The organism is Saccharopolyspora sp. NPDC000995 (genome assembly GCF_053599315.1).
Genome location: NZ_JBSFLZ010000005.1, coordinates 1 through 114,236, shown reverse-complemented (window position 1 = coordinate 114,236; position 114,236 = coordinate 1). Strand labels below are relative to the sequence as shown.

At 68.2% G+C, this 114,236-nt stretch carries 111 protein-coding genes, 4 tRNA genes and 1 rRNA gene (1 of these 116 running past the window's edge); 19 read left to right on the top strand and 97 right to left on the bottom strand.

The window, feature by feature from the left end:
• The 3 genes from ACWDKQ_RS03840 to eccB all read right to left on the bottom strand — a co-directional run.
• Positions 1-267: the start of a WXG100 family type VII secretion target gene (locus tag ACWDKQ_RS03840; RefSeq protein WP_450137223.1), read on the bottom strand. 984 nt of this gene lie to the left of the window's left edge; only the first 267 of its 1,251 coding nucleotides appear in the window; it begins with the start codon at positions 265-267; its stop codon lies beyond the left edge, outside the window.
• Complete coding sequence (locus tag ACWDKQ_RS03835; protein WP_450137222.1) at positions 264-575, bottom strand: hypothetical protein; 312 nt, start codon at positions 573-575, stop codon at positions 264-266. Before ACWDKQ_RS03835 ends, ACWDKQ_RS03840 begins: the two co-directional genes overlap by 4 nt.
• Positions 576-726: 151 nt before the next feature.
• Positions 727-2,322, bottom strand: a complete 1,596-nt coding sequence (gene eccB, locus ACWDKQ_RS03830) for a type VII secretion protein EccB (RefSeq protein WP_450137221.1) — start codon at positions 2,320-2,322, stop codon at positions 727-729.
• Positions 2,323-2,498: 176 nt separating this feature from the next.
• On the opposite strand from eccB, the gene eccE reads away from it, so the two are divergent.
• Complete coding sequence (gene eccE, locus ACWDKQ_RS03825; RefSeq protein ID WP_450137220.1) at positions 2,499-3,803, top strand: type VII secretion protein EccE; 1,305 nt, start codon at positions 2,499-2,501, stop codon at positions 3,801-3,803.
• Positions 3,800-4,531, top strand: a complete 732-nt coding sequence (locus ACWDKQ_RS03820; protein ID WP_010315349.1) for a hypothetical protein — start codon at positions 3,800-3,802, stop codon at positions 4,529-4,531. Before eccE ends, ACWDKQ_RS03820 begins: the two co-directional genes overlap by 4 nt.
• A 178-nt stretch (positions 4,532-4,709) precedes the next feature.
• Here ACWDKQ_RS03820 and truA read toward each other — a convergent pair whose 3' ends face one another.
• The 8 genes from truA to infA all read right to left on the bottom strand — a co-directional run bounded on the left by truA (position 4,710) and on the right by infA (position 9,439).
• Positions 4,710-5,591, bottom strand: a complete 882-nt coding sequence (gene truA / locus ACWDKQ_RS03815) for a tRNA pseudouridine(38-40) synthase TruA (RefSeq protein ID WP_450137219.1) — start codon at positions 5,589-5,591, stop codon at positions 4,710-4,712.
• Positions 5,592-5,611: 20 nt separating this feature from the next.
• The gene (rplQ, locus tag ACWDKQ_RS03810) at positions 5,612-6,181 is read right to left on the bottom strand and encodes a 50S ribosomal protein L17 (RefSeq protein WP_450137218.1); all 570 of its coding nucleotides are present in this window, start codon (positions 6,179-6,181) and stop codon (positions 5,612-5,614) included.
• A gap of 49 nt (positions 6,182-6,230) precedes the next feature.
• Positions 6,231-7,310 (bottom strand): DNA-directed RNA polymerase subunit alpha, encoded by a 1,080-nt coding sequence (locus ACWDKQ_RS03805; protein ID WP_132493021.1) that lies wholly within the window; start codon positions 7,308-7,310, stop codon positions 6,231-6,233.
• A gap of 150 nt (positions 7,311-7,460) precedes the next feature.
• Positions 7,461-8,066 (bottom strand): 30S ribosomal protein S4, encoded by a 606-nt coding sequence (gene rpsD, locus ACWDKQ_RS03800; RefSeq protein WP_450137217.1) that lies wholly within the window; start codon positions 8,064-8,066, stop codon positions 7,461-7,463.
• A 23-nt stretch (positions 8,067-8,089) separates the two neighbouring features.
• Positions 8,090-8,494 (bottom strand): 30S ribosomal protein S11, encoded by a 405-nt coding sequence (gene rpsK, locus ACWDKQ_RS03795; RefSeq protein WP_009948668.1) that lies wholly within the window; start codon positions 8,492-8,494, stop codon positions 8,090-8,092.
• Positions 8,495-8,519: 25 nt separating this feature from the next.
• The gene (rpsM, locus tag ACWDKQ_RS03790) at positions 8,520-8,900 is read right to left on the bottom strand and encodes a 30S ribosomal protein S13 (RefSeq protein ID WP_010315370.1); all 381 of its coding nucleotides are present in this window, start codon (positions 8,898-8,900) and stop codon (positions 8,520-8,522) included.
• A 151-nt stretch (positions 8,901-9,051) separates the two neighbouring features.
• Positions 9,052-9,165 carry a 50S ribosomal protein L36 gene (gene rpmJ, locus ACWDKQ_RS03785; protein WP_010315372.1) on the bottom strand — a complete coding sequence of 38 codons (114 nt, stop codon included), beginning with the start codon at positions 9,163-9,165 and terminating at the stop codon, positions 9,052-9,054.
• Positions 9,166-9,217: 52 nt separating this feature from the next.
• Entirely contained in the window at positions 9,218-9,439 is a 222-nt protein-coding gene (infA, locus tag ACWDKQ_RS03780; protein ID WP_009948665.1) for a translation initiation factor IF-1, read from the bottom strand.
• Positions 9,440-9,827: 388 nt separating this feature from the next.
• On the opposite strand from infA, the gene ACWDKQ_RS03775 reads away from it, so the two are divergent.
• Together ACWDKQ_RS03775 and ACWDKQ_RS03770 are read left to right on the top strand one after the other, a co-directional pair.
• Positions 9,828-10,499, top strand: a complete 672-nt coding sequence (locus ACWDKQ_RS03775) for a class I SAM-dependent methyltransferase (protein WP_450137216.1) — start codon at positions 9,828-9,830, stop codon at positions 10,497-10,499.
• A 233-nt stretch (positions 10,500-10,732) separates the two neighbouring features.
• The gene (locus tag ACWDKQ_RS03770; RefSeq protein WP_450137215.1) at positions 10,733-11,335 is read left to right on the top strand and encodes a class I SAM-dependent methyltransferase; all 603 of its coding nucleotides are present in this window, start codon (positions 10,733-10,735) and stop codon (positions 11,333-11,335) included.
• Positions 11,336-11,402: 67 nt separating this feature from the next.
• Here the strand turns inward: ACWDKQ_RS03770 and map are convergent, their stop codons facing one another.
• The 28 genes from map to rpsL form a co-directional block, all read right to left on the bottom strand.
• Positions 11,403-12,194, bottom strand: a complete 792-nt coding sequence (gene map / locus ACWDKQ_RS03765; RefSeq protein WP_450137226.1) for a type I methionyl aminopeptidase — start codon at positions 12,192-12,194, stop codon at positions 11,403-11,405.
• Positions 12,195-12,265: 71 nt separating this feature from the next.
• Positions 12,266-12,820 carry an adenylate kinase gene (locus ACWDKQ_RS03760; protein WP_450137214.1) on the bottom strand — a complete coding sequence of 185 codons (555 nt, stop codon included), beginning with the start codon at positions 12,818-12,820 and terminating at the stop codon, positions 12,266-12,268.
• A gap of 175 nt (positions 12,821-12,995) precedes the next feature.
• Positions 12,996-14,309 carry a preprotein translocase subunit SecY gene (gene secY, locus ACWDKQ_RS03755; protein ID WP_450137213.1) on the bottom strand — a complete coding sequence of 438 codons (1,314 nt, stop codon included), beginning with the start codon at positions 14,307-14,309 and terminating at the stop codon, positions 12,996-12,998.
• Between the two features lie 435 nt (positions 14,310-14,744).
• Entirely contained in the window at positions 14,745-15,194 is a 450-nt protein-coding gene (gene rplO, locus ACWDKQ_RS03750; protein WP_450137212.1) for a 50S ribosomal protein L15, read from the bottom strand.
• Position 15,195: 1 nt separating this feature from the next.
• Positions 15,196-15,378 carry a 50S ribosomal protein L30 gene (rpmD, locus tag ACWDKQ_RS03745; RefSeq protein ID WP_010315387.1) on the bottom strand — a complete coding sequence of 61 codons (183 nt, stop codon included), beginning with the start codon at positions 15,376-15,378 and terminating at the stop codon, positions 15,196-15,198.
• Positions 15,379-15,383: 5 nt separating this feature from the next.
• Entirely contained in the window at positions 15,384-15,995 is a 612-nt protein-coding gene (gene rpsE / locus ACWDKQ_RS03740) for a 30S ribosomal protein S5 (RefSeq protein ID WP_010315389.1), read from the bottom strand.
• A 35-nt stretch (positions 15,996-16,030) separates the two neighbouring features.
• On the bottom strand, positions 16,031-16,432 hold the full coding sequence (gene rplR / locus ACWDKQ_RS03735; RefSeq protein WP_450137211.1) for a 50S ribosomal protein L18: 402 nt from the start codon (positions 16,430-16,432) through the stop codon (positions 16,031-16,033).
• 2 nt (positions 16,433-16,434) lie between these two features.
• Complete coding sequence (gene rplF, locus ACWDKQ_RS03730) at positions 16,435-16,974, bottom strand: 50S ribosomal protein L6 (RefSeq protein WP_010315394.1); 540 nt, start codon at positions 16,972-16,974, stop codon at positions 16,435-16,437.
• Positions 16,975-16,990: 16 nt separating this feature from the next.
• Positions 16,991-17,389, bottom strand: a complete 399-nt coding sequence (rpsH, locus tag ACWDKQ_RS03725; protein ID WP_450137210.1) for a 30S ribosomal protein S8 — start codon at positions 17,387-17,389, stop codon at positions 16,991-16,993.
• Positions 17,390-17,621: 232 nt separating this feature from the next.
• Entirely contained in the window at positions 17,622-17,807 is a 186-nt protein-coding gene (locus ACWDKQ_RS03720) for a type Z 30S ribosomal protein S14 (RefSeq protein WP_010315398.1), read from the bottom strand.
• 3 nt (positions 17,808-17,810) lie between these two features.
• Complete coding sequence (gene rplE / locus ACWDKQ_RS03715) at positions 17,811-18,374, bottom strand: 50S ribosomal protein L5 (protein WP_010315400.1); 564 nt, start codon at positions 18,372-18,374, stop codon at positions 17,811-17,813.
• Between the two features lie 2 nt (positions 18,375-18,376).
• Complete coding sequence (rplX, locus tag ACWDKQ_RS03710) at positions 18,377-18,691, bottom strand: 50S ribosomal protein L24 (protein ID WP_010315402.1); 315 nt, start codon at positions 18,689-18,691, stop codon at positions 18,377-18,379.
• Positions 18,692-18,767: 76 nt separating this feature from the next.
• Positions 18,768-19,136 (bottom strand): 50S ribosomal protein L14, encoded by a 369-nt coding sequence (rplN, locus tag ACWDKQ_RS03705; protein WP_010315405.1) that lies wholly within the window; start codon positions 19,134-19,136, stop codon positions 18,768-18,770.
• A gap of 177 nt (positions 19,137-19,313) precedes the next feature.
• Positions 19,314-19,589, bottom strand: a complete 276-nt coding sequence (rpsQ, locus tag ACWDKQ_RS03700; RefSeq protein ID WP_450137209.1) for a 30S ribosomal protein S17 — start codon at positions 19,587-19,589, stop codon at positions 19,314-19,316.
• Positions 19,586-19,828 carry a 50S ribosomal protein L29 gene (gene rpmC, locus ACWDKQ_RS03695; protein ID WP_168585501.1) on the bottom strand — a complete coding sequence of 81 codons (243 nt, stop codon included), beginning with the start codon at positions 19,826-19,828 and terminating at the stop codon, positions 19,586-19,588. The genes rpsQ and rpmC overlap by 4 nt, the downstream gene beginning before the upstream one ends.
• Positions 19,828-20,247 (bottom strand): 50S ribosomal protein L16, encoded by a 420-nt coding sequence (gene rplP / locus ACWDKQ_RS03690; protein ID WP_010315411.1) that lies wholly within the window; start codon positions 20,245-20,247, stop codon positions 19,828-19,830. The genes rpmC and rplP overlap by 1 nt, the downstream gene beginning before the upstream one ends.
• A 3-nt stretch (positions 20,248-20,250) precedes the next feature.
• Positions 20,251-21,108: a 30S ribosomal protein S3 gene (gene rpsC / locus ACWDKQ_RS03685; protein WP_450137208.1), complete on the bottom strand. Its 858-nt coding sequence runs from the start codon at positions 21,106-21,108 to the stop codon at positions 20,251-20,253.
• Entirely contained in the window at positions 21,108-21,527 is a 420-nt protein-coding gene (gene rplV, locus ACWDKQ_RS03680; protein WP_450137207.1) for a 50S ribosomal protein L22, read from the bottom strand. The genes rpsC and rplV overlap by 1 nt, the downstream gene beginning before the upstream one ends.
• A gap of 42 nt (positions 21,528-21,569) precedes the next feature.
• Positions 21,570-21,851, bottom strand: coding sequence for a 30S ribosomal protein S19 (gene rpsS / locus ACWDKQ_RS03675; protein ID WP_093265642.1), 282 nt, complete (start codon positions 21,849-21,851; stop codon positions 21,570-21,572).
• Between the two features lie 18 nt (positions 21,852-21,869).
• Positions 21,870-22,703 carry a 50S ribosomal protein L2 gene (rplB, locus tag ACWDKQ_RS03670; protein ID WP_450137206.1) on the bottom strand — a complete coding sequence of 278 codons (834 nt, stop codon included), beginning with the start codon at positions 22,701-22,703 and terminating at the stop codon, positions 21,870-21,872.
• Between the two features lie 32 nt (positions 22,704-22,735).
• Entirely contained in the window at positions 22,736-23,035 is a 300-nt protein-coding gene (rplW, locus tag ACWDKQ_RS03665; RefSeq protein ID WP_450137205.1) for a 50S ribosomal protein L23, read from the bottom strand.
• On the bottom strand, positions 23,032-23,715 hold the full coding sequence (gene rplD, locus ACWDKQ_RS03660; RefSeq protein WP_450137204.1) for a 50S ribosomal protein L4: 684 nt from the start codon (positions 23,713-23,715) through the stop codon (positions 23,032-23,034). The genes rplW and rplD overlap by 4 nt, the downstream gene beginning before the upstream one ends.
• On the bottom strand, positions 23,715-24,365 hold the full coding sequence (gene rplC, locus ACWDKQ_RS03655; RefSeq protein WP_010315426.1) for a 50S ribosomal protein L3: 651 nt from the start codon (positions 24,363-24,365) through the stop codon (positions 23,715-23,717). Before rplC ends, rplD begins: the two co-directional genes overlap by 1 nt.
• Positions 24,366-24,400: 35 nt before the next feature.
• The gene (gene rpsJ, locus ACWDKQ_RS03650; protein WP_450137203.1) at positions 24,401-24,706 is read right to left on the bottom strand and encodes a 30S ribosomal protein S10; all 306 of its coding nucleotides are present in this window, start codon (positions 24,704-24,706) and stop codon (positions 24,401-24,403) included.
• Between the two features lie 594 nt (positions 24,707-25,300).
• Positions 25,301-26,494 (bottom strand): elongation factor Tu, encoded by a 1,194-nt coding sequence (gene tuf / locus ACWDKQ_RS03645; protein WP_450137202.1) that lies wholly within the window; start codon positions 26,492-26,494, stop codon positions 25,301-25,303.
• A 220-nt stretch (positions 26,495-26,714) separates the two neighbouring features.
• On the bottom strand, positions 26,715-28,817 hold the full coding sequence (gene fusA, locus ACWDKQ_RS03640; protein ID WP_450137201.1) for an elongation factor G: 2,103 nt from the start codon (positions 28,815-28,817) through the stop codon (positions 26,715-26,717).
• Positions 28,818-28,915: 98 nt separating this feature from the next.
• The gene (rpsG, locus tag ACWDKQ_RS03635) at positions 28,916-29,386 is read right to left on the bottom strand and encodes a 30S ribosomal protein S7 (protein WP_010315434.1); all 471 of its coding nucleotides are present in this window, start codon (positions 29,384-29,386) and stop codon (positions 28,916-28,918) included.
• Complete coding sequence (gene rpsL, locus ACWDKQ_RS03630) at positions 29,386-29,760, bottom strand: 30S ribosomal protein S12 (RefSeq protein WP_009948619.1); 375 nt, start codon at positions 29,758-29,760, stop codon at positions 29,386-29,388. Before rpsL ends, rpsG begins: the two co-directional genes overlap by 1 nt.
• 549 nt (positions 29,761-30,309) lie before the next feature.
• On the opposite strand from rpsL, the gene ACWDKQ_RS03625 reads away from it, so the two are divergent.
• Entirely contained in the window at positions 30,310-30,495 is a 186-nt protein-coding gene (locus tag ACWDKQ_RS03625) for a hypothetical protein (protein ID WP_450137200.1), read from the top strand.
• A gap of 127 nt (positions 30,496-30,622) precedes the next feature.
• On the opposite strand, the gene ACWDKQ_RS03620 is transcribed toward ACWDKQ_RS03625, so the two are convergent.
• The 8 genes from ACWDKQ_RS03620 to ACWDKQ_RS03585 form a co-directional block, all read right to left on the bottom strand.
• Positions 30,623-32,266: a TNT domain-containing protein gene (locus tag ACWDKQ_RS03620; protein ID WP_450137199.1), complete on the bottom strand. Its 1,644-nt coding sequence runs from the start codon at positions 32,264-32,266 to the stop codon at positions 30,623-30,625.
• Positions 32,263-36,486: an ADP-ribosylglycohydrolase family protein gene (locus ACWDKQ_RS03615; RefSeq protein ID WP_450137198.1), complete on the bottom strand. Its 4,224-nt coding sequence runs from the start codon at positions 36,484-36,486 to the stop codon at positions 32,263-32,265. Before ACWDKQ_RS03615 ends, ACWDKQ_RS03620 begins: the two co-directional genes overlap by 4 nt.
• A 19-nt stretch (positions 36,487-36,505) precedes the next feature.
• Entirely contained in the window at positions 36,506-38,572 is a 2,067-nt protein-coding gene (locus ACWDKQ_RS03610) for a type VII secretion system-associated protein (protein ID WP_450137197.1), read from the bottom strand.
• A gap of 47 nt (positions 38,573-38,619) precedes the next feature.
• Positions 38,620-38,901, bottom strand: coding sequence for a hypothetical protein (locus tag ACWDKQ_RS03605; protein WP_450137196.1), 282 nt, complete (start codon positions 38,899-38,901; stop codon positions 38,620-38,622).
• A gap of 163 nt (positions 38,902-39,064) precedes the next feature.
• A complete protein-coding gene (locus tag ACWDKQ_RS03600; RefSeq protein WP_450137195.1) occupies positions 39,065-40,333 on the bottom strand; it encodes an ADP-ribosylglycohydrolase family protein in 1,269 nt (422 codons plus the stop codon).
• A gap of 1,600 nt (positions 40,334-41,933) precedes the next feature.
• Positions 41,934-43,226: a WXG100 family type VII secretion target gene (locus tag ACWDKQ_RS03595; protein ID WP_450137194.1), complete on the bottom strand. Its 1,293-nt coding sequence runs from the start codon at positions 43,224-43,226 to the stop codon at positions 41,934-41,936.
• Positions 43,223-43,531 (bottom strand): ESX-1 secretion-associated protein, encoded by a 309-nt coding sequence (locus ACWDKQ_RS03590; RefSeq protein WP_450137193.1) that lies wholly within the window; start codon positions 43,529-43,531, stop codon positions 43,223-43,225. The genes ACWDKQ_RS03595 and ACWDKQ_RS03590 overlap by 4 nt, the downstream gene beginning before the upstream one ends.
• A gap of 33 nt (positions 43,532-43,564) precedes the next feature.
• Positions 43,565-44,146: a YbaB/EbfC family nucleoid-associated protein gene (locus ACWDKQ_RS03585; RefSeq protein ID WP_450137192.1), complete on the bottom strand. Its 582-nt coding sequence runs from the start codon at positions 44,144-44,146 to the stop codon at positions 43,565-43,567.
• 354 nt (positions 44,147-44,500) lie between these two features.
• On the opposite strand from ACWDKQ_RS03585, the gene pdxR reads away from it, so the two are divergent.
• The 5 genes from pdxR to ACWDKQ_RS03560 all read left to right on the top strand — a co-directional run bounded on the left by pdxR (position 44,501) and on the right by ACWDKQ_RS03560 (position 48,949).
• Positions 44,501-45,895: a MocR-like pyridoxine biosynthesis transcription factor PdxR gene (gene pdxR / locus ACWDKQ_RS03580; RefSeq protein WP_450137191.1), complete on the top strand. Its 1,395-nt coding sequence runs from the start codon at positions 44,501-44,503 to the stop codon at positions 45,893-45,895.
• Between the two features lie 103 nt (positions 45,896-45,998).
• Positions 45,999-46,445: a DUF6319 family protein gene (locus tag ACWDKQ_RS03575; protein ID WP_450137190.1), complete on the top strand. Its 447-nt coding sequence runs from the start codon at positions 45,999-46,001 to the stop codon at positions 46,443-46,445.
• A gap of 484 nt (positions 46,446-46,929) precedes the next feature.
• Positions 46,930-47,370, top strand: a complete 441-nt coding sequence (locus tag ACWDKQ_RS03570; protein WP_450137189.1) for a YbaB/EbfC family nucleoid-associated protein — start codon at positions 46,930-46,932, stop codon at positions 47,368-47,370.
• A 2-nt stretch (positions 47,371-47,372) separates the two neighbouring features.
• A complete protein-coding gene (locus tag ACWDKQ_RS03565) occupies positions 47,373-47,726 on the top strand; it encodes a WXG100 family type VII secretion target (protein ID WP_450137188.1) in 354 nt (117 codons plus the stop codon).
• Entirely contained in the window at positions 47,723-48,949 is a 1,227-nt protein-coding gene (locus ACWDKQ_RS03560; RefSeq protein WP_450137187.1) for a WXG100 family type VII secretion target, read from the top strand. Before ACWDKQ_RS03565 ends, ACWDKQ_RS03560 begins: the two co-directional genes overlap by 4 nt.
• 82 nt (positions 48,950-49,031) lie before the next feature.
• On the opposite strand, the gene ACWDKQ_RS03555 is transcribed toward ACWDKQ_RS03560, so the two are convergent.
• The 3 genes from ACWDKQ_RS03555 to rpoB all read right to left on the bottom strand — a co-directional run bounded on the left by ACWDKQ_RS03555 (position 49,032) and on the right by rpoB (position 57,916).
• The gene (locus tag ACWDKQ_RS03555) at positions 49,032-49,805 is read right to left on the bottom strand and encodes a hypothetical protein (RefSeq protein WP_450137186.1); all 774 of its coding nucleotides are present in this window, start codon (positions 49,803-49,805) and stop codon (positions 49,032-49,034) included.
• 596 nt (positions 49,806-50,401) lie between these two features.
• A complete protein-coding gene (locus ACWDKQ_RS03550; protein ID WP_450137185.1) occupies positions 50,402-54,313 on the bottom strand; it encodes a DNA-directed RNA polymerase subunit beta' in 3,912 nt (1,303 codons plus the stop codon).
• Between the two features lie 108 nt (positions 54,314-54,421).
• Positions 54,422-57,916, bottom strand: a complete 3,495-nt coding sequence (gene rpoB, locus ACWDKQ_RS03545) for a DNA-directed RNA polymerase subunit beta (protein ID WP_450137184.1) — start codon at positions 57,914-57,916, stop codon at positions 54,422-54,424.
• Between the two features lie 1,272 nt (positions 57,917-59,188).
• Between rpoB and ACWDKQ_RS03540 the strand changes: the two genes are divergently transcribed.
• Positions 59,189-62,326, top strand: a complete 3,138-nt coding sequence (locus ACWDKQ_RS03540; protein WP_450137183.1) for a CHAT domain-containing protein — start codon at positions 59,189-59,191, stop codon at positions 62,324-62,326.
• 81 nt (positions 62,327-62,407) lie between these two features.
• On the opposite strand, the gene ACWDKQ_RS03535 is transcribed toward ACWDKQ_RS03540, so the two are convergent.
• From ACWDKQ_RS03535 to rplJ, 14 genes are all read right to left on the bottom strand, one after another.
• On the bottom strand, positions 62,408-62,719 hold the full coding sequence (locus ACWDKQ_RS03535) for a hypothetical protein (RefSeq protein WP_450137182.1): 312 nt from the start codon (positions 62,717-62,719) through the stop codon (positions 62,408-62,410).
• A 348-nt stretch (positions 62,720-63,067) separates the two neighbouring features.
• Positions 63,068-64,048, bottom strand: coding sequence for a hypothetical protein (locus ACWDKQ_RS03530; protein ID WP_450137181.1), 981 nt, complete (start codon positions 64,046-64,048; stop codon positions 63,068-63,070).
• A gap of 37 nt (positions 64,049-64,085) precedes the next feature.
• Positions 64,086-64,601 (bottom strand): hypothetical protein, encoded by a 516-nt coding sequence (locus tag ACWDKQ_RS03525; protein ID WP_450137180.1) that lies wholly within the window; start codon positions 64,599-64,601, stop codon positions 64,086-64,088.
• Positions 64,591-65,718 carry an MlaD family protein gene (locus ACWDKQ_RS03520; protein ID WP_450137179.1) on the bottom strand — a complete coding sequence of 376 codons (1,128 nt, stop codon included), beginning with the start codon at positions 65,716-65,718 and terminating at the stop codon, positions 64,591-64,593. Before ACWDKQ_RS03520 ends, ACWDKQ_RS03525 begins: the two co-directional genes overlap by 11 nt.
• Positions 65,718-66,848, bottom strand: a complete 1,131-nt coding sequence (locus tag ACWDKQ_RS03515; RefSeq protein WP_450137178.1) for an MCE family protein — start codon at positions 66,846-66,848, stop codon at positions 65,718-65,720. Before ACWDKQ_RS03515 ends, ACWDKQ_RS03520 begins: the two co-directional genes overlap by 1 nt.
• Before the next feature lie 131 nt (positions 66,849-66,979).
• On the bottom strand, positions 66,980-68,170 hold the full coding sequence (locus ACWDKQ_RS03510) for an MCE family protein (protein WP_450137177.1): 1,191 nt from the start codon (positions 68,168-68,170) through the stop codon (positions 66,980-66,982).
• Positions 68,167-69,150, bottom strand: coding sequence for an MCE family protein (locus ACWDKQ_RS03505; protein WP_450137176.1), 984 nt, complete (start codon positions 69,148-69,150; stop codon positions 68,167-68,169). Before ACWDKQ_RS03505 ends, ACWDKQ_RS03510 begins: the two co-directional genes overlap by 4 nt.
• Positions 69,147-70,172, bottom strand: coding sequence for an MCE family protein (locus ACWDKQ_RS03500; protein ID WP_450137175.1), 1,026 nt, complete (start codon positions 70,170-70,172; stop codon positions 69,147-69,149). Before ACWDKQ_RS03500 ends, ACWDKQ_RS03505 begins: the two co-directional genes overlap by 4 nt.
• Entirely contained in the window at positions 70,169-71,554 is a 1,386-nt protein-coding gene (locus ACWDKQ_RS03495; RefSeq protein ID WP_450137174.1) for an MCE family protein, read from the bottom strand. The genes ACWDKQ_RS03500 and ACWDKQ_RS03495 overlap by 4 nt, the downstream gene beginning before the upstream one ends.
• A gap of 34 nt (positions 71,555-71,588) precedes the next feature.
• Positions 71,589-72,428 carry an MlaE family ABC transporter permease gene (locus ACWDKQ_RS03490; protein WP_450137173.1) on the bottom strand — a complete coding sequence of 280 codons (840 nt, stop codon included), beginning with the start codon at positions 72,426-72,428 and terminating at the stop codon, positions 71,589-71,591.
• Between the two features lie 104 nt (positions 72,429-72,532).
• Positions 72,533-73,324: an MlaE family ABC transporter permease gene (locus ACWDKQ_RS03485; RefSeq protein ID WP_450137172.1), complete on the bottom strand. Its 792-nt coding sequence runs from the start codon at positions 73,322-73,324 to the stop codon at positions 72,533-72,535.
• A complete protein-coding gene (locus ACWDKQ_RS03480) occupies positions 73,321-74,529 on the bottom strand; it encodes an ABC transporter ATP-binding protein (protein WP_450137171.1) in 1,209 nt (402 codons plus the stop codon). Before ACWDKQ_RS03480 ends, ACWDKQ_RS03485 begins: the two co-directional genes overlap by 4 nt.
• Before the next feature lie 256 nt (positions 74,530-74,785).
• Positions 74,786-75,169: a 50S ribosomal protein L7/L12 gene (rplL, locus tag ACWDKQ_RS03475; protein WP_450137170.1), complete on the bottom strand. Its 384-nt coding sequence runs from the start codon at positions 75,167-75,169 to the stop codon at positions 74,786-74,788.
• Positions 75,170-75,255: 86 nt separating this feature from the next.
• Positions 75,256-75,783 (bottom strand): 50S ribosomal protein L10, encoded by a 528-nt coding sequence (rplJ, locus tag ACWDKQ_RS03470; RefSeq protein WP_450137169.1) that lies wholly within the window; start codon positions 75,781-75,783, stop codon positions 75,256-75,258.
• A gap of 288 nt (positions 75,784-76,071) precedes the next feature.
• Here rplJ and ACWDKQ_RS03465 point away from each other — a divergent pair, with 288 nt between their 5' ends.
• Positions 76,072-77,022, top strand: coding sequence for a hypothetical protein (locus tag ACWDKQ_RS03465; RefSeq protein ID WP_450137168.1), 951 nt, complete (start codon positions 76,072-76,074; stop codon positions 77,020-77,022).
• A gap of 114 nt (positions 77,023-77,136) precedes the next feature.
• Here the strand turns inward: ACWDKQ_RS03465 and rplA are convergent, their stop codons facing one another.
• From rplA to ACWDKQ_RS03440, 5 genes are all read right to left on the bottom strand, one after another.
• Positions 77,137-77,847 (bottom strand): 50S ribosomal protein L1, encoded by a 711-nt coding sequence (gene rplA / locus ACWDKQ_RS03460; protein WP_450137167.1) that lies wholly within the window; start codon positions 77,845-77,847, stop codon positions 77,137-77,139.
• A 79-nt stretch (positions 77,848-77,926) separates the two neighbouring features.
• Complete coding sequence (gene rplK / locus ACWDKQ_RS03455; protein ID WP_450137166.1) at positions 77,927-78,361, bottom strand: 50S ribosomal protein L11; 435 nt, start codon at positions 78,359-78,361, stop codon at positions 77,927-77,929.
• Positions 78,362-78,518: 157 nt separating this feature from the next.
• Entirely contained in the window at positions 78,519-79,352 is an 834-nt protein-coding gene (nusG, locus tag ACWDKQ_RS03450; protein WP_450137165.1) for a transcription termination/antitermination protein NusG, read from the bottom strand.
• An 82-nt stretch (positions 79,353-79,434) separates the two neighbouring features.
• Entirely contained in the window at positions 79,435-79,845 is a 411-nt protein-coding gene (gene secE, locus ACWDKQ_RS03445) for a preprotein translocase subunit SecE (protein WP_450137164.1), read from the bottom strand.
• A gap of 30 nt (positions 79,846-79,875) precedes the next feature.
• A tRNA-Trp gene (locus ACWDKQ_RS03440) sits at positions 79,876-79,948 on the bottom strand.
• 206 nt (positions 79,949-80,154) lie between these two features.
• Between ACWDKQ_RS03440 and ACWDKQ_RS03435 the strand changes: the two genes are divergently transcribed.
• Complete coding sequence (locus tag ACWDKQ_RS03435) at positions 80,155-81,384, top strand: pyridoxal phosphate-dependent aminotransferase (RefSeq protein ID WP_450137163.1); 1,230 nt, start codon at positions 80,155-80,157, stop codon at positions 81,382-81,384.
• A 130-nt stretch (positions 81,385-81,514) separates the two neighbouring features.
• Here the strand turns inward: ACWDKQ_RS03435 and ACWDKQ_RS03430 are convergent, their stop codons facing one another.
• From ACWDKQ_RS03430 to ACWDKQ_RS03400, 7 genes are all read right to left on the bottom strand, one after another.
• The gene (locus ACWDKQ_RS03430) at positions 81,515-81,940 is read right to left on the bottom strand and encodes a MaoC family dehydratase (RefSeq protein ID WP_450137162.1); all 426 of its coding nucleotides are present in this window, start codon (positions 81,938-81,940) and stop codon (positions 81,515-81,517) included.
• Between the two features lie 136 nt (positions 81,941-82,076).
• A complete protein-coding gene (locus ACWDKQ_RS03425; RefSeq protein ID WP_450137161.1) occupies positions 82,077-82,541 on the bottom strand; it encodes an FAS1-like dehydratase domain-containing protein in 465 nt (154 codons plus the stop codon).
• Between the two features lie 316 nt (positions 82,542-82,857).
• Entirely contained in the window at positions 82,858-83,022 is a 165-nt protein-coding gene (gene rpmG / locus ACWDKQ_RS03420) for a 50S ribosomal protein L33 (RefSeq protein WP_010315521.1), read from the bottom strand.
• A 66-nt stretch (positions 83,023-83,088) separates the two neighbouring features.
• Positions 83,089-83,164: transfer RNA gene (locus ACWDKQ_RS03415), tRNA-Met, on the bottom strand.
• A 105-nt stretch (positions 83,165-83,269) separates the two neighbouring features.
• Positions 83,270-83,342 (bottom strand) — tRNA-Thr (locus ACWDKQ_RS03410).
• Positions 83,343-83,473: 131 nt separating this feature from the next.
• On the bottom strand, positions 83,474-86,104 hold the full coding sequence (locus ACWDKQ_RS03405) for a putative bifunctional diguanylate cyclase/phosphodiesterase (protein WP_450137160.1): 2,631 nt from the start codon (positions 86,102-86,104) through the stop codon (positions 83,474-83,476).
• Between the two features lie 309 nt (positions 86,105-86,413).
• Positions 86,414-87,394, bottom strand: coding sequence for an alpha/beta hydrolase (locus ACWDKQ_RS03400; protein ID WP_450137159.1), 981 nt, complete (start codon positions 87,392-87,394; stop codon positions 86,414-86,416).
• Positions 87,395-87,422: 28 nt separating this feature from the next.
• Between ACWDKQ_RS03400 and ACWDKQ_RS03395 the strand changes: the two genes are divergently transcribed.
• A complete protein-coding gene (locus ACWDKQ_RS03395; RefSeq protein ID WP_450137158.1) occupies positions 87,423-87,842 on the top strand; it encodes a TIGR03668 family PPOX class F420-dependent oxidoreductase in 420 nt (139 codons plus the stop codon).
• A gap of 53 nt (positions 87,843-87,895) precedes the next feature.
• On the opposite strand, the gene ACWDKQ_RS03390 is transcribed toward ACWDKQ_RS03395, so the two are convergent.
• A complete protein-coding gene (locus ACWDKQ_RS03390; protein ID WP_450137157.1) occupies positions 87,896-88,153 on the bottom strand; it encodes a hypothetical protein in 258 nt (85 codons plus the stop codon).
• A gap of 113 nt (positions 88,154-88,266) precedes the next feature.
• Between ACWDKQ_RS03390 and ACWDKQ_RS03385 the strand changes: the two genes are divergently transcribed.
• The 4 genes from ACWDKQ_RS03385 to rfbA all read left to right on the top strand — a co-directional run bounded on the left by ACWDKQ_RS03385 (position 88,267) and on the right by rfbA (position 90,287).
• Positions 88,267-88,575: a hypothetical protein gene (locus tag ACWDKQ_RS03385; protein ID WP_450137156.1), complete on the top strand. Its 309-nt coding sequence runs from the start codon at positions 88,267-88,269 to the stop codon at positions 88,573-88,575.
• A 76-nt stretch (positions 88,576-88,651) separates the two neighbouring features.
• Positions 88,652-88,733: transfer RNA gene (locus tag ACWDKQ_RS03380), tRNA-Tyr, on the top strand.
• A gap of 159 nt (positions 88,734-88,892) precedes the next feature.
• Positions 88,893-89,384, top strand: a complete 492-nt coding sequence (locus ACWDKQ_RS03375; RefSeq protein WP_450137155.1) for a YajQ family cyclic di-GMP-binding protein — start codon at positions 88,893-88,895, stop codon at positions 89,382-89,384.
• A gap of 21 nt (positions 89,385-89,405) precedes the next feature.
• The gene (gene rfbA / locus ACWDKQ_RS03370) at positions 89,406-90,287 is read left to right on the top strand and encodes a glucose-1-phosphate thymidylyltransferase RfbA (RefSeq protein ID WP_450137154.1); all 882 of its coding nucleotides are present in this window, start codon (positions 89,406-89,408) and stop codon (positions 90,285-90,287) included.
• Between the two features lie 229 nt (positions 90,288-90,516).
• Here rfbA and htpX read toward each other — a convergent pair whose 3' ends face one another.
• Positions 90,517-91,389 (bottom strand): zinc metalloprotease HtpX, encoded by an 873-nt coding sequence (htpX, locus tag ACWDKQ_RS03365; RefSeq protein ID WP_450137225.1) that lies wholly within the window; start codon positions 91,387-91,389, stop codon positions 90,517-90,519.
• Positions 91,390-91,980: 591 nt separating this feature from the next.
• Positions 91,981-92,835, bottom strand: coding sequence for a dimethylargininase (ddaH, locus tag ACWDKQ_RS03360; protein ID WP_450137153.1), 855 nt, complete (start codon positions 92,833-92,835; stop codon positions 91,981-91,983).
• Positions 92,836-92,909: 74 nt separating this feature from the next.
• Here ddaH and ACWDKQ_RS03355 point away from each other — a divergent pair, with 74 nt between their 5' ends.
• On the top strand, positions 92,910-93,353 hold the full coding sequence (locus ACWDKQ_RS03355; protein ID WP_450137152.1) for an Lrp/AsnC family transcriptional regulator: 444 nt from the start codon (positions 92,910-92,912) through the stop codon (positions 93,351-93,353).
• A gap of 32 nt (positions 93,354-93,385) precedes the next feature.
• Here the strand turns inward: ACWDKQ_RS03355 and ACWDKQ_RS03350 are convergent, their stop codons facing one another.
• From ACWDKQ_RS03350 to rrf, 18 genes are all read right to left on the bottom strand, one after another.
• Positions 93,386-94,651 (bottom strand): sunset domain-containing protein, encoded by a 1,266-nt coding sequence (locus ACWDKQ_RS03350; protein WP_450137151.1) that lies wholly within the window; start codon positions 94,649-94,651, stop codon positions 93,386-93,388.
• Positions 94,652-94,911: 260 nt separating this feature from the next.
• Entirely contained in the window at positions 94,912-95,940 is a 1,029-nt protein-coding gene (locus ACWDKQ_RS03345; protein WP_450137150.1) for a polyprenyl synthetase family protein, read from the bottom strand.
• Positions 95,941-95,986: 46 nt separating this feature from the next.
• Positions 95,987-97,537: an NADH-quinone oxidoreductase subunit NuoN gene (gene nuoN, locus ACWDKQ_RS03340; RefSeq protein ID WP_450137149.1), complete on the bottom strand. Its 1,551-nt coding sequence runs from the start codon at positions 97,535-97,537 to the stop codon at positions 95,987-95,989.
• A 32-nt stretch (positions 97,538-97,569) separates the two neighbouring features.
• Positions 97,570-99,147: an NADH-quinone oxidoreductase subunit M gene (locus ACWDKQ_RS03335; RefSeq protein WP_450137148.1), complete on the bottom strand. Its 1,578-nt coding sequence runs from the start codon at positions 99,145-99,147 to the stop codon at positions 97,570-97,572.
• A 136-nt stretch (positions 99,148-99,283) separates the two neighbouring features.
• Positions 99,284-101,299: an NADH-quinone oxidoreductase subunit L gene (gene nuoL, locus ACWDKQ_RS03330; protein WP_450137147.1), complete on the bottom strand. Its 2,016-nt coding sequence runs from the start codon at positions 101,297-101,299 to the stop codon at positions 99,284-99,286.
• 38 nt (positions 101,300-101,337) lie between these two features.
• Positions 101,338-101,637: an NADH-quinone oxidoreductase subunit NuoK gene (gene nuoK / locus ACWDKQ_RS03325; protein WP_010315547.1), complete on the bottom strand. Its 300-nt coding sequence runs from the start codon at positions 101,635-101,637 to the stop codon at positions 101,338-101,340.
• On the bottom strand, positions 101,634-102,584 hold the full coding sequence (locus ACWDKQ_RS03320; protein ID WP_450137146.1) for an NADH-quinone oxidoreductase subunit J: 951 nt from the start codon (positions 102,582-102,584) through the stop codon (positions 101,634-101,636). The genes nuoK and ACWDKQ_RS03320 overlap by 4 nt, the downstream gene beginning before the upstream one ends.
• On the bottom strand, positions 102,581-103,147 hold the full coding sequence (nuoI, locus tag ACWDKQ_RS03315; protein WP_450137145.1) for an NADH-quinone oxidoreductase subunit NuoI: 567 nt from the start codon (positions 103,145-103,147) through the stop codon (positions 102,581-102,583). Before nuoI ends, ACWDKQ_RS03320 begins: the two co-directional genes overlap by 4 nt.
• On the bottom strand, positions 103,134-104,435 hold the full coding sequence (gene nuoH / locus ACWDKQ_RS03310) for an NADH-quinone oxidoreductase subunit NuoH (RefSeq protein ID WP_450137144.1): 1,302 nt from the start codon (positions 104,433-104,435) through the stop codon (positions 103,134-103,136). The genes nuoI and nuoH overlap by 14 nt, the downstream gene beginning before the upstream one ends.
• Positions 104,432-106,963: an NADH-quinone oxidoreductase subunit G gene (locus ACWDKQ_RS03305; protein ID WP_450137143.1), complete on the bottom strand. Its 2,532-nt coding sequence runs from the start codon at positions 106,961-106,963 to the stop codon at positions 104,432-104,434. Before ACWDKQ_RS03305 ends, nuoH begins: the two co-directional genes overlap by 4 nt.
• Positions 106,960-108,276, bottom strand: a complete 1,317-nt coding sequence (gene nuoF / locus ACWDKQ_RS03300; protein ID WP_450137142.1) for an NADH-quinone oxidoreductase subunit NuoF — start codon at positions 108,274-108,276, stop codon at positions 106,960-106,962. The genes ACWDKQ_RS03305 and nuoF overlap by 4 nt, the downstream gene beginning before the upstream one ends.
• Positions 108,277-108,284: 8 nt before the next feature.
• Entirely contained in the window at positions 108,285-109,058 is a 774-nt protein-coding gene (nuoE, locus tag ACWDKQ_RS03295) for an NADH-quinone oxidoreductase subunit NuoE (RefSeq protein ID WP_450137141.1), read from the bottom strand.
• On the bottom strand, positions 109,055-110,410 hold the full coding sequence (locus ACWDKQ_RS03290) for an NADH-quinone oxidoreductase subunit D (RefSeq protein WP_450137140.1): 1,356 nt from the start codon (positions 110,408-110,410) through the stop codon (positions 109,055-109,057). The genes nuoE and ACWDKQ_RS03290 overlap by 4 nt, the downstream gene beginning before the upstream one ends.
• Before the next feature lie 106 nt (positions 110,411-110,516).
• Entirely contained in the window at positions 110,517-111,200 is a 684-nt protein-coding gene (locus ACWDKQ_RS03285) for an NADH-quinone oxidoreductase subunit C (RefSeq protein ID WP_450137224.1), read from the bottom strand.
• A 36-nt stretch (positions 111,201-111,236) separates the two neighbouring features.
• Entirely contained in the window at positions 111,237-111,911 is a 675-nt protein-coding gene (locus ACWDKQ_RS03280; protein ID WP_010315557.1) for a NuoB/complex I 20 kDa subunit family protein, read from the bottom strand.
• A gap of 72 nt (positions 111,912-111,983) precedes the next feature.
• The gene (locus ACWDKQ_RS03275; RefSeq protein ID WP_450137139.1) at positions 111,984-112,394 is read right to left on the bottom strand and encodes an NADH-quinone oxidoreductase subunit A; all 411 of its coding nucleotides are present in this window, start codon (positions 112,392-112,394) and stop codon (positions 111,984-111,986) included.
• 113 nt (positions 112,395-112,507) lie between these two features.
• On the bottom strand, positions 112,508-113,806 hold the full coding sequence (locus ACWDKQ_RS03270; RefSeq protein WP_450137138.1) for a geranylgeranyl reductase family protein: 1,299 nt from the start codon (positions 113,804-113,806) through the stop codon (positions 112,508-112,510).
• Positions 113,807-114,151: 345 nt separating this feature from the next.
• Positions 114,152-114,236 (bottom strand): 5S ribosomal RNA (gene rrf / locus ACWDKQ_RS03265); the annotation flags it as partial.

The window sequence follows — 114,236 nt, the reverse complement described above, 5'->3', positions numbered from 1 at the left end:
CTGGACGTGCTCGAGGAACGCGTCGGCGTCCTGGCCCTGCCAGGCCGAATCGAGCCCGCCGAGCCTGCCCTGCACGTTCTCCGCGGCGTTCTCCACCTTCTCCGCGCCCTCGCGCCAAACCCTGGCCGCCTCGCGAAGTTCCTCGTGGCGGCCGACCAGGTCGGCGAGATCCGCGGGGATCGAGTTCGCGACCTCCAGTTCGTCGGCGATGCGGGACAGGTAGTCGAGGTGCTCGGCTACCTCGGAGCTGTTGCGCGCCATGCTCATGCCTCCTGCTTCCGCATTTCGACGGCGCTGTCGTCGTCGCCTCCGGTGTGGAAGTCCACGACCTCGCGCAGCTCGTCCCCGGCTCGGGTCAAGGTTTCCCCGGCACGGCGGTTTTGGTCCAGCAGCAGCGCGCACAGGCGCTGGTAGGCCTCGGCTGCACCGGACTCGCGGCCTAGCGCGCCGAAGGCTTCCGGCGCGAGTTCCGCGGCCGTCAGCGCCGGCTGCGCGGCCGTGATCTCCTCGCCGACGGCAAGCACCTCGCGCGCGCAGCTAGCCAGCCATTCGACGTCGATCCGGATCCCCGACATCCGGTACCTCCCACGTTCGGTCGCTCTTAAGACGATCCGCCCGCAGCTCACCGTGGGCTGCGGGCGGATCGCTTGTTCCTCGGACGTTCGAGCCGACCATTTCGGTTCCCGGTTCCGCGAGCGTTCTCGGCTGCTCGCGGAACCGGAAACGTCAGCTACCTGATTGGGCGGCTCCGGCTTGCTGCTGCTGTTGCGGGTTCTGCGGCGGGCGGTTCACCCCGCCCGGACCGACTGGGACCGAGTCGTAGGTCAGGCTCGCGTTGGCCGGGTCGAGGAAGTCGCCCTTCGGCAACGTCCGCATCAGCCACGACGGCCCCGCCTTGATGTCGCCGACACCACCGATCACGCCGAGTCCCTGCGCGGTCGCGACGTCCTTGATTCCGTACTGCACGCCCTGGTCGGAAACCAGGAAGATCGGGCCGCTGTCCGCACCGGCCTCGTTCGAGGCACCGCGCACCACGGCCGCCTTGCCCGGCGGCATGTAGAAGTAGTCCACGTTCGGGCCTGCAGCGTCGAACTGGGCCAACTTGACCGGCGCCTTGGCCGTCGGCGAGCCCTTGTGCAGGGTCACCGTGATGTTCTGGTCACCGTTGACGTTCTTCCAGCTCAGGCAGGAAGTGTCGGACTGCTGGAAGGTGACCGGCGTGGGCACCGCCATTGGGAAGTTGGAGAGGTTGATCTGCTCGGTGGGGTCGGCCTGCGGAGCGTCGGTGACCGCACCCGTCGCGTTCGGGATGTCTTGGCTGTTCGTCTTCGACGCGTGCAAAACCGCCGCAGCACCCTCGTTGATCTCCTGCTTCCCGTTCTGCAGCAACAGGAAGTACTGGTCCGGCTGGCCCGGCACGGTGCGCTTGACCACATCGCCGACCTTGTAGCGGGTCATGTAGCTCTGCAACTGCTGGCCATCACCCGGGATGGTGGGCGCCTTCAGCGCCGGGACCTCCGGGATCGAGTTCAGCATGTTCGTGCTGATCGTCCGCGGCGTGGCACCCCGCAGACGGAAGATGTCCGTGACGGTGGTTTCCGTCATGCTGATCTTCGACTTCACCGCGTGCGTGTGCTGCCGACCCGGCAGGTCCTTCACGCGGTAGATGAGATATTCCTCCTTGGAGGTCTGGTCCTCGACGTAGAGCGACTGGTTCGGCGCAATCTCGGTGCCGTGGTTGCCGTCACCGCCGATGACCGTCGTTTCCACCTTCGTCGCGGCCTCCACCTTGGTATCGCTAAGGGTGTCCCGGACCTGGCCGACATCGCAGATCGCCCAGGACGGCTCCGCGGGATTCTTGGCGTCCGGCAGGAAGGTCGGCGCGTTGACCATGCCGGTGAGCGCACCGCGCGGGAAGTCCGCCAGAGCGGCCTGCTTCACCCTGGTCGGCTCCACCGGGCCGCCGCCCTGGCCGCCGCCCTGCGCCATGACCAGCAACTTCGCCGAGGCCATGTTCAGCATCGGAATGAGCCGCTTCTGGGCCTGCTGGTCTGAAGTTACGACGAAAACGTTGCCGGTTTCCTGGGCGATGACGATCGAACCTGGCTCCGGGACGTTGCCCTTACCACCGAAAAGGCCCCAAACCAGGAACCCGATCATGCCGACAGCGGCGAGCACCGCACCCGCGACCGTGGCCCGCTTGTGCGAACCCATCGGATCGTGGAGCATCACCGCGTCTTTGCGCACCAGCGCCGACTCCATGCGGCGCAGCACGAACCGATACGCCTGAACCTGTGACTTCGTTGTGGGTGTTGATGCCATTCTTCGCCTACAGCTCTCCCGTCCGAGGTACGGTTTCGCAGGATAGTCGCAGAGATATACCGAATGGGTGCGGTTCGACCGAGTCCGTCAGTATTCTCTTCACGCGCGGCTGACTCCAGAACGCATCCCAGCGCGCCGTGTGCCGCACTTACCTGCGAGGGGGAGAGACCGAACGGATGTCCGTGACCGCACAACATCCGGCCCAGCCGAAAGCTCCCGGGCCCGCCAACCCGCCCCGCGCCCGAATTCGCGCGCGTCGGCGGCGGATCAACGGCGTGACGCTCGGCGGCATCCCTGCGGCCAATATCGTGCTCATCGAGGTCGGCCTCGCCATCGGCCTGATCCTTACCCTGATCAACAACATGCTGCTGCCGGTCGGTGCCGGTGTGGCGGCGCTGGCGATCATCATCGCGCTGCTGCGGCGGCGCGGCCGGTGGTTCACCCAGTGGTTCGGGCTGGTGCTCGAATACCGCGGCCGCAACCACACCCGGGCTTCGCACCCGGCCAACGTCGATGCGATGGAGCCAGCTGAGGACAAGGACGGCGACGGCATCATCGGCCCGGACGAGAACCACCGCGTCGCGCTGCTGCGGCTGGTCGTCGAGGACCTGGTGATCGCCCGCACCCAGGACCACGACCGCAACCCGGTCGGAATGTCCTGGCACAACGGCAAGTGGACCGCGGTGCTGATGGTCGAGCCGGCCCCGTCGCTGCTGAACCCGGTCGACAGCGCGCCGAACCTGCCGCTGGGCGTGCTGGTTCCGTGTCTGGAAGACCGCGGTGTGGTGCTCGACGCGGTACAGGTCATCTGGCACTGCTACCCGGGAAGCGCGGCGCTGCCGTCGAATTCGCCCGCGCTGAACTCCTACCTCGAAGTCCTGGGCCGACTGCCCGCGGCCGCCCGGCGCACCACCTGGATCGCGGTCCGCCTCGACCCGCAGCGCTGCGCCAAGGCCGTCGGCGAGCGCGGCGGCGGCATCATCGGCGCGCAGCGGGCGCTCATCGGGGCCTTGTCCCGAGTCCGCAATGCGCTGGAGCGGCAGGGCGTGCCGACCCGTCCGCTGGACCCCGACGAGCTGCTGCAGGCCGGGATCTCCTCGGCGGAATTGCACGGCGTGCTCGGTTCGCAACGGCCGGTGGGCCTTAAGGAGCGGTGGGACGGCGTGACCGCTGGTGGCGTCGGACACTCCAGCTACGCGATCACCGGTTGGCCGAACCAGATGAACGACAGCCTCAACGCGCTCACCGGGATCCGCGCGCTGTCCACCAGCATCGCGCTGTCCATCTCGCCGGTCGGTGAGGAAGGCGAGGTCGGGCTGCGCGGCCTGGTCCGGGTCAGCGCCCGAACGCCCACCGAGCTGGATGCCGCCGACGAGCGGTTGAAGGCGATCAGCAACCGTCTGGGGTTGACCCTGACTCCGCTGCGCGGCTCGCAACTGGCCGGCTACGCGGCGACCCTGCCGCTGGGAGGTGCGGCATGAGCCGAAGCAGAACGATCGATGTGCCGGGCAGCCGCGGCGCGGCACCGGAATTCCTGGTCACCGCGGAAACCCTGGACGCCATCAGCCCGTCCGGCGACCGCGGCGGTGTGATCATCGGCTCCGACCCGCAGGGCGAGGCGCAGGCCGCGTCGATGCTGCGGCCGCACCCGACCCGCATGGTCACCGTCGGCGGCCTGTACCTCGCCCGGCAGCTCGCGCTGCGCGCGATGGCCACCGGCGCCTGGGTGATCGTCGCCACCGGTCGACCGGCGGCGTGGAAGATGCTGGAGCGCGCGGCCGGCCAGACCCCGGACGGGAAGCCGGTGCCGCTGGCGCAGATCCGGCGGTTGGCGCCGTTCGACCTCCCGAGGTCCACTGAGGACACCCCGTTGCTGGTGATCCACGACGGTGGCGCTGTGCCGCAGGAGCTGTTCCCGCCGCGCGCGCCGTGGCAGACCACCATGTACGTGCTGCCTTATCTGCACCCGCAGGTCAGCAGCGGCACGGCGGCGAACACGGCGGACTTGGTGCTGTTGCAGCGCCTCCCGCTGAACCAGGCGCAGCTCGCCCAGCGCATCTGGAGCCTCCGCGGCCACCAGGTCCAGCAGCTGACCCAACTCAAGGACGACCAGGTGATCGCCCTCGGCAATATGACCTGGACGATGATTCGACTGGTGACGAACCAGAAGGAGAAGGAGATCCTCGGCCCTATCCGCCGCGGCGACTGATTTCTCGCCATAGCGAAAAGCCCCGACACCACCGGTCGGGGCTTTTTTGCGCTGGTATCGACAACTGTCGTTGGTGCGACTATTAGCATTCGCGGCAACAACTCAGCGAGAACTCTCTACGACGCGCGGCGATCAACCCGGAAACCACCGCGATGCCGGGAAATCCGGCTCCGAGCAGTCAGAGGAGGGTGCGCATCGCCCGGGTTTGCGCGGCCCGGGCTTCGAGGTCTTCGTCCACCGGGTAGTCGATGGCTGTCAGGGTCAGGCCGTGGGCCGGGGCGACCGCCGTGGTCCGGCTGGTGGATTCGAGGAGTTCCGCCGGCCAGGGCCGGGCTTTCCGCCCGTCGCCGACCATCAGGAGCGTGCCCACCAGGCTCCGGACCATCGAGTGGCAGAACGCGTCCGCGCTGACGTGCGCGACGATCAGGTGCTCCGCCACCCGCTCCCACTCGAAGCGTTGGAGTTCGCGCACCGTCGTGGCGCCCTCCCGCGGCTTGCAGTACGCCGCGAAGTCGTTGAGCCCCAACAACTCCTGCGCCGCAGCGTTGAGCGCCACCACGTCCAGCGGCCGATTCCAGGCGAGTGTGTCCCGGCGCCGCAGCGGATCCACGCCCCACGGCGCGTCCGACACCTGGTACCGGTAGTGTCGGCGCAGCGCCGAGAACCGCGCGTCGAACGCCGAAGACACCACCCGCGCCCCCAGCACCCGCACGTCCGGCGGGAGGATCCGGTTCCACCGGTGCACCATCCGCCCCACGTCCAAAACCCCCTGCGCGTCAACGGAAATCCGCCCACCGTCGGCCGGGTCGTGGGGCACTACGTCGAAGTGCACGACCTGCCCCGTGGCGTGCACCCCGGAATCCGTCCGCCCGGCGACCACCACCGATCGCGGCACTGACCGCCCCGGCGGCTGCTTCGCCAGCGCGTCCTCCACCAGGCCCTGCACGGTGCGCAGACCCGGCTGCTTCGCCCACCCGCAAAAATCCGTGCCATCGTAGGAAACGTCGAGGCGCACGCGAACGAGCCCGCCGTCCCCATCGGGAGCGGCGGGCTCGTTCACGGCAGCACTACGTGCCGGAATCAGGACTCGTCCTTCTTCTCGGCAGCGGTGTCCGCGACAGCCTCGGTGGCCTCAGCCTTGGGCTCGGTGTCCTCGACGGCCTCGGTGGCCTCAGCCTTGGCTTCGTTGGCCTCCGGAGCCTCGGCGGCTTCGGCCTTCGGGGGCTCCTCGGCCATCGGCTCGTCCTTGGCGAACTTCGTGCCGCGAGCGGCCTCCGCCTCGGTGGTGACAAGCCTCTCGGTCACCAGCGCGATGACGGCCATCTTCGCGTTGTCACCCTTGCGCGGCATCGTCTTGACAATGCGGGTGTAACCGCCGTTGCGTTCCGCGAAGTGCGGGCCGATCTCGGCGAAGAGCTTGTGCACGACGTCCTTGTCGCGGATGGTCTTCATGACCTCGCGACGGTTGTGCAGGTCACCCTTCTTGGCCTTGGTGATGAGCCGCTCGGCGATCGGCCGCAGCCGCTTCGCCTTCGCCTCGGTCGTGGTGATCCGGCCGTGCTCGAACAGCGAGGTGGCCAGGTTGGCCATGATGAGCCGCTCGTGCGCCGGCGACCCGCCGAGACGCGGACCCTTGGTCGGGGTGGGCATCGGTTGCTCCTCTCAGGGCGCGCCGGTGTACCCCGGACGCGCAACACAGCTACAGCTGCTCTGTCTCCGCGTAGTCCTGACCGTCGTCGTAGCCGTTGTCCTCGACGGGCCCAACCGCGCCGACGGTGGTCTCCTCGGAGGACCAGCCTTCAGACGGGTACTCGGCCGCCGCGGCCGACGGGTCGAATCCGGGCGGGCTGTCCTTGAGCGCGAGCCCAAGGCCGGCCAGCTTCATCTTGACCTCGTCGATGGACTTCGCACCGAAGTTGCGGATGTCCAGCAGGTCGGCCTCGCTGCGCGAGACCAGTTCGCCGACGGTGTGGATGCCCTCCCGCTTGAGGCAGTTGTAGGAGCGCACCGTCAGGTCGAGGTCCTCGATCGGCATCGCGTAGGCCGCGATGGTGTCGGCTTCCGCCGGCGACGGGCCGATCTCGATGCCTTCGGCGTCGATGTTGAGCTCACGGGCGAGCCCGAACAGTTCGACGAGAGTGCGTCCCGCCGAAGCCACCGCGTCGCGCGGGGTGATCGACGGCTTGCTCTCCACGTCGAGGATCAGCTTGTCGAAGTCCGTGCGCTGCTCGACACGAGTCGCCTCGACCTTGTAGGTCACCTTCAGCACCGGCGAATAGATCGAGTCCACCGGGATGCGGCCGATCTCTGCACCGGTCTGCTTGTTCTGCATCGCGGGGACATAGCCACGACCACGCTCGACGACGAGCTCGATCTCCAGCTTGCCCTTCGCGTTGAGGGTGGCGATGTGCAGATCGGGGTTGTGCACCGTGACGCCCGCCGGCGGCACGATGTCGGCCGCGGTGACCTCACCCGGACCCTGCTTGCGCAGGTACATCGTCACCGGCTCGTCTTCCTCGGAGCTGACGACCAGCTCCTTGATGTTCAAGATGACGTCGGTGACGTCTTCCTTCACACCCGGAATCGTGGTGAACTCGTGCAGCACACCATCAATGCGCAGGCTGGTGACCGCCGCACCCGGGATCGAGGAGAGCAGGGTACGACGCAGCGAGTTACCGAGGGTGTAGCCGAAGCCCGGCTCCAGCGGCTCGATGACGAACCGGGAGCGCGTCTCCGACACCGCCTCTTCGGACAGTGTGGGTCGCTGGGAGATGAGCACTTCGTTTTCCTTTCCTCACGACGCCCGCTATTTGACGCCGATGGAATGGCGTTGCCCGCGAAGCGCGGGCCGGTGGCGGATTCCTGCACCGCCACCGCTGGCTGCGAGCCGCCGACGGCCGGACCCCGAGGGGGCCGCCGGCGGGACGCGTCACTTCGAGTAGAGCTCGACGATGAGCTGCTCGGTGACTGGAGTGTCGATCTGCGCGCGCTCCGGGCGCTGGTGCACCAGGATCCGCAGGCTCGAGGGCACGACCTGCAGCCAGGCCGGAACCGGACGGTCGCCCAGGGTCTCCTTGGCGATGATGAACGGCGTGGTGGGCACCGACTTCGGCTTGACGTCGATGATGTCCCACTTCGAAACCTGGAAGCTGGGGACGTTCACCTTCTTGCCGTTGACCGTGAAGTGGCCGTGGCTGACCAGCTGCCGCGCCATGCGGCGGGTCCGGGCCAGGCCGGCCCGGTACACGACGTTGTCGAGCCGGGACTCCAGCAGCTGCAGCAGGTTGTCACCCGTCTTGCCGGGGCGCCGGTTGGCGTCCTCGTAGTACGAGCGGAACTGGCGCTCCAGCACACCGTAGGTGAACTTCGCCTTCTGCTTCTCCTGGAGCTGCAGCAGGTACTCGGTTTCCTTGATGCGCGCGCGGCCGTGCTGCCCCGGGGGGTACGGACGGCGCTCGAACGCCTGGTCACCACCGACGAGGTCAACCTTCAGACGGCGGGACTTGCGGGTCGCGGGACCGGTGTAACGTGCCATCTCTGTTTACTCCTTCCCGCGGCTCAGACCCGACGACGCTTCGGCGGGCGGCAGCCGTTGTGCGGCTGCGGGGTGACGTCCTGGATGGTGCCGACCTCAAGACCGGCGGCCTGCAGCGAGCGGATCGCAGTCTCCCGGCCCGAACCCGGACCCTTTACGAAGACGTCGACCTTCTTCATGCCGTGCTCGGCGGCCTTGCGGGCCGCGTTCTCGGCGGCCATCTGCGCGGCGAACGGGGTGGACTTGCGGGAGCCCTTGAACCCGACGTGGCCGGCGGAGGCCCAGCTGATCACCGCACCGGTCGGGTCGGTGATCGAAACGATGGTGTTGTTGAACGTGCTCTTGATGTGCGCCTGGCCGTGAGCGACGTTCTTCTTTTCCTTGCGCCGCACCTTCTTGACGGCACCAGCGCGAGACTTGGGTGGCATGGCTTTAGCTGACTCCTAGCGAGGCTTACTTCTTCCCGGCCTTCTTCTTGCCGGCGACCGTCTTCTTCGGCCCCTTGCGGGTACGGGCGTTGGTCTTCGTCCGCTGCCCGTGAACCGGCAGGTGCCGGCGGTGCCGAAGCCCCGCGTAGCAGCCGATCTCGATCTTCCGGCGGATGTCGGCCTGGACCTCGCGACGGAGGTCACCCTCGACCCGGTAGCTGCTCTCGATGAAGTCGCGCAGCTTGGTGAGCTGCTCGTCATCGAGGTCGCGCGGCCGGGCATCGGGCGAGATTCCGGTCGCGGAGAGAATCTCCTTCGACCGGGTCTTGCCGATCCCGTAGATGTAGGTTAGCGCGATCTCCATGCGCTTCTCGCGCGGGAGATCGACGCCGACGACCCGTGCCATCTGGCCGGTTCTCCTTCGTTCTTCCAGGTCTGCTCCCTCGCCGCCCCCGCAACTGGTGCGGAGCCCCGGCCTGGTCCGAGGGTCAGTCGGCCCGCGTTAGGCCGACAGGTCGAGGGAGTTCCTTCTCAATCCTTGCGACGCTGTGCTGCGCTCAGCCCTGACGCTGCTTGTGACGGGCGTTGTCGCAGATCACCAGCACCCGCCCGTGACGGCGGATGACCTGGCACTTGTCGCAGATTCGCTTAACACTCGGCTGGACCTTCACGGTCGTGCTCTCCTGCTCGGACGCGTGTCCGGTCGCCCGGACACCGTGGAGGTCACTTGTAGCGGTAGACGATGCGCCCACGGGAAAGGTCGTACGGCGAGAGCTCCACCACGACCCGGTCCTCGGGCAGGATGCGGATGTAGTGCTGACGCATCTTGCCACTGATGTGTGCGAGAACCTTGTGGCCGTTCTCCAACTCGACACGGAACATCGCGTTGGGGAGCGGTTCGATCACCCGACCCTCGACCTCAATGGCCCCGTCTTTCTTGCCCATGTCCTCCGCGTTTCGTGACGGTGACGGTTTGCGGACCTAAGTCCCGCCGCTTGCACCGGATGCCCCGGCGCCCGCGACGGGCACACTGCAGCCCGGTCCGGAACACCGATGGACTACCCGATCCGGGAACTCGGAGCGGATTACCAGGCACAACGAACCGGCGCTACGAGTGCGCCGATATTCCACTGTACGCGCCACCGTTTGGGCACTCCACATCGGGGCAGCTCAAGGCGCTGCGGACACGCTGTGCAACGTGGGGGTGACGCACATGACGGTACCCGACCGCGCCTCGCGGCGGCTTGCGCGGTCGCTTCGGATCTCACTACTTTCGATCACACGCTCGACATCGGGGTCGAGGGCCCGGACCGTGGGAGAACCGAGGAGAAGCGTGACACCTCAGCAGGAGCAACGCGGCTGGAGCGCAGCGCCGCAGATCCGCAAGGTCGGCAGCGTCGGGCAGAACGCGGCGAGCAAGCTGAAGGAGTACCGGACCTTCTTCCAGACTGCGGTGCGCAACCCGAAGATGGTCGGCGCGGCGACCCCGACCTCCGCCTCGGTAGCCGCCACGGTGGCCCAGGTCGTGCCGACGACCGGCGCCCCGGTGGTGGTCGAACTCGGCCCGGGCACAGGTTCGTTGAGCAACGGCATCCACCGCAGGCTGCCCGAGGGATCCCGGCACATCGGCATCGAGCTCGGCGAGGGCATGGTCGAGCACCTTCGCGCCCACAAGCCGTGGATGGAGATCGTGCACGGCGACGCCAGCGACCTGCTCGCGCTGCTGGACAAGCACAACATCGGCCGGGTGGACGCGGTCATCAGCAGCATCCCGTGGTCGCTGCTGGCGTCCGACGCGCAGAACCTCATCCTGCGCCAGGCCTCCGAGGCGCTCGCCCCGCAGGGCGCGTTCACGGCGCTGACCTACCTGCCCGCCGACCAGACGCCGGGCGGACGCCGCTTCCGCACCCAGCTGGGGCAGACGTTCGACGAGGTCCTCACCCACACCACGTGGCGCAACCTCCCGCCGATCCTGCACTACATCTGCCGCCGCCCGCTGCGGTAGGCCGCGTAACTCTCAAGAGTGGAACTGGGGTCGTGCTCGGGTGACCCCGAATCACACTCCGTTACTTGCGCACCAGGCTTGGCTCATGACCAACCCCACACCAGTCCAGGCGGACGCGCCGCAAACTCGTGAAGACCACATCGCTACGTGCTGCGACCTGCACAGATCCGCTGCACGCTGCGATGGAAGCACCAGCTACCGTCGCCGCGTTCGCCGATTTGGCAGGAGTAGCCGTGAGCAAGCGAAGGAAGCTGCGCGAGTACTGGACGTTCCTCAACCGCGCGGCCCGCCGACCATCGAGGGTCGGTGCCGTGCTGCCGACCTCCCGGCACGTCGCGGCCGCGGTGGCCAACGTGGTGCCCAGCTACGGCACCCCGACCGTGCTGGAGCTCGGCCCGGGCACGGGCGCGCTCAGCGGCCCCATCCAGCGCCGGCTGTCCGAGGGCGCGCGGCACCTGGCCGTGGAGATCGACCCGGAGATGGTCCGCTACCTGCGCAACACCAAGCCGTGGCTGGAAGTAATCGAGGGCGACGCCACTCACCTGCGCAAACTGCTGGACGACGCCGGGGCCGACCAGGTCGACGCGGTCATCAGCAGCATCCCGTGGACCCTGCTGGCGCCCGACAAGCAGCGCGAGCTGCTCCTGCAGGCTGCCTCGGTGATGGCGCCGAACGGGGTGTTCACCACGGTGACGTACCTGACCACCCTGTGGCGACCGCCCACCCGGCAGTTCGTCGAGGCGCTGCACGACACCTTCGAGGAAGTGCTCCCGCGGACCGCGATCTGGCGCAACGTCCCCCCGGCCCGCATCTACGCCTGCCGCCGCCCGAAGTGACTCCACCCGGCGCAATTTCCATTGAAATCAGACATCCGATTTCCGTTGAAATCGCATCGGGAACTGGTCAGTCCTCGGCGGCGGTGAGAACCCAGGGGCCGTCTTCGGTGATCGCGACCGTGTGCTCCCAGTGCGCGGCGCGGGAGCCGTCCTCCGTCACCACGGTCCAGGCGTCGTCGAGCTCCTCGGTCTCCGCCGAACCGAGCGTCAGCATCGGCTCCACCGCGATCGCCATGCCAACCCGCAGCCGCGGGCCCCTCCCCGGTTTGCCGAGGTTCGGCAGGAACGGCTCCATGTGCATCTGGGTGCCGATGCCGTGACCGCCGTACTCCGCGATGATCCCGTACTCCACGCCATCGGCCTGCGCCGCCGAGCGCGCGGCGGTCTCCACCGCGTGCGAGATGTCGGTCAGCCGGTTCCCGGCCCGGACCTGCTCGATGCCCGCCCACATGCTGGCCTCGGTCGCCGCCGACAAGGCGCGGTTCTTCGCGCTCACCTCGCCGATCGCCAACGTCACGGCGGAGTCGCCGTGCCAGCCCTCCAGGATCGCGCCGCAGTCCACCGACAGCAGGTCGCCCTCGGCTAGGACCTCGGTGCGGGACGGGATCCCGTGCACCACCTTCTCGTTCAACGAAGCGCAGATCGACGCCGGGAAACCGTGGTAGCCCTTGAAGGAAGGCACCGCACCAGCATCCCGGATCACTTGCTCCGCGACCGCGTCCAGCTCCCCGGTGCTCGCCCCCGGCTTCGCGTGCTCAGTCACCGCGGCCAGCGCGCGGGCCACGACCAGACCGGCAGCGCGCATCGCCTCGATCTCGCTTCGCGACTTGAGCTCAATGCCCTTCCCCCGACGCAACAAGGCACTCACCTTCAGGATTCCTTCTCGGACTGCGTTCCCCGCCGGATCACCGCGACGACCGGCCGACCAGCTCACTCGCGGTTGCGCAGCGCTTCCAGCGCACGGGCGGTGATCTCCTCAATCGAGCCAACGGCGTCGATCTTGATGATCCGGTCCCGGTAGTACTCCAGCAGCGGCTCGGTCTCCGACCGGTACACCGCCAGCCGGCGGCGGATGACGTCCTCGGTGTCATCCGAACGCCCGCGGGCCAGCATCCGCTTGACCAGCTCTTCCTCCGGCACGTCGAACTGCAGCACCGCAGTCAGCTCCGCGCCGTGTTCGCTCAGCATCTCCCGCAGCACCTCGGCCTGCGCCGTGTTGCGGGGGTAGCCGTCCAGCAAAAAGCCCTTGGCGGCGTCCTCGTCTGAGAGGCGGTCACGCACCATCTCGTTGGTGACCTCGTCGGGGACCAGCTCGCCAGCGTCCATGTAGCTCTTGGCCTTCTGGCCGAGCGGGGTGGAGTTGCCGATGTTCGCGCGGAACAGATCTCCGGTGGAGATGTGCGGGACATCCAACTGCTCGCTGAGCACGGCCGCCTGGGTGCCCTTGCCCGCACCAGGCGGGCCGACGAGAACCAATCGCACCAAGGGTCTGCCTCCGAATCAATCTGATCGCGCGCCAACTGCTGACGAGCTGCACGGGCGCCCTACCTGCATCCGGGCAACCCCGCTCCAACCCTACGCATGGGCCACGCGCACCAGGCCAGCCCACCCGCAACGGCAGTCCTCGGGCGTGCGCCATCGCGCGCCCGGACCGTCCAGCTTACCGGAGGAAACCCTCGTACCTGCGTTGCGTGAGCTGGCTCTCGATTTGCTTCACGGTGTCCAGGCCGACGTTGACCATGATCAGCACCGCGGTGCCGCCGAACGGGAAGTTCTGGTTCTGGCCCTGACCACCGGTGATTCCGAGGAAGAAGTTCGGCAAGATCGCGATGATGCCCAGGTACAACGAGCCCGGCAGGGTGATCCGGGAGAGCACGAAACTCAGGTATTCCGCGGTCGGTCGACCAGGCCGGATGCCCGGGATGAAACCGCCGAACTTCTTCATGTCGTCGGCGCGTTCTTCGGGGTTGAATGTGATCGACACGTAGAAATACGCGAAGAAGATGATCAACGACATGTACAGCAGGATGTGCACCCAGCTGGACGGCGACACGATGTAAGTCTGGATGAACCGCGCCCACCAGGTGTCCTGGTTGCCGGCCAGTTGGCCGAGCAGCTGCGGCAGGTACAGCAGCGAGGAACCGAAGATGACCGGGATGACACCTGCCTGGTTCACCTTCAGCGGCAGGTAGGTGGAGGTCCCGCCGTACATCCGGCGGCCGATCATGCGCTTGGCGTACTGCACCGGGATCCGGCGCTGCGCCTGCTCGATGAAGACCACGGTCGCGATGATCACGATGGCGAAGGCGCACACCACGGTGAACACCAGCCCGCCGTGCGAGGTGAGGATCGCGCCACCCTCGGCCGGAATCCGGGAGGCGATCGAGACGAAGATCAGCAGCGACATGCCGTTGCCGACGCCGCGCTCGGTGATCAGCTCGCCCATCCACATCAGCACCGCGGCACCGGCGGTCATCACGACGACGATGGTGATCAGGTTCAGCACCGAGTCGTCCGGGATGACTGACACCGAGCAGCCCTGGAAGAGCTGGCCGCGGACCGCGAGCGCCACGATGCCGGTGCCCTGCAGGATCGCCAGCGCGATGGTCAGGTACCGGGTGTATTGGGTCAGCTTCGCCTGGCCGGACTGGCCTTCCTTCTTCAGCTGCTCGAAGCGCGGGATGACCACCTGCAGCAGCTGGATGATGATGCTCGCGGTGATGTAGGGCATGATGCCCAGCGACAACACCGACAGCTGCAGCAGCGCACCGCCGCTGAAGAGGTTAAGCAGCGAGTACACGCTCTGCGAACCGCTGCCCTGGATCTGCTCGATGCACTTCCGGATGTTCGGGTACGACACCCCAGGAGAGGGGATCGTGGCGCCGAGCCGGTAGAGCACGACCATGCCCAGGGTGAACAGGATCTTGCGGCGCAGGTCCGGCGTCGCAAGAGCCGAGCGGAAGGCGCCGAGCACGCGAACCTCCTGTACGCGAGCCGGTCGGAACCGGCCGGGAAAGATGCGGCAATTTCCGCAGCACCCGTTCATTACGGCACTGCCGGGGCGACTCTAGCAGGCCCGAACGAAGCCACGGACGGCGACCGAAGCCTCACAGCTGATCACAGCGTCCGCCATCGGCGAACAATATTCCACAGGTCCCCCGAAAAACGTGAACACCGAAATACTTCTGCCCCCAGGACAAACGAAACCGATTGGCGCCCAAGGAAATTGGACCACACAGCCGACAGGTAACCGCCAATTCCCAGGTACACCGAAACGATCCGGTTGCGAATAGAGTGCGCCTTCGACCGAGTGCATCGGTCGAAGACGCCCTCCAGTCTTCACCCAATCGGGAAAAGACCGAGGGCCGGGCGACTTCCCGTCACCCGGCCCTCGGTTGGAAAACCGTTGTCAGCGGTCCAGTTTTGTGGCCGAACCACCCGCAGCGGTGATCTTCTCCTGGGCGCTGCCGGTGAACGCGTGCGCGGTCACCTCCAGCTTGATGCCCTCCAGATCCCCGTCGCCGAGGATCTTGACCAGCTCGTTCTTCTTGACCAGGCCCTTGGCGATCAGCTCGTCGATGCCGACGGTGCCGCCTTCCGGGAACGCCAGGGCCAGCCGACCGATGTTCACACCCTGGTACTCGGTGCGGAAGCGGTTCTTGAAGCCCTTCAGCTTCGGGAGCCGCATGTGGATCGGCATCTGCCCACCCTCGAAACGGGGGGAGACGTTCTTGCGCGCCTTGGTGCCCTTGGTACCGCGGCCGGCGGTCTTGCCCTTGGAGCCCTCACCGCGGCCGACGCGGACCTTGTCGCGCTTGGCACCGGGGGCCGGACGCAGGTCGTGCAGTTTGATGACCATGTCAGTCGACCTCCTCGACCGTCACCAGGTGACGGACGGCGTTGATCATGCCGCGCACGTTGGAGTCATCCGGACGCACCACGGACTGACGGATCTTGCGCAGCCCGAGGGAGCGCATGGTGTCGCGCTGGTTCTGCTTGGTGCCGACCAGCCCGCGAACCTGGGTGATCTTCAGCTGTGCCATGTCGATCAGGCCCCCTGCTGCGCCGCACGGGCACGCAGGATGAACGCCGGGGCGACGTCCTCCAGGGGCAGGCCGCGACGAGCCGCGACCTCCTCCGGACGCTGCAGCTGCTTCAGCGCGGCGACCGTGGCGTGCACGATGTTGATCGGGTTGTCGCTGCCCAGCGACTTGCTCAGCACGTCGTGGACACCGGCGCACTCCAGCACCGCACGAACCGGGCCACCGGCGATGACACCGGTACCGGCGCTGGCCGGACGCAGCAGCACGACGCCCGCGGCGTCCTCGCCCTGCACCGGGTGGGTGATGGTGCCGCCCAGGCGCGGGACGCGGAAGAAGTTCTTCTTCGCCTCCTCGACGCCCTTGGCGATCGCCGCCGGAACTTCCTTGGCCTTGCCGTAACCGACACCGACCATGCCGTCCCCGTCGCCGACGACGACCAGCGCGGTGAAGCTGAACCGCCGGCCACCCTTGACGACCTTCGCGACGCGGTTGATGGTCACGACGCGTTCGAACTGCGGGGTCTTCTCTTGGGCCGCCCCGCCACGGCCGCCGTCGCGGCGGTCCCGGCGGTCCTTGCCGCCGGACTCCCCGCCCTCACGCCGAGTGCGTCCAGGCATCAGGCGTCCCTTCCGTTCTCGTTCTTACCCACTTGTCAGAACTCCAGTCCGCCGTCACGGGCGGCGTCCGCCAGCGCGGCCACCCGACCGTGGTAGGCGTTACCGCCGCGGTCGAACACGACCTTGCCGATGCCAGCGTCCTTGGCACGGGCCGCAACGAGCTCGCCGACCTTGGTGGCCTTGGCCTTCTTGTCGCCTTCGAAGGCCTGGACGTCGGTTTCCAGGCTGGTAGCCGAGACCAGGGTGCGGCCCTTGGTGTCGTCGATGACCTGCGCGACGATGTTGCGCAGCGACCGGGTCACGACCAGACGCGGGCGCTCGGCGGTTCCGACGATCTTCTTGCGGATGCGCGTGTGCCGCTTGGCGCGGGCAAGCCGACGCTTGGTCGAGAGGTCCTTGCCCACCGGCTTGCGCTTGGTAGCTGTCGTCTCGCTCATGGTCACTTACCCGTCTTCCCGACCTTACGGCGGATGATCTCACCTGCGTAGCGGACACCCTTGCCCTTGTACGGGTCGGGCTTGCGCAGCTTGCGAATCCTGGCCGCGATCTCGCCGACCAACTGCTTGTCGATGCCCTTGACCGACAGCTTGGTCGGACCGTCGACGGCGAACTGGATGCCTTCCGGCGGCTCGATCACGATGGGGTGGCTGTAGCCAAGGGCGAACTCCAGGTTCGACCCCTTCTGCAGCACGCGGTAACCGACGCCGTGGATCTCCAGGTCCTTCTGGTAGCCCTGGCTGACCCCGATCACCATGTTGTTGACCAGAGTCCGGGTGAGCCCGTGCAGCGAACGGCTTTCCCGCTCGTCGTTGGGGCGCTTCACCAGGATCGAACCGTCCTCGTCCCGCTCGACGACGATCGGCTCGGCGACCTGGTGCTGCAGGCTGCCCTTGGGGCCCTTCACGTTCACCGCCGGGCCGTCGATGGTCACCTCGACGCCGGAGGGGACGGTGATCGGCAGCTTTCCGATGCGCGACATTGCCGCTCCTCCTCCCTTACCAGACGTAGGCGAGGACTTCCCCGCCCACGCCCTTCTTCATGGCCTGCCGGTCGGTCAGCAGACCGCCGGAGGTCGAGATGATCGCGACGCCCAGGCCACCCAGCACCTTGGGAAGGTTGGTGGACTTGGCGTAGACCCGCAGGCCGGGCTTCGAGACCCGGCGCAGGCCCGCGATGCTCCGCTCGCGGTTCGGGCCGTACTTGAGCTCGACGACGAGTTGCTTGCAGTTCTCGCCCTCTTCGACGCGGGAGCCGAACACGTAGCCCTCCCGCTTGAGGATCTCGGCGATGTTCGCCTTCAGCTTGGAGTGCGGCATCACGACCTCGTCGTGGTATGCCGAGTTTCCGTTGCGCAGACGCGTCAGCATGTCTGCGATCGGATCGGTCATCGTCATGACCTGCTCAACCTTTCTCGTCTGGTTCCGATGGGCCCCGACCGCGCACCGCCCGGGATCCGGGTGGTCGTCTGGGCCCTGGCCTGGACGAAGTTCGGGGTTTCCCGGCCGAGCAGCCGGGTCCCTTGTCATTTCGCGTGCAAGCACGGCGTTCGCCGCGGAGCGTGGGCATCAGCCCTGGTAGCGCCTGCTGAGGGTACCGGGAGCCGGCATCACCCCAGCAGGCGGGCAGTCACCAGGAGGACTTGCTCACGCCGGGCAGCTCGCCCGCGTGCGCCATCTCGCGGAAGCACACCCGGCACAGCCCGAACTTGCGGAACACCGCACGCGGCCGACCGCAGCGCTGGCAGCGGGTGTAGCCGCGGACGTTGAACTTCGGCTTGCGCGCCGCCTTGATAACCAGCGCCTTCTTGGCCATCGCTCAGTTCTCCTTGAACGGGAAGCCCAGGTGCTTCAGCAGCGCCCGGCCCTCCTCATTGTTGGTGGCCGTGGTAACGACGGTGATGTCCATGCCACGCGGGCGGTCGATGTTGTCCGGGTTGATCTCGTGGAACATCGACTGCTCGTTGAGGCCGAACGTGTAGTTGCCCTTGCCGTCGAACTGCTTCGGCGACAACCCGCGGAAGTCGCGGATTCGCGGCAGCGCGATGGTGACCAGGCGGTCCAGGAACTCCCACATCCGGTCGCCGCGCAGGGTGACCCGCGCACCGATCGGCATGCCCTCGCGGAGCTTGAACTGCGCGATGGACTTGCGGGCCTTGCGGATCTCCGGCTTCTGACCGGTGATGATCGACAGGTCGCGGACCGCTCCCTCGATCAGCTTGCTGTCCCGAGCGGCGTCGCCAACACCCATGTTGACCACGACCTTGACCACGCCGGGCGTCTGCATCACGTTGGAGTAGTTGAACTCCTCGTTGAGCGCCTGGCGGATCTCCTCGCGGTAACGGGTCTTCAGCCGCGGGACGATCTTCTCAGCGGTAGTCATGATCAGATGTCCTTACCGTTACGACGAGAGATGCGAACCTTCTTGCCGTCCTCACCGATGCGGTAGCCGACCCGGGTGGGCTTGCCATCGGAGTCCACGACCATCACGTTACTCACGTGGATCGACGCTTCCTGGGTGACGATGCCGCCGGACTGCGCGCCACGCTCGGTCCGGGAGACCTTGGTGTGCTTCTTGATCCGGTTGACACCCTCGACCAGCACGCGCTGCTCCTGCGGCATGGCCTTGATGACCTTGCCCTTGGCGCCCTTGTCCTTGCCGGAGATGACGACGACCGTGTCGCCCTTCTTGATCTTCATCAGATCGACACCTCCGGGGACAAAGCAGTGTTCAAGTTGGCAAACCCCGTCTCGCGCCGTGTTCCGTGCATTTTCATCACAAAACCTCCGGCGCGAGCGAGATGATCTTCATGAACTTCTTGTCGCGCAGCTCGCGGGCGACCGGCCCGAAGATACGGGTGCCCCGCGGCTCGCCACCGGGCTTGACCAGCACCGCGGCGTTCTCGTCGAACCGGATGTAGGAACCATCCGCCCGACGCTTTTCCTTCTTCTGGCGGACGATGACGGCCTTGACCACATCGCCCTTCTTGACTCCGGCACCGGGGATGGCTTCCTTGACGGTCGCCACGATGATGTCCCCGAGGCCCGCGTACCGCCGACCCGACCCACCGAGGACACGGATCGTGAGGATCTCCTTGGCCCCGGTGTTGTCGGCGACACGCAGTCGCGACTCCTGCTGGATCACGTCTGACTCCTGACCCTAAGTACTCGGACCTGGCCCGAGCACACTCTGGCGCGCCAAATTTCCGACCTGACGCGCGCGGTCAACTTCCGGCACGCGAATCGGCCGACCGCTGGGAGGATTCCCGGCGTTGCTCGGGTGTGGGTGCCCCACAGCGGTCGGCCGGCCGCGCACCTTCGTTTACTTGGCCTTCTCGACGACCTCGACGAGCCGCCAGCGCTTGGTGGCCGACAGCGGTCGGGTCTCCATCAGCAGCACCCGGTCGCCGACACCGGCCGTGTTGGCCTCGTCGTGCGCCTTGACCTTGCTGGTCTGCCGCATGACCTTGCCGTAGAGGGCGTGCTTCTTGCGGTCTTCGAGGGCGACCACGATCGTCTTGTCCATCTTGTCCGAGACGACGTAGCCCTCGCGCACCTTGCGACGGTTGCGCTCCACGCCCTGTCCTTTCTCACTCATGCCGCGCCCTCCTCAGCGCCTTCGGGGGAAACCGTCAGGCCCAATTCGCGCTCGCGCATGATGGTGTAGATCCGGGCGATGTCCTGGCGGACGACGCGCAGCCGCCGGTTGTTCTGCAGCTGACCCGTGGCCATCTGGAAGCGGAGGTTGAACAGCTCCTCCTTCGCTTCCTTCAGCCGCTGGGCGAGCTCCTCCTCGTTGAGCTCGCGGAGCTCGGATGCGGTGACACCCGCTGCCATCAGAAGTCACCACCCTCACGGGACACGATCTTGCACTTCATCGGGAGCTTGTGCGCCGCACGGGTCAGCGCCTCGATCGCCGTCTTCTCGTTCGGGAAGGTCAGCTCGAACATGATGCGTCCGGGCTTGACGTTGGCGACCCAGGACTCCGGCGAACCCTTACCGGAACCCTGACGGGTTTCGGCCGGCTTCTTGGTCAGCGGGCGGTCCGGGAAGATGTTGATCCACACCTTGCCGCCACGCTTGACGTGCCGGGTGATCGCGATACGGGCCGACTCGATCTGCCGGTTGGTCACGTAGCCGTGCTCGATCGCCTGAATGCCGTACTCGCCGAAGTTGATCCGGGTGCCACCCTTGGCGAAGCCCGTACGCTTCGGCGCGTGGCTCTTGCGCCACTTCACCCTGCGTGGGACGAGCACGTCTCAGCCCTCCGTCTTCTCTTCAGCAGCAGCAGCCTGCGGCTGCTCGCCCTCCGCGGCCTTCTCGGCCTTGGCGGACTTGTCAGCTGCAGCGCGGTCCGCGCCACCGGCACCCCGGCGACGACCACCGCGGTCGGAACGGCCACCGCGCTCACCGCGCTCACCGCGGTCGCCGCGGTCGCCACCACCGCGCGGCGGACGGACCTCGGACTGCTCTTGCTTCTGCTTCAGACCACCGACCAGCTCGCCCTTGTAGATCCACACCTTGACGCCGATGCGGCCGAAGGTGGTGCGGGCCTCGAAGAAGCCGTAGTCGATGTCCGCGCGCAGCGTGTGCAGCGGAACCCGGCCCTCGCGGTAGAACTCCGAGCGGGACATCTCCGCGCCGCCCAGGCGACCCGAGCACTGCACCCGGATGCCCTTGACCTGCGACGAGCGCATGGCCGACTGGATGGCCTTGCGCATCGCTCGCCGGAAGGACACGCGGTTGGACAGCTGCTCGGCCACGCCCTGCGCGACCAGTTGAGCGTCCGCCTCGGGATTCTTGACCTCGAGGATGTTGAGCTGAACCTGCTTGCCGGTCAGCTTCTCCAGCGAACCGCGGATGCGGTCCGCCTCGGCACCGCGGCGGCCGATGACGATGCCCGGCCGGGCGGTGTGAATGTCCACCCGCACGCGCTCGCGGGTGCGCTCGATCTCAACCTTCGAGATCCCAGCGCGCTCCATGCCGCGAGACAGCTGCCGGCGAATCTTGACGTCCTCCGCGACGTACTCCGAGTACTGCTTGTCGGCGTACCAGCGAGACTTCCAGTCCGTGGTGATGCCGAGTCGGAAGCCGTGCGGGTTGATCTTCTGACCCACTACCGGGCACTCCCCTTCTGGCTCTTTCGGGACTTGGTCGCCGACTTCGGTCGGGACTCGATCTCGACCGTGATGTGGCTGGTCCGCTTCCGGATCCGGTACGCACGGCCCTGCGCGCGCGGCCGGAACCGCTTCAACGTCGGCCCCTCGTCCACGTACGCGTGGTGCACCCACAGCGTCTCGGGGTCGAGAGAAAGGTTGTTCTCCGCGTTGGCGATCGCACTGGCGAGCACCTTCGACACCGGACCGCTGGCGGTCTGCGGCGCGAACTGAAGCACGGCCAGGGCATCGCTGGCGCTCCGGCCCTTGATGAGCTCGACCACGCGCCGCGCCTTCATCGGCGACACGCGGACGAACCGGGCCCGCGCCACTGCGCGCGGGGTCTCCTCCGCGGCAGTGTCGTCGGAACGGGCTGTCATCCTGCTACCCCTTGCTCTTACTCGTTCGTGTCACAGACCCGCTCAGCGGCGGCGCGACTTCCGGTCGTCCTTGACGTGGCCCTTGAAGGTGCGGGTCGGGGCGAATTCGCCCAGCTTGTGCCCGACCATCGACTCGGTGACGAACACCGGGATGTGCTTGCGGCCGTCGTGCACCGCGAAGGTGTGGCCCAGCATGTCCGGGATGATCGTCGACCGGCGGGACCAGGTCTTGATCACGGTCTTCTTGCCCGACTCGTTAAGCACGTCCACCTTCTTGAGCAGGTGGTCGTCCACGAACGGGCCCTTCTTCAGGCTGCGTGGCATGTTTGCTTACCTCCCTGCTCAGCGCTTCTTGCCGGTACGGCGACGGCGGACGATGAGCTTGTCACTGGGCTTGCGGCGGCGGGTGCGACCCTCCGGCTTGCCCTTCGGGTTGACCGGGTGACGACCACCGGAGGTCTTGCCCTCACCACCACCGTGCGGGTGGTCCACCGGGTTCATCACGACACCGCGGACGGTCGGGCGCTTGCCCTTCCACCGCATGCGGCCGGCCTTGCCCCAGTTGATGTTGGCGTGCTCGGAGTTGCCGACCTCGCCGACGGTGGCCCGGCACCGCGCGTCCACGTTGCGGATTTCACCCGAGGGCATCCGCAGCTGGGCGTACGGGCCATCCTTGGCCACCAGCTGCACCCGGGCACCGGCAGACCGCGCGATCTTGGCGCCGCCACCGGGGCGGAGCTCGATCGCGTGGATCACGGTGCCGGTCGGGATGTTGCGCAGCGGCAGGTTGTTACCCGGCTTGATGTCCGCACGCGCACCGCTCTCGATGGCGTCGCCCTGCTTGATGTTGTTCGGCGCGATGATGTAGCGCTTCTCGCCATCGGCGTAGTGCAGGAGCGCGATCCGAGCGCTGCGGTTCGGGTCGTACTCGATGTGCGCGACCTTGGCCGGCACACCGTCCTTGTCGTTGCGGCGGAAGTCGATCACGCGGTAAGCCCGCTTGTGACCGCCACCCTTGTGCCGCGTGGTGATCTTGCCCTGAGCGTTGCGGCCCGCCTTCTTGTTCAGCGGGCGCACCAACGACTTCTCCGGCTCCGTCCGGGTGATCTCGGCGAAGTCGGACACGCTCGCGCCACGACGGCCCGGCGTCGTCGGCTTGTACTTGCGAATGCCCATTGTTAACGCAACCTCGTCCTAATCAGCACCGGTCAGGCGGCCGGTCCGCCGAAGATCTCGATCGGCTTGCTCTCCGGCGACAGGGTGACGATCGCCCGCTTGGTGTCCTTGCGCTTGCCGAACCCGGCCCGGGAACGCTTGCGCTTGCCATTGCGGTTGATCGTGTTGACGCTGGTCACCTTGACGTCGAAGATCTTCTCGACCGCGATCTTGATCTCGGTCTTGTTCGAGCGCGGGTCCACCAGGAAGGTGTACTGCCCCTGTTCGAGCAGCCCGTAGCTCTTCTCGGAGATCACCGGCGCAAGGATGATGTCTCGCGGGTCGGCGCTCACTGCTGTGCCTCCTCTGCGGAAGACGCGGCGGCCTTGACCGACCGGCCCTTGACGGGGCCCGCGACGAAACGCTCGAACGCGGCCTTGGTGAACACCACGTCATCGCTGTTGAGGACGTCGTAGGTGTTCAGCTGGCCCGGGTCGATCAGGTGCACGTTCTGCAGGTTCCGCAGGCTCAGCCACGAGTTCTCCTCCTCATGGCGGTTGAGCACGACCAGAACCTTCTTGGCCTCGGTCCAGTTGCTCAGCGCGGTCTTCGCCGACTTGGTGGACGGCGTCTCGCCGCCGACCACGCCGGTGACCACGTGCAGCTGGCCGGCGCGAACCCGGTCGGAGAGGGCACCGCGCAGGGCGGCGACCTTCATCTTCTTCGGGGTCCGCTGCGAGTAGTCCCGCGGCTGCGGCCCGTGGACGACGCCACCGCCGGTGAACTGCGGGGCCCGGATGGAGCCCTGCCGGGCGTTGCCGGTGCCCTTCTGGCGGTACGGCTTCTTGCCACCGCCAGACACCATGCCGCGCGTCTTGGTGGAGTGGGTGCCCTGGCGCGCGGCGGCCAGCTGGGCCACCACGACCTGGTGCATCAGGGCCACGTTCGCCTGCACGTCGAAGATCTCGGCGGGCAGGTCGACGGTGCCGTCGGTCTTACCGTCCGGGGTACGGACGTCGAGCGTCAGGCTCATCACGCACCACCCTTCGCGGGACTCTTAACCAGGACCAGGCCGCCCTTGGGACCGGGGACGGCACCCTTGATCAGCAGCAGGCCGGTCTCCGACTCCACCTTGTGAACCTTCAGGTTCTGGGTGGTGACGCGGTCCGAGCCCATCCGCCCGGCCATCCGCATGCCCTTGAACACGCGGCCCGGGGTGGCGCAGCCACCGATGGAGCCCGGCTTGCGGTGCACCGCCTGGGTACCGTGGCTGGCACCCTGGCTGCGGAAACCGTGCCGCTTGATGGTGCCCGCGAAGCCCTTGCCCTTGCTGGTGCCGACCACGTCGACCACCGCGCCCGCCTCGAAGACGTCCGCGCCGATCTCCTGGCCCAGCTCGTACTCACCGGCATCCGCGGTGCGCAGCTCCACGACGTGGCGGCGCGGGGTGACGCCGGCCTTGGTGAAGTGGCCGCTCCGCGGCTTGTTCACCTTGCGCGGGTCGATGGCACCGAACGCCAGCTGCACGGCCGAATAGCCGTCTTTCTCGGGGGTCCGAATCTGGGTGACCACGTTCGGCCCGGCCTGCACGACCGTCACCGGGACAATCCGGTTCTGATCGTCGAAGACCTGGGTCATGCCGAGCTTGGTGCCCAGAATCCCCTTGATCTGCCTGTCAGACATAGGTCTCGTTCTCTCCAGCTACCTCGTCGCCGCGCTTACTGGATGTTCACGTCGACGCTGGCCGGCAGGTCGATGCGCATCAACGCGTCAACCGTCTTCGGCGTCGGTTCGAGGATGTCGATGAGCCGCTTGTGCGTCCGCATCTCGAAGTGCTCCCGCGAGTCCTTGTACTTGTGCGGGGAGCGGATGACGCAGTAGACGTTCTTCTCCGTGGGCAGCGGCACCGGCCCGACGACCTGAGCGCCGGTGCGCGTCACGGTCTCGACGATCTTGCGCGCGGACGCGTCGATCGCCTCGTGGTCGTAGGCCTTGAGCCGGATGCGGATCTTCTGTCCCGCCATAGTGGCTTGCCGTTCCTCTAGTCTCGTGCCGCGGTTTCGTCTTGGGTGCGGGTGCACCGCACCTTCGCGGGCGGTGGTGCCCCACGCGGCCTCAGCCTTGTGTCGTCCCGATGCACGGGAGGCGCCACAGCTCTCAGTCCGCCCCTGTTCAGGTATCTGGTGCCCGGTACCCGCGGTCGGGCGTGTCGCCCGGCTACCGCATACTGGTCCCCGCGAACGTCGCCGACGGGGTGGGCCTTGCGGCCCGTACACCTTCTTGTGCCCTGTTCGGCACACCACCGGGAATCCGGCGGCATCAGCACCGTCTGAGAACAGTCCTGAACCGGAACAAGGGCGCGAGGCCCTCGCAGCAAGGCGGCCGGAGCTTCGAACTTTTCGACTTCGGTCAGTTCAAAACCCGGCCGCCCTGAACGAGCAACCCCTACAGCATGACATACCCATTTATCCAGCCCAAACCGGGGTGGGGTTACGGGGAGAACTGTTGCCGGGCGCACTTCGCTGAGGCGGTTCCGGCGGACGAAACCCTCGGCGGTTGTCATCGAAAAGCAAGAGGACCCGCCCCCGAAGGTGGTTCGGGGGCGGGCCCTCGTCACGTCACTTGAGAATCTTGGTGACGCGACCGGCGCCGACGGTGCGGCCACCCTCGCGGATCGCGAAGCGCAGACCTTCGTCCATCGCGATCGGCTGGATCAGGGCGACCGTCATCTCGGTGTTGTCGCCCGGCATGACCATCTCGGTGCCCTCGGGGAGGGTCACCACACCGGTCACGTCGGTGGTGCGGAAGTAGAACTGCGGCCGGTAGTTGTTGAAGAACGGCGTGTGCCGGCCACCTTCGTCCTTGGACAGGATGTACACCTGAGCCTCGAAGTCGGTGTGCGGGGTGGTGGTGCCGGGCTTCACGACGACCATGCCGCGCTCGACCTCTTCGCGCTTGATACCGCGAATCAGCAGACCGACGTTGTCACCCGCCTGCCCCTCGTCGAGCAGCTTGCGGAACATCTCGACACCGGTGACGGTGGTCTTGATCGGCTTCTCCTTGATGCCGACCATCTCCACCTCCTCGTTCACCTTGACGACACCGCGCTCGATGCGGCCGGTGACCACGGTGCCGCGGCCGGTGATGGAGAAGACGTCCTCGATCGGCATCAGGAACGGCTTCTCGATCTCGCGGACCGGGTCCGGGACGTTCTCGTCCACCGCGTCCATCAGCTCGACGATCTTGGCGCCCCACTCGGCGTCGCCCTCCAGCGCCTTCAGCGCGGAAACGCGGACCACCGGCACGTCGTCACCCGGGAACTCCTGGGCCGACAGCAGCTCGCGGACCTCCATCTCGACGAGCTCGAGGATTTCCTCGTCATCGACCATGTCGGCCTTGTTCAGCGCGACCAGGATGTAGGGCACACCGACCTGGCGGGCCAGCAGCACGTGCTCGCGGGTCTGCGGCATCGGGCCGTCGGTCGCCGCGACCACCAGGATCGCGCCGTCCATCTGCGCGGCACCGGTGATCATGTTCTTCACGTAGTCAGCGTGACCCGGGGCGTCCACGTGGGCGTAGTGGCGCTTCTCGGTCTGGTACTCGACGTGCGCGATCTGGATGGTGATGCCGCGCTCGCGCTCCTCCGGCGCCTTGTCGATCTCGTCGAACGGCGTGAAGGGGTTCAGCTCCGGGTACTTGTCGTGCAGAACCTTGGTGATGGCCGCGGTGAGCGTGGTCTTGCCGTGGTCAACGTGACCAATGGTCCCGATGTTGACGTGCGGCTTGTCCCTCTCGAACTTCGCCTTAGCCACTGGATTGTCCTCCTGGACTTGTTAACTTTCCGCCGTACGACTTGTTGTGCCAGGCGGAGTCCTGTCGGGTAGGTGACGAGCGGGCCCCCGATCCCGGAAGAACACTGTCCTTTCGGGGTGGCGGCCCGTCCGCCGCCGAACTGGAGGGGATTGCTCCCCGGTCGCCTTCGCGAGGCGTTGCCTCCCGCTCGGTCCCGGCTGGCCGCGACCGAGCAGCGGGTCACTCGCCCGTTGCCTTGGCGATGATCTCCTTAGCCACGTTCGCCGGAACCTCGGCGTAGGAGTCGAACACCATCGAGTAGTTGGCACGACCCTGGGTCTTGGACCGCAGGTCGCCGACATACCCGAACATCTCCGACAGCGGCACGAGAGCCTTGACGACGCGGGTACCGCTGCGCTCCTCCATGGCCTGGATCTGGCCACGGCGGGAGTTCAGGTCGCCGATGACATCGCCCATGTAGTCCTCGGGCGTGGTCACCTCGACCGCCATCATCGGTTCGAGCAGCGCCGGGGAGGCCTTCGCAGCGGCCTCCTTCAGCGCCATCGAACCCGCGACCTTGAACGCCATTTCCGACGAGTCGACCTCGTGGTACTGGCCGTCGAGCAAGGTCACCTTCACGCCGACCAGCGGGTAGCCGGCCAGCACGCCGTACTGCATCGCGTCCTGCGCGCCCTGATCCACCGACGGGATGTACTCCCGCGGGATGCGCCCACCGGTGACCTTGTTCGCGAACTCGTAGGTCGCGCTCTCGGACGTCTGCTCGATCGGCGACAGGCCGATGATCACGCGCGCGAACTGACCGGAACCACCGGTCTGCTTCTTGTGCGTGTACTCGTACTTGTCGATCGACTTGCGAATCGTCTCGCGGTAGGCCACCTGCGGCTTGCCGATGTTGGCCTCGACCTTGAAGTCGGTCCTCATCCGGTTGACGAGCACCTCGAGGTGCAGCTCGCCCATGCCCTTGATGATGGTCTGACCAGTTTCCTCGTCCAGCTTGACCTGGAACGTGGGGTCTTCCTCGGCGAGCTTCTGGATCGCCGTGGACAGCTTCTCCTGGTCGGCCTTCGTCTTGGGCTCGATGGCCACCTCGATGACCGGTGCCGGGAAGGTCATCGACTCCAGCACGATCGGGTTCGCCGGGTCGCAGAGCGTGTCACCGGTGGTGGTGTCCTTCAGGCCGATCACCGCGTAGATGTGGCCCGCCTGGATTTCGTCGACCGGGTTCTCCTTGTTGGAGTGCATCTGGAACATCTTCCCGATGCGCTCCTTGCGCTCCTTGGTCGAGTTGATGACCTGGGTGCCCGCGGAGACCTTGCCCGAGTAGACCCGGACGTAGGTGAGCTTGCCGAAGAACGGGTGCACGGCGATCTTGGACACCAGCGCGGCGAACGGCTCGTCGGTGCTGGGCTTGCGCTCGGCCGGGGTCACACCGTCGGGCAGCAGGCCCTGCACCGGCGGGACGTCCAGCGGCGAGGGCAGGTAGTCCACCACCGCGTCCAGCATCGGCTGGACACCCTTGTTCTTGAACGCAGTACCGCAGAGCACCGGGAACGCCTCGCGGCTGTTGGTCAGCTTGCGGATGCCGCTCTTGATCTGCTCCTCGGTCAGCTCCTCGCCACCGAAGTAGGCCTCCATCAGAGCCTCGTCGGACTCCGCGACGGCCTCGATCAGCTTCTCGCGGTATTCCGCGGCCTGCTCGGCGAGGTCGGCCGGGATGTCCTCGACCTCGTAGTCCTCACCCTTCTTGACCTCGCCGCGCCAGGTCAGGGCCTTCATCCGGACCAGGTCGACGACGCCCTGGAAGTCAGACTCGGCGCCGATCGGCAGCTGTAGCACCAGCGGCCGGGCGTGGAGGCGTTCCTCGATCGTCCGAACCGTGTAGTAGAAGTCCGCGCCCAGCTTGTCCATCTTGTTGACGAAGCAGATGCGCGGGACGTCGTACTTGTCCGCCTGACGCCAGACCTGCTCGGACTGCGGTTCGACACCTTCCTTACCGTCGAACACCGCGACCGCGCCGTCCAGGACGCGCAGCGACCGCTCCACCTCGACCGTGAAGTCGACGTGGCCCGGGGTGTCGATGATGTTGATCTGGGTGTCGCCCCAGAAGGTCGTGGTAGCAGCCGAGGTAATGGTGATACCCCGCTTCTGCTCCTCTTCCATCCAGTCCATCGTTGCGGCGCCGTCGTGCACCTCGCCGATCTTGTACGTGATCCCCGTGTAGTAGAGGATCCGCTCGGTCGTGGTGGTCTTGCCCGCATCGATGTGGGCCATGATGCCGATGTTGCGGACCTTGGTCAGGTCTGTCAGCACGTCGCGTGCCACGAGTTTCTTCCCCGTTCCCTATCAGCTGGTGCAACGTCCTTAGACAGGTGCAAAGCTGTCGAATCGGTGCGCCGAGGCGGGCAAGAGCCGACCCGACGTCACCAGCGGTAGTGCGCGAAGGCCTTGTTGGACTCCGCCATCTTGTGCGTGTCTTCACGCTTCTTGACGCTCGCGCCGAGACCGTTGCTCGCGTCCAGCAGCTCGTTCATCAGGCGCTCGACCATGGTCTTCTCGCGGCGCTGCCGGGAGTAACCGACGAGCCAGCGCAGCGCGAGGGTCGTCGAGCGGCCAGCGCGCACCTCGATCGGGACCTGGTAGGTCGCGCCACCAACGCGGCGGCTGCGGACCTCCAGGGTCGGCTTCACATTGTCGAGGGCGCGCTTGAGCGTGACGACCGGGTCGGTGCCGGTCTTCTCCCGGCAGCCTTCCAGCGCCGCGTAAACGATCCGCTCGGCCAGCGAGCGCTTGCCGTCCACGAGGACCTTGTTCACCAGCTGCGTGACCAGCGGCGCACCGTACACGGGGTCGGCGTGCAGCGGCCGCTTCGGGGCCGGACCCTTGCGGGGCATCAGCTCTTCTCCTTCTTCGCGCCGTACCGGCTGCGAGCCTGCTTACGGTTCTTCACACCCTGGGTGTCAGCGGAACCGCGGATGATCTTGTAGCGCACGCCGGGGAGGTCCTTCACACGGCCGCCACGAACGAGCACGATCGAGTGCTCCTGCAGGTTGTGGCCCTCGCCCGGGATGTAGGCCGTGACCTCGATGCCGCTGGTCAGCTTGACACGAGCGACCTTGCGCAGTGCCGAGTTGGGCTTCTTCGGGGTGGTCGTGTACACGCGGGTGCACACGCCACGCCGCTGCGGGCTCCCCTTGAGCGCCGCGGTCTTGGTCTTCGCGACCTTGTCCTGGCGGCCCTTACGGACCAGCTGCTGGATGGTGGGCATGGACCGGCTTTCTGTCAGCGTTCGCGTCTTCTGGTACTCGACCAAGCGGCCGCTCGTTCGAGCTTCGGCGTGCCCTGGCGTCGAGCACCTGTCAGGCACTGTGTTTCCGGACTCCTCCCGCACCACGAGGTCGGGCGTGTCGCCCACTCCCCGGCCTTTCGGCGCCGATGCGCCCCAATGGGAATGACCCCAGAGGGTTGTCGAGAGGAGTTCCACACATCCTCGGCGCTGGCGCGGTCTCAACCAGCGGCTGGCGACCACGTCATGCACGGGCATGCGGATCGACCCGATGGTGTTCGGGTCCGATAAACAAAGATACCTGCCCCGTTCTCAGAGGGTCAAAACGGGGTCCCCCTTGACCTGCTCGATCACCCGGCGCTGCGGTGGCGCCCATCTCCTGGGTGCGAGCTCACGTCTCCCTCGTCTGACACTCTACCCACGGCGACAAGACCTTCCCGCCCGGCGAGATGGATCACATCGGGTGACCCCTGGTGGGCATCACGACGACCCACCGGGCTCGGCCGATCGGCCGCCGGATCCTGGCACAGGATGCGGCCGTGGTCGTGGCGCAACGAGCGGATCAGCGTCCGGCCCACTTCCGCCCCTGCGGCGTTGGCCGAGCCCGGACCGACCAGCGAATCGGAAGCGTCGAATGCGGTGCTCGGCGCACGCTCGCCGGACGCGACCGGTGCTCGCAACGGGCTGGACGCGGAATCCGAGCTCGACGTTTGCTGAGAAGGGCGTCGCACACCTCTGCCAATGCAGTCTGCTGCTGTGCCGCCCCCGAAGATCACGATGCCGGCGCGTACCGGTTCTGCTCCGCGGTGTGACTGGCGTCTCCGGACAACGCGAGTCGGCCGGCTCAGACCTCGGCGAGCACACCCTCCGCGACCAGCGACTGGACATCGGCCGGGAGGACGAAGGCGGTGCCGCCGCCGACCTGCCCGAAGTCCGGCTTAGCCACCCCGGAGACCGCCCGGAGCACGGTGACCACCCGGTACCGGCGGTACTCCCCGGCCGGCTGCTGCGGCGGGGCGGACCGCTGCGGCAGCGTTGTGCCCGCGACGAAGACCGTGTTGCCCGCCGGGTTGCCGAACCGGTCGACCTCGTCGCCCGCGCGCAGTTCGACGAGGAACTTGTCGTCGTAGGCATCCAGCGGCGGCTCGCCGGGCAGCGGCCGGATCGGGCACTCGAAGTCGGCCAGCGGCTCGTCGGGCGCGCGCAGGAACAGGTCGCGGGTCAGCGCCATCGCGCCGACCAGTTGCGCGGCGGCGCCGAACGGCTCCGGGAACCGGGACTTGTTCTTGACCTCGCCGTTGTCGACGCAGAACACCGACCACCAGCCGTCGAGCTCGCGGAGCATGGCCCAGCCGCCCTCGACAGGCTGCTCGAAGCTGTAGAACCGGCGGCTCATGCCCATCGCGCCGATGATCGCCCCGGCCAGCTCGATCGCCTCGGCCGCCGGGACGTTCTCCAGGGTGTCGGCGTCGGCGCCCAGCACCAGCGCCTTCGCCTCCGCCGCGGCGCGCTCGGCCACGGCGTCCGGCGGCCGGTGGCCGGTGCGCCGGATGTGTTCGAGGAAGTCGCGTGGCGGCGCAATGTCGTGCGCCTCCAGGTAGTAGGCCATCGCCAGCGGCCACACCCAGACGCCGTCGGTGTGGAACTGCTTCGGCACCTCCGGCGGACGCTGCGGGTCCACCTCATCCGGCGAGGTGCCGGGGGCCGACAGGAGGATCTCGCCGCCGAAGAGGTAGTCGAGGACCATCTGCTTCTCCGCCCACGGCAGCGCGGGCCGATGCGCCACCGGGCGGTCGTCGGCGTCGCGGCCGTCGAAGACCTGGACCATCCGCACCGGGCCGGGCTGATCGGAGTTGCCTCGGTTGTTCACGTGGTGCTGCCACGCGGCTTCGAGCAGCCAGTCCGGTGCGGTCGTGCAAGGGAAGAAGCGCAACTCGTCGTAGCAAGCGCGGAGGTCCGCGCCTGCGCGGGTCCACTGTGGTGCGTCGTGCCCGGTCCGGTAATCGGCGCCGTCGCCGCTGATGGTGAGGCGCGCGGAGGTCCACGCGCCGGTCTCCGGGCGGTACTCGACGTCGCGCAACCGGCGCAGCACGTCGACGACCTCCTGCGCGGGGATCCACTGGTGTTCTTCGTCGGTGGTCACCGTCGCGGTGATCTCGATCCGGGTGCCCAGGGCCGTGCAGTTCACCCGGACCTCTCGGCAGCCTTCCGGCAGCGCGGCGGCGACCGCGTCCTGCAGCGCACCGACCAGTTCCCGCTGCAGCGCCGACCGATCCGGCACCTGGCCGAAGGCCGCGGGCGCCGGGAACTGCGGCCGCACCGGACGCGCGTCATCCTCCTGGTCGAAGAACACCGCGGTCACCTGCTCGACCGGGATCGGGTCCGGGCTGCCATCGACCCGCACCGCGCCGTCAAGCAACTCGGTCATCAACCGCGACACGCCATCGACCGCGCAGTGCGTGCCCCAGATGTGGGTCCCGAGGATCACTTATCTTCCCCCTCGAACGTTTCGGCGTGGACGGGACCGCTGATGCGCCGGGGCGCGGGCTTGGGCGCCGGGAACTCGGCGACGGGCAGCGCGGGTACTGGCACGGCCGACCACTGCGGACGGACCGGGTAGCGCTCGTTCCAGTCCTCGTCGGACGGCGGCTCGATGGCGGCCGGGCCCGGCTGGAACGCACCCCGGCCGAACTCTGCGGCGCAGTCCAGCGCCATCTGCTCGATGACGTCGCGCAGTTCCAGCTCGGCCAGCCAGTCGACCGGCAGCGCACTGACGCCGAGCAGCGCGCCGACGATGTTCCCGCAGATCGCGCCGGTGGAGTCGCTGTCCCCGTCGTGGTGCACGGCGATCCGCAGCGCGAACTCGACGTCCTCGCCACCGACCAGCGCCGCGCACACGGCGATGGCCAGCGCCTCCTCGCCGACCCAGCCGCCGCCGAGGGTTTCGGCGACCTGCTGCGGCGTCGGCACGCCCGCTTCGGCCAGCGCCACGGCGGCCTTCAGCATCGCGCTGGTCTCCTGATGGTCCTCCCAGGTCTCCAGGACCTGCAGGGCCAGCCACACCCCGTCGTCGAGGCCGCGGCCGAGCAGCGCCTGCTGGACGATCACCGCGAGCGCGCCGGCGGACTGGTAGCCGGCGGGGTGGCTGTGGGTCAGCGCGGCGGTGCGGGCCGCCAGCCGGAACACCTCGGCCGGGTCGGTGGAGCACAGCGCGACCGGGGCGGCGCGCATCACGCCGCCGCAGCCCTTGGAGTCGTTGATCTTCTCGGTGAACGAGCCGGCCGGGTGGCCGTCGCCGAACCGGGCCAGCGCACGCCACACGGTCTTACCGGGGGCGCGGGTCTTGAACAGGCCGGGCACCTCGATCAGCCAGCCGTCCGGCGCGAGGTAGTCGCCAAGGAACCGCCCGGCGGCAGCTTCCCAGTCGACGCCCTGGGTATGCAGCCAGCGCTGGTAGGCGAGTTGCACCTCGGGCAGCGGGTCCTCGGAGCCGAGCATCCGGTTGGCGACGCTGCCGCGGATCACGCCTTCGGCGGTGAACAGCGTCATCTGTGTGTCGTCGGTGATCGCGCCGTGCACCCCGTACGCCTCGCGCAGCCCGCTCGGGCCGTCGGGCCCGAAGCGCTTGGAAATCTCCTCGGCGCTGATGAACTCCAGGTCGGAGCCGAGGGCGTCGCCGAGCGCTCCGCCGAGGAAGCAACCCAGCACCCGCTCGGTGAGGGACGGAGCGCTGTCGTCGGGGCGGTCGGCCTTGGCGTGCCCGCCGCGAACGATCGGCGGCACCGCCGGCACCGCTTCCGGAAACTTCGGCGCTGCGTCGGCGGATTCGCCCTGCTGGAGTTCGGCGTCCGACCGCACGGATCGGGCGACCTCGGTCGGCTCGACCTCCCCCGCTCCAGTCGGCTCGGCTGCCTTTGACGAGGCAATGGCCCCCGACAGGATGTGGTGCCCGACGTCAGCAGCGCCCGTGGGTCCGGCCGCGACGGCCTCGGCTGCCTCCACCGGCTCGGCTTCTTCCGCGACTGCCGCTAGCGGGTCAACGCGGCGAGCGATGTGATCGACGCTCGACGGTCCTGCGCTCCGGGTCCCCGGCTTGGCTTCAACGGTGGCCGACTCTGGCGAGCCGACATCAGCACTCCCCGGCGCGACGCGGTCCGCGACGACGTCGTCATCGACATCCGACAGCCGGGACTCCGCGTCCGCATCCTCCACGCGCTTATCAGCACTCGGTCGCTGGACCGCCGCCGGCTCGATCTCAGCGGCATCCGCAAGCTCGACCGCCGCGTCGATGTCCTCCGGCGCGGTCTCCGCAGTCGGCAGGACCGCTCCGTCCACCTTCGGCAACGCGGCGAGCGCGTCTGCTTCCGGCGGGACCGATCCGGCGGCTTCCGGCCAGTACTCCTCGGCAGTGATGTGTGTCGGTGCGTCGGATACGACCTGGTCCACCGCGGCTTCGAGCTCGTCGGGGGCCGTCTCGAACTCGGTTGATTCGAGGTCGATCGGGGCGCGCGCGGGCGGCTGCATGTCGACCGGCTCTCGCTCCGGCGTCGGCTGCCCAGCGACGGGCGGCTCGGCGTCGAGCGGATCTTCGGCGGCAGGAGCCGGGACGACGTCCTCCGCAACGAGTCCCTGCGGCACAGACATCTCCGGCTCGGCGACCGCCTCTTCGACCGCCCTGCCGGCGACCTCCGGGAACTCCTCGGACGCGGCGTTTCTTGGTTCGTCGGCAGCGCGCTCCGGTTCGGCAGCTTCGGCCGCAGCGCCACCAGCCGCGATCTCCACCGGCTCCGCGGGTTCTGCGATCGCTGCTTCACGCTCTGCGAACTCCTCGGACGCCGCGATCTCGGCCTCACCGGCGACGCGCTCCGCTGAGTCCGGTTCGGCGGCCGAGTCCTCGGGCGCCCCAGTCGCTGCTTCGGCTTCGTCGTCGGCAGGTCGCGACGCGAATGCCGTAGCGGCGGCGATGTCGTCGGCCTCCGGCACGACGATCGGCGTGAAATCGCGCTCAGCCGCTGCGGAAACGGCCTGCGGCCACTCCTCGGAAATCAGCGGCTCGCGCTCTTCGACCAATCCCGAGCGGGCATGGTCCCGAGGCACAACCGGTGTCGGCCGGGCTTCGTCCCGGTGCTTGGCCGGCGCCGTGAATCCCTGGGCCCGAGCCGCGACCTCGTTCGCCGCGCGGGGGGCGGCAAGCGGCGGGAAGGCCGCTATCTGCGGCTCCCGTTCGAACTGCTCCGGGGCGACCGCATCCGCAGGAGCGTCGATCGTCGGGAATAGCGCGGTGGTTTCGACCGGTGCTTCGGCCGACAGCAGGCGCGGCACCGGGATCGGCCCGGTGCTCGACGGGTCGGTCACCGCGAATTCCACCGGATCCGCCGGGGTTTCAACCCGGGCCGCCGGGAACGTCGGTGCCCCGATGTTCTCCGCGCGCGCGCTCTGCGCCGGCATGCCCTGCGGGGGCATGTCGGTAGCATCCGACGATGCCGTGATCGCCGGCATGATCATGGTCTGATCGGCGGAGCCTTCGACGGTGTTCGGCGAGCCGCCGGCGAGTTCTTGGGGGGCGGCGAGCCGCCGCGGGTTCGGCGAGTACCGCTGCGCCCACTGCGGCGGCGGTGGCGGCGCGAAGGCTTCGGTGGCGTCCGCGCAGAGGATCTCGATGATCTCGCGAAGTTCGAGTTCGCCCACCCACTGCGCGGGAATCCCACTCGGCCCGTAGATCGCTCCGGCGAGCTGCCCGGCCAGCGCACCGGTGACGGCGCTGTCGCTGGACTGGTTCACGGCGAGCCGCACCGCGTCGGCGAAGTTCCGGGTGCTGCCCACCGCGGCCAGCGCGATGCCGAGTTCGCCGGGCTTGTCCTCGGTGTCGAATTCGATGTCGATGTCCGATGGGGAGGGTCGGATGCCCCGCTGCCCGACGAACATCGCCGCGTGCACGGTCCGCCGGACATCGGCGGGAACCTCGCGGACCTGGTAGGCGCTGCCGAGCCGGTTGCGGTCGGATGCGGTCACGGCGTCCCACAACGGCACCCCGCGGATCAGCTGCGCCAGCACGTCGCCGTGCATGCCGGCCGCGCTGATCGTGTTCGGGGCGGAGGTGAACAGGTTCGCGGTCGAAGCGCCGGTCGAGTACACGGCCTCCGGCACGTTCGACCACACCATGGCCGGCGCCGCCCAGGCCACGCAGTCCGCCAAACCGTCCGCACCGGTCGGGGGTCGGAGCAGGCCGTCGGCGCCCAGCGGGGACCGCCGGGCCATCCGACCGAGTAGGGCGATCGCCGCCCCGTCCGGGTTGCGGGTCGAGTACAGCTCCGGCCGTTCAAGCAACCAGCTGGTGGGCGCGGGTTCTGCCGACAGGTAGGTCGACATCGCGTAATCCCACGGAACACCCTGGGTGTACAGCCAGCGCAGGTAGTTGGTGAAGACGAACTCCGTGGGCAACCAGCCGCTGCCGCCGGGGTTGGCGGCCTTCGCGCGCAGCAGGGCTTCCAGGGTGAACACGGTGAGCTGGGTCAGATCGGTGACCGCGCCGCGCCGCCCGTACACGGGCAGGTAGTCGACGACGCCTTGCGGCCCGAACCACTGCTGGATCTCGGCGGTGCTCGTGCCCCGCACGCCAGCCCCGAGCGCGTCGCCGACGGCCCCGCCGAGCATGGCGCCACGGAAACGTTTCGCCCACGACAGCTGCGGTGGTTGGGCGTCGGTCATCGCGATGTCTCCCTCGTGGTCACCAGGCGGGGTACCGCCGGGTCCACCCCGGATCGGTCGGCGGCCCGGGGCTGAACTCGACCAGCGCATCCTTGGCCAGCGTCTCGACGAGCTCGCGCAGCTCCAGGGACGCGAGCCACTCCGGTGGAACGGCCCGTGCCCCGTGAAGCGCCCCAGCAATGTTGCCGCACACGATCCCCGTGGAATCGGAGTCCCCCGAGTGGTTCACGGACAGCAACAAGGCGTCCCGAAGGTTATCCGTGGCCAGCACGGCGTAAAGCCCGATCGCGAGAGCTTCTTCCCCGACCCAGCCCTGACCGAGTGTGTCCTTGATCTCCTCGGGAGTGACGGCGCCCTTCTCGGCGAGCTCGACGGCGGCGTCGAGGATCTGCAACTGCTCCTCGTGCCCCCGCCACCTGAGCAGCAGATCCCGCGCCATCCGAACGCTTTCCGGCAACGGCACGTCGCGGATGAGCTGGTGAACGATCACCGCGAGCACTCCGGCGGAGAGGTAGCCGCTGGGGTGGCTGTGCGTCAGTGCAGCGGTGCCGACCGCGGCGTAGAAGACCTCGGCAGGATCGTTGGACCACACCGCGACCGGGGCGGCGCGCATGACAGCGCCGCAGCCCTTGGAGTCGTTGATCTTGAACTGCGGGTTGGCGTGCTGATGCGTCTGCGCGAACTTGGCGAGGGCGGACATGCAGGTGCTACCCGGAGCCCTCAGGCTGAACAGCTCGGGTCGCGTGATCAACCACCCGTCGGGCTGCTGCAGATGCCGCGCATAGGGGCCACCTGCCTGCGCCCACGGCTGGTTCTGCGTGTGGAACCAGCGCTGATAAGCGTGCTGAACCTCGGGAACGGGATCGTTGTCGGTCGGATTGATCCGCCGAGCGACGTGAGCCCGGATGAGGCCCTCAAGGGTGAAGAGCATCATCTGCGTGTCATCGGAGATCTGGGCAACGCCATCCCGAAGCACCGCAGCGGTGAGCCCAGCAGCCCCGTGGTTCTGCCGAATCATCCCGATGTCGTGGAACTCAATGGCATACCCGAGCGCATCCCCCATCGCGCCAGCGAGCATCGACCCGATGAACCGCTCGTGCGGGTCGAGTGGTTTAACCGGCTTGGGGTGCCGCGGCGGGGCCGGAGCTGCATGCGGCTGCGCTTCGGGCTGCCCCTGGTTCTCGCCTGGCTGCTCCGCTTGCGATTCGAGCGCGGTCAGCAGGAGTGTCCCGGAGATGTGCGCTTGGTGGCGCGCACCCAGGTCGATGACGAGGTCGGCTTCGGCGAGCAACGGCTTGATAGCTGCGGTGCTGGCCTTGACGGCACCCTTCGCGAAGTCCGGCAAGTACTTGACGCTGGAGGCCGCGACGACCACCCGCTTCTCGCCGAGGGGGAACAGCGGCGCGGCACCGTCTTCCTCCACCACCAGGGCGAACTCGGACTGATTGACCACCGACACCAGCAACTCGTCCGCGACCTGGCCAGTCGCATGCAGGTGCAGGAACTTCTCGAGGCTGCTCTCGGGCTGCGGGAAGCCCAAGGTCACCGGCGAGGGCCTATACCCGGGGTTCGGCCGGTACCGGCCGGTGACCGTGCCGCTCTCGTCCACCCAGTACTCGCCGACGAAGCCGTACTCGGGGGTTTTATCCCGGGATTGCTCGCGGTACATGCGATCGGGGACGGCCAGCCAGGTGCTGGGCTTCTGCATCCCCTCGGTCCGCAACGCATCGGTGATCCCGGGCGCGGAGTGCTCAATGGCGCGCTCGCCGATCAACGTCAGGTCGTGCGCATCACCGCTGGTGACGATGTGCACGTTCCGCTCCTCGATCAACGGCAAGATCTGATACCCGTTGACGGGCGCAGTGCCGGGCGCGAAGTCCGGCACGGCGTCCTTGCCGGTGCAAACCCAGATCTGCTGCTTGGGCTGGTCCTTGATGTTGAACATCACGGGATCCGGCGAATCCGGCGAGCTGATCAGCAGCAGCCGCGCGACCAGGAACTCCCGGTAGACGTCCTCGATCGGCCCCTGCTGCCCCGCATACCGCTCGATCGCTTGCTCCAGCGCGGACAACTCCGGTCGCCCCATCTTCGCCTCCCCAGCAGAGCCCGATTCACCACTCCCACCCGAGTCTGTCAGTTCGCCACCCTCTCCTGAACTTCCACGCCGAGAGTCACCGCAGGACGCGGCAACCGCTCGCGGCCGTCAAACGGCGTCTCGGCGCTAGCGGGCCATTTCCGCAACACCGCCACGGCGCTGCGGAGGCAGTCGAAGAACGGCACTTCACGGATCTGCTGATGCAGGAGCACGGCCGAAGTCCCGATTGGGAGGTGGTCATCGGCACGGTGCGTCGACATCGCGATTTTGACGGCTGCGGAGAAGACTTCCGACGGGTCGTTGGACCACACGGCGGCCATCGCCGCTCGCGGCACCCCGCCGCCTCCGGCACCGCGGCCTTATGTGCCAGGCTGCGAACCGTTTCCAGCGAACGACTCCAACGCCGCAACGGTCGCCGAATCGGCAGCCCGAATGCCGAACAGGTCGACTCGTCTCCGCTCCGCTCGTCGGCTCTGCCGTACCTCACCACGCCGGATACCGGCGCAACCAGGCTTCGTCGGTCGGGGGACCCGGGCTGAACTCCACGAGCGCATCCTTGGCGAGCGTCTCGATCGCATCGCCGAGTACCAATGGAGCACGCAGGTCCGACGGAATCGCTTGCACACCGAAATCGGCACCGATGAGCATCCCGCTGATCGCCCCGACCACGGATCGGTGCTCCGTGTAGTTCATGGCCAGCAGAAGCGCTTCACGTACGTAGTCACTGGCCATTCCGATGTAGACCGCTATTTGCAGGTTCTCGCCCGACACCGGATCGAACTCGAAGGAATCCTCGCGCTTTCGGCCGAAGAGGTTGCTGAAGAAGCCGCGTTGGTGGGCTGCGTCGGCTTGGTGGCCGAAGCGGGTCCACTCCGGTTCGTGGCCCGGGGGTAGTGGGCTTTCGTGGACCTCCTTCGTGCCGTCCGGGCTGAAGCTGACCCACTCGCCCGGCTCGTCGAAGCGCGGTTGCGGCGTGCCGAAGGCGTCCGGGTGGAACTCCGCTCGGCTTCCGCTCGCGTACATGTTGCCGAAGTTGTCGACCCAGGCGTCCTTGTTGGGCGCGAGGACCTCTACGCCCAGTTCCTTCGACAGCTGTTGGGCGAAGTTCGGGGAGCCGTCTGGCAGGTCGGCGCCTGTTCGACAGGACAGCAGGCGCACCGGTGCGCCTTCCTTGTAGCCTGGGGCACCCTTGATGATCTCGGCGAGTTCCTCGGCCGAAAGCTGCTGGCCGTTGAACGTCACGCCGTCCGGGCTGCCATGCACTTCTACGGTGAACCTCTTCGGGTCCACCGATGGCCGCGGCATGCGCTGGGCGAAGTCCGCGCCGCCGTAGTAGCCCTGCCGCGAATGCCGAATCATTGAGAGGCCGGAACCCGTGTTGCGGATCCCAAGGCCCGTTCCGCCGAGCTTCGTGCGCAGCTCGCCGGAGATGTCCAGCTTCTCGTGCTCCCCGACGCCGTTGTTCCATCGGTGCTCAAACGGGTTTTCCGGCGCCCTTTCGGCGGCCATCGACTCCGGTGTGGAGCGCGGCGGGGATTGCGGGACCGGTTCCGGGGTGTGCGGCCGGTCCGGCTGGTGGTAGCCGAGCGACTCCGCGCGAATCCTGGCGTCCCCGGCCACCCGCTGCTGCCAGCCCGGACCCCAGTGTCGGAAACCCTCGCCCTTGACGTGCGCGAAGTTCTCGTGCTTGACGTCGGCCCACCTGCAACGGTCGGCGTCGGGGTGCCGGACCGCCGCCTGCGGGTGGTTCACCCGCGGCGCATCCACGCGCGGTAGGTCCGGACCGTGCGGCGTGCCGACGCGGGGCACGTCGGGGCCTTGCGGGGTCGTGTGCTGGCGCGAATTGGCCGGATCGTTGAGGCGGGATGGCGTTTCCGACTGCCGCTGGCGTGGCATCTCCGCCCTGTCGGTCCGTCCATTTCGGACAGGGCCGTCGGGGCCGGCCGGGCGATCCGGACCATTCGGCCGGGACGGAGCTTCCGGAGGCATCGGGCCGTCCGGCCGCGCCGGGGAATCGGGGCGCCCGGGGCCATTCGGCCAGGACGGGGCGTCAGGGCGTGCCGCGGCGTGGGGGCCGGTCGGGCGCGATGGAGCGCCTGGGTGCCCGGGGCCATCCGGGCGTGCGGGGCTGTTGGGGCGAGCCGAGCCAGTGGAACTGCCTGCGTGAGCGGGGCTGTTGGGGCGAGCCGGCGTGTCCGGCCGCACCGGCCCAAGTGCTCCGGGGCGGGTCGAACCGTGGGGACCAGCAGGACCGTTCGGCCGTGCCGGGGCATTCGGTCGCATCGAGGCGCTAGGGGAATCCGGCTGCATCGGGCCATTCGGGCCGTTCGGGTGTGCCGGAGCGTTCGGCCGCATCGGGGCGTCGGGACGTACGGGACCGTTCGGGCCCGCCGAACCGCTGGGATGCCCCGGCCCCTGCGGCCCTGCCAGGCCGCCCGGGCGGGCCGGTCCTCCCTGCCCTGCCGGGCCGTCGGCCCTCGCCGGCCCTTCGGGCCGTGCACCGCTTGGGCGGCTCGGTGCGTCCGGCTTCGTTGGTCCGCGGCTCGCCCGGGTGCCCTCCGGACCGCGTGGCCGCGGCGCCTCGGGGCTGCGCCCGCTGCGCATGCTCCGCCCGGCTGCGCCGGGGCTACCGGAGGTACCCGTCCATCCGCCGCCCGATCCCGGGCGTCGGCTTCCCGGTGCGGATGCCCCACCGGTTCCGCCTGGCGCACCCGAGCCTGCGCCGCCGACGGCTCCGCCGCCGGACCCGGGCTGATCGGGCCGTGCCGAGGGGACGTTGGGGGGCGAGGCGAGGAAGCCCGCTTCCGTCGGTCGAGGCGGCGCGTCGACGCTGGCCGTCGACGTGTTCGCCGGAGTGCTCGGCGGGCGGTTGGCAACATCCGGGCCGTGCGAACCCGAAGCGCCGAATCCGCCGCTGGTAGGCGCCGGTCCGCCGCCTTGGCCGAAGTCACCACTGCCGGGGGCCGGTCCGCTGCCCGGACCGAAGCCACCTCCAGCGTGAGGCGGCCCGCCGCCGTAACCGAAGTCCGTGCCGTTGCCGGTCGGGGCCGGCCCGCCTCCCGGGTGCGAGCCGCCCGCCGGAGCGCTGTCGGGAGCCGATGCGGCGCGCGGGCCGTCCGCTGAATCGGCGGGGCCGTGGGAGCCGCCCGAGCCGCCGTGCTGCGAGCCGCCAGCCGAACAACTGTCCACTGAGGACGAACTATGCGCCGTATCTGCCGAGCGCGCGTCGGAGGTGGAGGACGATTCCGGGTCGTGCGAACTGGATTCGGCCCTGGCCCGTGGGGAATCGGAACCACTCGGAGAATTAGAACCGTCGCCGGAACCGGAGTCACCGTGCCCAGATCCGCCAGCGTCAGAGCCACCGTGCGACCCCGATCCACTCTGCGAGCCAGCACCACCGGAACCAGCGTCGCTGTGCGAACCCGAAACTCCGGGGCCGGAGTCTCCAGAGCCGTGCCGCTGTTCGACGCGGAACCCGAGCCAGTCGAGCCGCTGCCCGCAGAACCCGGGTTCGAGCCGTTGCCCGACGAGCCCGCACCGTCAACCGACGGGCCGGCCCCTTGTCCCGCACCATCACCGGACGATCCCGAACCGGAGCCGGTCCCGGAAGAACCGGAACCCGACCGGCCGCCGGAGGAGCCGGAATCACTACCGGTCCCGCTCCCCGAGCCGCCGTCGCCGTCCGGCCGCCTCCGGGCGCGTCCGGGCCGCCAAACTTGGCGTTGTGCTTGCCGACCACGTCGGTGCCGAAGACGTCGTCGACCTTCTTCCAGGTCTTATCCGCCAGCTTGTCGCCCAGCTTGCCCGCGACGTCCAGCTTGTCCGCGACCTTGCCGACGCCTTCGGCAGCTCGCTTCCCCATCTTGCCGAGGGCCTTCATGATGTCGCCGAAGACCTCGACCAGCTTCGTCAGCTTCGGTGCCACGTTGCTGATCGTCTTGATCAGCTTGGTGACGACCTTGGTGATCTTGGAAACAGTCTTGGCGATGAACGACACCGCCTGCGGCACCACCCAGGCCAGCGAAACCCCCGGCGGGGCCAGCGCTTCCAGGGCGTAGGTGATCAGGCGCGAGATGCAGTCTGCGACCAGGTCGCGGACGAACTCGCGGACGAACGAGACGACCTCGCCCATCACCGTCACCACGGTGCTGATGGTGTTGGCGAGCTCGGAGGCGCCGGCGATGGCTTCGCCCTTCTCCGCGGCGTGCTGCCGGTATGCGTCGCCTGCCGCGCCGGTCCACTGGGCCGTGTCCGCCTTGACCGCGTCGTTGTACTGGGCGGCGGCCTCGCCTACCGCCTTGGAGACGTTCGCCCAGGTCTCCCCGTACGCCTTGACGCCGTCCGGGTCGCCGGCGAACCAGTCCAGCGCCTCCTTCAGCGGCTCGACGTGCTCGATCAGCCACGACAGGCCGTAGGCCAGCAGGGTGCCGATGGGGTCGGTGGCGATGCTGACCGCTTCCATCACCAGGCCGCCGTAGGCCAGGCCGGACTCGACCCAGCTCGAACCGTCGTTCAGCGACGCGACGTCGTTGATGGACTCGGCGATGCCGATACCGGTGCCCCACCCGGCGTCACCGGTGCCCGCGGTCAGCGGACCGGGCCCGTCCAGATTCTCCTTCCGTTGCGCGACGAGCGGGTTGCTCATACCTCGATCGCGCCGATCACGTCGCTGCCTGAGTCGTCGGCCGCCTGGTAGTCCTCGGCTGCACCGCGCACGTTCTCGGCGACCTCCCGCATGGCCTCGACGGCCTTCTGCAGGGTCTCGACGCCGTGCTGCTCCACCGGGTCGAGCGTCCAGGCGAAGGGACGGCACAGGATGCCGTACGCGTCGTTGTCCAACGAGACCTGCTGCGACGCGTCCACCGCGACGTTCAGCTGGTCCACCACACCGTCCACTTTGGATGCGTGGATGCGCAGGTTCTCAATGACGACGTTCATCTCGTCCGGCATCGCGAAGGGCCCCTCAGGTCAGGCACGGCACGGTCAGCGCAGGAAGGAACCGCTGCCGAAGTCGTCGTCGAATTCGTCCGGGCCGCGCCGCGACGGCGGCCGCTGCGGCGGAGTCGGGGGCTTCGGGGGCGCCGGGGGCTGGCGTCGCTGCTGCGGTTCCTCGTAGTCGTCCTCGACCTCGTACCGCATCTCTTGCAGGCCGGACCCGCGCTGCTGCGTCTCGTCGTCGTGCTCCGGCGGCTCCGGGAAGTACTTCCGGGCCTGCCCCAGCACGTGCTGTGCGGCGGAATCCTCGAGGCCGACGGTGCCGGCGACCGCCTGCTGCATCAGCTCGGGAACCTTCGCCTGCGCGGTCTGCACGGCGCGCATGATCTCGGTGGCCAGCTTCGCCATCGGACGGTTGCTGGCGCTCTCGGAGAGCTGGAGGTTCTGCAGGATGCCGGCGGAATTGATCGTCACCTCGATCGCGCCGTCCCGGGAGGTCTCGGTGACCGAGATCCGCTCGATCTCCTGCTGCATCCGGCCGAACTTCTCGGCCTTCTCGGCGGCCCGCTCTTGCCACTCGCGAACCATCCGCTCAGCCGCGCCGATGTCGCGTCCGACGTCCTCAGGCAACCCATCCCCCGACCCGCTGGCGCCGCGCACCGGCGGGAATGCCGCGACATCATCCGGCGACTGCGCGCGATCCCCAGCTCTGGCACAGCTTTCCTTATCGATCTCGTCCTGCGGCGGGAACCGTATCAACCGGAAGCGCGAGGTCGGGCTGGATCTGCCGGAATTCCCGTGTCGCAACGATCACGACCGGGCAGCACCGGTCGCACGTGTCCGGAAAGCACGGGGCCGGCGCTCAGCGCTTCGGGAAGCTAGCACGCGCCGCGCCGGTTGCACGTGTTGCCGCGCACTGCACCCGGTGCCCCGACCACCCGAAGGTCGGCGCCGCAATCCCGTGCTTCGGTAGGGTCGGGTGCTGTGACAGCCGGATGGTCCACATCGCTGGATCTGCACCTGGATCGGGTGGGCCGCCCCGACAGCCGCAAACTGGCCGAGGCGCTGCGCACCGCGATCCGCGACGGCCGCCTCCCGGCCGGCAGCCGCGTCCCCTCCACCCGCACCTTGGCCACCGATCTCGGCGTCGCCCGCGGCACCGTCACCCGCGCCTACGACCAACTGGTCACCGAGGGCTTCCTGCTGTCCCGCCAGGGCGCGCCCACCACCGTCGCCGAACGGCTGGCGAGCCCGGAAGACCCGGTCGCCGCCCCACCCCGCCCGGCAACCCCCGCGCCGCGCTGGGATTTCCGCCCCGGCCGACCGAACCTCAGCTCCTTCCCTCGCCGGGACTGGCTGGCCGCCAGCCGCCGCGCCCTGCAGACCACCCCCGCCGGTGACCTCGACTACGGCGACCCGCAGGGCCATCCGGCGCTGCGCGAGGCCCTCACCGACTACCTCGCCCGGGTGCGCGCGGTGGCCACCACGCCGGACCGGATCATCATCTGCAACGGCTACTCCCAGGCGTTGTCACTGCTCAGCAAGGCCCTCAACGACCAGGGGCTGGACTCGATCGACTTCGAGGACCCGTCCCTGCCGCAGCTGCGCGCGATCCCGGCCGGCCTCGGCATGGCGGTGCGCGGCGTGCCGGTCGACAACGATGGCATCGACGTCGCGCAGCAGCTCAGCCGGGCCGTCGTGGTCACCCCGGCGCACCAGTTCCCGCTCGGCACCGCCATGAGCTCGGCCCGGCGGACGGAGCTCGTGCAACTCGCCAAGACCGATGACCGGCTGATCATCGAGGACGACTACGACGGCGAGTTCCGCTTCGACCGCCAGCCGATCGGATCGCTGCAGGGCATGGCACCCAACCACGTCGCCTACGCGGGCACGGCCAGCAAGACCCTCGCCCCCGCCCTACGGCTCGCGTGGTTAGCGCTGCCGCCGCAGCTGGTGAGGCCGGTGCGCGCGCTCAAGGAGCACAGCGGGCTGCACGCCCCGCTGTTCGAACAGCTGGCCATGGCGGAACTGATCCGGTCGGGAGCCTACGATCAGCATGTCCGCCGATCACGCGCCGTGTACCGGAGGCGACGGGAGCAGCTCCTCGATGCGCTGAGCGGTATGCGCGCGAACCACCGGCCTTACCCGGCCGGGATCTCGGCCGGACTGCACATCACCTTGCAGCTTGACCCGGAGGGACCGACGGAGCGAGAAGTCCTGATTCGGGCGCGGAAGCATTCGGTGGACCTCGAAGTGCTCGGGCCGCACTGGGTCGCGCCCGGCGAGCACCCACCGGGCGCGGTCATCGGCTACGCCGCCCCCGCGGAACACGCCTTCCGCCCCGCGCTGCAAGCATTGGTCGCCGTTCTGCAACGGTGATCCGATCGGGCGCCACCGCCGCGTCGCCCGACATGTCCGCACACCCGATGGGGAACACCTGTTCTATTCTGGTTCCCCCCGCCGCGACACACAGGAGACAGAGTTGACCGAAGAGCAGACCAGCACCGAGCAGACCGAGCCGGCACAGCCCGAGCAGGCCCAGGCCGAGTCGACGCAGCCCGAGTCGGCCCAGCCCGAGGCCCAGTCGCAGCCCGAGGCCGCGCCCGCTGAGCAGGCGCCGAAGAAGCCGCGCGCCCGCAAGCAGAGCACCGTCAAGAAGACCCGCACGGTCGAGCTCACGCTGACGGTCACCGGTACCGCCGATGGCGAGTGGCAGGCCGACCTGATTCACGCGGGCAAGCGCATCGTTGGGGGCCTGCCGGTCGCGGCGGCCGCGGTGTCCAAGGCGGCCGCCGAGCTGCACCAGGACATCTCCGACACGATCGAGAGCGTGCTCAACGAGGCGCGCCAGCAGCACGAGGCGAAGCTCGCCGAGCTCGAGGCCGAGGTCGAGCGGGTCCGCAAGGCCCTCGCCGAGCTCGAATCCTGATCGCTTGCAAAAGCGGGGCATGCCGTGCCGGCCCCTCGACGACACGGCATGCCCCGCTGCAGCCCTGACCTGGCCGGCTCCCTCGCCGACCGAACTACCACGGGGTAACCCGCGCGGTGGAGACTCGCAGACGCGGTAGAAGCGCCGCAACTCCATCTCCGACCGGTCGATCAGGCCAACAATGCTACGCCGCGCGACCGGTGCCTTTCCGGACGCGAACGCCCGCCCGCGGGCCGTCGCAGCGAAATACGGTGCCGTTGGCCGAGAACTGCGCGCAGCAGTTCGGAAAACGGCAGCCGCAACGCTAGTAAGTAGATTTCACATATCAGGCACTGATCTTCAGCCTCGATAACCAGCCGATACGACTGGATCGAAAAAAGGCCGAGCCAACTCCGGGGTTTTTTCGGATACTCGCCCCGCCTCGCCCACTGATCGACCAAGATAGCCGATCAGAACCAATCATCACTGGGCCGAGGAGGCGAAAATGGCGGCGGATCTGGACGATCTGCAACGCAAGCTTGACGCGCTGAAGGAAGCTGGACGCCGAGCCGAAGAGCAGATGGGCGACTTCAGCCGCATGCGCGAGCAGATCAGCGAGCTCCAGGCTGGTGCCACTTCCGCGGACCGGTCGGTCACCGTCACCGCCAGCCCCGGCGGCGTCACCGACATCCAGTTCACCCAGGACGCCTTGCGCCTGTCCCCCGCGCAGCTGTCCAGCACCGTCATGAGCACCCTGCAGCTCGCGGTCGCCGAAGCCGCCCGCAAGCAGGCCGAGGTCGTGCAGGAGTACGTGCCGGACAGCGATGTGCTCGAACGCGTGATGCGCACTCAGGACGAGCTGTTCGGCAGCCACGCCGAGCAGCCGCAGCAGGCACCAGTGGACGACGACGAGGTGCCGGACTCCTTCCTCGACGGCGGGCGGTGACCATGCCCGGGTACAACGCTCCCGCCGACGCGATCATGCGCTGCGGCGGCAATGTCGGCGGGATGAACGCCGACGCCAGGTCCATCAAGGACAAGGCCGCCGGGGCGGAGGTCCCGGAGGTCTCCTGGGGCCTGCTCGGCCTGGCCACCACCTACAGCTCCTACCGCGAGCTTCTGGACAAGTTCAAGCAGCACCTCGACGAGATGGCCGAAGGGCTGACCAAGGCAGGCGAGGACTTGACCGAGTGCGGCAAGGATTACCAGACCACCGACCGTTCGATGGCGGAGATGCTCGGCAAGATCATCGGTGACATCGGAAAGACCGCTGGCGGCGGTGGCGGAGGTGGCTCCTGGTGACCAGCAACGCGGAAGCGATCAGCGAGAACAGCGCGCTCAACCCGACCGCCTCGCCGGTCGACGCCTCGGCGTTCGGGAAACTGCCGTTCGTCAAGGACATCATCAAGGCCAATGACGACGCCGGCAAGGGCGACGTCGAGGCGCTCAAGGGCGACATCGAGAGCTACCTGTCCAGCGCGACCAGCTTCGCGCTGGACCCGATGGGCTTCCTCATCGGCACCGGCGTCGAGTTCGTGATCAACTTCGTGGCCCCGGTGCGGGACGCGATCCAGCTCGTCACCGGCGACAGCGAAGCCCTGGCCAAAGGCGCGGAAGCATTCGCCGGCGTGCAGGGCGACATCGACAAGCTCGCAGAGAACCTGACGAACAAGCTGGACGGCGAACTCGCCGACTGGGACGGCGAAGCCGCCGACGCCCTGCGCAAGAAGATGGCCAAGTTCATCGAGGGCGTGAAGGCCACCGGCGGCCAGGCCAACAACCTTTCGCAGCTGCTCCAGATGAGCGCCACGATGATGGAAGCGGCCGAGGGAGTCATCAAGGGCATCCTCGCCGACTTCCTTACGTGGGCGATCACTACATGGATCACGGCAACGGCCTCGGCGGGCCCGACCTTCGGCGGCTCCATCGCCGCGGCCACCGCGGTCACCACGGCCGAAGCGGGCATCACCTGCGCCCGAGCCGCCCAGCAGATCCAGAAGATCACCAAGATCATCGGCCACATCATGGACGTGATCACGGCGATCAAGGCGATCCTCGACGCGATCCGCATCTACGAGAGCATCCAGCAGATCACCGACGGGAAGCCGGGCGGAGACGGCGGCAAGAGCCCGGCCGACATCGGCAGCCAAATCCTCGGCGGCGTGACGAAGGAAACCGCCGACGAACGGAAGGTCGTGGACCAGCTCGGCAAGGGCTACCAATCCGAAGCCGAGGACCGCGGCTACACCGTCGACGGCGACGGCGACGTGGCATCTGTCGGGGAGGATGGAACACGCACGAAGCTCAACGAGAACGGCAGGCGTGTTCTCGACACCGACGGAAACCCGGTCACGTCGGAGAAACCCACACCGAGCTACGGCGCGAAGGACTTCGCCAAGTCCGGCTTCAACCAGGTGGCCGGCGGCCTCGGCTCCGCCGCTGATGCCTTGGAGAAGCAGGCCCAAGGAGGCGGTTTCACCGACGTCCCGCCGGACGAAACGATCAGCGGCGACCTAAACTGGTGAAACCGCCTGATCAAGTGACGAGTGAAGGGCACCTTTGACCGGCATAATCCTCGGATCCGAGGTGCCCTTCACTCGGAAAAGATCAGCCGAACGGGAGTTGTAGCTGTGGCAAGGGGATGTGTTGGCGGTCGGCCACTGCGCCTGCGGGATCCTGGAAAGCAGCAGGCGGAATCCAACGTTGGATTTCCTGGGCGATTCCGAAGAGATCGTCGAGCACAGCAGCGTCCTTGAAGTTGCGGCCGCACCAAACGATGATCTTCCGGCCCGACAGCCGGAAGTGCACTTTGCCCAGCGCCGTGTTCGGCCCCGGACCGCGCCCCTCGTTGTACAGCCAACGCGTGCGATCCATCGTCACCACAGAGCGCACGTAGTCCGGCGGGACCCCGGAGGCGTGGTAGACGTTCAACGCAGCCGGCCCGATGTCGACGCCGTCGCCCTGGATGACGTTCTTGGAGCGGTTGAAGCTGAACAGATCGGCGATATCGGAGAGTTTGTCCCGCTTCTCGTCAAGCACCAGTTCCGGCACCGGTGACGGCAGCTCCAGGACGACCACGCCGCAGGTCAACACCCGCTTGGTCGTCTTCGACGCCGTAGTCAGGTGCATGCCCGCGCCCGGCGAATAGTAGGAATCGCCGGGACTGGAATTCTTCCGGGTGTAGTCGATGTGCACCGCCAATGCGGGCATCCCCTGGTACAGCCCGGCCATCAGCAGTGGCAAGGCCCTGCGTCGATACTTGTGAAAAGGCTCGCCTGGCAACTGGTTCAACACGTTGTCCGGCACGTTCCAAGCAACCCGCCAGCCGAGCCGTTGTGCCCACTCCACGACCGGCACTACCGGTCGTCCCGGATGATTCATCCCCGCCTCCGATCACCGCTGCACACCGTAGTCGCCGAGGTCCCACCAACCAACAACGCCTGATCAGTGATGGGTGAGGGGCACCCTTGGGCGGCATAGTCGCTTCTTCAGTCTCAGTTGTTGATGTGTCACGGTTTGTGTGGCGGCATAGTCGTTCAAGGGCGCCCCTCGCCTCGAAAAGCCGCAGGGATGCCGAAGGGAACTGGGCCTACTCCCACATGCGCCGAACTGGTGAGTATTGACGCCGCGCTACCAGATTCTGCTAACGCACGAACAGGATCGTCTGGAGGCTCCTCGCGGAGATGCTGTCCCGGCAAGACCGGCGGGACGGGCTGCGCTGCCGGATTCGAGGCCTCACATACCCGCCGCACAAGGATCGAGGTAGTCAATGTGTACACATAGGATCGATTACCTGATCAGGCGACTCCAATGTGCACACTTGTCAGCAGGATGTGGAACAAACGAAGAATTCGCGTTACCAGCCCAACTCCAGGCGTTCCTGACCAACGTCAAGGCCGGCCAGCTCGACCTCTGACATGGGGAAGGGCCCCTGTCCGGAGGAGTCGGACAGGGGCCCTTTGGTCAACCAGCTAACTTCAGCGGTAGTCGCGGCCGAAGTCGTAGTCATCCAGCGGAACCGCCGCACCCGTGCCGGTGCCGAACACATCCGGGGTGTAGTAGCTGTCGTCGTAGGACGGGATCGCGTACGCCGCGGCCCGCGCCTCCTCCGTCGGCTGCACCTGGATGTTGCGGTACCGGTTGATGCCCGTACCAGCCGGGATCAACTTACCGATGATCACGTTCTCCTTCAGACCGACCAGCTTGTCACTCGCGCCCTCGATAGCGGCGTTCGTGAGGATGCGGGTCGTCTCCTGGAAGGATGCCGCCGACAGCCACGAATCAGTGGCCAGCGACGCCTTGGTGATACCCATCAGCACCGGACGGCCGGACGCCGGGTCGCCACCCTCGGAGACGACGCGACGGTTCTCCGCCTCGAACTGCGAGCGCTCAACCGGCGAACCGGGCAGGAACTCGGTGGCACCCGAGTCGATGATGATGACCCGGCGCAGCATCTGGCGGACGATGACCTCGACGTGCTTGTCGTGGATGCCCACACCCTGCGACCGGTACACCTCCTGCACCTCGCGCACCAGGTGCAGCTGGGCCTCGCGCGGGCCCATCACGCGCAGCACCTCGTGCGGGTCGACCGCACCTTCCAGCAGCTGCTGGCCGACCTCGATGTGGTCGCCGTCGGCGACCTGCCGCTCGGTGCCGTCGACCGAGATCGCCGCGAGCCGCTGCCGCTTGGACAGCTTGTCGTAGACGATCTCCTCGCCGCCGTCGTCCGGAATGATCGTGATCTTCCAGTAGCGGTCGTTGTCCTCCAGCCGGATCCGGCCCGAGGTGTCGGCGATCGGCGCCTTGCCCTTCGGGACCCGGGCCTCGAACAGCTCCTGGACACGCGGCAGACCGGTGGTGATGTCGTCACCGGCGACACCGCCCTGGTGGAACGTACGCATCGTCAGCTGCGTACCGGGCTCACCAATCGACTGGGCAGCGACGATGCCGACGGCCTCGCCGACGTCCACCAGCTTGCCGGTGGCCATCGAACGGCCGTAACAGACCGCGCAGACACCGACGCCGGACTGGCAGGTCAGCACGCTGCGGACCTTGACCTTGGTGACGTTGGCGGCGAGCAGCTTCTCGATCGCCGGGTCACCCAGGTCCGAACCGCGGGCAAGCACGATGTTGCCGTCAGAGTCGGTGACGTCGTCGGCCGTGGTACGGGCGTAGACGCTGGTCTCCACGTGCGGGTCGCGCAGGAGCTTGCCATCGTCGAGCAGCTCCGCGATCGGCATCCGGATACCGCGCTCGGTGCCGCAGTCGGTCTCGCGGACGATGACGTCCTGCGAGACGTCCACCAGACGACGGGTCAGGTAACCCGAGTCGGCGGTCCGCAGCGCGGTGTCGGCGAGACCCTTGCGGGCACCGTGGTTGGAGATGAAGTACTCCAGCACGGACAGGCCCTCACGGAAGTTCGCCTTGATCGGGCGCGGGATGTACTCACCCTTCGGGTTCGACACCAGACCACGCATACCGGCCAGCTGAACGACCTGGGTCATGTTACCGGCGGCCCCGGACTTCACGATCACGCTGATCGAGTTGTCCTCCGGGAAGTTCGCCTCCATGGCCTCGGCGACCTCGTCCTTGGCGGCCGTCCAGACCTTGACCAGCTCCGCGTTGCGCTCCTGGTAGGACAGCGCACCGCGGCGGTACCGCTTCTCGACCTGGTCGGCCTTGGCCTCGTAGTTGTCCAGGATCTCGGTCTTGGCCGGTGGCACCACCACGTCGGTGATCGACACCGTCACCCCGGAACGGGTTGCCCAGTGGAAACCAGCGTCCTTGAGCTTGTCCAGGGTCTGCGCCACGGTGACCATCGGGTAACGCTCGGCCAGGTCGTTGACGATCGCAGCCTGCTTCTTCTTCGGCAGCAGGTCGTCGACGAACGGGTAGTCCTCGGGCAGCAGCTCGTTGAACCAGACCCGGCCGAGGGTGGTCTCGGCCAGCCACGGCTGACCGGGCTCCCAGCCTTCCGGTAGCTGGGCCTTGTTCGGCACCACGTCGCGCAGCCGGATCTTGATCTTGGCCTGCAGGTCCAGCGCCCCGCGGTCGAAGGCCATGATGGCCTCGCCGACCGAGGAGAACGCCAGGCCCTCGCCCTTGGCACCGTCCACCTGACGGGTCAGGTGGTACAGGCCGGTGACCATGTCCAGACGCGGCATCGCCAACGGCCGACCGGAGGCCGGCGACAGGATGTTGTTGCTGGAGAGCATCAGGATCCGGGCCTCGGCCTGGGCCTCGGCCGACAGCGGCAGGTGCACCGCCATCTGGTCACCGTCGAAGTCTGCGTTGAATGCCTCGCAGACCAGCGGGTGCAGCTGGATGGCCTTGCCTTCCACCAGCTGCGGCTCGAAGGCCTGGATGCCGAGGCGGTGCAGCGTGGGAGCACGGTTGAGCAGCACCGGGTGCTCGGCGATGACCTCTTCCAGCACGTCCCACACCTGCGGGCGCTGGCGCTCCACCATCCGCTTCGCTGACTTGATGTTCTGCGCGTGGTTGAGGTCGACCAGCCGCTTCATGACGAACGGCTTGAACAGCTCGACCGCCATTTCCTTCGGCAGACCGCACTGGTGCAGCTTCAGCTGCGGGCCGACCACGATGACCGAACGGCCGGAGTAGTCGACGCGCTTGCCGAGCAGGTTCTGGCGGAACCGGCCCTGCTTGCCTTTGAGCAGGTCGGACAGCGACTTCAGCGGCCGGTTGCCCGGGCCGGTGACCGGACGCCCGCGACGGCCGTTGTCGAACAGCGCGTCCACGGACTCCTGCAGCATCCGCTTCTCGTTATTGACGATGATCTCGGGAGCCCCGAGGTCGATCAGTCGCTTGAGGCGGTTATTGCGGTTGATCACCCGGCGGTACAGGTCGTTGAGGTCGGAGGTGGCGAAGCGGCCACCGTCGAGCTGCACCATCGGACGCAGGTCCGGCGGGATGACCGGCACGCAGTTGAGCACCATGCCGCTCGGGTCGTTGCCGGTGACCTGGAAGGCCGCCACGACCTTGAGCCGCTTGAGGGCGCGCAGCTTCTTCTGGCCCTTGCCACTGCGGATGGTCTCGCGCAACAGCTCGGCCTCGGCACCGATGTCGAAGGTCGACAGCAGCGACTGGATGGCCTCGGCACCCATGCCACCGGTGAAGTACTCGCCGTACCGGTCGTAGAGCTCGCGGTACAGCATCTCGTCGGCGATGAGCTGGCGGGGCTCCAGCTTGGTGAAGGTATCCCAGATCTCGTCGAGCTTGTCGAGCTCGCGCTGCGCGCGGTCGCGCAGCTGCTTCATCTCGCGCTCGGCGCCTTCCTTGACCTTGCGGCGCTGGTCGCTCTTGGCGCCTTCGGCCTCGAGCGCGGCCAGGTCGGCTTCGAGCTTCTGGGCCCGGGCCTCCAGGTCGGCGTCGCGCTGGTCGGCGACGCGCTTGCGCTCGACGCTGATCTCGCTCTCCAGCGTCGACAGGTCGTTGTGCCGCATCTCCGTGTTCACCGCGGTGATCACGTAGGCGGCGAAATAGATGATCTTCTCGAGGTCCTTGGGGGCCAAGTCGAGCAGGTAGCCCAGCCGGGACGGGACGCCCTTGAAGTACCAGATGTGGGTCACGGCGGCAGCGAGCTCGATGTGGCCCATCCGCTCACGACGCACCTTGGCGCGGGTGACCTCGACGCCGCAGCGCTCGCAGATGATGCCCTTGAAGCGGACCCGCTTGTACTTGCCGCAGTAGCACTCCCAGTCCCGGGTCGGACCGAAGATCTTCTCGCAGAAGAGCCCGTCCTTCTCCGGCTTCAGGGTGCGGTAGTTGATGGTCTCGGGCTTCTTGACCTCGCCGTACGACCACTGGCGGATGTCGTCGGCCGTGGCGAGGCCGATGCGGAGTTCATCGAAGAAGTTGACGTCAAGCACGTCGGGTCTTCTCCCTTGATCGAAAGGTTCTGCCGGTTGCCGGCAGCGGTGCCAGGTTGGGTCGGACGCCGGTCCGCGAGATTTCCCCTCGCGGACCGGCGGCGAGGTTCAGTGCGCGAGGTCGTCGACCGAGGCCGACTCGTTGCGGGACAGGTTGATGCCGAGGTTGGCCGCGGCACGCTCCAAGTCCTCGTCCTCGCTGTCGCGCATCTCGATGGCCGCACCGTCGCTGGAGAGCACCTCGACGTTCAGGCACAGCGACTGGAGCTCCTTCAGCAACACCTTGAAGGACTCCGGGATGCCCGGCTCGGGGATGTTCTCGCCCTTGACGATCGCCTCGTAGACCTTGACGCGGCCGACCACGTCGTCGGACTTGATGGTCAACAGCTCCTGCAGTGTGTAGGCGGCGCCGTAGGCCTGCATGGCCCAGCACTCCATCTCGCCGAAGCGCTGGCCACCGAACTGCGCCTTACCGCCCAGCGGCTGCTGGGTGATCATTGAGTACGGGCCGGTCGACCGGGCGTGGATCTTGTCGTCCACCAGGTGCGACAGCTTGAGGATGTACATGTACCCGACGGCAATCGGGTACGGGTACGGCTCCCCGCTGCGGCCGTCGAACAGCTGCGCTTTGCCGTCGGCGCCCACCATGCGCTCACCGTCGCGGTTCGGCCTGGTGGAAGCGAGCAGACCGGTGATCTCCTCCTCCCGCGCACCGTCGAAGACGGGGCTGGCGGTGTTGGTGCCCGGGTCCACTTCGTAGAGGTCGTCGGGCAGGCGCTTGGCCCACTCGGCGTCCCCGTCGATGGACCAGCCCTGCGAGGCGATCCAGCCGAGGTGCGTCTCCAGCACCTGGCCGATGTTCATCCGTCGCGGCACACCGTGCGTGTTCAGGATGATGTCGACCGGGGTGCCATCGGAGAGGAACGGCATGTCCTCGGCGGGCAGGATCTTGCCGATGACGCCCTTGTTGCCGTGGCGGCCGGCAAGCTTGTCGCCGTCCTGGATCTTGCGCTTCTGCGCGACGTAGACCCGCACCAGCTGGTTGACGCCCGGGGGCAGCTCGTCGTCGTCCTCGCGGTTGAACACGCGGACGCCGATGACCTTGCCGGTCTCGCCGTGCGGCACCTTCAGCGAGGTGTCGCGGACCTCGCGGGCCTTCTCGCCGAAGATCGCGCGCAGCAGCCGCTCCTCCGGGGTCAGCTCGGTCTCGCCCTTCGGGGTGACCTTGCCGACCAGGATGTCGCCGCCCTGCACCTCAGCACCGATGCGGATGATGCCGCGCTCGTCGAGGTCGGCCAGCACGTCGTCGGAGACGTTCGGGATGTCCCGGGTGATCTCCTCGGCACCGAGCTTGGTGTCGCGCGCGTCGACCTCGTGCTCCTCGATGTGGATCGAGGTGAGCACGTCGTCCTGCACCAGGCGCTGGGACAGGATGATCGCGTCCTCGTAGTTGTGCCCCTCCCACGGCATGATCGCGACGAGCAGGTTCTTGCCCAGCGCCATCTCGCCGTCTTCGGTGCACGGCCCGTCCGCGATGACCTGCCCGACCTCGACCCGGTCGCCCTCGTTGACGATCGGCTTCTGGTTGATGCAGGTGCCGTGGTTGGACCGGGAGAACTTCTGCATCCGGTACGACCGGCGAGTGCCGTCATCGGCCATCACCGTGATGTAGTCGGCGCACAGCTCCTCGACCACACCGGCCTTCTCGGCGGTGATCACGTCACCGGCGTCGACCGCGGCGCGCAGCTCCATGCCGGTGCCGACCAGCGGCGACTCGCTGCGCAGCAGCGGCACCGCCTGGCGCTGCATGTTCGCACCCATCAGGGCGCGGTTGGCGTCGTCGTGCTCCAGGAACGGGATCATCGCGGTCGCGGCGGAGACCATCTGCCGCGGCGAGACGTCCATGTAGTCGATCTCGGTCGGTGCGAGCAGCTCGACCTCGCCGCCCTTGCGTCGACCCAGCACGCGCTCGTCGATGAAGTTGCCGTCCTCGTCGATCGGCGCGTTGGCCTGCGCCTTGACGTAGCGGTCCTCTTCGTCAGCGGTCAGGTAGTCGATCTGGTCGGTGACCCGGCCGTCGACGACCTTGCGGTACGGCGTCTCGATGAAGCCGAACGGGTTGATCCGCGCGAAGGTGGCCAGTGAGCCGATCAGACCGATGTTCGGGCCTTCGGGCGTCTCGATCGGGCACATCCGGCCGTAGTGCGACGGGTGCACGTCGCGGACCTCCATGCCCGCGCGCTCACGGGACAGACCGCCCGGACCGAGCGCGTTCAGCCGCCGCTTGTGCGTCAGGCCGGCGATCGGGTTGGTCTGGTCCATGAACTGCGAGAGCTGCGAGGTGCCGAAGAACTCCCGGATCGCCGCCGTGATCGGGCGGATGTTGATCAGGGTCTGCGGGGTGATCGCCTCGACGTCCTGGGTGGTCATCCGCTCCCGGACGACCCGCTCCATGCGGGACAGGCCGACCCGGACCTGGTTCTGGATCAGCTCGCCCACGGTGCGGATGCGCCGGTTGCCGAAGTGGTCGATGTCGTCGACCTCGACCGGCACGGTCGCGCCTTCACCCTGACCACGCGCGGGCATCTCGGTCTCGACCGCGTGCAGCCGGACCAGGTACTCGATCGTGGTGACGATGTCTTCCTCGGTGAGCACGCCGACCTCGTACGGCTCGCCCATACCGAGTTTCTTGTTGACCTTGTAGCGGCCGACGCGGGCGAGGTCGTAGCGCTTCTCCTTGAAGAACAGGTTCTCCAGGAGCGTCTGCGCGCTCTCCTTCGTTGGCGGTTCGCCCGGGCGCAGCTTGCGGTAGATGTCCAGCAGCGCTTCGTCCGTACCGGCGGTGTGGTCCTTCTCCAAGGTCGCCATCAGGGTCTCGGAGAAGCCGAACCGTTCGCGGATCGCCTCGGCCGACCAGCCCAGCGCCTTCAGCAGCACGGTGACTGGCTGGCGGCGCTTGCGGTCGATGCGGACGCCGACGGTGTCGCGCTTGTCGACGTCGAACTCCAGCCAGGCACCGCGGCTGGGGATGATCTTGACGCTGAAGACGTCCTTGTCCGTGGTCTTGTCCACGGACTGGTCGAAGTAGACACCGGGGGAACGGACGAGCTGAGAGACCACGACCCGCTCGGTGCCGTTGATGATGAAGGTGCCCTTGTTGCTCATCATCGGGAAGTCACCCATGAACACCGTCTGGCTCTTGATCTCGCCAGTGGTGTGGTTGGTGAACTCCGCGGTGACGAACAGCGGGGCCGCATACGTCATGTCCTTGTCCTTGCACTCCTCGACGGAGGCCTTGACCTCGTCGAAGCGTGGATCGGAGAAAGACAGCGACATCGATCCGGAGAAGTCCTCGATCGGGGAGATCTCGTTCAGGACCTCCTCAAGACCGCCAACCGGATTCTCCTCGCCGGCGTCGACCCGGCGCTGGAACCAGGCCTCGTTACCGACAAGCCATTCGAAGGACTGGATCTGCAGGTCTAGCAGGTTCGGCACGTTCAACGGCTCGCGGATGTTCGCGAACGAGACCCGCTTGGGTGCCCCAGGGATCCCCGACGTGTAGTTGGAAGCTGCAGAGACCTTGGTCGCGCGGGAGACTGCCAAGATGCGTCCTTCCGGGACTCTGAACTGGCTACAGCCGCATCAGCGAAAGGTGTCCGGCGAATGCGACCGACGGGGTCCGTATCCGCTGTCACACTCCGCTAACACAGCTGTCAAGGGTGCAATGGCGCCCACGATCCTACGGTCCGGTGCAGGACAGACGGAAAGAGGGCAGCGCAAAGTAGCAGTCTAGCCGGAATCACGCCAGCTGTCGAGGGGGCCCGCCGACGGCGGCCCAGCCCCGCGTTGAGGACTAGAGTGAACCCGCGCGCGCCGCCAGTCAAGAGATCACGCTTCGATCACCCTCGTGGCGCAAAACACGATCACCGGCCGTGATCCCCAATGACATGATCTTGCCTGGTCAGCAGGGTACCTCCAGGTAACTTCCGGCACTGCGCAGCCACACTCGCGACACCCCTGCGAACAGCCCTTGACAGACCTCCCGGGCAACGGCCTGCGGGTGACGAACGCCTCAACATGCGGGATCGACGTCTCTATTCCTGGGACGACTGAGCCAAACGGAGGCAGTCCCGCGACGCCTCTTCCGATCATTAACGCCTTGTACTCACGCCGACACCACCGGTCATCGGAACCGGTGCATTCGATCTTCGAATTCTCGATCTCGACCGCGAGGCCGATTTGCACTCAGGCACCCGTCGTGGCAAGAACGGCGCTCGCCACGACCGACACCGATTACCCGGCTTGCTGGCTAATTCCACCGCTTTCGCCGCAGTGATCGTTTTCACCCCGCCTGAGCAACCGACGCTAATCCCGCCCCAGGCGTCCGTGGTTGCGCCTGCGGTCGAGACCCAGGCACGGGGACGACGCCGGGCTGGCGCGGGTCGACGCGCCGGTGGGCATCGTCGCGCCCGTCACCGCGCTCGTCCTACCTGGACACGCGGACGTGCACGGACCGCGCAGGGGCCCGCACAGCGAGGCACACCGACCAACGAAAACGGCGACCACGACGACGTCCGCGGCGGGGACTACGGCGTCAGCCGACTCGCACCGCAGCCGGCCGATCTCGAGGCCGTCGTTGCCACGGCGTGCCAGTCGTGAGTATTAATGGGTGCAACAACCACTGCTCCTCCCGGGTCGAGCACTTTCTCCTGTCGCGACGATGCGACGCACGGCGCCGGTGGGCACGACTGCCCATCGGCACGATCTCAGGTGACGCACGTGGGCTACTCGACGACCGCATCCGCCGGTAGCGTGATATGCCCCACCGCGTCCCGACGCATACCCCGGGTGGGCAGGCCACAGGAGAACGTACCGATGACAGACGATGCAAGCCGCGCGAACGAGCGGTTCCGCGGGCTGCAGCGTTGGACGGGGGAGCCGGACCGCAGCGGCTCCAACTCCAGCTGGTTCTCCGGCGAACAGGACGCCGTCGCGCACCAGCCCCGGCAGCCCCCGCAAAACCCGGAAGCGGCAACGCGGGAACCCCGGCGCAGCGCCGAGCAGCGCTACGCCGACGCCATCGCGGCGATGAACAAGATCGTCACCACCCTGGACTTCGACCAGCTGCCCTGGGTCACCGAGGTGCTCCGCGACACCGCCTGCGTGCTACACGAAACCGACCCGGCGCGCGCGGGCGTGCTTAACAACCTGGGCAGCGCGGCACAGCTGACGCACCTGCGCAGCGGCGAGCTGGCCGACCTCGAAGAAGCGATCTCCTACTACCGGTCGGCGACGGCTGTGGCGCACAGCAGCGACAACGACCGGATGCTCTACCAGTGCAACCTCGCGCTGGCGCTCACCGACCTGGCGGGCAACACCGGCAGCGCAACCGCCGCCGCGGAGAGCGCGCAGGTCGCGCGGGAGGCCGTCGAGCAGACTCCGCGCCGCGACCAGCGGCGGGCGATGGCACTGGTCCGGCTCGCCAACGCGTTGAAGCTGCACGCCCGGCTGGCCGACGCGCCGGAGTCCGACGACGAGTCGATCGAGGTGTTCCGGGAGGCCGCCCGGATCTCCCCGGCGAACGACCCGACGACCTCCGAGCTGCTGGTCAACCTCGGGGCGGCGCTGCTGCGCCGGTTCGAGCGGGGCGGGTCGTCCGAAGACCTGGACGAGGGCATCAAGCACCTCGGGTCGGGCGCGGGAGCCCTCGCCGACGGCGAACCCCGGCGCGCCGCCCTTTGCCACCTGGCGAACGCGCTGCGGCTGCGGTTCCAGCTCAACGGGGACCTGGCCGAGCTCAACTCGGCGATCAGCGAGCTGATTGGCGTGCTCGGGGTGCTCGACAGCGGGAATCCGCTGCTCGGCACGGCGGTGTGGCACCTCGCCGCGGCCACCGTGGAGCACGTGGACGCCACCGGCGAGGCCAGCCAGCTGCGCCGCGTGCTGCGGCCGATCGCCCCGGCGGTGCGCGCGATGTCGCCCGACGACCAGAGCCGCGCGGTCGCCCTCACCGGTTACGCGGCCCTGCTGCGCAGGCACTTCCTGCACGGCGCGGAGGCCAAGGTGCTGGACACCGCGGTCACCGCAGGGGAGGCCGCGGTGGAGGCGGCGACCGGCGAGCAGCGCGCCGCGGTGTCGAACTCGCTGATCAGCACGCTGATCAGCCGCTTCGAGCACCACGGCGACAGCGCCGACCTGGACCGGGCCGCCGAACTCGCGCGCGAGGCATTGAAGGGCGACGCGGCCGCGCAGGCCTCGGCCTGGACGCAGCTCGGCATCGTGTCGGCGCACCGGTTCCGGACGAGCGCCAAGATACGGTACATCGAGGCCGCGATCGAACTGTTCGACCAGGCGCTCATCGCGATACCGCAGAACGCGCCCACCCGCGCGGGAGTGGCAATCCACCTCGGTCGCGCGCTGCAGACGCTCTACCAGCGCAGCGCCCGCCGCCGGTACTACCGGTGGGCGCGCAAGGTGCTGATGGAGGCGGCTGAGCAACCCAACGCCCCAGCCGACCAGCGGCTTCGGGCGGCAGGACTGGCGGGCCGGATCTGCGCGCAGGCGCACCGTTGGCCGGAGGCGCTGGAGTCGTTCGAGCTCGCGGTCGACCTGCTGCCGCTGGTCACGCGCGGCAAGCGGGTCGTCGCGTCGCCGACCGCGCAGCAGCGGTGGGCGTCGATGACGGCGGACGCCGCGGCGTGCGCGTTGGAAAGCGGCGAGCCCGAGCGGGCCGTGGAACTGCTGGAGCACGGGCAGACGGCGATCCTGGCGGACTTCCTGCCGACCGGCAGCGAACTAGGCGCGCTGCACCGCTCCCACCCGGACCTCGCAGACGAGGTGGTCCGGTTGCGGAGGCTGCTGGACCGCCCGGTGGACGAACCGGTGCTCACCGGGTCCGACGATCGGATGCGGCTGGCGCGCACGTGGGACGAACTGGTCGCGGAGATCCGCGCCGTGCAGCCGCGGCACCTGCTGCGCACGCCGTTCGCGGAGCTGGCCACCGCGGCGCAGGACGGTTCCGCGGTGCTGGTCAACCTCAGCCGCTACCGGTCCGACGCGCTGGTGATCATCGCGGGCCGGGTGCTGACCGTGCCGCTGCAGAACGCCAATCCGGAAACCGCGGCCGAGCGCGCGGCCGAGCTGCTGGCCGCCGCGCAGGAGGACGACCACGGGACGCTGTCCGACGCCCTCGACTGGACCTGGGACCGCATCGCGCGGCCGGTCCTGGATCGGATGGGCTACCTGCGCGAGCCAGAGCCCGGCGCCCGGTGGCCCAGGGTGTGGTGGAGCGCCCTCGGCGCGATGGCGTTCCTGCCGGTGCACGCGGCGACCGCACGAACCGGCGAGTCCACTTTGGACCGTGTTGTGTCGTCGTACACCCCGACGTTGGCCTGCCTGCTCCGGGCGGGCAAGCGACCGGTGCCGACGGGCGGCACGGCCCTGGTCGCGGCCGGGTCGGCGCTGCAGGTCGGGCGGGAACTGCCGCCGCAGAACCAGGTCCTGGCGCAGCACTGGCCGTCGGCGAAGATCCTCTCGGTGGAGAGCGCCGGCGCGACGGAGGTACTGCAGATGCTGCCGCAGCACCCGTGGCTGCACGTGTGCGAGCCGAGCTCCCAGTTCCCGGCGCAGCCGGCGGCGGGCCTGCTGCTGGACCGGGAGTCTCCGCAGCGGCCGCTGAGCCTGGTCGAACTGGGCCAGGTGGCGCTAGACGAGGCGGAGTTCGGCTACCTCGGCCAGTGTGCGACGGCGGCGGATCCGCCGTGCAGGGCGGCTGTGTCGCTGCCGGGAGCACTCGGCTTCGCGGGCTTCACGCACGTCATCGGCACTCTGTGGGAGATCGACGAGGAAAGCGCGGTGCAGGTGCACGCGGAGGTCTACGCGGCGGTGTTCGGCGGCGAGGAGTACGACACGGACCGCTCGGCCTACGCCCTGCACAACGCGGCCCGCAACCTCCGCGCCCGTTACCCGGAAGAGCACTGCCTCTGGTCGGCCCACGTCCACATCGGACCATGACCACCCAGATCCTAGGCGCTGATTCCCATCGAAACTGTGGTGACCCGGCGGCTCCGCCGAGGAGGTGCCGGGTTTTCATTGTCAGGTACGAGGTTTCAGCTGCCTGAGGGTGTAGCCGTCGCCGGTCGGGTCCAGTGCTGCGATGGCTCGTTTGAAGAGGTACTCGGCTCGTTCGTAGGACAGTCGGCTGCGGCCAGTCTCCGGGCACATCTCGCCCTCGGGAGGCGTTCGGGACGGCCCCGGCCTGCGATCGGTCAGGAACAGCAGGCCCCTGGTCCGGCCCGCCTCGAACCGGATGCGCGCGCAATGGCGAGCGTCAAGCTCCGCACCCCGGAAGACATCGACGCCGAGCTGTTCACAACTGGCTGCGCGCGGCCCGAGACGAGAACCCAACCGGCTGACCGGCGAACACGGGCAGAAACGCCGGTCATCCGTCCGGCGTTTTCCCCATTGCTCGCAACGATTTCCGACGAACTCACCTAGCGCGGCTTTAGCCTGTTTTGCAGTGATCGTTCGAGGCGCGGTGGGGCGGGCTTGGACCTTCGAAGCGGCGAAACCCACCCCCGCAACTCGCGCCGCCGCGGGTTGCGCAGAAGTCTTCTGGGCAGGACAGTCCCAGCGTGGCGTTCTGGATGCCGGGGCTGCCGGAAACCAGACGGCGTCTGGGGTTCCGCCCCGCACCGCCACGCAAAACGCGTAGGAATCTGCAGCGCCAAAACGATCACGGGGTTTTGTGCTGGGTCAGCGGAGGGTGATCTGGGTGATCTTCCACCGATCGCCATGCTTCTGGGCGCTCACCGAGATCTGGGCCGGGCCAACATTGCTCTCGCCGGTGTTGGCGCGCATCGCGTGCTGGTCGACGAACAGCAACAGCTCGGCGCGGTCGCCCTGCAGCCGCGTCACCGCGCTGGTCTTCACCGTCGTGGTGACGATCAGCTGCTGCTGCGGAGCCTGCTCCCGGACCACCTTGAACAGTTCGTCGTAGCGCTGCACGGCCGACCCGACGAGCAAGTCCCGCGCGGCCGTCTCGGTCTTGGTCGTGTCGTTGAAGTCGTAGGAGAACACCTTCTCCACGGCATCGCTGATCTGTCCGTTGACCTCGCTGGTCGCCCCGGCCGAAACCAACGCCTCGTTGGCCGCTGCCCCGGAAACCCGCGCGGAGTAGGCCTCGATGCCGAACCACACGGCCAAGCCGGTGAATACCGCGACGGCCAACCCGGTGAACACGGCGACGGCGCCGAACACCCCCGCCCCGCTTCTCGGCACCGTCCGGCCGCGCTTCGCACCTGCGGTGCTCGAGCCCTCTGCGGCCTGCTCACGCTCCGCAGCGGCGGCGGGCCGAACAGCCTCGGTATCCGCCTGCACAACATCAGGCTCCGCCGTCTCCTGCTCCGGTTCGGCGGGAGCCGAAAGCACGGCTTCGCCGCTGGGGCGCGCCGCCGGATCAGTCTCCGCTACGGACGTTTCGTCTTGCTCCGCAACAACTTTCCCCACGGAAGCGGACTCCGCGACGTCCGTTCCTCTAAGCTCCGCTGCAGAACTGCGCTGCGCGTCCGCTTTTCCGCGCTCCGCGACGGAGGCTCGCTGCTCGCTTCCGTTTCGCCGGGCTTCCCGCGCCTGGTCCTGGGGGGTCTCGCCGTGGAGGGTTGCGCGGTTTCGCAGGCCCGCCACCTTCGGGCGGCGGGCTGGCGGCTGGCGGTCGTTGCGGCGGTTGCTTCGCACTGACTGCGCTCCTCGAATTGTTTGCGCGGCTCGCTGATCAGCCGACCGGCACGGTGCCGAGCCCGCTGAGCTTCCACGTCTCGCCTTCGCGCGTGAGCTCGGCCTGGTAGCGGTCCTGCTTGTTGGCCGGCTGCTGGCCGTCGATGGTGACCCTCACCTGCACGACGGCGATCATCCGGGCCTTGCCTGCGCCCTCGTCGAGCTCGACGATCCCCGCGTCGAGGACTCTGGCCGTCGTGCTGCTCTTAGCCTGCCCGATCTGGGTCGCGTAGTTCTGCCGTCCCTGCCGGACCTCGTCGCGCAGCGGGCCTGTCGAGTTGTCTTCCCAGCGCTGCAGGCCGCGATCCACGTCCCGGTAGTCCAGGGTGTTGAAGTTGATGATCGCGCTCTGCCCGTCGCGCAGCGCCGCGTCGCGCACCTCGGCGCGGGACACCGAGGAGTTGTTGGCGGCCAGCGCCCAGGTGACGCCAAGGCCCACGCAGGCCACCAGGCTGATCGCCAGCGCCACCAGGGCCACGACCAGGCGCCCCCGCCCCGTTGCTTCAGCGGGCATGTCCGCCTCCTTCCTGCTGTCCCGGTGCATTCTGCGCACCGCGCACCGACGTGTCACTGCCCGGCGGCTCCAAGCATTGCGCGTTGGTGTTCAGCGGCATCGGGCGGAAGTCCGTCCCGTTGCGCCGCTCGGTCTGCTCGTAACCCTTGGTGCAGGGCAGTGGGTCGAATACGTTGAGCGCCAGGCCGAAGTGCGCCGTGCCGTCGCCGGGGACCACTGTGTTGCTGACGGTGACGATGGCCGGGTACAGCGTCATGATTTGCTCGATGCCGTCGACGCGGGCCGCCATCACCTGGGAGGTCGTGGTGAGGTTCGCCAGCAGCGGGCCCAGCTGGGGGTTCTCGCGCAGGAAATCGCTGACCTGGCGGGCGGCTGGCGGAGCGCGCTCGATCACGGCCCGCAGGTCGCCGTCGGAGTTCTTCAGCGACTCCGACAGCAGCCGCAGGTCCTTGCCGAACGACTTGATCGCCGAGCCCTGCTCGTTCTGCGTGGCCAGCACGGTCGTGCCGTCCTCCAGCAGCTGCACGGTCTGCGGCAGGTGCTGTTGCGCGGCGTTGGTGAACTCCCGGCTGGTGTCCAGGATGGTCTGCAGGTGGCCGCCGTTATCGCGGAACGCGGTGCCCAGTTCGCTGACCGCGGTGCGCAGCGAGTCCTCCGGCACCGAGTTCGCGAACGAGTCCAGGTTCATCATCAGCTGTTCCACTGGCAGCGGGGTGGTCGCGGAGTGCTGCGCGATCACCGAGCCGTCCTGCAGGAACGGGCCATCGTCGCGCTTGGGGCGCAGGTCAACGTACTGCTCGCCGACCGCGGAACGGTTGGTCACCACCGCCTGTACTTCGGTGGGAATCCGCGGCGCGCTGGATTCGATGTCCAGCGGCACCTCCACCCCGGTACTGGTCAGCCGCAGGTCGCCGACCCGGCCCACCGGGACTCCGCGGTAGGTGACCTCGGCGTTGTCGAAGACACCGCCGGTGTCTGCGAGTTGCAGGGTCACCACGTAGCCGCGCGGGCCGAACAGCCGATCCAGCCCCGCGTAGCGGGCTCCGGCGTAGCTGACGCCGACCAGGGCGATCGCGATGAACGCGGTGATCTGCATGCGCACTCGACGGGTGAGCATCAACGACCCCCTCCCAGCAAGGAACCCAGCAGGCCGCCGGGCTTGTGCTCCGGTTCTGCCGGTGGCGGCGGGGCCTGTTCCGGCGGTGGTTGCGGCGACAGCGGCAGCGGGATGGACTTCAGCGCGTCCGGCAGCGGGATCAGCGGCTGCGGGCTGCGCCCCAGGTTCTCCAGCACGCGGGTGAGGTCCAGGTCCGCGTTGATGTAGAGGTTCGTGAAGTCACTGTTGCCGATGCCCTCGACCGCGTTGTCCGGGAACGGGAAGGAGACCAGCACCTCCAGCGACTTCGGCAAGCTCTCGCCAGCGGCGGCCAGCTGGTTCAGGGCCGGGGCGAGCTGGTTTAGGTTGTGCACCAGGTCGTCGCGGGAGTGGTTGACCACGTCGGTGGCGACGCCGGAGAGCTGGTCGAGCGACCGCAGCATGGTGACCAGCTGGGTGCGCTGCTCGTTGAGCACTCGCAGCCCCGGCTCCAGGTCGCGCAGCGCGACGTCGATGCTGCCGCGCTGGTCGCCCAGCCGTGCGCTGAGCCGGTTGATGCTGTCCAGCGCACGGGTGATGTCGTCGCGCTGCGCGTCCAGCCCGGCGACCAGTTCGTCCAAATTGGACAGAAGGTCGCGGACGTCAGACTCGCGACCCTCCAGCGCGGCGTTGAGCTCCTTGGTGATGTTTTGCAGCTGCGCGACGCCGCCGCCGTTGAGCAGCAAGGACAGCGCCCCGAGCACCTCTTCCACCTCGGGGTTGCGGCCGGTGCGCTCGATGCCGATCAGGTCGCCGTCGGCGAGCCGGCCGACCGCGGGCCTGCCCTGCGGCGGGCTGGCGAGCTCGACGTACTTCTCGCCTAGCAGGCTGGACTGCCGCAGCCTGGCGGTGGCGTTGGCCGGGAGGTTCACGTCGCCGTTGACCAGTACGGTCACCTCTGCCTGCCAGGAATCCGGGGCGAGGTCGATGGCCGAGACCCGGCCGACCGGCACGTCGTTGACCCGGACGCCGGAGTTGGGCACCAGGTCCAGCACGTCGGTGAATCGCACCTTCACCTGGTACGGGTGGCTGCCGATGTCCGCGCCGCCGGGCAACGGCATGTCGTAGACGCCGCGCGAGCTGCACCCGCCCAGCACCACCAGAGCCAGCACGGCGGCCCCGGCCTTGCAACCTCTAGGCGACGGCGACCGTGCCCACCCTGAGGGGTTCCGTGATTTCAATGGAAATCGGACGTTCGATTTCAATGGAAATTGCGTCGGGCGGAGACCGAGGAACAATCCCTTCACCGGGTACCTCCCGCGGTTTGGGAGCTGCTCGCGTCGGCCAGCGGAAGCGGCAGCGGCGGAAGCTTGCCCTTCTGCAGGGCGTTGATGGTTTCCGCCGGGGTCGGCAGCTTCACCACGCCGTCGAGGATCGGCTGCAGCGACGCGCACGCGTCGCTGACGTCCTTCGGCACGTCTCCCGGGTTGTGCTGCTGCAGCAGCTTGCACACCGCCACCAGAGGCGGCTGGTTGAGCTCGTTGATGTTCGCGCGGAAGTCCAGCGTGCCCGCCGCGCCGTCGTAGGCGTTGTTGAGGTTGCTCAGCGCCAGCGGCGCGTTGTTCAGCGATTCGCGCAGCGCCGCCTTCTGCTCGACCAGCACGTTCGCCACCGCGTTCAGTTGGTCCACATTGGACTTGAGCAGTTCCCGGTTGTCCCGCACGAAGGACTCGACCTTGCCCAGCGCCATGGCCAGCTCCGCCATCGCCGCGCTCATGTCCTGGCGCTGGTCTGCCAGCAGCGAGCTGACCTGCTGCATCTGGGTGTTGAACCGGCGCACCTGGTCGTCGTTCTTGGCCAGCATCGAGGTGAACCGCTGCAGGTTGTCGACGGTGGCGAACAGCTCGTCGCTGCTGCCGGACAACGTGGTCCCGACCTCGCCGAGGTTGCGAATGGTCTCCGACAGCGCCTTCCCGTTGCCGTCGAGGTTCGCCGCGCTGGTGTTGAGCAGATCGGTCAGCGCGCCGTCGGCATTGGCTCCGTTCGGCCCCAAGGCCGTGGTGAGGTCGTTGAGGCTGCGGTAGATCTGGTCCAGCTCCACCGGCGTCGCGGTGCGATCCTTCGGGATCACCGCGCCGTCGGCCATCTCCGGCCCGCCCTTGTAGACCGGGGTGAGCTGCACGTACCGGTCGCTGACCACGCTCGGAGAAACCGACACCGCGGCGGCATCGGCGGGCACCTTCACGTCGCGGTCCACGCTCATCACTACGCGCACCACCTGTCCCTGCGGCACCACTTCGTCGACGGTGCCCACCGGCACCCCGAGGATCCGCACGTCGCCACCCGGGTAGATGCCCACGGCGGCGCTGAAGTACGCGGTGACCTTCCGCTCGGCGGCCCCGAAGAACAGCCACCACACCCCGACGGTCGCGGCGAGCACGACCACCACAGTGATCGACAGAACCCGGGTCAGCGATGGGCGTGCGCGGGTCATGGCTGGCAGCCCTTCTGGTTGATGGGCCCGACGGCCGGCGGCAGCAGGCCGCAGACGTAGGTGTCGAACCAACGGCCGTTGCCCAGCACGTTGGCGAACAACCTGGTGAACGGGGCGAACAGCTCAAGGCTCCGGTTCAGGTTGTCTTGGTTGCGTTGCAGCATCTTGGTGACCCGGTCCAGCTGCTGCAGGGTCGGGCCGATCTGCGCGGCGTTGTCGTCGACCAACCCACTGAGCTGAGCGGACAACTTGCGGGTGCCCTCCAGCAGTCCGCTGATCGAGTCCCGCCGGGTCCGGATCTCCTGCAGCAGCAGGTTGCCGTCGGCCAGCAGCTTCTCGAAGTCGCCGTTGCGGTCGGCGATCGTCTTCGACGCCTGCGCGGTGTTGTTCAGCAGGTGCTCCAGCTGCTCGTCGCGCGCGGAGATGGTCTGCGAAAGCTGCGACAACCCGTTGAGCGCGCCGCTGACGTCCTCCGGCGTGCCCTTGAAGGTGCCGGAAAGCGTGCGGAAGCTCTCCGCGAGCTGCTTGGTGTCGATCTGGTCCACTGTGGACGAAAGGTCGCTGAACGCCTCGACGACATCGTAGGGCGACATGGTGCGCTGCAGCGGGATCGGGTCGGACGGCGAGAGCTCCTCGCCGCCCTGCGGATCCAGCGCCAGGTACTTCTGACCGAGCAGCGTCTTGATCCGGATGGCAGCGGTGGTGTGGTCGCCCAACCACGCGTCGCCGACCCGGAAGCTGACCAGCACGTGGTCGTCATCGATCTCCACGTCGGAGACGGTGCCGACCTTCACCCCGGCGATGCGCACCTCGCTATCCGGGCGCAGCCCGGCGGCCTCGGTGAACTGCGCGGTGTAGGTGGTGGTGCCGCCGACCAGCGGCAGGCGCTCGAAGTTCAGCGCGAGCAGGAACATCAGCACCAGCACCAGCAGTCCGGCGATGCCGATTCTGAGCGGGGCGCGCTGTGAGAACGCGGTCATCGCTGGCACCTCGGCTGGGTCACCGGCATCAGCGGCAGCGGCAGGTTCAGCTTGCCGACGCCGACCGTGCCGCTCGCCTTGCACATGTAGAAGTTGAACCAGGAGCCGTGGCTGGCGGTGCGGCCGATCGTCTCCAGCTTGCCCGGCATGTTCCGCAGGACCTGGTCGGTGAGCGCCTCGTGGTCGTTGAGGTTCTTCGACAGGTCACCGAGTCCCGCGATGTCCTGCTGTAGCCCCGGCCGCGCTTCGGTCAGCAGGCCCGCTGTGCTGTTGGTCAGCCCGTCCATCGCGGTGATCGCGTCGCCGATCGAGTCCCGGTCCGCGGACAGCCCGGACACCAACTGCTGCAGTTGGCCGATTAGCTCCGACAGCTGCTGGTCGCGGACGTTGACGGTGTCGAGCACACCGTTGAGGTTGTCGATGACCTGCCCGATCACCTGGTCCCGGGAGGCGATCGTGGACGTCAGCGAGGCGGTGTGGGCCAGCAGGCTCTCCACCGTGCCGCCCTCGCCCTGCAGCACCTGGATGATCTCGTAGGAGAGCTTGTTGACGTCCTCCGGCGAAAGCGCCTGGAACAGCGGCTTGAACCCGCCCAGCAGCACGGTCAGGTCCAGCGCTGGCTTCGTGCGCTCCAGGGGGATCTGGCCGCCCGAGGGCAGGAAACCGCCGGTGTTGTCGGAGCCCTGCTCCAACGCGATGTAGCGCTGGCCCACCAGGTTCCGGTACTTGATGGTGGCTGTCACCGAGCTCGGCAGCCGCCGGTCGGCGACGTTGAACCGCACCTCGGCCAGCCGCTTGTCGACCACCTCGATGCTCTCGACCTGGCCGGCCTTCACCCCGGAGATGCGCACCTCGTCGCCCTCGTTGAGGTTCGTGACGTCGGTGAACCGCGCCGTGTAGGACTCCGACGGGCGCAGGTCCCGGTTGGCGATCGTCAGCACCAGCAACCCGGTGGCCAGCACCGTGACAAGCACGAAGATCAGGAACTTCACCAGCGGCGCGGTGATGCTGCGTCCGTTCACCGGTAGCCCACCTCCGCTCCTCGGAGCACGGGCCCGACCAGCAGCGAACCCCAGTCCGGCACTTCACTCGCGGGCCGCCCCAGCGCGGGCGCCAGCAGCACTGACACCATGTCCCGCTCCGCCGGGGAGTTCACCCAGGCCGTGGACTGCGACGAGGTACTCGCCGGCAAGTAGCCCTGGCCCATCGACGCCGGGTTTAGGCCACCGTCGGCCGGCCGCGAGGCGGGCGGCGGCACCGAGCCGTCCTTGAACGGCACGCCCTGCGGGTACTCCGGCACCGGGTTCGGCAGCGACATGAAGTTGTAGCAGCGCGGACCACGCTTGTCGGCGAACTCCGGCTCGTCCTGGTTCGGCAAGTACTTGCCGCGGGTGACGACGACCTCCATGGTGACGTGCAGGCCCGGTTCGGCGGTGCCTTCGCCGAACGCCTGCCGCATCCGCGGCACGAACTCCGCCATCTCCTGCAGGAGGCACGGGTACTCGGGCGCATACTTGGCCAGCACGTCCAGCGTCGGCCGCTGCGACTCGCCGAGCCGGATGATGTTGTGCCGGTTGTCCCGCAGGAACCCGGTCAGGTCACCGGAGCTGGTGGTCAGCTGCCCGGTCAGCGCGGTCAGGTTCTCCCGCTGCGCCACCAGGGTTCGGGCGGTGGTGCTGAAGTTGTCCAGCGCCTCCAGCACCTCCGGCGCGGCCTGCTCGTAGGTCTGTGCGACGCCGACCAGTTCCTTCAGATTCTCCCGCAGGACCGGGACCGACGGGTTGAGCCCGTCCAGGTAGGTGTTCAGCTGCGACAGCGTCTCGCCCAGCGGCTTGCCGCGCCCGGACAACGCCTGGTCCAGCGCGTTCAGCGTGACGGCCAGGTCGTCCGGGTGGATGGCCTGCAGCACCGGCATCGTGTCGGCCAGCACCTGCTCCAGCTCGATGCCCGCGCGGGTGCGGTCCGGCTCGATCACGTCACCGGAGGCCAGCGGCCGGGTCGAGGCCTGCTCCGGCAGCTCCAGCGCGACGTACCGCTCGCCGAACAGCGTCCGCGGCAGCAGTCGAGCCGACACGTTCGACGGCAGTTGCGCCGCCCGCGCCGGGTCCAGCGCCAGCCGTAGCTCGGCACCGTCCCCTGTGGACGTCACGCTCACCACCCGGCCGACGATCACGCCGCGCACCTTCACGTCCGAATCGGGCAACAGCTGGTTCCCGGTGGACGAGGCCTTCAGCACGATGTCCACACTGGACGCGAAGGCCTTCTGGTAGATCGCCACTGTCAGGCTGACGAACAGCACCATGCACAGCAGCAGCGCGAGGCCCAGGGCGCGGCGCCGCAATGCTTTGCGAGACACCCGTACCCGGTCGGCTTTCATGAGCGGGCGGCGAAGATTGTCGCTCATGACGCCTCCGTTGTGGCCAACGCACTTCGGGCACTCATCCGGTGATCCGAACCGTCGTCGTGGTGCCCCAGATCGCGAGGCTGAGGAAGAAGTCGAGCAGTGCCGTGGTCACGATCGCGGTCCGCACGGCGCGGCCCACCGCGACCCCGACCCCGGCCGGGCCGCCGCTGGCGCGGTAGCCGTAGTAGCAGTGCGTCATGATCACCACCACGCTGAAGACAAGCACCTTGGCGAAGGACCACAGCACGTCCTCGGGCGGCAGGAACAGGTTGAAGTAGTGGTCGTAGGTGCCCGCGGACTGGCCGTAGACGTAGATCGTGACGGCGCGGGCGGCGATGTAGGACGTCAGCAGGCCCAGCACGTACAACGGGATGACCGCGATAAACCCGGCCATCACCCGCGTGGTCACCAGGTACGGCAAGCTGGGCACGCCCATGACTTCCAGCGCGTCGATCTCGTCGGAGATCCGCATCGCGCCCAGCTGCGCGGTGAAGCCGGAACCGACCGTCGCCGACAGCGCCAACCCCGCCACCAGCGGAGCGATCTCGCGGGTGTTGAAGTACGCGGAGACGAACCCGGCGAACGCCGAGGTGCCAATCTGGTCCAGCGCCGCGAAGCCCTGCAGGCCCACCACCGTGCCGGTGAACAGCGTCAGCCCGATCATCACGCCGACCGTGCCGCCGATCACCGCCAACGCGCCGCTGCCGAAGCTCACCTCGGCCAGTAGCCGCAGCGTCTCCTTGGTATAGCGGGTGATCACCCGCGGGATCCACGCCAACGACCGCAGGTAGAACGACATCTGGTCGCCCAGGTCGTCCAGCATCTCCAGCGGCCGCCGGGCCGCGCGCTTCGCGCGCTGCGAAACCGTCACCATGTCAGGCCCGCCTGGCGTGCTTTCGAAGCGGCGTCTGCAACTCCCGCAGGGGGGCCGCTACCCGCACCGCCACGCATGAGTCTGGAACCAGGCGTTTGTGCATGTCACATTCCCTTTGGTGGCACGAGTTGCAGGTAGAGCGTGGTCAGGACGAAGTTGACCGCGAACAGCAGCAGGAAGGTGATCACCACCGACTGGTTCACCGCGTCGCCGACCCCCTTCGCGCCGGGCGGCGGGTGCAGGCCGCGGTACGCCGCCACGACTCCCGCCAGGAATCCGAAGATCACCGCCTTCAACTCGCCGATCCACAGGTCCGGCAGCTGCGCCAGCGCGTTGAAGCTCGCCATGTACGCGCCGGGCGTGCCGCCCTGCATGATCACGTTGAACGTGTAACCGCCGACCACGCCGACCACGCTGACCATGCCGTTGAGCAGCAGCGCGACCAACATCGCGGCCAGCACCCTCGGCACCACCAGCCGCTGGATCGGCGAGATGCCGAGGACCTCCATCGCGTCGATCTCGTCCCGGATCTTCCGGGACCCCAGGTCCGCGCAGATCGCCGGACCACCGGCCCCGGCGATCAGCAGCGCGGTCACGATCGGGCTGGCCTGCTGGATGATCGCCAGCACGCTCGTCGCACCGGTGAACGACTGCGCACCGATCTGCCTGGTCAGCGAGCCGAGCTGGAGCGCGATCACGGCACCGAACGGGATGGACACCAGCGCGGTCGGCAGGATCGTCACGCTGGCGATGAACCAGCACTGCTGGATGAACTCGCGGACCTGGAACGGCCGGCGGGGCATCGCCCGGACCACGTCCAGCGCGAGTGCGAACAGCCGCCCGGTCTCCCGCAGTCCGCCCGCGCCGGGGAACCGCACCTGGGACGGCGTGCTCACTGCTCACCCCGCTTGCGGCCGAACCAGCGGCGCCGCGGCGTCTCGACCGGTTCCTCCGGCTGGGACCTGGCGGCCCACGGCTGCGGCTGCGGTTCCGGCTCCTGCGGCTGCCGTGGGTACGGCGTGGGGCGCGGCTTCTGCAGCACGTCCGCGACCTCCACTGGCGGCAACCGGTCCGGCTGGGCCTGCACCGGCTCGGTACGCTGCGGCCACGATCCCGTCGCGGGCGCCGAGAACCCGTAGAGCGCCAGCTCGTTCGGGGCGAGGGTCTTCAGGATCTCCTGCTGCGCCGACGGGGACAACGTCCGCAGCTGGCGCAGCACGCGGTCCTTGCGGCGGCGCACCGCGGACCGCTCCGGCAGGCCGGGCGAGACGTCCAACTGCGGCATCATCGGCGGCACGCTGACCTCGCTCAGCCGCGCTAGTTCGGTCTCCCCGACGTCCTTCTCCTCGCTCATCCCGATCGGGCCGTCCGGGCGACCGTTGAGGAACTGCACCACCGCCGGCTCCGCCGAGGTCAGCAGCACCTCGCGCGGGCCGAACATCACCAGGTTTCGGCGGTAGAGCATGCCGATGTTGTCCGGCACCGTCCGGGCGGTGTTGATGTCGTGGGTGACGATCAGGATCGTGGCGTCGATCTGCGCGTTCAGGTCGACGATCAGCTGGTTCAGCAGTACGGTGCGAACCGGGTCGAGACCGGAGTCGGGCTCGTCGACCAGGATGATCTGGGGATCCAGCACCAGCGCCCGCGCCAGCCCAGCCCGCTTGCGCATACCACCGGAGATCTCGCCGGGCAGCTTCTCCTCGGCGCCGATGAGACCGACCATCTCCATCTTCTCGAGCACCACTTCGCGGATCTCGGATTCGCTCCTGCGGGTGTGCTCTCGAAGGGGGAAAGCGATGTTGTCGTACAGGTTCATCGAACCGAACAGCGCGCCATCCTGGAACAGCACGCCGAAAAGCTTCCGGATCTCGAACAGGTCGTGTTCCGGGCAGGTGCAGATGTCCACCCCGTTGATGACCACCTTGCCGTGCTCCGGCTTCAGCAAACCAACCAGGGATTTCAGGAAAACCGACTTCCCGGTTCCGGAAGGACCCAGCAGGACGCTTATCTCACCGGGAGGAAGCGTCAGCGTGACATCCCGCCAGATGGTCTGCGCGCCGAAGGACTTCGACAGTCCGTCGACAACCACCTCGACGCCCATCCGAACCTCCGCCTCCTCGGTTTCACCCCACCGGTATTTCCCGGAAAGGCAGCGTGGCACATGTGACGCGCTTAACGAAGGTCGTCGGCGTCACACCTGTGCAACGAGCCCGACGCGAAAGGGTTACTCGCGAGTTCACTCGGATTCGAACGGACACAACATTTGTCCGGTAGAAGCAATTCCGCAATTCCACGAAGCAAAAGAAGGCGGGCACCCGCAACAGCGAGTGCCCGCCTTCTTGCAGCGAGTCAAATGCTCACTTGAGGGAGACCGAAGCACCGGCCTCTTCCAGCTTGGCCTTGGCCTCGTTGGCCTTCTCCTTGTCGACCTTCTCCAGGATCGGCTTCGGGGCGCCCTCGACGAGCTCCTTGGCCTCCTTCAGGCCCAGACCCGAGACGATCTCGCGGACGACCTTGATGACCTGGATCTTCTTTTCGCCAGCACCCTCGAGGACGACGTCGAACTCGTCCTGCTCCTCAGCGGCCGGAGCAGCGCCGGCGGCCGGGCCGGCCACAACCGCGGCCGGGGCGGCGGCGGTGACGTCGAAGGTCTCCTCGAACTGCTTCACGAACCCCGACAGCTCCAGGAGGGTCATCTCCTTGAAGACGTCCAACAGCTCTTCGTTGCTCAGCTTCGCCATGGCGGCGTTCCTTTCCGTTCCGGGCCCAGGCACCGGAGGTGTCCGGGCGGGAGTTCCAGCGATCGACGACCGAGTCCACTGAGGACTCAGGCGTCGGCTTCGCCGCCCTTCTTCTCCTGCAGGGCGGCGGCCAACCGGGCAACCTGGGTCGCCGGCGCGGCGAACAGCGCGGCGGCCTGGCCCATCTTGGCCTTCATGGCACCGGCCAACTTGGACAGGGTGACCTCGCGGGAGTCGAGGTCGGCAATGCTCTCGACCTCGTTCACGGACAGCGCGCGGCCGTCCATGTAACCGCCCTTGATCACCAGGGCCTTGTTGTCCTTGGCGAATTCACGCAGAGCCTTGGCCGCGTCGACCGGCTCGCCCTCCACGAAGGCGATCGCGGTCGGGCCGACGAACAGGTCGTCGAGACCCTCGACGCCGGACTGCTCGGCGGCACGCTTGACCAGCGTGTTCTTCGCGACACGGTACGTCGCGCCCGCACCGAGGGCACGGCGCAGCTCAGACAGCTGCGCCATGGACAGCCCGCGGTACTCGGTCACGACTGCAGCGGTCGCGGTGTTGAACCGCTCCGCGATCTCGCTGACCGCATCAACCTTGTCGGGCTTCGCCATGTCGCCTCCTCTCTATTTCCGACTGTGATCCGCATCCAGCCGGTCCTGAGACGACAAAACGCCCCGGCGCAGCAAGCACGGGGCGTCAAGATCATGGGCGCGCTGAGCACGCAACGATAGCCTCGTCCCTCCTGCGCGGGCCGCCCGCATCTCACGGGACCTTAGTTCTCCCCGCCCCTCGCGGGGCACGGAGAAGACCAGCGGTCTTGGGTGGAACCTCGACCAGGATACGCGACCCGATTCCACCGCCGCCAGGCACCCCGGTTCCGCCGGTTGCAGACCGTCCCGATGAAGTTCGCAGTTCGCGGCGCGGACCCGAGGGATACCGGATCACCGGTCGTGACCTCGGCGCCACGGGCGGGCATCATGTGGGGCGTGGCTGATCAGAACGAGTCGCACCGTCCGGAGCGCGGCGCCAACCTGCCGGCGAAACCGCGCTCGGCTGAGGTCGTCGACGCCGAAGTCGTGGAAAGCGCGGTCGTGGAAAGCGCGGTCGCCGAAAGCGACGTCGTGGCAGCCAATGGTCCCGCGACCGCTGCATCTGCCCGCCCGCAGCAGCCCGACGACGAGGAGCTCCGCCAGTACCAGCAGTTCCTGGAATTCCAGAAGTTCCGCGAATGGCAGCAGTCGCGAGGCGGCGACGCCGCGACCCCACCTCCCACCGCGTCCCCAACGGCGACGCCGAAGAAGCCCTGGTGGAAGCGGGCGCTGGGACTGCTGCGCTACAAGCTGGTCCGCCGCCTCATCTACTTGCTGTTGGCGCTGCTGCTGCTCAACTACCTGTACAACAGCCTGACCACCTCCTTCTTCGGCGGCTCCGGCGACAACACCGGCACCGGCAGCAACGGCGTGCCGATCGACTCGGTGCCGGTGAAGTCGGAGAACCCGCAGCAGGTGGTGCGCGGCGTCTACAACTGGCTGCGCGGGCCGAGCCCGGAGCGGACCTGCGGCCTGTTCGACGCCACCGGCAAGTCCGGCTTCGCCGCCGCCCACCAGGCCCCGGACTGCACCACCGCGGCGCGCCAATTGCACGCCCAGATCACCGACCCGAACGCCTACGCCAACCCGAAGTTCGACCACAACGCGGTGACGATCGTCGGCCCGGAGGCCCAGGTCCTCGGCTGCCGGATGCAGGTCAACGGCGGTCCCCGGCTCGGCAGCTTCAAACTCACCCAACAACCCGACGGCGGCTGGGCGATCAGCGCCTACGCCCTCCAAACCTCCAGCTGCGGCGGCTGATCGACGAGGATTGCACAGCTTCGCGCGAAATCGCCCGCTGCGGTCGGCACCCGAAAAGCGAGAATGGCGGGTCGCTCCGGGGAGCGGCCCGCCCTTCTCGGCGGAACTTGGGTATCAGGCCGAGGCCGTGACGCCGCGAGTCGCGTTTGGGTCGACCGGGATGCCCGGGCCCATCGTCGTGGTGAAGGTGACCTTCTTCAGGTACCGGCCCTTCGACACCGACGGCTTGGCGCGCAGGATCTCGTCCAGCGCCGCCGCGTAGTTCTCCACCAGCTTCTGGGTGTCGAAGGACACCTTGCCGATGATGAAGTGCAGGTTGGCCTGCTTGTCGACGCGGAAGTTGATCTTACCGCCCTTGATGTCCGCGACCGCCTTGGTGACGTTCGGGGTGACGGTGCCGGTCTTCGGGTTCGGCATCAGGCCGCGCGGGCCGAGCACCCTAGCGATCTTGCCGACCTTGGCCATCTGGTCCGGGGTGGCGATCGCCGCGTCGAAATCGAGCCAGCCGCCCTGAATGCGCTCGATCAGGTCCTCGGAACCAACCACGTCCGCCCCGGCGGCCTCGGCCTCGGCGGCCTTGTCCCCGACGGCGAACACGATGACGCGGGCAGTCTTACCAGTGCCGTGCGGCAGGTTCACGGTGCCGCGGACCATCTGGTCTGCCTTGCGGGGGTCGACGCCCAGCCGCAGCGCCACCTCGACGGTGGCGTCGTAGTTGACCTTGGCGGTCTTCTTCGCCAGCTCGGCCGCTTCCGTCGGCGCGTACAGCCGCGCGCGATCGATCAGCTCGGCCGCCTGCTGGTATGCCTTGCTGCGCTTTGCCATTTCTGTCCTATCCCAGGTGGATCAGTTGTGGTTGGTCGGGCTGCGCTGGAGCCCTCCCACACGCCGTTTCCGGCTTCGGTCAGCCCTCGACCGTCAGGCCCATCGACCGGGCGGTGCCAGCGATGATCTTGGCGGCCTGGTCGAGGTCGTTGGCGTTGAGGTCCGCCATCTTGGTCTGCGCGATCTCGCGGACCTGGTCCATGGAGACCTTGCCGACCTTGGTCTTGTGCGGCTCGCCGCTGCCCTTGGGCACACCCGCCGCCTTGAGCAGCAGCTTGGCCGCTGGCGGGGTCTTCAGCGCGAAGCTGAAGGAGCGGTCTTCGAACACGGAGATCTCGACCGGCACGACGTTGCCACGCTGGTTCTCCGTGGCGGCGTTGTAGGCCTTGCAGAACTCCATGATGTTGACGCCGTGCTGACCCAGCGCCGGGCCGACGGGCGGGGCCGGGTTGGCCTGGCCGGCCTGGATCTGCAGCTTGATGATCGCTGCGAGCTTCTTCTTCTTGGGCGGCATGTTTGCTTCCTGTGTCTTCGCTATCCGGTTGCCCGGCCCCACCTAGTGGCGGGGCCGAATCTGGCGAGACCACGAAACGGTGGCTTCGCCCGGTTCTGCGCGCGGGTCCTGCCAGATCCGCGCGCAGCCGCCGCGCTCCCGCACCGCGGGAAGGCGGTCAGATCTTGGAGACCTGGTTGAACGACAGCTCAACCGGGGTTTCGCGGCCGAAGATCGACACCAGCACCTTGAGCTTCTGGGCGTCCGGGTTGACCTCGTTGATCGTCGCGGGCAGCGTCGCGAACGGCCCGTCCATGACGGTCACGGACTCGCCGACCTCGAAGTCGACCTCGACCGCGGGCTTGGCGGCCTGCGCGGCCTTCTTGCCCGGCTCGGCCTTCTTCTCCTCGACCTGCGGCGCGAGGAACTTCAGCACCTCGTCGATGGTCAACGGAGACGGCTTGGAGGTGGCACCGACGAAGCCGGTGACGCCCGGCGTGTTGCGCACCGCGCTCCAGGACGCATCGTTGAGTTCCATCCGAACCAGGATGTAGCCGGGCAGCACCTTGCGCTGCACCAGCTTGCGCTGGCCGTTCTTGATCTCGGTGACCTCTTCGGTCGGCACCTCGACCTGGAAGATGAAGTCCTCGACGTCGAGCGTCTGGGCCCGCGTTTCGAGGTTGGTCTTGACCTTGTTCTCGTAGCCCGCGTAGGAGTGCACGACGTACCAGTCGCCGGGCGCGCGTCGCAGCGCTGCGCGCAGCTCCTCGACCGGGTCGGGCTCCGCAGCCACTTCCTCGCCGGTTTCGCCGGTCTCGTCAGCGTCCGGGGCTTCCTCGGCCTCAGCTGGCGCCTCGGTCTCGTCGGCCGAACCGATGTCCTCGCCGGAGTCGGCGTCGTCGGCGGAATCGACTGCGTCGACCGAGTCCGCGGTCGCCTCGGCCTGATCGGCCTCGGGCTGCACCTGCTCGTCGGTAAGGCCGGTGGATTCCTGGCCCTCGTGGGAGGTCACAGTCGGTCTCGCTTCCTCTCGTGCGTTGCGTGCCGGGTCGTCGTTCCGTCGCCGGCACCACCTAGCGCGGGGCCGGAGATGTTCAGCCGGAGCCGAACAGCCAGCCCACACCCTTGGCGAAGAGCACGTCCACGCCGGCCACGAACGCCACCATGATGCTGACGAAAACCAGCACCACGAGGGTGTAGGTCGCCAACGCCTTGCGCGTCGGCCAGATGACCTTGCGCAGTTCGGCGACGACCTCGCGCAGGAAGCGTCCGATCTTCCGGAACAGCGAAACTCGACCCTGCCGGCCATCCCGCGACGGGGTTGGCCGACCCTTCGACTCAGTTGTGCGGGTCGAGTTCGCTTCGGCCGAACCCGACTCGCCGAACCGGCTCTTGCGGCCGGCCGGGCGGGCGGAAGCGCGGCGCTCGCGCCGCGCCGCGGCGCTGGACGGACGGGCGGCGTTCTCGCGCGCTCCGTCCTGCTCCTGCTCGCGGTCCTCGCTCACGCCCATCCTCCGCTCACCGTCGCATCGACGCAGGGGTGACAGGACTTGAACCTGCAACCTGCGGTTTTGGAGACCGCTGCTCTGCCAATTGAGCTACACCCCTTTGCGGCCCTGCAGCTCGACCGCATTCGGGACGCTCACCACCGGCCCTGGAACCGGCATTCCACGGTGTTCAGGCATCCCAGGTACGAAAGTGTACGGCACGCCGACGACCTTGCTCCAACGGCACCCCCAGTACGGGTCCATGAACAACTTCGCCGCTGGTGGGGAGCGTGTCCGACGACACGCCGGGTCTGTCAGGATGCTGTCATGGCCGCACCTGAGACAGACCAAGGAACCAAGGCGCGGGTGTCCGCGCGGATCGGCGGGATCAGCGAGTCCGCCACGCTGGCCGTGGACGCCAAAGCGAAGGCGCACAAGGCCGCCGGCCGGCCGGTGATCGGCTTCGGCGCCGGTGAGCCGGACTTCCCGACGCCGCAGCCGATCGTCGACGCCGCGATCGCCGCCTGCTCCGATCCGAAGAACCACCGCTACAGCCCGGCAGCCGGCCTGCCGGAGCTGCGCGAGGCGATCGCCGCGAAGACGCAGCGCGACTCCGCCTACACCGTGCAGGCCAGCCAGGTGTTGGTGACCAACGGCGGCAAGCAGGCCGTCTACCAGGCGTTCCAGACGCTGCTCGACCCGGGCGACGAGGTCCTGCTGCCGGCGCCGTACTGGACCACTTACCCGGAGGCGATCACGCTGCCGGGCGGTGTTCCGGTGGTGGTGCCCGCAGACGAGTCGACCGGCTATCGGGTGTCCGTCGAGCAGCTGGAGGCAGCGCGGACCCCACGCACCAAGGTGCTGCTGTTCAACTCGCCGTCCAACCCGACCGGCGCGATCTACCCGCCGGAGCAGGTCGAGGCGATCGGCCGCTGGGCCGTCGAGCACGGCATCTGGGTGGTCACCGACGAGATCTACGAGCACCTTGTCTACGGCGACGCGCGGCACGTGTCGATGCCCGCCGTGGTGCCGGAGCTCGCCGACACCTGCGTGGTGCTCAACGGGGTCGCCAAGACCTATGCCATGACCGGCTGGCGGGTGGGCTGGATGATCGGCCCGTCGGACGTCATCAAGGCCGCCACGAACCTGCAGTCGCACCTGTCGTCGAATGTCGCCAACGTCTCGCAGCGGGCCGCACTGGAGGCCGTCAGCGGCTCGCTGGACGCGGTGCTGGAGATGCGCTCGGCGTTCGACCGCCGCCGCCGCAAGATCGTCGAGCTGCTCTCTGCGATTCCCGGCGTCAGCTGCCCGGAGCCGCAGGGTGCGTTCTACGCGTACCCGTCGGTGAAGGGCCTGCTGGGCAAGGAGATCCGCGGTGTCCGCCCACAGACGAGCGTGGAGCTGGCGAGCCTGGTCCTGGAGCAGGCCGAGGTCGCGGTGGTGCCGGGCGAGGCCTTCGGCACGCCGGGCTACTTCCGCCTCTCCTATGCCCTCGGCGACGAGGACCTCGTCACCGGTGTGACCCGGATGGCGGAACTCCTCGGCGAAGCCAAGTAGTCGTTCAACGGATGAAGGGCACCTCCAAGCCGCGTTGCCAGCCGGAGGTGCCCTTCACTTTTAAGCTCGATCGAGGCGCACCACCCGTTAGTGGGTTGAGCGGTTGGCACTCGCGCCCCCGGTCATTCGGTCACTCGGGGAGGCGGAGGGTGGCCGTGGCGCCACCGAGGACTCCCTGGTCCGCGCTGCGGGCCGTGATGCTGACCTTGACCGTGCCGTCCTCGTTCTTCTTCGCGATCTTGCCCGACACCTCGACCAGCGCGCCGTTGCCGTCGTCGGGGACCACGACGGGCCGGGTGAACCGCACTCCGTAGTGCAAGATCGCGCCCGGGTCGCCGGTCCACTCGCTGACCAGGCGACCGGCGATGGCCATCGTGAGCATGCCGTGGGCGATCACGTCCGGCAGGCCGACCTCGGTGGCGAACCGCTCGTTCCAGTGGATCGGGTTGAAGTCGCCGGAGGCGCCCGCGTAGCGGACCAGGTCGGCGCGGGTGAGCAGCACGCTCAGCGCCGGCAGCTGGTCGCCGACGGCGGCCTCGGACATCCGTGCGCTCATGCCAGTCCCGCCTCTACGCGTTTCACAGTTGTGGTTACGTCCGGCTCAATCTCGCATTTCGCGGTTTCTTGCGACTGGTTTACGTCACGTTCCCCTGAGGTGCGGTTGATGAGGACTCGGGTTGACACAGGGCTACTCATGCGCCCTCCCCATCTTCGGTGGTACCGCGCGCCACGAGCATCGACTTCGCGGTGCACACCGGCTCGCCGTCGACGGTACCGATCTCGGCCCGCACCGTCAGGAAATCGTTGCCCGCACGGGCCTTGATGTCGTCCACGTGCACCACCGTGACGAGCCGGTCACCGGCCCGGATCGGCCGGTGGTGGGTGAAGTCCTGCTGGCCGTGCACCACGCGGCTGTAGTCCAGCCCGAGCTGCGGGTCCTCGACGATCACGTCGTGGGCGGCCATCGAGAGGATCACCGCGAAGGTCGGCGGCGCGATCACGTCCGGGTATCCGGCGGCCTTGGCAGCGTCGGCGTCGCGGTACAGCGGGGAGTCGTCCTTGATCGCCGCGGCGAACTCGCGGATCTTCTCCCTGCCCACCTCGTAGGGTGCGGTGGGCGGGTACTCACGTCCGATGAATGACTGGTCAAGCGGCACGCCCGCAGGCTACCCGACCAGGTGAAGTCCACCCGCGCCCAAGCAGCCTGTGCACGGGTGCACCGCACCAAAACCAAATCAGGCGGCGATCCACACGGCACCTTCGCTCACCCGATCACCAGTGCCGAAATGCAAGAAGCCCGCCCCCTGCCGGGGACGGGCTCGAAGCTCCGATCGAGATCTGGCTGACGATCAGGCCGGAGGACGGCACCCCGCACGAGGAGCCGACCACCGCACCGTGGGGGCTTGACCCCCAACTAGCACCCTGAACGAGCCCCGGCAAAGCGCGAAGCACGAGCAGGGTTTACCCGATCGGTCAGCGGGTTTCCTTGTGCAGCTTGTGCGTACCGCAGTTCGGGCAGAACTTCTTCATCTCCAAGCGGTCCGGGTCGTTGCGCCGGTTCTTGTTGGTGATGTAGTTGCGGTGCTTGCACTCCTCGCACGCCAGCGTGATCTTGGGTCGAACGTCGGTGGCGGCCACGGGGGTGCCTTTCTGTCTCGGTGGTACTCCGGAACGGTTCGCTGGAGGCCCGAGCGAACCCGTGACTGGTAGCGGTGGCCGGACTTGAACCGGCGACACAGCGATTATGAGCCGCTTGCTCTACCGACTGAGCTACACCGCCATGCTGGGAACCTAGGTGCACGCACCTGGCGTCTCAGCCGACGCAGGATATCCCACGCAAAACAGCCACAGCACCCAGTTTACCGAGCACCGCAGCTGCCTTTCGAGCCCCAATACGGAATCGAACCGTAGACCTTCTCCTTACCATGGAGACGCTCTGCCGACTGAGCTATTGGGGCGTTTCCTTGCGGAACGTCTAGAACTTTACACACCATCCGCACCCCCTCGAAACAGGGGGGCCCTTTACGTGAAAACCCTGGTCACGGAGCGGTTTTCACACCAGGAGCGGCGGCGACTACCGAAATCAGTCTCAGTGCAGGAGTGTGAGGACAGTCTCGGATCGGGCGCCGCTGTCGCTCTTGGTGCGGGCCTGCAGCCACGCCTCGAACCGCTCCTCGGACAGCGGCCGCGAGATCAGGTAGCCCTGGGCGACGTCGCAGCCCATCGCCACCAGCTGGTCACGCGCGGCGTCGTCCTCCACGCCCTCCGCGACCACCGCCAGGTCCAACGAGTGCCCGAGCTCGACGATGGAGCGGACCACGGCCATGTCACCGAGGTCGGTGCCCATGCCGAGCACGAAGCTCTTGTCGATCTTCACCTCGTCCACCGGCAGCTGCCGCAGGTAGGCCAGCGACGAATACCCGGTGCCGAAGTCGTCCACCGCCAGCACCACGCCCATCGCGTGCAACCGGCGCAGCAACGGCAGCGAGCGCTCCGGGTCGGCCATCACCCCGGACTCGGTCAGCTCGAAGGTGAGCAGCTCCGGCGGGGTGTCGTGGCGAAGCAGCGCCTCGCCGACCCGGTCCGGGAAGGTCTCGTCGGCGAGGTTGCGCACCGACAAGTTCACCGCCACCGACATCCGCAGTCCGCGGTCCATCCACTGCCGGATCTTGACCAGCGCGCATTCCATCACGAACGAGGTGAGCGCGTCGACCAGCCCGGTCGCCTCCACCAGCGGCACGAACTCGTCCGGGTCCAGCCGCCCGTACTCCGGGTGCGACCAGCGCACCAGCGCCTCGGCGCCCACCACCTGACGGACGGGCAGCGCGACCTTCGGCTGGTAGTGCACCTCGACCTGGCCGGTGTCCAGCGCCTGCCGGAACTGGGTGACCAGCTGGAAGCGGCGCAGGAAGACCTGGCCCATCGCGGGCGCGTAGCCGCGCACGCCGTCCTCGCCGTTGCGGGCCGCCCGGACCGCGACGTCGGAGCGCTGCAGGAGGGTGTCGATGTCGGTCTCGCACTCGCCGTCCACGGGCGCGGACGAGGCGTACCCGGCGACCCCGGCGGCCTCCACCACGATGCGGTCCAGCGGGTACGGCTCGGCGATCACCTCGCGCAGTTGCTGGGCGAATTCGTGCGCCTGGGCCTCGCTGTGGTCCAGCAGGAGCACCGCGAAGGAGTTCGCTTCGAGCCTGGCCAGCGGCGCCTCGCCCAGCGCCTCCTGCATCCGCCGCCCGGCGGCGACGATCATCCGGTCGCCCCAGGTGTAGCCGAGGGCCTCGCTGACCGTGGTCAGCACGTCGAGGTCCACCCGCAGCACGACCGCAGTGCGCCCGTTGTGCAGTTTCTCGGCCGCCATCTCGCGGAATCCGGTGCGGTTGAGCAGTCCGGTCAGCGGATCGTGGTACGCGTCATGGCGCAGCCTCGCGAGCAGCCGCCGGTTGTCCATCGCGGTCGCGAGGTGGCTCGCCAGGGTGTGCAGCAGCCGCACGTCGGCCCTGCCGAAGCCCCGCCACCGGCTGACCCGGTCGTGCACCTCGACGGCACCGAGCAGCTGGCTCGCGCCGCGCAGCGGCACGACTAGCGCCTCGTATGCGCCGCGTTGGCGCAGCGCCCGCCGCACCTCTTCGGGCGCCTCCAGCGTCCGGAAGGAACGGACGTGGCTGCCCGGCAGCTGGAGCAGCGGGTCGTCGCGCAGCGCCGAGGGCGCGGTCTGTTCCGCCAGCTCAGGCAGCGGTTCGCCCGCGACTAGCGTGCTGACCTCCCCGCTGGGGTTCAGCCGCAGCCGCAGCACCACCCGGGTCGCGTTGAGCTGCTCCCGGATCCGCTCCGCGACCGGCTCCCACTCGCTGACCGACACCACCGGCCCGGCGACGGAGTCGGACGGGCCGTGCGGGGCGGTCTGCCCGGAGCGGGCCACGCTGAGGCTGAAGTCGCTGAGCGCCTCCAGGTCACGCTGCTCGCGCAGCAGGCCGGAGTAGGCGCGGTACAGGCCGATAACGGCCACCGCGACCAGCGCCACGAGCAGCCAACCCCACGGGGTGCTGATCGAGACCTCGTAGCCGACCAGGCCGACCGACGTGTTGAGCAGGCCCACGGCCAGCGTGTTCACCGCCAGCCGCACCCCCGCAGACACCCGCATCGCGCCACCCAGCACGTGCAGCGCGGCGAGCGCGAAAGCGCAGCTGATCAGTGGCGAGGTCAGGGTTCCGATGACCGGGCCGAACCAGGCCGGGGCCACCCCGGTCAACGCCAGGTGCACCGCGTTGGCCACAGCGAACGGCACCGCGATCTCCAGGCACAGCACGCCCGCGTTGTAGACCACGTGGGTGGCCGCGCGACGCCCGACCTGCGCGCCGAGCCCGGCCAGCAGGTTCGCCGCGAGCACAACCTCGAACGGCACCGTCAGCAGCCCGAGGATCAGCGGGATCTCGGTGAACGAGATGGTCCAGCCGACCCGCTTCACGTCGACGTCGATGGTCAGCTGCTCGGCCAGCAGGAAGCCCATGGCCAGCAGCGGCCCGATGAACAGCAGGTCGGGGCGGTATTGGAAGGGTAACCACGCCGAGGTCGCCGCGGAGGCGAGCACGCCGACGACGAGCACCACGAAGGAGAAGCCGGTGAACGTCCGGCGCCGGAGCGGATCCACCTCGGCGCGCACCGGCGGGCGAGCAGCCTCCAGGTTGGATTGCGGACCGAGGGAGCGATGCCGCTCGATCATCCACGCTCCTCCCACCGGTCGCACGGGCGCACCCACACGATTGCCATCGCCGATCGTGGCGCACTACCGCACGGATGACCAGGGGCCAATGGCTCCCGTCGCATCTGCCAGACACACGCACCGGCGTTGATCCAAGTGGTCCGCGATGGCATGATCGCCCGGCACCGCGAGTTGACCTGCAAAGATTTGACAACTTTTAACTAGCACCATGATCCATGGGGCTTCGCGAAGCGGAGCGCAGCACTTTGTGATGATCGCCGCAGCAACCGATCTGCCCGAACACCGTACGCAATCGGCGGAAGCGGACCGTTACTGCTGCAGCCCGAACTCGTCCAAGAAATCCCGGATCGCACAGTCCAGATCGGCCAGTCCCGATTCCTCCACCGGGAGGTGGCCGGCGCCCTTGAGCGACGCGAAGCGGGTGGGTGCGGCGAGCCGGTCGAAGAATTGCCGGGACAGCAGCGGCGGCGTCCACCGGTCTTCGTCGGGGTGCGCCAGCAGCAGCGGCGGCCCGGCGAAGTCCTCCGGCGCCACGGCTGGCGGCGTGGCCAGGCAGCTGCGGGCGAAGCCGAGCGTCAGCCAACTGCCGCCACCGATCGCGTCGGCCCACACCAGGTTGGCGAATTGGCAGTGGTTGGACGCCGCAGCGATGTTCGACAGCCAGTGCACCGGGACCCGCGCCGTCGAGAACGGCTTCGGGATCAGCGCCAGCAGCCCAGCCCAGTGGGCCATTTCCGGCCGGGCCGCGAGCCGCCGCCGGACCTCTTCGCGCCTCGCGTCGGCCAGGCAGGTGGCGATGACGCCGGCCACCGCGCCGCCGGCCGTGGCGGCAACGTCGTAGGCGAGCCGGCCGCCGGTGCTGATGCCGAGCAGCACGATCGGCCGGTCGTCGCGGGACCGCTCGTGCTCGACCAGGTCCAGCACGCAGGACACCCAGCCCTGGTAGGTGATGCCGCGCCGGGGCGTGGCGGTCAGGCCGAAGCCTGGTAGGTCGGGGGCGATGAATTCGAGGTCCACCAGCGACGGCAGCCGCCCGTACGGGGCGAGCATGCGGCCGTAGGTGCCAACTCCGTGCAGCGCGATCAGCTTGGTCGGAGCGTCCGGGCGCGGGACGCGGTCGAGGTGCACCACGGTGCCGCGCCACGGCAACCACTGCTCGGCGGGCGCGTTCTCCTCGGTGATCCGTAGCGCACCGGGGAAGAAGTCCTGGTAGCGGAGCCAGTACTGCTGATCGCGGTAGCCGGGGCCGACGACGGTGGCGGACCCTGGGGTGGATGGAGCCGAAGGCACACTTCGAACATACGGACCGGACCGGACGATGCGCATCAGCCAACAGCAGGCACGCAACTGGTTCGCGCAGGCTCGGGTGGCACGCCTGGCCAGCGCCGATGAGCTGGGACGACCGCACCTGGTGCCGGTCGTCTTCGTGACGCGCGGGGATGTGATCGTCACCGCAGTGGACCGGAAGCCGAAGCGGACCGCGAACCTCAAGCGGCTGCGCAACATATCGGCGAATCCGCAGGTGGCGCTGCTCGTGGACCACTACGAGGACGACTGGTCCCGCCTGTGGTGGGTCCGCGCCGACGGCGAGGCCGAGTTGGCCGAAAGCGCCGCGCACCCGGACTTGCTCGCCGCGCTCTGGGCGAAGTACCCGCAGTACCGGGAGAACCCGCCGACTGGCACGCTGATCATGGTCCGGGTTACGCGCTGGAGCGGCTGGGCCTTCGCGCAGCGGTGAGCGCCAGGGGCCGTGAGCGCTTTCGAGTCAGCTTCTATCGCGAGGGAAAACGCTCACGGGCGCTTTCGCTCCAGGTGGACGACATCCGAGTCGAGGTCGAGCGGACCGCCGGCCTCGCGGTCGTCCTCCTTCACGACCTCCACCCAGGCGAGCTGTTCGAGCTGGTGCTTGGCCCCCGCACTGAACAGGCCCTCGACGCCCAGCGCGGCGGAGGCCGTCCGGCGCTGCTCCACAGATCGCTGCCCGGGGGGCTGCTGAGCAGTGCGCTGCTCCCGCCGCCGCTTCGCGCGACCTGCTCGATCAATGGCCATGCAACCAGGCTAGTCGGGCATCTGCGCTGCTGACCGGCGCTGCAGACAATGCGCCAACTGCCCGCCCGGCCGGACCGACGACCGCCGGAGGTGGTCAACTAGGCTGCGGTTCCGTGCCCGATCCGTACTTTGTCCTGGTCAGCACGGCGGAACTCGCGGATCTGGCGAGCGCGCTGGACGTCATCGACGGCCACGCCGAGCTCAACCACCGCTACCGCAAGCTGATCGCCGACTCCCGCCAGGTCCTGGCGGCCGACGAGATCCGCCTCACCCAGGCCCGCGGCGTCGCCAAGCGGCTGATGGTGCTGGTCAAGGCAGCCGGCCCGGGTTTCCGCGACGGGCTGCCCGAGGTGGCCCGCACGGCGCTGGACACGGGCGTGGCGCAGGCTGACGCCCTGGTCTTCCGCCCCGAGGAGGATTGAGCGAGGAACCCCCCGTGAAACCGGTTGCGGGCGGTATGTATTCTTTTTCTCGCAAGCCAGCAATGCTGGCGCGCACGCCAGGTTGCCCGAGCGGCCAAAGGGAGCTGACTGTAAATCAGCCGGCAATGCCTTCGGAGGTTCGAATCCTCCACCTGGCACCCGCAGAACCGGCCCCGTGACCAGATGAACTGGTCGCGGGGCCGGTTCTTTTGCGCACCGGGCACCGCGACCGGGACCAAGCCCACAGCGCCGCCCGGTAGCGTGTATCCGCAGATGATTCGCAGATCCGCTGCTGCGGCCCAACGGGAGGTAGACAGGTGGCAAACCCGTCCTTCGACGTGGTGAGCAAGGTGGACCACCAAGAGGTGGACAACGCGCTGAACCAGGCGGCCAAGGAGCTCGCCAACCGGTTCGACTTCCGCGGCACCGGCTCCAAGATCCAGTGGTCCGGCGAGGAAGCCGTGGTGCTGGAGTCGGAGACCGAGGAGCGCTGCAAGGCCGCCATCGAGGTCTTCAAGGAGAAGCTGATCAAGCGCGGCATCTCGCTGAAGGCGCTGGACATGGGTGAGCCCGCCAGCTCCGGCCAGACCTACAAAGCCACCGGCAAGGTCGTGCAGGGCATCTCGCAGGACGTCGCGAAGAAGATCTCCAAGAAGATCCGCGACGAGGGCCCGAAGGGCGTGCAGGCCCAGATCCAGGGTGAGCAGCTGCGGGTGTCCGGCAAGAAGAAGGACGACCTGCAGGCCGTGATCCAGCTGCTGAAGTCGAGCGAATTCGACGTCGCGCTCCAGTTCGAGAATTTCCGGTAAACCACCGCTGGAGGTATCCAGGTGAAGGGGATCGTGCTGGCGGGTGGCAGCGGGACCCGGCTGCATCCGCTGACGCAGGCCGTGTCCAAGCAGCTACTCCCGGTGTACGACAAGCCGATGATCTACTACCCGCTGTCGGTGTTGATGCTGGCCGGCATCCGGGACGTGCTGCTGATCTCGGCCCCGACCGACACGCCGTTGTTCCAGCGGCTGCTCGGGGACGGGTCGCAGCTCGGCATCCGGATCGAGTACGCCGAGCAGGCCCAGCCCAACGGGCTCGCCGAGGCGTTCGTGATAGGTGCCGACTTCGTCGGCGACGACTCGGTGGCGTTGGTGCTCGGAGACAACATCTTCTACGGGCAGGGCTTCTCCAAGATCCTCCAGCAGTGCGTCCGGGACCTCGACGGCTGCACGCTGTTCGGCTACCCGGTCCGCGACCCGCAACGCTACGGCGTCGGAGAGGTGGACGACGGCGGTCGGCTGGTGTCCATCGTGGAGAAACCGGAGCGGCCGAAGTCCAACATGGCCATCACCGGCCTGTACTTCTACGACAACGACGTGGTGCGCATCGCCAAGGGGCTCACGCCGTCGGCCCGCGGCGAGCTGGAGATCACCGACGTCAACCTTGCCTACCTGCAGGAGGGCCGGGCGCACCTGACCAAGTTCGGCCGCGGTTTCGCCTGGCTGGATACCGGGACCCACGACTCGCTATTGGAGGCCTCGCAGTTCGTGCAGGTGCTGGAGCACCGGCAGGGCGTGCGGATCGCCTGCCTGGAGGAGGTCGCCCTGCGCATGGGCTACATCTCGGCCGACGACTGCTTCGCGCTGGGCGCGAAACTGGCCAAGTCGGGCTACGGCGAGTACGTCATGGACGTCGCCCGCAACTCCGGCGCGCGAGGCTGACCCGAGGTCTGCCGCGATTCCAAAAAGCGTTTTCAGCCTCTTCTTGCATTGCGGTGCGGGTAGCGGAACCTGAGAACCCGCGGCGGCGCCAGTCGCGAGGGTGGGCTCAGCCCACGGGCCGTGGGACTTCAGGCGTCGCTGCTGCGGGGCGGCCAGGATGAAAAGGCTCGATGGAAATCGCGGACCGTCGGCGTGTCATAGTCCGGAGCGCCGTTAACCCGGGTGGCGTTCAGGCCGGGGGGAGTTGGTGACCGGCCATGCCCTCCAGGCGGCGAATGCGGTCGGCCATCGGCGGGTGCGTGGAGAACAGCCGCGCCAGCCGCTCGCCGGGGCGGAACGGGTTGGCGATCATCAGGTGCGACTGCGACACCAGCTGCGGCTCCGGTGACAGCGGCGCCTGCTGGGTGCCGCGCTCCAGCTTGCGCAGCGCGGACGCCAGCGCGAGCGGATCCGCCGTCAGCTGCGCCCCCGACACGTCGGCCTGGTACTCACGGGACCGGCTGACGGCCATCTGCACCACGGCTGCCGCGATCGGGCCCAGCAGCGCCACCAACAGCATCGCGAACGGGTTGGGCCGGTCCTCGTCCTGGCCGCCGAACATGCCGAAGAACAGCCCGAAGTTGGCCAGGAACGTGACCACGCTGGCCAGCGCCCCGGCGACGCTGGAGATCAGGATGTCGCGGTTGTAGACGTGCGAGAGCTCGTGACCGAGGACGGCGCGCAGCTCGCGCTCGTTGAGCAGTTCGAGGATCCCGGCCGTGCAGCACACTGCGGCGTTGCGCGGGTTCCGGCCGGTGGCGAAGGCGTTGGGCGCCCGCGTCGGACTGATGTAAAGCGCGGGCATCGGCTGCCGCGCCGAGGTCGCCAGCTCCCGCACGATCCGGTACATGGCGGGCTGTTCGGCCTCCGACACCGGCCGGGCGCGCATCGCGCGCAGGGCCAGGTTGGCCGAGTTGAAATACGCGTAGCCGTTCATGCCCAACGCCACGAAGAACGCGATGACCAAGCCGGTCCGGCCGAAGATCGACCCGACCAGCAGCACCAGCGCGCTCATGCCGCCGAGCAGCAGCGCAGTCTTCAAACCGTTGACGTGACTGTGCACCGTGCCTGCCTCCGCCCAAAGGCTCATCCGATCATCGGTGGGACCGCCGGATTGCCTTTCGTGACACCCCGCGTATTCCGAAGGTCACCCAGAAAACGAGCAGGCGCCGGTCGTAGTTCCGCTGGGCGGATGTGCTGAAGCCAACGTCTCCGGAGGTAATCGGCGTGACGGTCGCCCGAGAGGCGCCTCGATCTAATCGACCGTTAGTTGAATCCGAAATCTATCCGGCTCCGGGGGCCGGATGGCAGGAGGAAATTCGATGATCTTCGCCAAGCTGCGTCGACATCGCTCGACCGACGGGGGCACTGCGGCGCGCAACGACCAAGCAGGCACCTTTCTCCCCCGGCGCCGCTCGACAGCGGGCTGCTGACCTGCCAGGTGCACACGACGAACGCGGCGCGCTGCTGCCGGGCGCGACCGCGACGCTGCGCCGCTAGGACTACTCGGTCAACTAGCAGGCCACCCTGGCTAAGGGCATCGCCGTGGTCAGCCCCACCATCGGCATCGAGCTCGGGGTGCAGGCGGCCCTGGCGCAGTAGCCCAGGCATGCCGAAGGGCGTCGTCGCAGGTCGCCGACGCCCTTGGCGCCCCTCAAGCGTGCAGTTCCATCGTGCAGCACTTCGGCCCGCCGCCGGACTTCCGGAGCTCGGAGACGTCCAGCAGGATCGGCTCGTAGCCGCGGCCGGCCAGCTGCGCGGCGAGCCCGGTCGCCTCCAGCGGCAGCACCACGTTGCGACCGTCGGAGACCCCGTTCAGGCCGAGGCAAGCGGCATCGTTCGCGTCGGCGATCACGGCGTCCGGGAACATCCGCTCCAGCACTCGGCGCGACCCGGCCGAAAACGCCTCCGGGAAGTATGCGATCTGCGCCCGCTCGCCGCGTTCCAGCACGAACAGCGCGGTGTCCAGGTGGTAGTAGCGCGGGTCGACCAGCCGCAGCGACACCACGGGAACCCCGAGCACCTCCTGGGCCTCTGCGTGCGCTTCGGGGTCGGTGCGGAACCCGCTGCCGGCCAGCAGCACCCGGCCGGTCCAGGCGAAGTCGCCCTCGGCCTCGTTGATCCGGGACGGCATCACCAGGTTCCGGTAGCCGCGGGTGACGAACCAGCGCCGGAAGTGCTCGGCCTCGGCGGCCCGCTGCGGAGCCCGGAACCGGGCGCCCAGCACCCGGTCGTCGATAACGGTCGCCGAGTTGGCGGCGAACACCATGTCGGGCAGACCGGGCTGCGGTTCGACCACCTCGACGACGTGCCCGAGCCGCTCGTACGTGCGCCTCAGCTCCTTCCACTGGGCCATCGCCAGGTCGACGTCCACCGGCGTGCCCGGATCCATCCACGGGTTGATCGAATACGTGACGGTGAAGTACTTGGGCGCGCACATCACGTAGTGCCGCGTGGTGGCCTGCAGCGGCGCGAGCTTTTCTACAGCCTGAGCGGCAGTGACCGTCATGAATCGAAATCTAAGTGTTGGCCTGACAAGCTATCAACAACGCTCCGTTCGATTTTTGCGGCAGAATGTTGCGTATGGATGCCTTGGATCAACGAATCATTTCGCAACTGGTCGCCGATGCCCGGGCGAGCTACGCGGAGATCGGCGCGGAGGTGGGCCTGTCCGCGCCCGCGGTGAAGCGGCGGGTGGACAAGCTGCTGGACCTGGGCGTGCTGCAGGGTTTCACCGCAGTCGTGGATCCGGAGGCGCTGGGCTGGGGAACGGAGGCGTTCGTGGAGGTGCACTGCGAGGGCAACGTCCCGGCGGACCGGATCCGCGTCGGGCTCGAACCGCTGCCGGAGGTGGTCGCGGCTTACACGGTGTCCGGGCAGGCCGACGCAATCGTGCACCTGCGGGCGGCGAACATCCACCACCTCGAAGAGGCGATGGAACGCCTGCGCTCGGTGGACTTCGTGAGCCGGACGGTGTCCACAGTGGTCCTCTCCCGACTCCTGGAGCGCCAACCCCAGCCGGAGTGAAAGCCCCGAACCCGTCGCCGACCTCGTTTCGGTTAGCGGGGCTTCAGGTGGCGTTGGCCGTTCCAGGGCTCGAAGCCGGCGATCTCGGCGTCGGCCGGGGTGCGGAACCACACGTCGGCGACGATCTTGCCGTAAGCCGGAGATTCGGGGCTGTGGTACTGCCGGGACGCGGAGTGCCCCTTGATCATCGGCCCCGAGCCGCCCTCCCGACCGGGCCGCGGCCCGGCACCGGGCGTGCGCCGCGGCAGCGGCGGCAGCTCCGCCGCGCCACCGCCCCCGACCTTCGGGATCACCCGCGTCGCATCCGCTCCGACCGGCGGCACATACGGCGTCTCCGACGCCCAGCCGCTTCGCGGCTGGGCCGACTCGAACAGCGACCGCAGCTGCCCGGACAACCGCGACTCCGTCCCGTCATCCGCTCCGCGCTTCGCGTTCCCCGTCTCCGAGGGCTCCGCCTGCTTCGCAGGCGTCCCGGCGGCGACTTGCGCGGCGATCGCCGCGATCACTTCCTCGGGTGACCTCGCCGACGACTTCGTCGTCTCGGGCTCCGCGTCTGGCCACACCATCGGGGGTTCTGCCGGGTGCTCCTTGGCGGGCGTTCGCACGGTCGCGGCCGACTCCCCGACGACCTGTGGTTCCACCACCGGTTCGACAACCGTGTCAGGCTCGGCCGATGCCTGCGGCGAGGCAGGTTTCCGCGCGGCCGCAGCGGAGGCCGCCGACATCGGCGGCTCGTCAGGCGTCCGTGCCGTCCCAGCTGATTTCGCCGAAGCCTGCGGCGCAACCGCGCCACCGGCCGACTCCTGCGTCGCCGTCCCGGCGGGCTCCTCAGCTCTCGACGGCTGCGCCCCGGCGCGCTCCCTGGCTGCGGGCGGCGTCGACGGAACGGGCGGCGCGGCGTCGTCGCGGTTCGCTCCGAGCGCGTTCACGCGCTTGTCCCACTCGCGGAACCACTCGCTGTCGCTGTCGTTGCGCGCGGGCGTCGCCTGCTCCGGGGCCACCCAGGCCCGCGGGGCACGCCCCCAGTCGCCGACCTCCGGCTCGTCCGGCTGTTCTCGGCGTTGCGGCGTCGAGCGCAGCAGGTCGAACGGGGCGTCACCGGCGGTCCGCTCGTCCGCTTCGTAGCCCTCGTAGCCGCCCGGCTGGTCGTAGGCGTACTCGTCCTCCGGGTAAGGCGTGGTGAATTCCGCCAGGCGTCGTCGCAGCGGGCGGGCGCAGAGCAGCCAGGTGATCAGCGCCCCCAGCGCGAACGCGGCGAGGCTCCACAACCACACCTGCGTGAACAGCCAGGTGATCACGAGCGATGTCCCTCCTCAGGACTCCAGCAGCGTCGCCAGTTCTCCGAGGGATACCTACCACGGGACATCCCCGTCGAGTGCCAGCTTGACCGGCTCGTGACACGCTCGGGTTGCCCCCGAGCAACTTTCCGGGCACACGAACGCTGTGGCTCTATCGGTTTTCCTGCCGACTGTGAGTCTTTCGAGTCAGCCCCTATAGCCGCCCAAAGGACTCACCGCCAGTGGTACCGGCGGAAACCGGTAATCGTCGCGGGTCCGCCTCAGCGAGTTCGCGCCACCACGTAGTCGACCAGCATCGACAACGCTTCGCGGGCCGGGACGTCCGGCAGCGAGGCAAGCTCCTTGCGGGCGTCGTCGGCGAATTCGTCCAGGGTGGCGCGGGTCCGCGCGAGTCCGTTGGACGCGCGCAGCAGCTCCAGTGCCTCGTCGACCTCGGCGTCCCCGGTCAGCGGCCCGGCAAGCAGTTCACGCAGTCTCGGGGAGGTGTCCTCGTCGGCCAGCGCGTACAGCATCGGCAGCGTCCGCACACCCTCGCGGAGGTCGGTACCCGGGGTCTTGCCCGACTCGTTGGCCGGCGAGGCGATGTCGATGATGTCGTCGGAGATCTGGAAACCGGTGCCCAGAATCCGGCCGACCCGCTCCAGCGAGTCGATCGTCGCCGCGTCCACACCGGAGAACCAGGCGCCGAACCGCCCGGCGGTGGCGATCAGCGAACCGGTCTTCTCGTAGATCACCGTGAGGTAGAACTCGACGGCGTCCGCGCCCGGACCGACCCCGACCGTCTCCCGCATCTGGCCGGTGACCAGCGCCTCGAAGGTGCTCGCCATCTGCCGGACCGCTTCGCTGCCGAGGTCGGCGATCAACCGGGACGCCCGGGCGAACAGGAAGTCGCCGGTCAGGATCGCGACCGAGTTGTCCCAGCGGGCGTTGGCGCTGGTAGCGCCGCGCCGCATGGTCGCCTCGTCCATCACGTCGTCGTGGTAGAGCGTGGCGAGGTGGATCATCTCGACCACCGCCGCGGACTTGATCACCCCGTCCGCAGCGGGGTCGCCGAACTGCGCGGCCAGCAGCGTGAACAGCGGCCGGAACCGTTTGCCTCCCGCATCCACCAGATGCAGAGAAGCGTGAGTGGCGAACTCGAAGTCGCTGCGCACCGATTCGCGCAGCAGCCGCTCCACCCGGGTCAAGCCCTGCCGCACCGAGTCGGCCAACGCCTCATCGGCGATGTCGAACCCGCCCGATCCGCCCGTGGTCAGCTCATTGATCGGGTCACCCGCTGGCCTGCTCACGTCACCGTCGCCTTCGCTCCCCCGGATCGCCCTACGGGCGAGCACTCTACGACACGAAGCCACCGACGTTCGCCCAGTCCAGCGCCAAGGTCGGTAGCACGCCCAGCAACAGCGTCACGACCACACCGAGCGTGATCGCTGCTGTCGTGAACGCACCCGGCACGCTGACGGTGGGGCCGTCCGCGGCAGGTTCGCTGAAGTACATCAGCACGATGACACGAAGGTAGAAGAAGGCGGCAACCGCACTGGCAACTAGGGCCACCACCACCAGCGGGGCCATGCCGTCCGCCAGCGCCGCCTCGAAGACGACAAACTTCCCGACGAAACCGCTCGTCAGCGGGATGCCGGCGAGGGCGAACAGCAGGAAGGTGAACACCCCGGCGACCAGCGGTGAACGCTTCGCCAAGCCAGCCCAGTCCGAAAGGTGAGTTGCCTCACCATCGGCCCTGCGCACAAGGCTGATCACACCGAACACAGCGATCGTGGTGAACCCGTAGGTCAGCAGGTAGAACAGCGTGCCCGCCAGCCCGCGTTCGGTCAGCACGATCGATCCGATCAGCATGAACCCGGCGTGCGCGACGGACGAGTAGGCGATCATCCGCTTGATGTCGCTTTGCGTCAGGCCGAGCACCACCCCGATGACCATCGACGCGATCGCCACGGCCCACAGCACGCCGCGCCATTCCCAGCTGGACGCCTGGAACGCGACCTGCAGCACCCGCAGGATCCCGCCGAAGGCGGCGACCTTTGTGCAAGCCGCCATGAAGCCGGTGACCGCGGTCGGGGCGCCCTGGTAGACATCCGGGGTCCAGGTGTGGAACGGGCCGACCGAGGCCTTGAACAGCAGGCCCACCAGCAGCAGCCCGAGCCCGGCGAACAGCAGCGTGTCCGAGCGCTCCGTTCCGGCGGTGGCGTCCGCGATGGCCTGCAGCTTCACCGAACCCGCGTAGCCGTAGAGCAGCGCCAGACCGTAGAGGAAGAACGCCGAGGCGAACGCGCCGAGGAGAAAGTACTTGACCGCCGCTTCCTGCGACAGTAGGCGACGCCGCTTTGCCAGCCCGCACATCAGGTACAGCGGCAGGCTCAGCACCTCGAGCGCGATGAACATGGTCAGCAGGTCGTTCGCCGCGCAGAACACCATCATCCCGCCGAGCGAGAACAGGGCGAGCGGGAAGACCTCGGTGCGCATCCCCGCGACCCCGGCGGCCGCGCGGGTCATCGCTCCCGGCCCGTCGGTGGCCCGCGACTCGGCGACGAAGGCGCCCCCCGGCTCCACCGAGCGGTCCGCGATCATCAGGATCGCCGCCAGGCCGAGCGCGAGCAGGGTGCCCCACAGGAACAGCGTGGGCCGGTCGACCGCGAGGCTGTCGGACAGGGTGGTCACGCCGGTCCCGCCGCTGCGGGCGTACACCGCCAACGCCACCCCGGCGATCACGATCGCCGCCAGGCTCAAGCTCACCTGCACCGACCAGCGCTGGTGCCGCGGCAGGAACGCCTCGACGAGGATCGCCAGGCAGGCCGCGCCGAGGATCACCAGGATCGGGGCGATGGCCGCGTAGTCGATCGGCGGGATCTGCACGTCCGGAAGCTGCGTCATCGCGCCCGCCCCACTCGTCAAGACGCCCACTGTCACTTACCTCCCTGCGAGGTCACGGGGTCGGTGACTCCGACCTCGCTCATGGTTGCCGCGACCGACGGGTTGATCACGTCCAACACCGGCTTCGGGTAGAAGCCCAACGCGAGCACCAGCACGATCAACGGGGTCAGCACCGCGATCTCGCGGGCGCCGAGGTCACCAACCCGCAGCCGGTGCGCGCCCGGCTTGTTCGGGTCGGTCACCGCGCCCGGCCCGCCCGCGGTGCCCAGCAGAGCGTCACCACGCACCGGGCCCTGCATCGTCCGCTGGTACAGCCAGAGCACGTAGACGGCGGCCAGCACCATGCCGATGGTGGCGAACACCGTGTACACCGGCTGGGTCTGGAAAGCCCCGACCAGCACCAGGAACTCGCTGATGAACGAGTTCGTGCCGGGCAGCGACAGGGTGCTCAACCCGGCGATCAGCAGCGTGCCGGCCAGCAACGGCGCGACCTTCGCCATGCCGCCGTAGTCGGCGATCCGGGTGGAGCCGCCGCGCACGATCACCATGCCGATCACCAGGATCAGCATGCCCGTCGCGATGCTGTGGTTGATCATGTACGACACGGCGCCCACCTGCGCCTGCGAGGTGAACGCGAAGATGCCCAGCGCGATGAAGCCGAAGTGCGCGATCGACACGTAGGCGATGAAGCGCTTGAGATCGGTCTGGCCGAAGGCCTGCAGCGAGCCGTAGAGCACGCCGATCACCGCGAGCAACAGCATCATCGGCGCGAGCAGCTTCGACGCCTCCGGCGTCAGCGGCAGGCTGTAGCGCAGGAAGCCGAAGGTGCCGACCTTGTCGAGCACGCCGACGACGATCACCGCGACACCGATCGGTGCCTGCTGCGCCGCGTCCGGCAGCCAGGTGTGGAACGGGATCAGCGGGGCCTTGATGGCGAACGCGGTGAAGAACCCGAGGAACAGCCACACCTGCACGCTGATGGGCGCGTCGGAGAGCACCGGTACGAGTGACGCCCAGTCGAAGGTGCCGCGCCCGGTGACCTGCGCGCTGTAGACGTACGCGCCGATCGCCGAGGCCAGCATGATCAGGCCGCCGAGGAACGAGTACAGGAAGAACTTCACCGCGGCGTAGGTGCGGTTCTCGCCGCCGTAGCCGCCGATGAGGAAGTACATCGGGATCAGCATGATCTCGAAGAGCACGTAGAACAGGAACACGTCGGTCGCGGCGAACACCGCAACCGTCAGTGCCTGCTCCAGCAGCAGCAGCGAGAAGAAGCCGCCGTGGGTGCGCCCGGCCGGCAGTCGCTCGCCCCAGCTGTAGCCGAGCACCAGCGGAGTGAGCAGCGCGATCACCGCGATCATCACCAGCGCGATGCCGTCCACGCCGAGCGAGAGCCGGATGTCGAAGGCCGGAATCCACTCCACCGAGCTGGTGAGCTGGAGCCGCGGCCCCGCCGGGTCGTAGGCGAACCACGCCGCGACCGCGATCAGCAGCTCCGCCAACGAGAACCCGAGCGCGGTGCACTTGGCCACCACCGCGTTCCCGCGCAGCAGCGCCACCACCACCGACCCGACGATCGGCAGCAGGATCAGTGCCAGGAGCAGGGTCATCGGATCTCCTCCCGGAGCTCACTCAGCCAACCACGGTATCCACAGTGGACGTCCAGTTTCAGTTGAAACTGCGGACCGGATCCCCGGGTTGACCGCAGTTTCAACTGCAACTGCGGTTCGGGGCGCGACGAGGTTGTCATGTCGGGATCCCCACTGCCATCAGGGCGGCGATCACCAGGATTCCGCCGAAGAGCATGGACAGGGCGTAGGACCGGACGAAGCCGGTCTGCAGCCGGCGCAGACGGCCGGAGCTGAAGCCGAGGAACCCGGCGATGCCGTTGACAGTGCCGTCGACGCCCTTCTGGTCCACAGTGACCAATCCGCGCGCCAGGCCGAACGTCGGCCGCACCGCCAGGACGTTGTTCAGCGCGTTGCCGCCCAGGTCCGCGCGGGCCGCGCGGACGATCGGCGACACCCGCTCGGGGCGCTCCACCGGAACCGGCTTGCGCCCGACCACAAGCCAGGCGATCAGCACGCCCAGCGCGGAGAGCGCGACGGTCAGTACCGGGATCATCGCGTGAGGGATCGCGGTGTGCTCGGCCTCGTGCAGTTCGCCCAGCGACGGCACGAGGAATCCAACCAGCCGGTCGCCGCCGGCGAAGAACATGCCTGCCGCGACCGAGCCGACGGCCAGCACGATCATCGGCGCGGTCATCACCGCGGGTGACTCGTGCGGGCGGAAGGCCCGGCTCGCGTCCCCGGGCGCGTTCTCGGCATTCAGCTTCTCCCAGCGCTTCTCGCCGAAGAACGTCATCAGCACGAGGCGGGTCATGTAGAACGCGGTGATCGCCGCACCCAGCATCGCCGCGCCGCCGAAGACCCAGCCGCGCCAGCCCTCCTGGCCGAACGCGGCCTCGATGATCGCGTCCTTCGAGTAGTACCCGGACAGGAACGGGAAGCCGATCAGCGCCAGGTAGCCGAGCCCGAAGGTGGCGAACGTGATCGGCATGAACCGGTAGAGGCCGCCGAATTTGCGCATGTCGACCTCGTCGTTCATGCCGTGCATCACCGAACCGGCGCCGAGGAACAGCCCTGCCTTGAAGAAGCCGTGGGTGAGCAGGTGCATGATGCCCAGCGCGTACCCGGCCGGGCCGAGCCCGACTGCCAGCATCATGTAGCCGATCTGGCTGACCGTGGAGTACGCCAGGACCTTCTTGATGTCGTCGTAGGCGCAACCGATGATGCAGCCGACCAGCAACGTCACGGCGCCGACGATGGTGACCGCCAGCTGCCCGCCGGGCGAGAGCGTGAACAACGGGTTGGACCGCGCGATCAGGTACACGCCCGCGGTGACCATGGTCGCGGCGTGGATGAGCGCGGACACCGGGGTCGGGCCTTCCATGGCATCCGGCAACCACGCTTGCAGCGGCACCTGGCCGGACTTGCCGCAGGCACCCAGCAACAGCAGCAGCGTGATCGCCAGCAACACCCCCGGCGTGAGCTCACCGGCGCGGGCGAAGACCTCGGTGTACTGGGTGGTGCCGAGGTTCGCGAACAGCAGGAAGATCGCCAGCGCCAGGCCGACGTCGCCGACGCGGTTCATCACGAACGCCTTCGTCGCCGCCGCAGCCGCCGACGGGCGGCCCTGCCAGAAGCCGATCAGCAGGTACGACGCGAGGCCGACGCCTTCCCAGCCCAGGTACAGGGTAACGAAGCTGTTGCCCAGCACCAGAACCAGCATCGCGGCGACGAACAGGTTGAGGTAGGCGAAGAACCGGCGGCGCTCAGTGTTGTCCCGCCCGGTGCGGCCTTCCTGGTCGTGCGCCATGTAGCCGATCGAGTAGATGTGGATCAGCGAGCCCACACCGGTGATCAGAAGCACGAACACCATCGCCAGCGGATCGAGCCGGAGCCCGAAGTCGACCTGCAGGGCGTTGACCGGGATCCACGAGAACATGTGCAGTTCCCGCACCTGGCCTGCCTGGGGCATCCCGGCGATGGAGCTGAACAGCAGCACCCCGTACGCGAAGGACGCGATCACGGTGGCGCAACCGAGCAGGTGGCCCCAGCCGTTGGCCCGGCGCCCGGCCACCAGCAGGATCAGCGCGCCCAGCGCGGGAAATGCGACCAGCAGCCAGGCGTTCTGCTGCACCCCGCCGACCGCGCTGACCACGTCCGGGTTGGTCCCGGCCAGGAAGGCCCCGGAATTCATCGCCGCGGTAATCGTATTTGCCGTCACCACGCGCCCTCTCAGTACTTCAGCAGGTTGGCGTCATCGACCGAGGCCGAGCGACGCGTCCGGAAGATCGACATGATGATGGCCAGGCCGACCACCACCTCGGCCGCAGCGACCACCATCACGAAGAAGGCCATGACCTGCCCGTGCACCGTCCCCTCGATGCGGGCGAAGGTCACCAGCGTCAGGTTGACCGCGTTGAGCATCAGCTCGATGCACATGAACACCACGATCGCGTTTCGGCGCACCAGGACCCCGACGGCACCGATGGTGAACAGCAACGCCGACAGCAGCAGATAGTAGGTGGGGGTCACTGCCGGACCTCCTCGGAGGAGACGTGCTCGGACTCGTGGCCGTTGGTGCGGCCCACCACGTTGCCGTTGGCATGCGGGTGGTCCGAGTTCTTCTGGTCGGGCACCGAGGAGGTCTCCTCGCGGTGCCCACCGGTCAACACGTGCGGATCGGGCCCCGGCTCCTTGCCGGCGACCGCGCGTCGCTGCTCACCGAGCCGATCCACGGGCAAGTTCTCCAGCAGCTCCGACAGCGATTCCGGCGCCACCGATCCGTCCGGCAGCAGCGCCGGGACGGCGACGGAGTTCGCCGTCGCGTACACGCCGGGGCCGGGCAGCGGCGACGGGCGGTCGCCGCGGAACCGGGCGTTGGCCCGCTCCTTCTGGCTCAACCGCGGGCCGCGGCCCTTGCCGCCGTAGGCCAGCACCATCGCGCCTACCGCGGCCGTGATCAGCAGCGCCGAGGTCAGCTCAAACGGGAACAGGTAGTCGGTGAAGATCAGCCGTCCCAGGCCGCCCGCGCCGCCACCGGCGGGGGTCCACGGGTCCAGCGGCGGGGCGGGCTGCACCGCGGTCAGCGCCCGCGCCAGCCCGGAGACCAGCAGCACGGCCAGGCCGATGCCGCCGAGGCCGGCCCACAGCCGCTGCCCGCGCAGCACCTCGACCACCGAGTCCGAGGAGTCGCGGCCGACCATCATCAGTACGAACAGGAACAGCATCATGATCGCGCCGGTGTAGACGATGATCTGGGTGAAGCCGAGGAACGGGGCGCTCTGCACCATGTAGAGCACTCCGAGGCTGAGCATCGTCAGCGCCAGCCACAGCGCGGAGTGGACCGCGTTGCGGGCGAACACCATGCCCAGCCCACCGACGAGCGCCAGCGGACCGAGCACCCAGAAGACCACCGCCTCGCCGGTGCCCACCACGCCGCTCGGCGCCTGCGCGAGGAACTGCACCGCTTCGATGGTCATCTCCCGGCCTCCTCATGCCCGGACTCGACCGTCTCCTCCGCCGGGATCCCCCGCTGCCGGGCCAACTCGGGACCACGCACGTAGTAGTCCTGCTCGTCGTTGCCCAGCCGCATCGGGTGCGGCGGCTGCTCCATGCCGGGCAGCAGCGGCGCCAGCAGGTCCGCCTTGGTGTAGATCAGATCCTGGCGGTTGTCGTCGGCGGTTTCGTACTCGTTGGTCATCGTCAGCGCGCGCGTCGGGCAGGCCTCGATGCACAACCCGCAGCCGATGCAGCGCAGGTAGTTGATCTGGTAGTCCTTGCCGTAGCGCTCACCAGGCGAGAACCGGGCCTCGTCGGTGTTGTCCCCGCCCTCCACGAAGATCGCGTCGGCCGGGCACGCCCAGGCGCACAGCTCGCAGCCGACGCACTTCTCCAGTCCGTCCGGGTGCCGGTTGAGCTGGTGGCGACCGTGGAACCGGGGCGCCGGGATCTTCTTGACCTCGGGGTACTCCTCGGTGACGACCTTCTTGAACATGGTCGAGAAGGTGACGCCGAAGCCCTTGATCGGATCAAACATTCCCATGAGGCGCCTCCTCGCCTTCCGGACCCGCGACCTCGCCGGCACCGCTGCGCACCGGGGTGCGGCGCGGTGGGGTCTCGGGGACTTTCAGGTCCAACGGCGGAACCGGGTAACCGCTGCCGGCCAGCGGGATCTCGTCGGTGTCCTTGGCCGGTTTGCGGTCCGGGATCAGGAAAGTCGCCGCCAGCAGGATCGCGATCACGACGCCGCCGCCGATGAGGAACTGCTGCGAGGTGACCGCTTCCTCGTTGCGCAGTGCGCGGATCACGGTCACCGCGATGATCCACAACAGGCTCAGCGGGACCAGGAACTTCCAGCCCAGGTTCATGAACTGGTCGTAGCGCAGGCGGGGCAGCGTGCCGCGCAGCCAGATGAAGAAGAACAGGAACGCCACCGTCTTGCCGAGGAACCACAGCACCGGCCACCAACCGGTGTTGAGCACCCCGTCGCCGATCAGCGACAGCGGCCACGGCGCGTGCCAACCGCCGAGGAACAGCGTCGTCGCCAGCGCCGAGACGGTGACCATGTTGATGTACTCCGCGAGGAAGAACAGCGCGAACTTCAGCGACGAGTACTCGGTGTGGAACCCGCCGACGAGCTCCGACTCCGCCTCTGGCAGGTCGAACGGCGCGCGGTTGGTCTCACCGACCATGGACACCACGTAGACGGCGAAGCTGAACGGCAGCAGCAGGAAGAACCAGCCGTTCGTCTGCGCCTCGACGATGCCCGAGGTGGACAACGTGCCCGAATACATGATCACCGCGACGAACGACAGGCCCATCGCGATCTCGTAGGAGATCACCTGCGCCGCCGAGCGCAGCGAGCCCAGCAGCGGGTACGGCGAACCGGAGGCCCAGCCCGCGAGCACGATGCCGTAGACGCCGATGGAGGCGCAGGCCAGCACGACCAGCAGACCGACCGGCAGGTCCACCAGTTGCAGCGCGGTCCGCTCGCCGAAGATGGTGACCTCGGGGCCGATCGGGATCACCGAGAACGACACCAACGCGGGCGTCGCCGAAATCACCGGGGCCAGGAAATACACCCACTTGTCGGCCAGGACCGGCCGGATGTCCTCCTTGAACGCCAGCTTCAGGCCGTCCGCCAACGACTGCAGCAACCCGAACGGGCCCGCCCGGTTGGGACCGGGCCGGTGCTGCATCCGGCCGATGACCCGGCGCTCCGCCCAGATCGTCAACAGCGTCATGACGACCAGGAAGACGAAGATCACCAGGACCTTCAGCAGGATCAGCCAGAGCGGATCGTCGGCGAGCAGTTCCGCGGTTCTGGTCATGTTCTCCCCCCGTCTAGGTGGGTGGTGCCGTGGCCGTTGCCGGCCGCGGGGGACATCGGCGTGGTGGCCGCGATGTCGACGAGCGCGCCGTGCCCGACGCCGAGGACGCGGTGCACCTCCGACATGCCGGAGTCGGCGGGCAACCACAGCGCACCGTCGGGCATCTCGGCGAACTCGACCGGCAGCACGACTGCGCCCTTGGCGGTGCGGACCTCGACGCGCTGGCCGTGGCCGAGGCCGATCCGCTGCGCGGTGCGCGGCGAGAGCACTGCGACGGTCCGCCGCGCGGTGCCCGCCAGGTTCGGTTCCTCTGCCTGCATCGACCCGTTGTCGAGTAGCTGCCGCCAGGTCGCCAGCACCGCTTGGTTCGCGCCGAAGGCCGGTGCCCGCCCGCCCGGTTCGTCCGGCGCAGGCAACCGGGCGCCGGTGTGCGCTCCGATGCGGTCCAGTTCGGCGCCCGCGGCGGCCGGGGTCTGGGTGAACAGGTCCGCGTCCATCTCCACTGCGAGCGTGTCGAGCACCCGGCAGTCCGGCAGGGCCCCGGTGCCCTCGATGGTGGTGCGGAATTCGCGGCGGCGGCCTTCCCAGTTCAGGTAGCTGCCAGCCTTCTCGACGCTCGGCGCGACGGGCAGCACCACATCGGCGTGCTCGGTGGCTGCGCTGGGCCGCAGCTCCAAGCTGACCACGAAGCCCGCGCGGTGCAGGGCCTTCTCGGCCAGCTCCGGGTCGGGCAGGTCGTTCGGGTCGACACCGCCGACGACCAGGCCGGACAGCTCCCCGGTCGCGGCGGCGGTGAGGATCCCGGTGAGGTCGCGACCGGCCGTCGTGGGCAGCGCGCCGGAGGCCAGCCCCCAGGACTGTTCGATCTCGGCGCGGGCGGCGGCATCGGCGACCGGTCGACCGCCGGGCAGCAGCGTCGGCAGCGCGCCGACCTCGATCGCCCCGCGCTCCCCAGCCCGCCGGGGGATCCAGGCAACCCGGGCTCCGGTCCGCTGCGCGGTGCGCAGGACCTCCGAGTACAGCCCCGGAATCTCCGCCGCGCGCTCACCGACGATCAGCACCGCGCCCGGCTGCTGCAGCGCGTTCTCCGCATCGGACGGGAGTTCGCGCAGGAGCAGGGGCTCATCACCCGGCATGCACGGGATCAGCGAGCCCGTCCGGACCGGGCCGCCGTCGTGCACGATGACCGTCGTCTTCTCCACGCCCGGCGAGGCCCACGGCCCCACGTGGAAAACCTTGGTCTTTGCCTTGCGGGCCGCTTTCCGCAGCCGCAGGAAGACGATCGGCGATTCCTCCTCCGGTTCGAAGGCCACGCACAGCACCGCGGGCGCGGATTCCAGCTCCCGGTAGGTGACCCCGGTCCCCGGTGTCACACCCACCACAGCGGACTCCAGGAACCGCAGCTCCTCCTCCGAATGCGGCCGCGACCGGTAGTCGATGTCGTTGGTGCGCAAGGCGATCCGGGCGAACTTCGAGTACGCGTACGCGTCCTCGACGGTCAACCGGCCTCCGGGCAGCACCCCGACGCCGTTGGCGTCCCGGGCGGTGGCCAGCCCCTTCGCGGCGGTCTGCAACGCCTCGGTCCAGGACGCGGGCCGCAGCTCGCCGTTCTCGCGGATCAGCGGCCGGGTGATCCGGTCGCCCGCGGTGGCGTAGCGGAACGCGAACCGGCCCTTGTCGCAGATCCACTCCTCGTTGACCTCCGGGTCGTCCCCGGCCAGCCGCCGCATCACCTTGCCGCGCCGCCAGTCGTTGCGGATCTCGCAGCCGGACGCGCAGTGCTCGCACTGCCCGGGCGTCGACACCAGGTCGAACGGCCGGGACCGGAACCGGTAGGCCGCGCTGGTCAGCGCCCCGACCGGGCAGATCTGGATGGTGTTACCGGAGAAGTACGACTGGAACGGCTGCTGCTCGCCGATGCCGATCTGCTGCAGCGCCCCGCGCTCCAACAGCTCGATGAACGGGTCCCCGGCCACTTGCTTGGAGAACCGGGTGCAGCGCTGACAGAGCACGCAGCGCTCCCGGTCCAGCAGCACCTGCGAGGAGATCGGCACCGGCTTGGCGAAGGTCCGCTTCGTGTCATGGAAGCGGGACTCGGCGCGGCCGTGCTTCAACGCCTGGTTCTGCAGCGGGCACTCGCCGCCCTTGTCGCAGATCGGGCAGTCCAGCGGATGGTTGATCAGCAGCAGTTCCATCACGCCCTGCTGCGCCTTGTCCGCCACCGGCGAGGTCCGCTGCGTTTTGACCACCATGCCGTCGGCGACGGTCATGGTGCAGGACGCCTGCGGCTTGGGCATGGGCCGCCCGCCCATCTCGACCTCGACCAGGCACTGCCGGCAGGCCCCTGCCGGGTCCAGCAGCGGATGGTCGCAGAACCGCGGGATGGTGATGCCCATTCGCTCCGCGGTGCGGATCAGCAGCTCGCCCTTGGGCGCCACCACGTCGATGCCGTCGATGGTCAGACGGACGTGACCCGGAGGCAGCGGACGGGCTTCTGCAGTGTCGTTCGAGCTTGGTGCCACCGTCATCGGGCCGCTCCTACCAGTGCGGACTCGCCGGTCTTGTTCTTCTCACACAGCGCGAGGAACTCCTCGCGGAAGTATTTGATGCCGCTGACGATCGGGCTAACAGCTCCGTCACCGAGGGCGCAGAACGAGCGGCCGAAGATGTTGTCGCAGACGTCCAGCAGGGTGTCGATGTCCTCGTCGGTGCCGTGCCCGTTGACCATCCGCTCCAGCACCTGCGCCAGCCAGTAGGTGCCCTCCCGGCACGGCGTGCACTTGCCGCAGGACTCGTGCTCGTAGAACTGGGTCCACTTCATCACGGCCCACGGCACCGAAACCGTCTCGTTGAACACCATCACCGCGGTCGTGCCCAGCATCGACCCGGCCTCGGCCGCGCCCTCGAAGTCCAGCGGCACGTCCAGGTGCTCGGCGGTGAACATCGGGGTCGACGATCCGCCTGGCGTCCAGAACTTCAGCGGGATGCCGTCCTTCATGCCGCCCGCCAGCTCCAGCAGCTCGCGCAGCGTGGTGCCCAGCGGGGCCTCGTACTGGCCGGGCCGCTCGACGTGCCCGGAGATCGAGTAGATCTTCGGGCCGGGCGACTTCTCGGTGCCCATCTTGCGGAACCACTCGGCGCCGCCGTTGACGATGAACGGCACCGAGGCGATCGTCTCGACGTTGTTGACCGTGGTCGGGCAGGCGTAGAGCCCAGCGGCGGCCGGGAAAGGCGGCTTCAGCCGCGGCTGCCCCCGCTTGCCCTCCAGCGAGTCGAGCAGCGCGGTTTCCTCGCCGCAGATGTAGGCACCCGCGCCGGCGTGCACCACGATGTCCAGGTCGAAGCCGGAATCGAGGATGTTCTTGCCGAGGTAGCCGGCCTGGTAGGCCTCGCGGACCGCGTTGTTCAGCCGCCGGATGGGGTGCAGCGCCTCGCCGCGCACGTAGATCATGCAGTGGTTGGCGCGCATCGCGTAGCTGGCGATGATGCAGCCCTCGATCAGCGAGTGCGGGTCCGCCATCATCAGCGGGATGTCCTTGCAGGTCCCCGGCTCCCCCTCGTCGGCGTTGATGACCAGGTAGTGCGGCTTGACCGGGTCCTTGGGCATGAAGCTCCACTTCACCCCGGCCGGGAACCCGGCGCCGCCGCGACCACGCAGCCCGGCGGCCTTGACGAGCTCGATGAGCTGGTCGGGGTGGGCCTTGAGCGCCTTGCGCAGCGCGGTGTAGCCCTCCAACTGCTCGTAGGTGCGCAGCGTCCAGGAGGTCGGCGACAGCCACCGCTTCGTCAGTACCGGGGTCACCGGGCTGGTGCTGGGCTGGCTGTTGGTGGATTGGGTCATGGCCACCCTCACTTCTTCTCCGGCAGCGGCGGCATTTCCACGTCGTCGGGCATGCTCGGCGCGGTCCAGCCACGCTCGTTGGCCAGTTGCGCGCCGCGCACCGTCTCGACCGCGGCCGACGGTCCGGCCACAGTGGACTCCAGTTCGTCGAAGAAGCCCGCCAGCTGGCGCTCGGCACCGCGGAAGTCGGACAACGCGGGGCCCCGCGTCGGGGCCGGTTTCTCCCCGCGCTGCAACGCCTTCACGAGTTCCAGCGCCTGCTCGGGTGTCTGGTTGTCGTAGTACTCGTAGTTGACCTGCAGCACCGGGGCGAGGTCGCATGCGGCCAGGCACTCGGCGTGCTCCAGCGTGATCGAGCCCTCTTCGCCCGGCGTACCGGCCGTCTCGTCGTGCCCGACGCCGAGGTGTTCGCTGACCTTCCGGTAAATCTCGTCACCGCCGAGGGCCGCGCACATCGTGTTGGTGCAAACACTCACCAGGTGCTGCCCGCAGGGCTTGCGCTTGTACATCGTGTAGAACGTCGCGACCGCGCTGACCTCCGCAGTGGACAGTGCCAGCTGCTCGGCGCAGAACTGGATGCCCTCGGCGCTGACGCAACCCTGCACTGACTGCACCAGGTGCAGCATCGGCAGCAGCGCCGACCGGGACTCCGGGTACCGCGCGATGATCTGCTTCGCGTCGGCCCGCACGTCCTCGCCGAACACCGGGGGGTCGCCAGGAATGGACACTGCCTCGTGGTCAGTTTGTTTTTTGTTCGTGGTGAACTCGAACTGCTCGGTCATCGATCCACCCCGCCCATCACCGGGTCGATGGAGGCGACCGACGCGATCACGTCGGCCACCAGTCCGCCTTCACACATCGCGGGCATCGCCTGCAGGTTCACGAAACTGGGTTCCCGCACGTGCACCCGCATCGGCCGGGTACCCCCGTCGGAGACCACGTGGTAGCCGAGCTCGCCGCGCGGCGACTCGATCGGCACGTACACCTGGCCGGGCGGCACGTCGAAGCCCTCGGTCACCAGCTTGAAGTGGTGGATCAGCGACTCCATCGACTGGCCCATGATCTTGCGGACGTGATCCAGCGAGTTGCCCATGCCGTCCGGGCCGATGCTCAGCTTCGCCGGCCAGGCGATCTTCTTGTCCTCCACCATGTGCGGGCCGGGCTCGAACTTGTCCAAGCACTGCCGGATGATCTTCAGCGACTGGTGGATCTCCTCCAGCCGCAGGAAGTACCGGGCGTAGCAGTCGGCGTCGGTGCTGGTGGGCACCTCGAACTCGTACTCCTCATAGCCGCAGTACGGCTGGATCTTCCGCAGGTCCCAGGCAAGCCCGGCGGCGCGCAGCAGCGGACCGGTGATGCCGAGCTGCATGCAGCCGTCCAGCGGCAGGTAGCCGACGTGCTTCAAACGCTGCTTCCAGATCGGCTGACCGGTGAACAGCTTGTCGTAGTCCGGCAGCCGCGAGTCCATGACCTTGACGAAGTTCAGGATCTTCTCCCGGTAGTCCACCGGGAGGTCCTGGGCGACGCCGCCGGGCCGGATGAACGCGTGGTTCATCCGCAGGCCGGTCAGGTACTCCAGCAGGTGCAGGACCTCTTCGCGCTCGCGGAAGCCGTAGGTCATGCCGGTGGTGGCGCCGAGCTCCATCGCGCCGGTCGCCAGGAACACCAGGTGCGAGGAGATCCGGTTGAGCTCCATCAGCAGCACCCGGAACACCTGCGCCCGCCGCGGCGCCTCAATGCCCAGCAGCTTCTCCACCGCCATGCAGTAGGCGGCCTCGTTATGTAGCGGCGCCAGGTAATCCATCCGCGTCACGAAGGTGACGCCTTGCGTCCAGGTGCGGTACTCGGTGTTCTTCTCGATGCCGGTGTGCAGGTAGCCGATCACCGAGCGGGCCTTGGTGACCGTCTCGCCTTCGAGCTCCAGCACCAGCCGCAGCACGCCGTGGGTCGACGGGTGCTGCGGGCCGAGGTTGATGACGACCCGCTCCTCGCCGGACGTCTCGTCGATGAATTCGTCCCAGTCGCCGCCGGTGACGGTGTAGACGCGGCCCTCGGTGGTCTCCCGCGACTGCGCCTCGCCCGGGTGGGGGTGCGGGTCGCCGAGGCCGGTGTCGGCCAGTGGTTCGGTAGTCATCTCCAGCACCTCTCCGCAGTGTGCTGCGGTCCTCGGACCGCGATTTCAATGGAAATCAGACGTCCGATTTCCATTGAAATCGAGGAAAACCCTCGCCGCGCGGCTATCACGAGTACGCCCTGCGCTGGTCCGGCGGCGGGATCTCGGCGCCCTTGTACTCCACCGGGATTCCGCCGAGCGGGTAATCCTTGCGCTGCGGGTGGCCGTCCCAGTCGTCGGGCATCAGGATCCTGGTCAGCGCCGGGTGCCCGTCGTAGACGATGCCGAACATGTCCCAGGTCTCGCGTTCCTGGAAGTCGGCGGTCGGGTACACCGGCACCACCGACGGCAGGTGCGGATCGTCGACCTCCAGCACGACCTCCAGCCGGATCCGGCGCCGGTAGGTCATCGAGGTCAGGTGGTAGACCGAGTGCAGCCGCTGCGGAACCTCCGGGCCGTAGTCCACCCCGGACACCGAGCTGCACAGCTCGAAGCGCAGCGCCGGGTCGTCCCGCAACGTCCAGCAGACCTCAAGCAGGTGGTCGCGGTGCACGTAGAAGGTGATCTCCCCGCGATCGACGGTCACCTGTTGCACGGTGTCCGCAGGCAGGCCCTGCTCGTGCAGCGCGGCGAAGAGGTTGTCGGCGACCTCGTCGAACCAACCTCCGTACGGGCGCTCCGCGGCGGGCGGCACGTAGGCCGGCAGCCGCAGGCCGCCGTAGCCGGAGGTGTCGCCGGTGCCGCGAACCCCGAACATGCCCCGGCGGGCGCGACCGGAGACCGGCGCGGGCTCCTGCCGGACGGGCTCCACCGCCCGGGACTGGGATTCATTGTCTGCCAACCGAACTCACCTGCCCGCTTTGAGCTCGCGGGGGCGCTTCGGCGCTGGGTCCAGCGCCCCCAACGACGGATCGGAACCCAATTCGCGGCGCTGGGCGGCCTGTTGCCGCTCGGCCCGGCGCCGCTGCGCCCAATTCTTCGGCGCGTACCGCTCGGAGGACGGGATCATCGGGGTGCGCTCGCCGCTCTCCAGCTTCAGCTGCGCTCGCTTGGCGTTGATCGGCTCGTCCATGATCTTGGCGTGCAGCTTGAGGATCGCGTCCAGCAGCATCTCCGGCCGCGGCGGGCAGCCCGGCAGGTACATGTCCACCGGCACCACGTGGTCCACGCCCTGCACGACCGCGTAGTTGTTGAACATGCCGCCGCTGGAGGCGCACACACCCATCGCCAGTACCCAGCGCGGTTCCGGCATCTGGTCGTAGATCTGCCGCAGCACCGGCGCCATCTTGTTGGTGACCCGGCCCGCGACGATCATCAGGTCGGCTTGTCGGGGTGTGGCGGAGAACCGCTCCATGCCGAAGCGCGCGATGTCGTAGCGGGAACCCCCGACGGTCATCATCTCGATCGCGCAGCAGGCCAACCCGAACGTCGCCGGCCACATCGAGGCCTTCCGGGTCCAGTTGACGAGCTTTTCAACGTTTGCCAACAGGATGCCGTTGGGCAGCTGCTCTTCGAGCCCCATCTCCGGCACTCCTTCCCGCTTCGCTGCGGCTAGTTCTTCCGAAAGTCGTGGGCCGACCCGCTCGGGCGTTCCCTAGTTCCAGTCCAGGCCGCCTCTTCGCCAGACGTAGACGTAGGCGAAACCGACGGTCGCGATGAAGAGCACGATCTCGACCACGCCGAACAGGCCGAGGGCGTCCGCGGACACCGCGAACGGGTAGAGGAAGACCATCTCGATGTCGAAGAGGATGAACAACATCGCGGTCAGGTAGTAGGCGACCGGCATCCGGCCGCCGCCGATCACCGGCTGCGGCGACGGCTCGATGCCGCACTCGTAGGCATCCAGCTTCGCCTTGTTGTACCGGCGGGGGCCGACCAGTGGCGCGATCGCGACTGAGAACACCGCGAACGCGAGCGCCAGCGCGAACAACAACACCAGCGGGACGTAGGGATCAAGCACTCCGCTGCCCTCCTTCGGCGGCCCCCGCCGAGACGTAGAGCACATCTACGGCTTCGGTGCGCACTCTATGCGGTCGCCCGCATCGGTTCTGTAGTGAGGCGAACCTAACTTTGAGACGTCCGGCACACCGCTCGGGACATCTGACCAGACTCGCGCCGTCAAGCGCTAGGGGTCAGCCGAGTAGTGGTGCTGATCACACGGTCCATGGCGTCGCCGCCCTTCTCGTCGTAGAGATTTGCCAACAGTTTCAACACGAAACGCATCAGGGTTGCCCTCGGTAGACCATGCTTGGTGGCCATCCGCATGACGGTGGGATTGCCAATCAACTTGCTGAAGATGTTGCCCATCCGGAAGTAGCCGCCAAGCGACTGCTGCACCGCGGTCGGGTACCGCCGCAGCGCCTGCTCCCGCGAGAAGCCCGTCGGTCGGGCGAGCGCGTGCACCACGCATTCCGCTGCTAGCGCGGCCGATTCCATCGCGTATGCGATGCCTTCGCCGTTGAACGGGTTGACCATCCCGCCGGCGTCGCCAACCAACAGCAGGCCGTTGCGGTAGTGCGGCATCCGGTTGAAGCCCATCGGCAGCGCCGCGCCGCCGATCCGGCCGGTGGCGTTCTCCTCCCGGAAACCCCACTCCTCCGGGGTTCCGTCCAACCAGGAACGCATCAGCTGGCGGTAGTCCGTCTTGCCGTAGGCCTTGGAGGTGGACAGGATGCCGAGCCCGACGTTGACGGTGCCATCTCCCATCCCGAAGATCCAGCCGTAGCCCGGCAGCAATTTCGGCTCGTCTGGGTTCGAGCGGTCCCACAGTTCCAGGTGCGACTCCAAGAAGTCGTCCTTGGTGCGCGGGCTGGTGTAGTACCGGCGCACCGCGACGCCCATCGGCCGGTCGTCGCGCTTCTCGATGCCCACCGACAGCGCCAACCGGGCCGAAACCCCGTCGCAGGCCAGCACCAACGGCGCACGGTACGTGACTGGCGTGCGCTCCGGCCCGATCTTGGCCTCCACCCCGGTTATCCGGCCGGTTCGCTCGTCGGTGACCGCGCCGGTCACCGTGGTCTGCTGCAGCAGGCGAGCCCCGGTGCGCTGGGCGTTGCGGGCGAGCAGGTCGTCGAAGTCGTTGCGGGGGCGGACCACGCCGTAGGGCGGAAAGTCGGCCAGGCTCGGCCAGTCCAGTTCCATCCGCACGCCGCCGCCGACGACGCGCAGACCCCGGTTGTGCAACCATCCCGCTTCCTCGCGGGTGTCGATGCCCAGGTCGATGAGCTGCTTGACGCCCCTCGGGGTGATGCCATCGCCGCAGACCTTCTCCCGCGGGAAGACGCTCTTTTCGAGAAGCAGGACGTCCAGGCCGGCGCGGGCCAGGTACGTCGCAGCCGTCGATCCGGCCGGTCCGGCTCCGACGACGATGACCTCGGCGTCTTCGTCGGGTCGGCGGCGGCTGGTGGCGCTGGTCATGACACTCCTTGGTCCGGTGCAATGCGCGGCGCGGCCCGCTCGTCCCGGTAGACCGCCCCGGGAACCCGCTTGTGAACGAGTTCACTAACTCCCGAGTCTAAGCCGGACGAACCTCGCGATCGAGCCCTCGAACTACACCAGCCGAGTGACCACCACCGCAGGTGGTGGTCACTGCGGTGCTCGGAGGAGTCCGGCCCCTGGCGGCCGAAGAAGCCGACGGTGCCCGCCCGCGGGCCCGGCTACTTCTCGTAGGCCGCCACGCGGAGGTCCAGGGATGCAGAAACTGGGATAGCCCCTCTTTCCTCCCGCAATCGGGAGGAAAGAGGGGCTATCCCTCAAATATTGTGTCGGCGGTGTCTTACTCTCCCACACCCTGTCGAGTGCAGTACCATCAGCGCTGGGGAGCTTAGCTTCCGGGTTCGGAATGGGA

Bases quoted from the DNA above. Each gene is read 5' to 3' on its own strand.
- rpmC (WP_168585501.1), bottom strand. From the start codon at position 19,828: ATGGCAGCGGGTGTCACCGCATCCGAGCTCCGCGAGCTCAACGAGGAG.
- rplB (WP_450137206.1), bottom strand. From the start codon at position 22,703: ATGGGCATTCGCAAGTACAAGCCGACGACGCCGGGCCGTCGTGGCGCG.
- eccB (WP_450137221.1), bottom strand. From the start codon at position 2,322: ATGGCATCAACACCCACAACGAAGTCACAGGTTCAGGCGTATCGGTTC.
- ACWDKQ_RS03480 (WP_450137171.1), bottom strand. From the start codon at position 74,529: ATGGGCGTCGAGGTGGTTGTCGACGGACTGTCGAAGTCCTTCGGCGCG.
- ACWDKQ_RS03505 (WP_450137176.1), bottom strand. From the start codon at position 69,150: ATGACCGCGTTCTCACAGCGCGCCCCGCTCAGAATCGGCATCGCCGGA.
- rplX (WP_010315402.1), bottom strand. From the start codon at position 18,691: ATGAAGATCAAGAAGGGCGACACGGTCGTCGTCATCTCCGGCAAGGAC.
- ACWDKQ_RS03520 (WP_450137179.1), bottom strand. From the start codon at position 65,718: ATGCTCACCCGTCGAGTGCGCATGCAGATCACCGCGTTCATCGCGATC.
- ACWDKQ_RS03615 (WP_450137198.1), bottom strand. From the start codon at position 36,486: ATGACCGACGCCCAACCACCGCAGCTGTCGTGGGCGAAACGTTTCCGT.
- ACWDKQ_RS03525 (WP_450137180.1), bottom strand. From the start codon at position 64,601: ATGCCCGCTGAAGCAACGGGGCGGGGGCGCCTGGTCGTGGCCCTGGTG.
- rplL (WP_450137170.1), bottom strand. From the start codon at position 75,169: ATGGCGAAGCTGAGCAACGAAGAGCTGTTGGACGTCTTCAAGGAGATG.
- rpsE (WP_010315389.1), bottom strand. From the start codon at position 15,995: ATGCCTGGACGCACTCGGCGTGAGGGCGGGGAGTCCGGCGGCAAGGAC.
- ACWDKQ_RS03390 (WP_450137157.1), bottom strand. From the start codon at position 88,153: ATGGCCATTGATCGAGCAGGTCGCGCGAAGCGGCGGCGGGAGCAGCGC.
- eccE (WP_450137220.1), top strand. From the start codon at position 2,499: ATGTCCGTGACCGCACAACATCCGGCCCAGCCGAAAGCTCCCGGGCCC.
- rpsH (WP_450137210.1), bottom strand. From the start codon at position 17,389: ATGACGATGACCGATCCGATCGCAGACATGCTGACGCGTCTGCGCAAC.
- ACWDKQ_RS03270 (WP_450137138.1), bottom strand. From the start codon at position 113,806: ATGACCAGCGCCACCAGCCGCCGCCGACCCGACGAAGACGCCGAGGTC.
- ACWDKQ_RS03835 (WP_450137222.1), bottom strand. From the start codon at position 575: ATGTCGGGGATCCGGATCGACGTCGAATGGCTGGCTAGCTGCGCGCGC.
- nuoH (WP_450137144.1), bottom strand. From the start codon at position 104,435: ATGACCAGAACCGCGGAACTGCTCGCCGACGATCCGCTCTGGCTGATC.
- ACWDKQ_RS03570 (WP_450137189.1), top strand. From the start codon at position 46,930: ATGGCGGCGGATCTGGACGATCTGCAACGCAAGCTTGACGCGCTGAAG.
- ACWDKQ_RS03555 (WP_450137186.1), bottom strand. From the start codon at position 49,805: ATGAATCATCCGGGACGACCGGTAGTGCCGGTCGTGGAGTGGGCACAA.
- nuoI (WP_450137145.1), bottom strand. From the start codon at position 103,147: ATGGGAATGTTTGATCCGATCAAGGGCTTCGGCGTCACCTTCTCGACC.
- ACWDKQ_RS03275 (WP_450137139.1), bottom strand. From the start codon at position 112,394: ATGTGCTCTACGTCTCGGCGGGGGCCGCCGAAGGAGGGCAGCGGAGTG.
- rplA (WP_450137167.1), bottom strand. From the start codon at position 77,847: ATGGCAAAGCGCAGCAAGGCATACCAGCAGGCGGCCGAGCTGATCGAT.
- rpmD (WP_010315387.1), bottom strand. From the start codon at position 15,378: ATGGCACAGCTGAAGATCACCCAGGTTCGCGGGCTGGTCGGCACCAAG.
- ACWDKQ_RS03290 (WP_450137140.1), bottom strand. From the start codon at position 110,410: ATGACTACCGAACCACTGGCCGACACCGGCCTCGGCGACCCGCACCCC.
- rplQ (WP_450137218.1), bottom strand. From the start codon at position 6,181: ATGCCCACCCCGACCAAGGGTCCGCGTCTCGGCGGGTCGCCGGCGCAC.
- rplC (WP_010315426.1), bottom strand. From the start codon at position 24,365: ATGTCTGACAGGCAGATCAAGGGGATTCTGGGCACCAAGCTCGGCATG.
- rplF (WP_010315394.1), bottom strand. From the start codon at position 16,974: ATGTCGCGCATCGGAAAGCTGCCGATCACCGTCCCCTCCGGCGTCGAG.
- ACWDKQ_RS03465 (WP_450137168.1), top strand. From the start codon at position 76,072: ATGAAGTTCGCAGTTCGCGGCGCGGACCCGAGGGATACCGGATCACCG.
- rpsJ (WP_450137203.1), bottom strand. From the start codon at position 24,706: ATGGCGGGACAGAAGATCCGCATCCGGCTCAAGGCCTACGACCACGAG.
- ACWDKQ_RS03355 (WP_450137152.1), top strand. From the start codon at position 92,910: ATGGATGCCTTGGATCAACGAATCATTTCGCAACTGGTCGCCGATGCC.
- rplR (WP_450137211.1), bottom strand. From the start codon at position 16,432: ATGAGCGAGACGACAGCTACCAAGCGCAAGCCGGTGGGCAAGGACCTC.
- ACWDKQ_RS03605 (WP_450137196.1), bottom strand. From the start codon at position 38,901: ATGGCCGCCGTGTGGTCCAACGACCCGTCGGAAGTCTTCTCCGCAGCC.
- rplO (WP_450137212.1), bottom strand. From the start codon at position 15,194: ATGGTCATCAAACTGCACGACCTGCGTCCGGCCCCCGGTGCCAAGCGC.
- ACWDKQ_RS03510 (WP_450137177.1), bottom strand. From the start codon at position 68,170: ATGACCCGCGCACGCCCATCGCTGACCCGGGTTCTGTCGATCACTGTG.
- ACWDKQ_RS03565 (WP_450137188.1), top strand. From the start codon at position 47,373: ATGCCCGGGTACAACGCTCCCGCCGACGCGATCATGCGCTGCGGCGGC.
- ACWDKQ_RS03820 (WP_010315349.1), top strand. From the start codon at position 3,800: ATGAGCCGAAGCAGAACGATCGATGTGCCGGGCAGCCGCGGCGCGGCA.
- ACWDKQ_RS03720 (WP_010315398.1), bottom strand. From the start codon at position 17,807: ATGGCCAAGAAGGCGCTGGTTATCAAGGCGGCGCGCAAGCCGAAGTTC.
- ACWDKQ_RS03320 (WP_450137146.1), bottom strand. From the start codon at position 102,584: ATGACCATCGAAGCGGTGCAGTTCCTCGCGCAGGCGCCGAGCGGCGTG.
- rpsD (WP_450137217.1), bottom strand. From the start codon at position 8,066: ATGGCACGTTACACCGGTCCCGCGACCCGCAAGTCCCGCCGTCTGAAG.
- rpsM (WP_010315370.1), bottom strand. From the start codon at position 8,900: ATGGCACGGGTCGTCGGCGTCGATCTCCCGCGCGAGAAGCGCATGGAG.
- ACWDKQ_RS03490 (WP_450137173.1), bottom strand. From the start codon at position 72,428: ATGGTGACGGTTTCGCAGCGCGCGAAGCGCGCGGCCCGGCGGCCGCTG.
- rplE (WP_010315400.1), bottom strand. From the start codon at position 18,374: ATGACTACCGCTGAGAAGATCGTCCCGCGGCTGAAGACCCGTTACCGC.
- ACWDKQ_RS03435 (WP_450137163.1), top strand. From the start codon at position 80,155: ATGGCCGCACCTGAGACAGACCAAGGAACCAAGGCGCGGGTGTCCGCG.
- ddaH (WP_450137153.1), bottom strand. From the start codon at position 92,835: ATGACGGTCACTGCCGCTCAGGCTGTAGAAAAGCTCGCGCCGCTGCAG.
- nuoL (WP_450137147.1), bottom strand. From the start codon at position 101,299: ATGAATTCCGGGGCCTTCCTGGCCGGGACCAACCCGGACGTGGTCAGC.
- ACWDKQ_RS03595 (WP_450137194.1), bottom strand. From the start codon at position 43,226: ATGAGCAACCCGCTCGTCGCGCAACGGAAGGAGAATCTGGACGGGCCC.
- rpsK (WP_009948668.1), bottom strand. From the start codon at position 8,494: ATGCCACCCAAGTCTCGCGCTGGTGCCGTCAAGAAGGTGCGGCGCAAG.
- rplV (WP_450137207.1), bottom strand. From the start codon at position 21,527: ATGACAGCCCGTTCCGACGACACTGCCGCGGAGGAGACCCCGCGCGCA.
- ACWDKQ_RS03335 (WP_450137148.1), bottom strand. From the start codon at position 99,147: ATGACCCTGCTCCTGGCACTGATCCTGCTGCCGATCGTCGGGTCGGTG.
- ACWDKQ_RS03625 (WP_450137200.1), top strand. From the start codon at position 30,310: ATGCGGCCGTGGTCGTGGCGCAACGAGCGGATCAGCGTCCGGCCCACT.
- rplD (WP_450137204.1), bottom strand. From the start codon at position 23,715: ATGAGCCTGACGCTCGACGTCCGTACCCCGGACGGTAAGACCGACGGC.
- nuoN (WP_450137149.1), bottom strand. From the start codon at position 97,537: ATGACGCAGCTTCCGGACGTGCAGATCCCGCCGATCGACTACGCGGCC.
- rpsL (WP_009948619.1), bottom strand. From the start codon at position 29,760: ATGCCCACCATCCAGCAGCTGGTCCGTAAGGGCCGCCAGGACAAGGTC.
- ACWDKQ_RS03540 (WP_450137183.1), top strand. From the start codon at position 59,189: ATGACAGACGATGCAAGCCGCGCGAACGAGCGGTTCCGCGGGCTGCAG.
- ACWDKQ_RS03305 (WP_450137143.1), bottom strand. From the start codon at position 106,963: ATGACGGTGGCACCAAGCTCGAACGACACTGCAGAAGCCCGTCCGCTG.
- ACWDKQ_RS03590 (WP_450137193.1), bottom strand. From the start codon at position 43,531: ATGCCGGACGAGATGAACGTCGTCATTGAGAACCTGCGCATCCACGCA.
- nuoF (WP_450137142.1), bottom strand. From the start codon at position 108,276: ATGACCCAATCCACCAACAGCCAGCCCAGCACCAGCCCGGTGACCCCG.
- rpsQ (WP_450137209.1), bottom strand. From the start codon at position 19,589: ATGAGTGAGAAAGGACAGGGCGTGGAGCGCAACCGTCGCAAGGTGCGC.
- ACWDKQ_RS03405 (WP_450137160.1), bottom strand. From the start codon at position 86,104: ATGATCGAGCGGCATCGCTCCCTCGGTCCGCAATCCAACCTGGAGGCT.
- ACWDKQ_RS03610 (WP_450137197.1), bottom strand. From the start codon at position 38,572: ATGGGGCGACCGGAGTTGTCCGCGCTGGAGCAAGCGATCGAGCGGTAT.
- ACWDKQ_RS03395 (WP_450137158.1), top strand. From the start codon at position 87,423: ATGCGCATCAGCCAACAGCAGGCACGCAACTGGTTCGCGCAGGCTCGG.
- rplK (WP_450137166.1), bottom strand. From the start codon at position 78,361: ATGCCGCCCAAGAAGAAGAAGCTCGCAGCGATCATCAAGCTGCAGATC.
- nuoE (WP_450137141.1), bottom strand. From the start codon at position 109,058: ATGACCGAGCAGTTCGAGTTCACCACGAACAAAAAACAAACTGACCAC.
- infA (WP_009948665.1), bottom strand. From the start codon at position 9,439: ATGGGCAAGAAAGACGGGGCCATTGAGGTCGAGGGTCGGGTGATCGAA.
- ACWDKQ_RS03280 (WP_010315557.1), bottom strand. From the start codon at position 111,911: ATGGGGCTCGAAGAGCAGCTGCCCAACGGCATCCTGTTGGCAAACGTT.
- rpsG (WP_010315434.1), bottom strand. From the start codon at position 29,386: ATGCCCCGCAAGGGTCCGGCCCCGAAGCGGCCGCTGCACGCCGACCCC.
- ACWDKQ_RS03430 (WP_450137162.1), bottom strand. From the start codon at position 81,940: ATGAGCGCACGGATGTCCGAGGCCGCCGTCGGCGACCAGCTGCCGGCG.
- ACWDKQ_RS03495 (WP_450137174.1), bottom strand. From the start codon at position 71,554: ATGAGCGACAATCTTCGCCGCCCGCTCATGAAAGCCGACCGGGTACGG.
- rplJ (WP_450137169.1), bottom strand. From the start codon at position 75,783: ATGGCGAAGCCCGACAAGGTTGATGCGGTCAGCGAGATCGCGGAGCGG.
- rpsS (WP_093265642.1), bottom strand. From the start codon at position 21,851: ATGCCACGCAGCCTGAAGAAGGGCCCGTTCGTGGACGACCACCTGCTC.